Below are 111,713 nucleotides of genomic sequence, written 5' to 3' on the forward strand. Positions count from 1 at the left end.
CGATGTTCCACGCCGCCTTGACGTAATCCGCCTTGACGTTCAGGTAGTCGAGGTAGAACGCGTGCTCCCACATGTCCAGCTGGAACAGGGGGATGGTGCCCTGCGCGGTGTTCGACTGCTGGTCGAACAGCTGCTGGATGATCAGGCGCGCACCGATCGGGTCCCAGCTGAGCACGGCCCAGCCCGAGCCCTGGATGCCCGTGGCGGCGGCGGTGAAGTGCGCCTGAAACTTCTCGAAGGAGCCGAAGAACTCGTCGATCGCGGCCTTGAGCTCGCCCTCGGGCTGCCCGCCGCCCTCCGGCGACAGGTTGGTCCAGAAGATCGAGTGGTTGACGTGGCCGCCGAGGTTGAACGCGAGGTCCTTCTCGAGCTTGTTCACGTTCGCCAGGTTGCCGCTCTCGCGGGCCTCGGCGAGCTGTTCGAGGGCGGTGTTGGCGCCTGCGACGTACGCGGCGTGGTGCTTGTCATGGTGCAGTTCCATGATCTTCGCGCTGATGTGCGGCTCGAGCGCCGCGTAGTCGTACGGAAGGTCCGGGAGCGTGTATGTCGCCATGTCGATATCATCCAATCCGCGCCGCGCCCGCGGCGCTTGCGATCGTCTGCGAGCCGAAGTGCTTCGCAGAGCGGTCTTCTCACATCCTAGTGACGGCAACGCGGGCGGGAAGGGGTTCCTTCCCCGTGTGACGGGATCGGCCGGGCGGATCAGTCGTCGAGGCCGGCGGGCACGGCGGCCTCGGTGCCGGGGATGCCCTCCTGCTGCGCGCGCTTGTCCGCCATGGCGAGCAGGCGGCGGATGCGGCCGGCCACGGCGTCCTTGGTGAGCGGCGGGTCGGCGTGGTGGCCGAGCTCGTCGAGGCTGGCGTCGCGGTGCGCGAGGCGCAGGTTGCCGGCCATCCGCAGGTGCTCGGGGACGTCGTCGCCGAGGATCTCGAGGGCGCGCTCCACGCGGGCGCAGGCCGCGACGGCGGCCTGGGCGGAGCGGCGCAGGTTCGCGTCGTCGAAGTTCACCAGCCGGTTCACGCCGGCGCGCACCTCGCGGCGCTGGCGCATCTCCTCCCAGGCGGCGGCGGCGCGGCGGGCGCCCATGATGCTGAGGATCGCGCGGATGGCCTCGCCCTCGCGCACGACGACGCGCGGCAGACCGCGCACTTCGCGGGCCTTGGCGGTCACGCCGAGGCGGTGCGCGGCGCCGACGAGGGCCATCGCAGCCTCGCCGGACGGGCAGGAGACCTCGAGCACGGCCGAGCGGCCCGGCTCGCTCAGCGAACCGGCGGCGAGGAACGCGCCACGCCAGATGCCCGCGAGCTCCTCGCGCGAGCCGGTGGTGAGCCGGTTCGGCAGACCGCGGACCGGACGACGGCGCGGGTCGAGCAGACCGGTCTGACGCGCCAGGGTCTCCCCTGCACCGATCACCCGCACGGCCCAGCGCGCGCCCTCGTTCGCGGCGCCCGGCGTGGATCCGCCGGACTTCACCTGGGCGATCTCCGGGCGCACGCCGTAGATCTCGGCGAGATCGCGCGCGACCCGCCGCGCCAGCGTCTCGGCATCCACCTCGGCCTCGACCGCCACGCGCCCCGCGATGGAGTGCAGGCCGCCGGCGAACCGGAGGATGGTGGTCACCTCCGCGACGCGCACCGTCGGGGGTGCGTTGCGGATGCTGACCAGTTCTGCCTTGACGTCGGTGGTTAGTGCCACGGAACTCCCTCACGCTTGCGCGTCGGATCGCGACGCAAGGGAATAGCCTACAAGGCCGGACGGCTCCGCTACTCCTTGCCGAGGTCGCGGTGCCGCACGCTCACGGCCACCCCGGGCACGCTCGCCAGACGCCGTGCCAGCTCCTCCGCGGTCGCGACCGAGCGGTGCTTGCCGCCGGTGCATCCGATCGCGACCGTGGAATGGCTCTTGTTCTCGCGCTGGTACCCCTCCAGCACCGGACGCAGCGCGGCCGCGTAGGCGTCGAGGAACTCGCCGGCGCCCTCCTGGCCGAGCACGTAGTCGCGCACCGCGGCGTCCTGACCGGTGAAGTTGCGCAGGTCTTCGTTCCAGAACGGGTTCGGCAGGAACCGCATGTCGGCGACGAGGTCGACGTCCGTGGGCAGGCCGTACTTGAACCCGAAGCTGAGGATGGTCAGCTTGTGCCGTGCCGCGCCCTCCTCGGAGAACAGCTCGGACACCTGCGTGGCCAGCTGGTGGATGTTCAGACCGGAGGTGTCCAGGAGCACGTCGGCCGCCTCGCGGATGGGGGCGAGACGCTGCCGCTCGATCCGGATGCCGTCGAGCAGGGTGCCGTCGCCCTGCAGCGGATGCGGGCGCCGCACCGACTCGAACCGGCGGACCAGCACGTCGTCCGAGGCGTCCAGGAAGAGCACCTTCACCGAGCCGCGGGAGCGGAGCGCGCGGGCAACGCCGGGGAAGTCGTCGAAGAGGTTCCGCCCGCGGACGTCGACCACGGCGGCGACCTTCGGCAGGCTGCCGCCGCCCATGTCGGTGAGGTCGAGCAGCGGCCGCAGCATCTGCGGCGGCAGGTTGTCGACCACGTACCAGCCGAGGTCCTCCAGGGCGTTCGCCGCCGTGGTCCGGCCTGCTCCCGACATCCCGGTGACGATCAGGAACTCGCCCTTCTCCTCGGCGGTCATCGCTTCTCCCTCCCCTGCGGCTCCAGCCTATCGACTGGCGGCCGGGCGCTGCGCCGTCAGATGGGTGTGGATGGCGGTCGCGAGGGCGGGGCCGATGCCGGCCACCTCGGTGATCCGCTCGGGCGTCGCCGCCCGCAGCGCGGTGACCGAGCCGAAGTGCTTCAGCAGCGCCTTGATCCGCGCCTCGCCGAGCCCCGGCACCTCGGCGAGCACGGTGGTGATGTCGCGCTTGCGGCGGCGGCGCTGGTGGGAGATCGCGAACCGGTGGGCCTCGTCGCGCAGCCGCTGCACGAGGTAGAGCGCCTCGCTGGTGCGGGGCAGGATGACCGGGAACTCGTCGCCGGGCACCCAGATCTCCTCGAGCCGCTTGGCGATGCCGCACAGGGCGACCTCCGGATGCCCGCTGTCGCGCAGCGCCCGCGCGGCGGCCTCGACCTGCGGGCGTCCGCCGTCCACGATCAGCAGCTGCGGCCGGTACGCGAAGCGCGGCTTCCGCCGCGTGACGACCCCTGCCGCTTCCACGGACCCTGAGCCTTCGACGGACCCTGAGCCGTCGACGGACCCTGAGCCTGTCGAAGGGTCCGGTGACGCTTCGACGAGCTCAGCGTCCGCGGCCGGCGAAAGCGGGTCGGCATCCAGGTACGCCAGCCGCCGCATCAGCACCTGGTACATCGAGTCGGTGTCGTCGGTGGTCTCGGCGATGTTGAACGAGCGGTATTGGTCCTTGCGCGGCAGACCGTCCTCGAAGACGACCATCGAGGCGACGACGTTCGTGCCGCCGAGGTGTGAGATGTCGAAGCACTCGATCCGCAGCGGCGCCTCGTCCATCCCGAGCGCCTCCTGCAGGTCGGTCAGCGCCTGCGTGCGTGAGACGTAGTCGCTGGTGCGGCGGGTCTTGTGCCGCAGCAGCGCCTGCTGGGCGTTCAGCGTCGCCGTCCGCATCAGCTCGGCACGCTGTCCGCGCTGCGCGACGGCGATCTCGACCTTGCGCCCGCGCCGTTCCCGCAGCCATTCCTCGAGCTCCCGCGCGTCGTCCGGCAGCACCGGGACGAGGATGCGGCGCGGCACGTCGGCGGCCTCGCCGTACGCCTGCTGGAGCACCTGCTCGACGAGCTCGCCGCCGGAGATGTCGAGCTCCTTCTCGATCGTGAGGGCGCGGACGCCGCGCACGCGTCCTCCGCGGATGACGAAGTGCTGCACCGCCGCGGCCAGCTCGTCCTCGGCGATGCCGAACAGGTCCGCGTCCTCGTCCGCGGGCAGCACCAGGGCGCTCTTGCCGAGCACGGCCTCGATCGCGCGGAGCTTGTCGCGGTACTTCGCCGCCGCCTCGTAGTCCATGGCGGCGGACGCCTCGTGCATCCGCTTCGTCAGCTCCCGCGTGAAGCGCTCGTCACCGCCGGCCATGAAGGCGACGAAGTCGTCGACCATGGCCCGGTGCTCCTCGATGGTCACGGTCATCGAGCACGGTCCGCCGCATTTGCCGATCTGCCCGGGGAAGCACGGCCGCCCGGTCTGCATGGCCCGCTTGTAGCTGGCGTCGCTGCAGGTGCGGATCGGGAACGCCTTGATCATCAGGTCGATCGTCTCGTGCACCGCCCACACCTTCGGGTATGGACCGAAGTAGCGGGCGCCGGGGATGCGCCGGTTGCGCGTGACCATCACCCGGGGTGCCTCGTCGGCGAGCGTGATCGCCATGAACGGGTACGACTTGTCGTCCTTGTAGCGGACGTTGAACGGTGGATCGAACTCCTTGATCCACATGTACTCGAGCTGCAGCGAGTCCACGTCGGTGGCCACCACCGTCCACTCCACGGATGCCGCGGTGGTCACCATCCGGCGGGTGCGCTCGTGCAGCGTGTGCAGCGGCGCGAAGTAGTTCGACAGCCGCTGACGGAGGTTCTTCGCCTTGCCGACGTAGAGCACCCGTCCGTCGGCGTCGCGGAACCGATACACGCCCGGATCCGTGGGGATCTCGCCCGTCCGCGGCTTGTACGGCAGGACGTCGGCCATCAACCCGCCTTGCGTGCCGTCCGGTCGCCGAGGATCTCGGCAAGGAACTGCCCGGTGTGGCTCTCGTGCACGCGCGCCACCTGTTCGGGGGTGCCGGTCGCGATGATCTCGCCGCCGCCGGAGCCGCCCTCGGGACCGAGATCGATGACCCAGTCGGCGGACTTGATGACGTCGAGGTTGTGCTCGATGACGATGACGGTGTTCCCCTTGTCGACCAGGCCGTTCAGCACCTCGAGGAGCTTGCGCACGTCCTCGAAGTGCAGACCGGTGGTCGGCTCGTCGAGTACGTAGATGCTCCGCCCGTTGCTGCGGCGCTGGAGCTCGGTGGCGAGCTTGACGCGCTGCGCCTCCCCGCCGGAGAGCGTGGTCGCGGACTGCCCGAGCCGGACGTAGCCGAGCCCGACGTCGACGAGCGTCTTCAGATAGCGATGGATCGCCTGGATCGGCTCGAAGAACTCCGCGGCCTCCTCGATCGGCATCTCGAGCACCTCGGCGATGTTCTTGCCCTTGTAGTGCACGGCGAGGGTGTCCCGGTTGTACCGCTTGCCGTGGCACACCTCGCAGTCGACATACACGTCCGGCAGGAAGTTCATCTCGATCTTGATCGTGCCGTCGCCTGAGCACGCCTCGCAGCGGCCGCCCTTGACGTTGAAGCTGAACCGCCCGGGCTGGTAGCCGCGCACCTTCGCCTCGGGGGTCTCGGCGAACAGCGACCGGATCCGGTCGAAGACGCCCGTGTACGTCGCCGGGTTCGAGCGCGGCGTACGGCCGATCGGCGCCTGGTCGACGTGCACGACCTTGTCGAGGTTGTCGAGTCCCGTGACCCGGGTGTGCTTGCCCGGCACGGTGCGGGCACCGTTCAGCCGCGCGGCGAGCACCTGGTACAGGATGTCGTTCACGAGGGACGACTTGCCGGAGCCGCTCACCCCGGTGACGGCCGTGAGCACGCCGAGCGGGAACTCGGCGCTGACGTTCTTCAGGTTGTTCTCCCGGGCGCCGACGACGGTCAGCATCCGCTTCCGGTCGATCTTGCGGCGTTTGGCGGGGATCGGGATCTCGCGACGACCGGAGAGGTAGTCGCCGGTGAGCGAGTCGCGGTCGGTGAGCAGCGCGGAGTACGGGCCGGAGTGGACGACCTGTCCCCCGTCGACACCGGCCCGCGGCCCGATGTCGACGACCCAGTCGGCGGCCTCGATGGTCTCCTCGTCGTGCTCGACGACGATCAGGGTGTTCCCGAGGTCGCGCAGCTTCTCCAGGGTCTGGATGAGACGGCGGTTGTCGCGCTGATGCAGGCCGATGGAGGGCTCGTCGAGCACGTAGAGCACCCCGGTCAGGCCGGAGCCGATCTGCGTGGCGAGCCGGATGCGCTGCGCCTCGCCGCCCGAGAGGGAGCCGGCCGAGCGGCTGAGGTTGAGGTATGCCAGGCCCACCTGCAGCAGGAAGTCGAGCCGGAGCCGGATCTCGCGCAGCACCTGCGCAGCGATCTTCGCCTCGCGATCGGTGAGCACCAGCTTCTCCATGAACTCGCGCGCCTCGGCGAGGCTGAGGTGCGACACCTCGGCGATGGAGTGGCCGTGCACGAGCACCGAGAGCACCTCCGGCTTGAGCCGATCGCCGTTGCAGACGGGGCACGGCAGCTCGCGGAGGTACTCGCCCCAGCGGTTGCGCTGGGTGTCGCTCTCGGCCTGCAGGTACTGGCGCTCGATGTAGGGGACGACACCCTCGAAGCCGGACGTGTACCGCATCTCCCGGCCGTACCGGTTCTTCCACTTCACGGTGACCTTGTAGTTGTCACCGCGCAGCACGGCCTCGCGCACGTCGGAGTGCAGTTCCCGCCACGGCGTGTCCAGTGAGAAGTCGAGATCGCGAGCGAGCCCTTCCAGAAGCCGCTCGTAGTACTGGAAGAGCCCCTTGCCCTGCGTGGTCCAGGGCAGGATGACACCCTCCCGGATGGACAGATCCTCGTCGCCGAGCATGAGGTCGACGTCCACCGACATCCGGGTGCCCAGGCCCGAGCAGGCGGGGCAGGCGCCGAACGGCGCGTTGAAGGAGAAGGTGCGCGGCTCGATCTCGGTGAGGGTGATCGGATGCCCGTTGGGGCAGGCGAGCTTCTCGGAGAACGACTGCCAGGCGGCATCCCCCTCCTGGTCCACGAAGTTCACCTGCATGACGCCGCCGGCCAGGCTCAGCGCGGTCTCCACCGAGTCGGTGACCCGTGCGAGGATGTCTGGCGACGCGACGAGACGGTCGACGACGACGGCGATGTCGTGCTTGTAGCTCTTCTTGAGCGTCGGCGGCTCGGAGAGCTGGATGAGCTCCCCGTCGACGATGGCCCGCGAGTACCCCTTGGCCCCGAGCTCGCGGAACAGGTCGACGAACTCGCCCTTCTTCTGCGAGACCACGGGAGCGACGATCTGGTAGCGGGTGCGCTCCGGCAGCTCCATCAGCTGGTCGGCGATCTGCTGCACGGTCTGGCGCTGGATCTTCTCACCGCACTCCGGACAGTGCGGCACGCCGATGCGGGCCCAGAGCAGACGCATGTAGTCGTAGATCTCGGTGATCGTGCCCACCGTCGACCGCGGGTTGCGGTTCGTCGACTTCTGGTCGATGGACACCGCAGGGCTGAGACCCTCGATGAAGTCCACGTCCGGTCGGTCCACCTGACCGAGGAACTGACGGGCGTAGGCGCTCAGCGACTCGACGTACCGGCGCTGCCCCTCCGCGAAGATCGTGTCGAAGGCGAGGCTCGATTTCCCGGAGCCGGACAGGCCGGTGAAGACGACCAGCGCGTCTCTGGGGATGTCGAGGTCGACGTTCTTGAGATTGTGCACGCGGGCACCGCGAACACTGAGTTTTCCTTGGCTGGCGACGGGAACGATGGGCACCCGTCAAGTCTAGGAGGGGCCACGGACACCGGCTCCGGAGTCGCTGACAGCGTAATCGCGGAGGGCTGCGGCAGGCTCAGCGGACGGCGGGAACGGAGCGGACCGGCGGCTCCTCCGGGGCGCGCCCGGCGAAGGGTGCGAGGGCGTCGCGGAGCCGCGCGACCTCGTCCACGTCCATGCCGACGCGGGCCATCACCTGCTTCGGCACCTCGACCGCCCTGGCGCGGAGTGCGCGACCGGCATCCGTCAGCTCGATGTCGAGACGGCGCTCGTCCTGGGCGCTGCGGGTGCGCCGCACCAGGCCGTCGCGCTCGAGGCGCTTGACCAGCGGCGAGGCGCTTGCCGGATCCATCGCGAGGTCGGCGGCGAGGTCGTGCAGCGCCCGCGGCGCCCTCTCCCACAGCGCGAGCATGACCAGGTACTGCGGATGCGTGAGCCCGAGCGGCTCGAGGATGGGCCGGTACACCGCGACGACGTTCCGTGCGGCGGTGACCATGGCGAAGCAGAGCTGGTTCTCCAGGCGGAGGAGGTCGTCGTCGCTCGTCATGACGTTCATGATACCGGGTGAGCAAATAGTTAGTACACTAAGGATCATGAACGAGCATCCCGAGCGCACCTCCCTCCGAACCCGCGTGCGCGAGGCGGGCGGGTGGTACGCGTGGTTCAACTCGCGCCTCATCCGCTACGCGGGACCGGCATCCGTCGGTCCGTATGAGAAGACGCCGCCGCCCACCCCGGAGGAACGCGCCGAACGCGGATGCCCGCTGTGCGGCGCACCGATGAACCGGCACGAGATCGACCGCAGCGGCCCCAAGCCGCTCATGCACTGCCCTTGAGCTTCCCCGGGAAGCCGTGAGCGCCGGCCGCCGTGGGCTGATCGTCAGGCGTGGCCGGCCCGCTCCATCGCCCGCAGCTCCTTCTTCAGGTCCTGCACCTCGTCGCGCAGACGGGCGGCGAGTTCGAACTTGAGCTCCGCAGCGGCCGCGAGCATCTGCTCGGACAGATCGGCGATCGTCTCCTCCAGCTGCGTGGCGCCCTCCGCGGCGATGCCCTCGCGGCGCAGATTCGGCGTCGGCGACTTGCCCTTGCCGCTCTTGCCCGCCTTGCCGCGGCCGGCCCTCATATCGGCGGTGTCCGCGGCTTCGCGGGCGAGCACCTCGGTGATGTCGGCGATCCGCTTGCGCAGCGGCTGCGGATCGATGCCGTGCGCGGTGTTGTAGGCGATCTGCTTCTCGCGACGACGCTCGGTCTCCTCGATGGCGCTGCGCATCGACTCCGTGATGTTGTCGGCGTACATGTGCACCTGACCGGACACGTTGCGGGCCGCGCGTCCGATGGTCTGGATGAGCGAGGTGCCCGAGCGGAGGAAGCCCTCCTTGTCCGCGTCCAGGATCGCGACGAGCGACACCTCGGGCAGGTCGAGGCCCTCCCGCAGCAGGTTGATGCCGACGAGCACGTCGTACACCCCCGCCCGTAGCTCGGTGAGCAGTTCCACGCGCCGGAGGGTGTCGACGTCGGAGTGCAGGTAGCGCACCCGCACGCCGTGCTCGCCGAGGAAGTCCGTGAGCTCCTCGGCCATCTTCTTGGTGAGGGTGGTGACCAGCACCCGCTCGTCGCGCTCGACGCGCAGCCGGATCTCCTCGAGCAGGTCGTCGATCTGCCCCTTCGACGGCTTCACCACGATCTCCGGGTCGACCAGACCGGTCGGGCGGATGATCTGCTCGACGACCCCGTCGGCGATGCCCATCTCGTACTTGCCCGGGGTGGCCGAGAGGTACACGGTCTGCCCGATCCGGTTCTTGAACTCGTCCCAACGCAGCGGCCGGTTGTCCATGGCGCTGGGCAGTCGGAACCCGTGCTCGACCAGCGTGCGCTTGCGCGACGCATCCCCTTCGTACATGGCGCCGATCTGCGGGACCGTGACGTGCGACTCGTCGATGACGAGCAGGAAGTCGTCGGGGAAGAAGTCGAGCAGGGTGTGCGGCGGCTCGCCGGGCTGCCGGCCGTCCAGGTGGCGGGAGTAGTTCTCGATGCCGGAGCAGAAGCCGAGCTGCTGCAGCATCTCGAGATCGAAGGTGGTGCGCATGCGCAGGCGCTGCGCCTCGAGCAGCTTGCCCTGGCGCTCCAGCTCGGCGAGCCGCTCCGCCAGCTCCGCCTCGATCGTTCCGATCGCGCGCTGGATGACGTCGGTTCCTGCCACGTAGTGGGATGCCGGGAAGATCGGGACCGAGTCGAGCTTGGCGAGCACCTCGCCGGTGAGCGGATGCAGGGAGTAGAGCGCCTCGATCTCGTCGCCGAACAACTCGATCCGGATCGCGTGCTCCTCGTACACCGGGATGATCTCGATCGTGTCGCCGCGGACGCGGAAGTTGCCGCGCGAGAAGTCGACGTCGTTGCGGTTGTACTGCATCGAGATGAACTGGCGGATGAGGGCGTCCCGGTCGTACCGCTCCCCCACCTGCAGCGCGACCATGGCGCGGAGGTACTCCTCGGGCGCACCGAGGCCGTAGATGCAGGACACCGTGGAGACCACGACGACGTCCCGGCGGGACAGCAGCGAGTTGGTCGTCGAGTGCCGGAGCCGCTCGACCTCGGCGTTGATCGAGGAGTCCTTCTCGATGAAGGTGTCCGTCTGCGGCACGTACGCCTCGGGCTGGTAGTAGTCGTAATAGGAGACGAAGTACTCGACGGCGTTGTGGGGCATCAGCTCGCGGAACTCGTTCGCCAGCTGCGCGGCGAGGGTCTTGTTGTGCGCGAGCACGAGTGTGGGCCGCTGCACCTGCTCGATGAGCCAGGCGGTGGTCGCCGACTTGCCGGTTCCGGTCGCGCCCAGCAGCACGACGTCCGTCTCGCCGGCGTTGATGCGCGCCGCGAGCTCGGCGATCGCCTGGGGCTGGTCGCCGGCGGGCGCGTACTCGCTGACGACCTCGAAGGGGCGGACGCTGCGCGTGGGTTGCATACCTCCAGCGTAGGCCGGGCCCCGGACATCGGGTCCGCCGGCGCCGACGTCCCCCCTCGGGTCCTGTCCGCAGGTTCGCGCACGGTGCGCGGGAGCGGATGTCGACGGCGCCGCCTATCGTGGAGCCGTGATCGAGTTCCTGATCGGCACCAGCCTCGCGGCGTCCGCGGGGCTGAATGCGTGGATGCCGCTGTTCCTGCTCGGGCTCGCCGATCGCCTGCTTCCACCGGTGCAGCTGCCGAGCGCGTGGGCGTGGCTGTCGAGCGATCCGGCGCTGTGGATCATCGGGGCGCTGCTCGTGCTGGAGATCGTGGCCGACAAGATCCCGGCGCTGGACTCCGTCAACGACATCGTGCAGAGCGTGATCCGCCCCGCCGCCGGCGGCATCGCGTTCGGGGCGGGCGCCGGAGCGGAGACGCTGGCCGTCGGCGACCCCGCGGCGTTCTTCGCGGACAACGCCTGGGTGCCGGTCGCGCTCGGCATCGCGGTCGCGCTGGTCGTGCACGTGGTCAAGGCGAGCACGCGCGTGGCGGCGAACACGACGACCGCCGGGATGGCGGGCCCGGTGCTCAGCACGGCCGAGGACGGCACGTCCTTCCTGCTCGCGGCGCTGGCCCTGACGATCCCCGTCCTCGCCGGCGTCGTGCTCATCGCCCTCGTCATGGGTGTCGTGGCGATCACCCGTCGCCTGCGGCGCCGGCGAGAGCGCACCCGGAGCGCGGCGGGCGGCATACCGACGTGACCCCGGCCCTCGGCCCCGAGGTTCGAGGGCCTCAGACCCGACCCGAGGGTTCCGACCGCAGTGCGGCGACGGCGAGGGCTGCGGCGGCCGCGCACATCCCGACGATGAGCAGCACGAACCAGGCCCAGTCAGCCCGGCCGAAGACCAGCCCGAGCGCCCAGCCGAAAAGGCTCGATCCGGAGTAGTAGCCGAAGTAGTACAGGGAGGATGCCTGGGCGCGGTGCCGGGCATCCGACGCGACCGGCGCCCACCCGGACGCGATCGCGTGCGCGGCGAAGAAGCCCGCCGTGAAGAGCACCAGGCCGATCAGCACGGCCGCCGTGAGCGGGACGAGCATGAGCAGGACGCCCAGCGCCGTCACGGCGAGCGATCCGAGCAGCACCCGGTAGCGTCCGTATCGGGTGGCCGCCGACCCCGCCCAGGGTGAGGAGATCGTGCCGGCGAGGTAGGCGAGGAAGAGCAGCGTCACCAGCCATGCGGGCAGCAGGAACGGCGCCGCGGCGAGGTGGAAGCCGAGGTAGTTGTACACCGCGACGAAGGCGCCCATCAGCAGGAAGCCCTGCGCGTAGAGCGCGATCTGCGGGAAGGACCGCAGCGGCACCAGCAGCCGTGCCAGCAGGCCCGGGCCTTCCGCCCGGAGCGGACGGGGCGTGAAGCGGCGGGAGCGCGGGGTGAGCCAGAGGAACAGCGCCGCCGCGATGGCGCAGAGCAGTGCGACCGCCCAGACGCCGGCCCGCCAGCCGGCGAGCTCGCCGACGGCGCCCGACACGATGCGGCCACTGAGGCCGCCGACCGTAGTCCCGGCGATGTAGCTTCCCGCCGCCGCGGCCGCATGGCGTGCGCCCACCTCCTCGCTCAGGTAGGCGAGGGCGACCGCAGGCACGGCGCCCAGCGCGATGCCCTCCGCAAAGCGGACCAGGAGCAGCTGGGTCACCTCTCCGGTCAACGGCGCGGCGAGGCCGAGCAGGGTCGCGGCGATCACGCCGCCGCCCATGGCACGGATGCGGCCGAAGCGGTCGGCGACGAGGGACCACGGGATCACCGCCGCGGCGAGTCCGGGGGTCGCGGCCGAGACGCTCAGCGCGGCGGTCGCCGGGGAGACGGACAGGTCGTCGGCCATCCGCGGCAGCACCGCCTGCGTCGAGTACAACTGGGCGAAGGTGGCGATCCCGGCGAAGAAGAGGCCGGCGAGAAGCCGGCGGTACGATCGGGAGCCCGGGGCGTGCCCAGAACCTGCTGTGCTCACCGGGAGCGGATCCGGCGCCAGAGCGCGTCGACCTGTGCGAAGGTCTCCTCCAGCGTCCCCGAGGTGTCGATCACCACGTCCGCGATCGCGCGGCGTTCGGCATCCGTCACCTGTGCGGCGATCCTCGCCTCCGCGGCCTCGGACGTCATGCCGCGCTGCTCGACGAGCCGGCGCCGCCGCACCTCGGCGGGCGCGTCGGCGACGACGATGAGCTCCCACGGGTCGTCCACGCGCGCCTCCACCAGCAGCGGCACGTCGTACACCACGACGGCCTCCGGGTCCGCGGCCAAGGCGTCGGCGAAGCGACGTGCGGACTCGGCGCGGACGGCGGGATGCACGATCGCGTTCAGACGCGCGAGCGCCTCCGGGTCCCCGAAGACGCGGGCGCCCAGGGCGGCGCGGTCGAGGGAGCCGTCCGGCAGCAGGACGTCGTCGCCGAACGCGGCCGCGATCTCGCCCAGCACAGGCGAGCCGGGGGCCTGCACCTCGCGCACGAGCTGGTCGGCGTCCACGATCACGGCGCCGAGTGCGGCCAGGCGCCGGGCGATCGTCGACTTGCCGGATGCGATGCCGCCGGTGAGCGCGATGAGGGGCATGGTGTCCATCCTGGCACGCCGCCCTCCGGCATCCGGCGCGCGGGGAGACGCGAAAGCGGGCCGCCACCCGGAGGTGACGGCCCGCTTTCGAAGGGGCGTGCTTACGCGTTGCCGCCCGACAGCTTCTCGCGGAGAGCCGCGAGAGCCTCGTCGTCAGCGAGGGTGCCGGCGCCGGCCGACTCGCTCGAGAACGACTGGGCGCCGAAGTCGTCGCCCGCGGCGGCCTCGGCCTCGGCGGCCTTGAGGACCTGAGCCTTGTGCGCCTCCCAGCGGGCCTGAGCAGCGGCGTACTCCTGCTCCCACTTGTCGCGGGCCTCCTCGAAGCCTTCCTTCCACTGGTTGGTCTCCGGGTCGAAGCCCTCGGGGTACTTGTACTCGCCGTTCTCGTCGTACTCGGCGAGCATGCCGTACAGGGCCGGGTCGAACTCGGTGCCGTACGGGTCGACCGACTCGTTCGCCTGCTTCAGCGAGAGCGAGATGCGGCGACGCTCGAGGTCGATGTCGATGACCTTGACGAAGACCTCCTCGCCCACCGACACGACCTGCTCGGCCAGCTCGACGTGCTTGCTGGAGAGCTCGGAGATGTGCACGAGGCCCTCGATGCCGTCGGCGACGCGGACGAACGCACCGAACGGAACGAGCTTGGTGACCTTGCCCGGAGCGATCTGGCCGATCGCGTGGGTGCGGGCGAAGACCTGCCACGGGTCCTCCTGCGTCGCCTTGAGCGACAGCGAGACGCGCTCGCGGTCGAGGTCGACCTCGAGGATCTCGACGGTGACCTCCTGGCCGACCTCGACGACCTCGGAGGCGTGCTCGATGTGCTTCCAGGACAGCTCGGAGACGTGCACGAGGCCGTCCACGCCGCCCAGGTCGACGAACGCACCGAAGTTGACGATCGAGGAGACGACACCCTTGCGGACCTGACCCTTGTGCAGGTTGTTCAGGAAGGTGGTGCGCGACTCGGACTGGGTCTGCTCGAGCAGCGCGCGGCGGCTGAGCACAACGTTGTTGCGGTTCTTGTCCAGCTCGAGGATCTTCGCCTCGAGCTCCTGGCCCAGGTACGGGGTCAGGTCGCGGACGCGGCGCAGCTCGATGAGCGAGGCCGGGAGGAAGCCGCGGAGGCCGATGTCGACGATCAGGCCGCCCTTGACGACCTCGATGACGGTGCCGGTGACGACGCCGTCGTTCTCCTTGATCTTCTCGACGTCGCCCCAGGCGCGCTCGTACTGGGCGCGCTTCTTGGAGAGGATCAGGCGGCCTTCCTTGTCCTCCTTCTGGAGAACGAGGGCCTCGACCTGGTCGCCGACGGCGACGACCTCGTTGGGGTCGACGTCGTGCTTGATGGAAAGCTCGCGGGAGGGGATCACACCCTCGGTCTTGTAGCCGACGTCGAGCAGAACCTCATCGCGGTCGATCTTGACGATCGTGCCCTCGATGATGTCGCCGTCGTTGAAGAACTTCAGGGTCTTCTCGACCGCGGCCAGGAAGTCCTCAGCAGAGCCGATGTCGTTGATCGCGACCTGCTTGGTGGCCGGGGCGGTCGTTGCGCTAGTCATGTAGTGGGTTGTCCTTGTTGAATGGATGATCGGGCCCCGAGCCCGAGCCGGCATCGGCCCAGGTGTGAACCTCGAGGCGGGTGGATGGGATTGCAGTGTCACGAAGGCATGCCTAGGCGCGCCACGAGTGACACTTCAGATTATCAGATGCAACGGATGCCGCGAAGCGCGTATTCCTGTGGATAACTCCTGCGGCGTGTCGGCGCGTTCGGTTAGCGTGTCGGGCGTGAGGAAGACCCGCGCCACCGTCCTGTGCGCGTCGGCGATCGTGCTCGGGATGCTGACCGCATGCACTCCTGCTCCGGAGCCGACGCCGACCGAGACCGCGCTGTTCGCATCCGAGGAGGAGGCCTTCGCGGCCGCCGAGGAGACGTATCGCGAGTACACCGATGCCCTGAACGCCGTCGACCTCAGCGATCCGGAAACGTTCGAGCCGCTCTATCGGTGGATGTCGGGAGACGCCGAAGCGTCCGCCAAAGAGATGCTGACTAGTTTTCATGCCGATGGCTACACAACTTCGGGCGAGACGCTGGTTGTGTCGTTCGAGCCAACCGGCGCCGACCTCAAACGCGATCGTGTCAGCGCAAATGTTTGCGTTGACGTCAGCAACGTTGACGTTGTCGACAGTCATGGCGCCTCTGTCGTTCCTCCGGATCGGAAGGATATCCAGGCGCTGGTCGTCGAATTCGTAGTAGCAGAGACACCAACCGGCCTCTCGATCGATTCGAGCAAAGGTGATGGGAGCGTCGTATGCCAACAATGACCGGCATCGGTGTCGCTCTCATTGTTGCCAACAGCCTGGTATCACCAGCGGCGGCGGGTTCGAGTGCTCCGAACTGCGGAGTGATGTGGGTTGGGTGCCCGATCTCGGACAACGACGGTAGTTCTCTCATCATCTCCGGTTCCGACACCCGACCGGGCTCGGGAGGCTCCGATGGCGATGGCCCCGGGTATCACGGGGTCGGGAATGACACCAGTGATCCGGTCATGGACTTCAGTCCGGCGGACCCGCCGAGCTTCGGCGAGTGCATGGTCAATTGGAACGACTACATCGGCTGCTTCCGCGCCCGGCACGAAGACGAGGCCGCCCCCGCACCCGAGGACGACGCGCCCGCCATCCCCGCCGTCACCATCACCGACCTCGCGCGCTTCTCCCCCACCCCGAGCACCGTCGCCGGCGAGCCGGACAACCTCGGTGTAGCCGGGCTCCCCTCGAACTTCGTCGCGACGGCATCCGAGCACACCGCGAACGGCACGCTGTTCGGCTTCCCCATCAGCGTGCGCTTCACCCCCGAGACCTTCACCTTCCACTACGGCGACGGCGCCACCAGGACCACCTCCACCGGCGGCGCGAGCTGGGACGCCCTCGGCCAGGCCCAGTTCACTCCGACCGACACCAGCCACACCTACGCCGCACGCGGTACCTACGACGCCCGCGTCGACGTCTCCTACTCCGCCGAGATCGACCTCGGCATCGGCTGGTTCCCGGTCGACGGCCTGCTCACCACGACCGGGCCGGCGCAGAGCATCCGCGTCTTCGAAGCCCACACCGCGCTCGTCGCGCACACCTGCACCGAGACCCCAGGCGCCGCCGGCTGCTGACCGCCCGCTGCGGCCCGGCCCTGTCGGCGCCCGCCCGTATGCTGAACGCGTGACCGACCGACTGATGCTGCTCGACACCGCGTCCCTCTACTTCCGCGCGTTCTACGGCGTCCCCGACAAGGTGAAGGCGCCGAACGGCATGTCGGTCAACGCCGTCCGCGGGCTGCTCGACATCGTCGCGAAGCTCGTGTCCACGTACCGGCCGACTCATCTCGTCGCCTGCTGGGACGACGACTGGCGCCCGCAGTGGCGGGTCGACCTCATCCCGAGCTACAAGGCCCACCGAGTCGTCGAGGTCGTTCCCGGCGGACCGGACGTCGAAGAGGTGCCCGACCCGCTGGAGCAGCAGGTGCCGCTCATCCGTGAAGCGCTCGCCGCTCTCGACATCCCGATCATCGGCGTCGCCGAGCACGAGGCGGACGATGTGATCGGCACTCTCGCGACCCGTTCGACCATGCCCGTCGACATCGTCACCGGCGACCGCGACCTGTTCCAGCTCATCGACGACGCCCGCGACGTGCGGGTCATCTACACCGCCCGCGGCATGAGCAACCTGGAGATCGTGACGGACGCCGTCGTGGTCGCCAAGTACGGCGTGCTCCCGTCGCAGTACGCCGACTTCGCCACCCTCCGCGGCGACGCATCCGACGGACTGCCCGGCGTCAAGGGCATCGGCGAGAAGACCGCGGCGACGCTGCTGCAGACGCACGGCGACCTCGACGCGATCCGCACGGCCGCGGCGAACGGCTCCGGTCTGAGCGCCACGGTGTCGGCGCGGTTCCTGGCCGCAGCGGACTACCTCGACGTCGCGCCCACCGTCGTGCGGGTGGCCACCGATCTCGACATCGCGGTGCCGGCCGCGCCCCTGCATCCGCTCGACGAACCGGCCGCCAAGGCCGCGACGGCTTTCGCCGAGCAGTGGAACCTGGGCGGTTCGATGACCCGCGCCGTCGACGCGCTCGCCGCCACCGCCTGATCCGGGTCGGCCCGCCTCAGCTCGCCCACGCGCGGAGACGATCCAGACCCCACGTGGTGACGATGCGCTCGGGCGGCACGCCGGCCTGCTCGGCGCGCTCCGCGCCGTAGTCCAGCAGCGACAGCTGCCCGGGCGCGTGCGCGTCGGAGTCGATCGAGAACAGGCACCCCTCCTCCAGCGCGATCGCGATGAGGTCGTCCGGCGGGTCCTGGCGCTCCGGGCGCGAATTGATCTCGACCGCAACCCCGTTCTCGGCGCACGCCGCGAACACGGCTCGCGCGTCGAACTGCGACTGCGGCCGGGTCCCGCGCGATCCCTGCACCAGCCGTCCGGTGCAGTGGCCGAGCACGTTCACGTGCGGGTTCGACACGGCGGCGATCATGCGCGCGGTCATCGGCCCGGCGTCCATGCGCAGCAGGGAGTGGACGGATGCCACGACGATGTCGAGCTCCTCGAGCAGTTCGGGCTCCTGGTCGAGCGCGCCGTCCTCGAGGATGTCCACCTCGATGCCGGCGAGCACGGTGAGCCCGTCGCCGGACTGCCCGCGCACCAGCGGGATCTGCTCGCGGAGCCGCTCGGGTGACAGTCCGCGGGCGACCCGCAGCCGCGGCGAGTGATCGGTGATCGCGAGGTACTCGTGCTTCAGCGCCCGCGCCGCCGCCACCATCGTCTCGATCGGCGTGGTGCCGTCCGACCAGTCGGTGTGCGCGTGCAGGTCGCCGCGCAGCTTCGCCCGCAGCTGGGACGTGCGCTCCGGCTCTGCCACCCCGCGCAGCTCGACCAGGTAGTCCGGCACCCGCCCCTCCTGCGCCTGCCGGATCACCTCGAACGTCGACGACCCTATGCCCTTCACCGCGCGCAGCCGGGTCGGGTCGTGCAGGACCTCCTCAGGCAGCCCTTCGAGCGCCGCGCCCGCCTGGCGGAACGCCCGCGCCCGGTACCGCGACGCCCGCTCCCGCTCCAGCAGGGTGGCGATCTCGAGAAGGGCTTCGACGGCGTCCATGGCGTCCTCAGGAGGCGAGAGGCTCCCGGGTGGCCTGCACCCATTCGTCGAGCTTGGCGCTGGCGCGGCCGTCATCGACCGCCGCCGCCGCGCGCTCCATCGCGTCCCGGAGGCGGTCGAGGATCGGCACCTGCGTGAGGGTGGCGTCCCGCGACAGCTCGAACGCGACCACGCCGGCCGCGGCGTTCAGCAGCACGATGTCCCGCACCGGGCCCTTCTCGCCGGCGAGCGTGCGACGCAGGAGCTCCGCGTTGTGCTCCGGCGAGCCGCCGATCAGATCGGACAGATCCGCGAGCGGGATGCCGAGGTCGCGAGGGTCGAGGTCGTGCTCGTGCGTGTCGCCGACCGCCACCTCCCAGATCCGGCTGTGTCCGGTGGTGGTCAGCTCGTCCAGCCCATCGTCGCCGCGGAAGACCAACGCGGTGGCGCCGCGGGTACGGAACACGCCGGTGATCAGCGGCACCCGGTCGAGCTGGGCGACGCCGACGGCGTTGGCCTCCGCCCGGGCCGGGTTGCACAGCGGGCCGAGCATGTTGAAGACCGTCGGCACGCCGAGCTCCTTGCGCACCGCGCCAGCATGCTTGAAGCCGGGGTGGAACGCCGCCGCCCACGCGAAGGTGATCCCGGTGCGGTCGAGCACGGAGGCGACACGCGCGGGGTCGAGGGAGATGTCCAGTCCGAGCGCGGCGAGCACGTCCGAAGAGCCCGAGGAGGAGCTGGCGGCCCGGTTTCCATGCTTGACGACCGGGATGCCCATCGAGCCGATGATGATGGCGGCCGTGGTGGAGACGTTCACCGTGCCCACACGATCGCCGCCGGTGCCGACGATGTCGAGCACGTCCGGCGAGACGGGAAGCGGCACCGCCGCCTCGAGGATGGCATCGCGGAAGCCGACGATCTCGTCGACCGTCTCGCCCTTCGCGCGGAGCGCGACCAGGAAGGCGGCCAGCTGGGCATCCGTCACCTTCCCCTGCATCACCTGACGCATCGCCCAGGTGGACTCCCAGACGCTCAGGTCCCGGCGCTCCAGGAGGTTCGTCAGGACATCGGGCCAGGTGAGGTAGTCCGCCATAGCTGCGATCCTATCCGCGCGCCCATCGATGCCGATTCGAGATGACGCACGCGGGACGCGGTCCGGCCCCGCGCGGGATCCGGTTCTCCCCGCGAAGCACCGAGGATTCGCAGATGGTTCTTAGGTTCCCCTAAGCCGCGTCGGACGTGGTGAGGGGGCCGCCGGCGGCCGTGTGGGATGGTGGCCCGGGCCCGGGGCTCAGCCGTGCGGGGTGCCCAGTGCTTTCTCGTCATAGGCCTGACGAGCTTCAAGGACGTCATCGAAGTGCTCGGCCGCCCAATCGACCAGCGCCCCAAGTGGATGCTCCAAGGTCGAGCCGAGTGGCGTGAGGCCGTAGTCGACGTGGCGGGGCACTGTGCCGTGATCGATCCGCTCGACGATCCCGTCGCGCTCCAGGTCGCGGAGAGTGTCCACCAGAACCTTCTTGCTGATGCCGTCGACGGCCGCCTGGAGCTCGCCGAAGCGCAGACGCCGATGCTGGAGCGCGATGACGATCAATGCGGTCCACTTGTTGGCGATCCGCGCGAGAGAGGTGCGCGACGGGCAGGTCGCGAGCAGGGGATTCCATGAACGTTCGGTGACCATCAGGTGAACTCCTTCCGTGGTTACGTTGAAGTGACCACAACAGCATCGGCCACCCTCAGAGGGCGGCGATCCTGCTGCGGATCGAACGAAGGAGAACTGACCATGACTGCCACACCCCCCGTTGAGACCGTCGAAACCTACTTCACCCATCTGGCCCAGGGCAACGTCGAGCAGGCCATGGCCGTGCTCGACCCGGACGTCGCGTGGCACCAGCCTGGCGACAACCGCTTCTCGGGCGTGCACCGCGGCCCGGATGCCATCCGTGCCCTGATCGGCGGCATGATGGAAGCCACCGGCGGGACATTCGCGGTGGCCCCGACCGGCCCCCTCATGGCGAACGAGGACGTGGTGGCCGCCCCGGTGCGCTTCACGGGTCACCGAGATGGGCGAGAGCTGGACCAGCCCGGGGTAGATCTTCTCACTGTCCGGGACGGCCGGATCGTCGAGGTCCGGCTCTTCTCCTCAGACGGCCCCGCCGAGGACCAGTTCTGGGGGAAGGCGTAAGACGACGGCCAGGTTGCTCAGCAACCTGGCCGTCGTCGTTGCGGCATGTGCGCGACATACCGATCAGCGACCATCAGGAAGGTTGACATGAACTCCAAGCAGTACGCCCCAGAGCATCGTGAAGTCCTCATCGTAGGCGCCGGCTTCAGCGGCCTGGCCAATCTCCACCTGCTGCGCCGTGCAGGGATCGACGCCGTGATTGTCGAAGCAAGTGACGACGTCGGTGGCACTTGGCATGCGAACCGGTACCCGGGGGTCCGAACAGACAGCGAATCGCACTATTACTGCTTGTCCTTTGCCCAGGAAGTCACCGACTCCTGGTCTTGGACGGAACGCTATCCGAAAGGGGCAGAGGTCCACGCCTATCTTCGCCACGTGGCGGACAAGCTAGGACGTGTTGCTAAATCCATTGCAAGGCGGCGGAGAGGCAGAGCCCTGCCGCGTATGACCGGGCGGTCTTGTCGTAGCGGGAAGCGAGTCCGCGCCACTGCTTCACGAAGTTGAAGCACCGCTCGACGACGTTGCGGCCCTTGTAGCGCTCCCGTTGCTCATCGCCGAAGTCGATCGGACGGCCCGGCCGCTTGCGACGGTGCGCGATCTGGTCGTCGCGTTCGGGGATCGTGGCCTTGACGCCGCGCTCGCGCAGCCAGGCCCGGTTCTTCTTCGACGGGTAGCCCTTGTCCGCGAGCACCCGGTCCGGTCTCGTGCGCGCGGGCCCTCGGCCGGGGATGTGGATCTCGTCGAGTACGCAGGTGAACATGCTCGTGTCTGCGACCTGCCCGCCGGTGAGGACGAACGCCAGCGCCCGGGCCTTCCCGTCGCAGACGAGATGGATCTTCGTCGTCAAACCACCCCGTGACCGGCCGATCGCGTGGTCAGGAGGCTCTGGCCCGGACTTCTTGTAGTTCGACGGATCCCCCTGTGACCCGGGGCAAGGTCGCGCCATGCTGATGGACACGCGCGATCGAGGAATCCACCGACACGACCCAGTCGATCTCACCCTGAAGCGACGCCCGCTTCTGCACGTGGGTGAGCAGGTCCTCCCAGACGCCGTCGCTCGCCCACCGGCGGAAGTTCTTGTAGATCGTGTTCCAGCTCCCGAACCGGTCGGGCAGGTCTCGCCACGCCGATCCCGTGCGGAACCGCCACGCGGTCGCCTCGACCACCGTGCGCCGATCCACCGGAGGACGGCCCCGTGTCCTCACCGGCGGGAACACGTCCCGGATCAGCTCCCAGACCTCGTCCGTGATGACATCTCGCGACACGACTCAAGAATCACCCGAAGGCCCCGAACCAGCATTTAGCAACACGGCCTACGTGCGACGACAGCGAAACGGGGTCCCCGGGTGCAAGAATTCGCGCGACGGATCGGCCATAATGGACGGGTGACCACCTCAGCGACGTATGCCCCGGCTGCCCGAACGATCAAGCGGCCCAATCCGGTAGCTGTCGGCACCATCGTGTGGCTCGGCAGCGAGGTGATGTTCTTCGCGGGTCTCTTCGCGATCTACTTCACTCTCCGCAGCACCTCCCCCGAACTGTGGGCCGACCGCACCGGTCTGCTGAACGTGACGTTCGCAGCGGTCAACACGGCCATCCTCGTGGCGTCCTCGTTCACCTGTCAGATGGGTGTGTTCGCCGCCGAGGACATGCAGGCCTACCGCCTGCCGCGCGGTCAGGTGAACGCCGCGGGCCGTCGCCGCATCTTCGGCTGGGGCATGGTCGAGTGGTTCTGGGTCACCTTCGCGCTCGGCGCGATCTTCGTGTGCGGCCAGGTCTGGGAGTACGCGCAGCTCGTCGTCGAGGGGATGCCGATCCAGGCGGACTCGTACGCCTCCGCGTTCTACCTCACGACGGGCTTCCACGCCCTGCACGTGACCGGCGGCCTCATCGCGTTCCTGCTCGTCATCGGGCGCGCCTACGCGGTCAAGAACTTCACGCACAAAGAGGCGACCTCGTCGATCGTCGTGTCCTACTACTGGCACTTCGTCGACGTCGTCTGGCTGGTCCTCTTCGGCGTCATCTACTTCCTTAAGTGAGAGCGGAGCGATTCCCCGAAATGGCACGAGAGAAGAAGCGCCGCTCGCGCGGCCGTCGCAGTCCCCTCGCCGCTGCCGCGCTGATCGGTGCAGGCCTCCTGCTCACCGGCGGCGCCTACGCCGGCGCATCCGCGGCCATGGCCTCCACCGACGCGCAGACCGCGGTCTCCACGGAGCTCACCGTGGAGGACGGCGAGAAGCTGTTCACCGCGAACTGCGCCACCTGCCACGGTCTCGACCTGCAGGGCACCGACAACGGCCCCAGCCTGATCGGCGTGGGTGAGCTCGCCACCGAGTTCCAGCTCGCCACCGGACGGATGCCGCTGCAGATGCAGGCACCGCAGGCTCCGCAGAAGCCGCCGCAGTTCACCGACGAGCAGATCAAGGCGATGGCCGCGTACGTGCAGTCCGTCGCCCCGGGCCCGACCTTCCCCGACGAGGAGATCCTCGACGGCGAAGGCGACGTCTCGCACGGCGCCGAGCTGTTCCGGATCAACTGCGCGATGTGCCACAACGTCGCCGCCGCAGGCGGTGCGCTCACCGAGGGCAAGTACGCCCCCGCGCTGACCTCGACGAGCGCCCTGCACATCTACGCGGCCATGGTCACCGGCCCGCAGAACATGCCCGTGTTCGGCGACATGAACCTCAGCCCCGAGGACAAGCGCGACATCATCTCGGCTCTGCTCTATCAGCAGGAGGCCGTGCAGGTCGGCGGACTCTCCCTCGGCTCGCTGGGCCCCGTCTCCGAGGGTCTGTTCATCTGGATCTTCGGTATCGGCGCTCTCGTCGCCCTCACCGTGTGGATCACGGCGAAGTCCAACTGACGAATTTTCATCGAAGAGGAACGTACGAGGAGCACCATGGCACACGACGAGGACACGCTGGCTCTTGACAGGGCCTACCAGCCCTCGCCAGGGCTGGGGGTCGCGGTCAGCGATCCCGTGCAGAACCCGGGGCTGCCCCCGCATCGTGAGCGGATGACCGACAAGGACCCGCGCGCCGAGAAGGCCGCCGTCCGCACGGTCTACACCCTCTTCTACCTCTCGCTCGCCGCGAGCATCTGGGCCGTCGCTGCCTACATGCTGTTCCCGATCGAGAGCGGCGCACTCATCGACGTGCGCAACAACAACCTGTTCATCGGTCTCGGCATCGGCTTCGCCCTGCTCGCGCTGGGTCTCGGCGCGATCCACTGGTCGAAGGCCGTGATGAGCGACAAGGAGTTCATCGAGCACCGGCACCCGACGCGCGGTCGCGACTCCGTCCGTGCCGCCGCGGTCAAGGCCTTCGCGGACGCGAACGAGGAGTCCGGCTTCGGGCGCCGCACGATGATCCGCAACTCGCTGATCGCCGCGCTCGTGGCATCCGTCGTCCCCGGTGTGACGCTGTTCCGCGGCCTCGCCCCGCACGCCTCCGAGGCTCACCCCAACGCGGGCGACCCGGTGGCGCTGTTGAAGCAAACCATGTGGGACAAGGGCACCCGCCTCGTGCGCGACCCCGACGGCACCCCGATCCGCGCCGCGGACGTCACGCTCGGCTCGGCCGTGCACGTGATCCCCGAGGGCCTGAACGAGCTCGGCCACGACGGCGGCCTCCTCGAGGAGAAGGCGAAGGCCATCGTGCTCCTCATGCGCCTGCGCCCCGAGCAGCTCATCGAGACCGAGGAGCGCAAGTCCTGGTCGTACGACGGGATCGTCGCCTACTCGAAGGTCTGCACCCACGTCGGATGCCCGGTGGCGCTGTACGAGCAGCAGACCCACCACCTGCTCTGCCCCTGCCACCAGTCGCAGTTCGACGTGACCGAGCACGCCAAGGTCATCTTCGGCCCGGCGGCCCGTCCGCTGCCGCAGCTGCCCATCACCGTCGACGACGAGGGCTACCTGATCGCGCAGAGCGACTTCCACGAACCCGTCGGCCCGAGCTTCTGGGAGCGTCATTGAGCACCGCAACAACTCCTCGCGAGACCCAGCCCACCGAGGCGCGTGAGGCGCCGCTCGGCGGCAGATTCATCGGCGCGACGGCCAACTACATCGACGAACGGACGAGCCTGTCCGGCTTCGTCAAAGAGCTCGGCCGGAAGATCTTCCCCGACCACTGGTCGTTCATGCTGGGTGAGATCGCGCTGTGGAGCTTCGTCGTCGTGTTCCTCTCGGGCACGTTCCTGACGTTCTTCTTCCAGGCGTCGATGGTCCCCACGCACTACACCGGCGCGTACGAGCCGATGCGCGGCATCGAGATGTCCGCGGCGCTGGAGTCCACGCTGCACATCTCCTTCGATCTGCGCGGCGGCCTGCTGGTGCGTCAGATCCACCACTGGGCGGCACTGGTCTTCGTGGCCGGCATCGGCGTCCACATGCTGCGCATCTTCTTCACGGGTGCATTCCGCAAGCCGCGTGAGCTGAACTGGGTGATCGGCTTCGTGCTCTTCATCCTGGCGATGGCCGAGGGCTTCACGGGCTACTCGCTCCCCGACGACCTGCTCTCCGGCAACGGTCTGCGCATCATCGACGGGATGATCAAGGGCCTCCCGCTCATCGGGACTTGGACCTCGTACCTGCTCTTCGGCGGGGAGTTCCCCGGCACCGACATCGTCGGTCGCCTCTACACGCTCCACATCCTGCTGCTGCCCCTCCTGGTGATCGGCCTGATCGTCGTGCACCTGATGCTCATGGTCATCAACAAGCACACGCAGTTCGCCGGCCCGGGCCGCACCAATGAGAACGTGGTCGGCTACCCCATGATGCCGGTCTACATGTCGAAGATGGGCGGCTTCCTGTTCATCACCTTCGGCACGATCGTCCTCATCGCGTCGATGTTCCAGATCAACCCGATCTGGAACTACGGACCGTACGACCCGTCCCCCGTGTCGGCCGGAACCCAGCCCGACTGGTACATCGGCTTCGCGGACGGCGCGCTGCGTCTGGCGCCGTCGAATCTGGACATCGTGTTCCTGGACCGCACCTGGTCCTTCGGCATCCTGATCCCGGTCGCGGTGCTGGGTCTGTTCCTCGTCACGGTGATGTTCTACCCGTTCATCGAGGCGTGGATCACCGGCGACAAGCGCGAACACCACATCGCAGACCGCCCGCGCAACGCCCCGACCCGTACCGGGATCGGTGTCGCCGGTGTGATCTTCTACGCCGTGATGTGGGCCGCCGCGTCGTCCGACCTCATCGCCACGCACTTCATGCTGACGATGGAGGGCGTCATCCGGGCGCTGCAGATCCTGCTCATCGTGGGCCCGATCATCGGCTACTTCGTCGCGAAGCGCATCGCCATCGCGCTGCAGAAGAAGGACCGCGAGATCGTCCTGCACGGCTACGAATCCGGCCGCATCGTCCGTCTTCCCGGCGGCGAGTTCATCGAGGTCCACCAGCCGGTCGACGTCTACGACCGCTGGAAGCTCATCGATTACGCGACCTACGAGCCGCTGGTCGTGCGCCCGAACGCCAAGGGCCGTATCCCGTGGCACGAGAACCTGCGCTCGGCGCTGTCCCGGTGGTTCTTCGAGGACCGCCTCCAGCCGCTCACCCAGGCGGAGCTGGACGCGGCGGATGCCCACCAGCACCACGCTCTGGCCACCATGGCGGAGATCGAAGCCGAGGAGATCGCCGGTGCCCACGAGCGCGCCGGTGTCACCGACGACCAGATCATCGCCAGTGACCCGCACGTCACCGAGACCGGCAACGTGCCGAGCTCCGTGATCGCAACAGAGCCGGTGCGGAAGCCGCGGCGCCGGAAATCGGAGGACGGCGAGTAATCGCTCGTCCTCAGAAGAGGGCCCCGTCCGAATGGACGGGGCCCTCTTCGTCGTCCCCTCCCCGACCGTGAAAGGATCGATGCGTGTCCTCCGTCGTGCAGCTGCTCCGCTCCCCCGACCTCGCGGTCGCCCCGTACGCGCATGAGTGAACAGTCGACCATGGCAGGGAATCGACGACATCGCGCAGTCATCGACGACGCGGTCACGCACGACGCTCAGTAGGCTGAAGCCATGAACGAGCGCGCCGCATTCTTCGCCGCCAAACTCGCCGCCGAGACCGACCCCAGCGACGTCCATGCCGCCCGCAAGGCCGGAGAGACCCTCTACGTGGTGGACGTGCGTTCCGATGAGGCGTGGGCTCAAGGACGCGTCCCCGACGCGATCCACATGCACTACAGCGAGATCGCAAGGCGGGCCCCCCAGGAGATCCCCGCGGATGCCGCCGTGGTGGTGTACTGCTGGAGCCCAGGATGCAACGCCGGTGCGAAGGGCGCCCTCGAGTTCGCGAATCTGGGCTACGCGGTGCGTGAGATGATCGGCGGCTTCGAGTACTGGGTGCGGGAGGGCTACCCGGTCGAGGACGCGGACGGCGTGCACCGTCGGCCGATCGACCCGCTCACCGGCGTCCCCCGCATCCGCAGCCGCGCCTGAAAACGAGAGAGGCCCTCCGGACGGATCCGGAGGGCCTCTCTGGTAGGAGATGTCAGCGGGCGAAGTGTCCGCGGTAGTACTCGTACACCCAGCCCACGATCGCGACAGCGAAGATCGCCAGACCGATCGGGAGCAGGAAATGCCCGACGGCGAGCCCGATCAGGAAGACCGCGGCGGAGGCCGCGAGCACGATCGGCCACCACGACCACGGGCTGAACTCACCGAGCTCAGGGTCTCCGTCGTCGATGTCCGCCGTGAGGATGTCCTCCGGCAGCTCACCGCCCTGCGCACGGTGCGTGCGGTGCAGGTACCAGGCGATCATCGCGCTCATGAAGGCGACGAACAGCAGGGCGACGGTACCGACCCACTCGATCGCGGTCACGACCGGACGGTCGGGGTGGGCGATGATGTTCCAGGTCGTGTAGATCGCGGCGACGATCAGGAAGAAGACCGTCAGCACCCACCAGAGGATGACGTTGTCGCGCATGGATTACTTGACCTCTCCGTGAGCGGCGCCGGCGGATGCGGACACCGGGTGCTCGGCAGCCTCGGGGTGGTTCAGGTCGAACGCCGGACGCTCGCTGCGGATGCGCGGGATCGACGTGAAGTTGTGCCGCGGCGGCGGGCACGAGGTGGCCCACTCCAGCGAGGCCCCGTAGCCCCACGGGTCGTTCACGGTGACCTTCGGCGCCTTGCGCGCCGTGATCCACACGTTCAGGAAGAACGGCAGCATCGAGGCGCCCAGGATCACGGCGCCGATCGTGGAGACCTGGTTGCCCCAGGTCCAGCCGTCGGCGGCCGAGTAGTCCGCGTAGCGACGCACCATGCCGTCCACGCCGAGCCAGTGCTGCACGAGGAAGGTCATGTGGAAGCCGATGAACAGCATCCAGAAGTGCACGTAGCCGAGGCGCTCGTTCAGCATCCGCCCCGTCCACTTCGGCCACCAGAAGTAGAAGCCGGCGAACATGGCGAACACGACCGTGCCGAACACCACATAGTGGAAGTGGGCGACGACGAAGTACGAGTCGCTGAGGTGGAAGTCCAGCGGCGGCGACGCGAGGATCACGCCGGTGAGACCGCCGAACACGAACGACACCAGGAAGCCGAGCGCGAACACGATCGGCGTCTCGAACGTGACCGAGCCGCGCCACATCGTGCCGATCCAGTTGAAGATCTTCACACCGGTCGGCACCGCGATGAGCATCGTCATCAGGGCGAAGAACGGCAGCAGGACCGAGCCGGTGACGTACATGTGGTGCGCCCACACGGCCACCGACAGTGCGGCGATCGCGATCGTCGCGTACACCAGCGTCTTGTACCCGAAGATCGGCTTGCGGCTGAACACCGGGAAGATCTCGGACACGATGCCGAAGAACGGCAGCGCGATGATGTACACCTCGGGGTGGCCGAAGAACCAGAACAGGTGCTGCCAGAGGAGCACACCGCCATTGGCCACGTCGTAGATGTGAGCGCCGAGCACGCGGTCCGCACCGGCGGCGAAGATCGCCGCCGCCAGCACCGGGAAGGCCATCAGGATCAGCAGGCTGGTGATCAGGGTGTTCCAGGAGAAGATCGGCATCCGCCACATCGTCATGCCCGGAGCGCGCATGGTGATGATCGTGGTGACGAAGTTCACCGCACCGAGGATGGTGCCGAAACCGGAGAGGCCGAGGCCCAGCATCCACAGGTTCCCACCGGCGCCCGGCGAGAACGTGGCGTTCGCGAGGGGCTGGTACGCGAACCAGCCGAACGAGGCGGCGCCCTGCGGGGTGAGGAAGCCGGCCACCGCGATGGTCGAGCCGAACAGGAACAGCCAGAACGCGAAGGCGTTCAGACGCGGGAAGGCGACGTCAGGGGCGCCGATCTGGAGCGGCAGGACCGCGTTGGCGAATCCGGCGAACAGCGGCGTCGCGAACATCAGCAGCATGATCGTGCCGTGCATCGTGAACAGCTGGTTGTACTGCTCCTTGGTCGGCACGATCTGCATGCCCGGCGCGAACAGCTCGGCGCGGATGACCAGCGCCATCACGCCGCCGAGGAGGAAGAAGATCACCGAGGCGATCAGGTACATGTAGCCGATCGTCTTGTGGTCGGTGGAGGTGATCCACTTGACGACGATGTTGCCCTTCTGCTCCACCCGCGAGGAGGTGAGCAGTGCGGCCTGACGCGGCGGGATCGTGGTGGGACGGACGCCGTTCGTCTGAGGTTCGGCTGTGGTCGTCATGTCTTACTCCTCTTCCTCGGAGCTCGAGCTCGGTCCGGTGCCCGGGAAGTTGCCGAGGCGGTCGTAGGCGTCGTTGATGTCGCCCGTGTTGCCCTCCTCGCGCAGCGAGTCGAGGTAGTCCTCGTACTCGTCCTGCTCGACGACCTTCACGTTGAAGAGCATCATCGAGTGGTATTCGCCGCAGAGCTCGGCGCACTTGCCGTCATACTCGCCGACGCGGGTCGGGGTGAAGGACCAGGTGTTGTCCTTCCCGATGTACATGTCCTTCTTGTAGAGGAAGTCGATGATCCAGAAGGAGTGGACGACGTCGCGGGACTGCAGGTGGATGGTGACCTTCTGGTCGACCGGAAGCACCAGCGTCGGCAGCTGCGACTTGTCGATGTTGCCCTCGGCGTCGGGCTGGGCCTGGATGCCCATCGTCCAGACGGCGTCGGAGTTGTCCTCCTCCTCGCCGTTGTACTGGAAGTCCCACGCCCACTGCTTGGCGATCGCGGTGATCTCGACGTCGGGGTCCTCCCACTGCGTCTCGATCTCCGCCTGGTCGCGGGCGGTGAAGAAGAAGAAACCCAGCACGAGGATCAGCGGGATCACCGTGTACAGGATCTCCAGCGGCATGTTGTACCGCAGCTGCACCGGGAGGCCGGTCTGGCCCTTGCGACGGCGGTACGCGACCGCGGCCCAGCCCATCAGGGCCCAGGTGATCAGGCCGACGGCCAGCAGCACGATCCACGAGTTCACCCAGAGGGCGGCGACGCGGTCGGTCTGGTTCGTGGCGGCGGTGCCGTCCTCGACGAAGCCCGGGAGGAAGCCGTGGAGTTCGGTGGGAGTACATCCCGCCAGGGCCACGGCCGCCGAAACTCCCAGCGGGAGGGCGGCCCAACGAAGGCGGCGTTTCGAGGGCACGATGCACCTTTCAGATCGCGGACAGGGACAGCCTCAAGTCTAGGGCAACCTCACACCCGATTCATGCCAACCACGCAGGTTCGGCGGGTCTCAGTGGAAGCTGTCGCCGCACGCGCAGCTGCCTGCCGCGTTGGGGTTGTCGATGGTGAAACCCTGCTCCGAGATGGTGTCCTTGAAGTCGATCGACGCGCCATCCAGATACGGGATGCTCATGTTGTCGACGATCACCTCGACCCCGTCGAAGTCGACCGTCTGGTCGCCCTCGAGGAAGCGCTCGTCGAAGTAGAGCTGGTAGATCAGGCCCGAGCATCCTCCGGGCTGGACGGCGACGCGCAGACGCAGGTCGTCGCGGCCCTCCTGCTCGAGAAGGCTCTTCACCTTCTGCGCCGCGGCAGCCGTCAGCGAGACACCGTGGGCGGGAGCCTCGGTCGAGTTCTGGGCGGTCAGTGTGGTGTCGCTCATGTCACTCCTTGGGACGCGCAGCACGAACTGCTGCTGCGCTCGATTCTACCGCCGGGGTGCGGGGAGGGCTCGGCGCCCGATGGCGCGGCCTCAGGATGCCGTGCGCTCGTTCATCCGCGCCAGCAGCAGGGCCTCGGTGCGCACGGCGTTGCGGAAGGTCTCGAGGTGCAGCGACTCGTTGGGGCTGTGCGCACGGGAGTGCGGGTCCTCGACCCCGGTCACCAGGATCTGCGCCGCAGGGAACTCGCGAACGAGATCGGCGATGAACGGGATGGATCCGCCGACCCCGAGGTCGACCGGGGCGACGCCGTAGCCGTCCGCCATCGCGTCGCGGGTGAGCCCGACCGCCCATCCGGCCGTGTCGACGAGGAACCCGTCGCCGAGGTCGATGTCGCTGAACGTGAGCTCGGCGCCGAAGGGGGCGTGCGCCCGGAGGTGCGCCTCGATCGCCGTGTACGCCTCGCGAGCGCTCTGACCGGGGGCCACGCGCGCGCTGATGACGACGCTCACCTCCGGCAGCAGCGTGTTCGACGCCGCAGCGACGCTGGTGGCGTCGATGCCGGTGATCGTCACGGAGGGCTTGTTCCAGATGCGGCTGAGGATGCTGTCGCGGCCGATCGGCCGGGTGCCGGGCAGCAGCCCCGCCTCTTCGCGGAGCGTGGCCTCCTCGTAGGCGGGGGTGTCGGCGTCTCTCGAGGCGAGTCCTTCGACCGCGACGGCGCCGTCCTCGTCCCAGAGCGTGGCCAGCAGCGTGACGGCCGCCATCATGGCATCCGGCACCGCTCCCCCGAACATGCCGGAGTGCGACGCGTGCTCGAGGGTGCGCACGCGCAGGGTGAAGCGGGCGTTGCCGCGGAGGGAGACGGTGAGGCCGGGCGTGCGCGAATCCCAGTTGCCGGAGTCCGCGACGACGATCGCGTCGGCGCGCAGCGCATCGGCGTTGTCGCGCAGGAAGCGTGCGAAGGAGCGCGAGCCGTACTCCTCCTCCCCCTCGATGAACATCGCGATGCCGAGGTCGAGGTCGTCGCCGAGCACCTCCGCGACCGCGCGGAGGGCGGCGATGTGCGCCATGATGCCGGCCTTGTCGTCCGCCGCTCCCCGCCCGTACAGGCGTCCGTCCCGGACCGTCGGCTCGAAGGGCGGCGTCTCCCAGAGCGCGTCGTCGCCCGGCGGCTGCACGTCGTGGTGCGCGTACAGCAGGATCGTCGGACGCCCGTTGCGCGCGGCCCTCGTCGCCAGGACCGCCGGCTGGCCGAGCTCGTCGGTGTCGTCGATCGCGGCGCGCAGCACCCTGACGTCGTCGAAGACCCCGGTGCCGCGGGCCAGCTCCGCCACCGCGTCGGCGCTGCGCTCGAGCTGGGCCTGATCGAAGGCCGGCCAGGCGATGCCGGGGATGCGCACCAGCGCGCCCAGGTCGGAGAGAGCGGAGGGGATGCCGAGCGCGACGGCTTCGGTGAGCGCGGCTTCGCGCTCGGCGGACGCCGGGGATGCAGAGGGGGTCATGCGAGTAATCTTAAGAGGACCCCGACTCGGAACTGAGGATGCCCGTGCCCACTCCCACCCCCTCGACGAACGACGACGCCCCGCAGACGCCCGCCACGGGTAAGGGACGGCGGACGCCGACACGTGCCGAGCGGGAGGCGGAGCGCCGTCGTCCGCTCGTGGCCAACACGAAGGAGGCGAGGGCCGCGGCGAAGGCCGAGCTGCAGGCGCGCCGGGAGCGTGCCCGTCTCGGCATGGAGCGCGGCGAGGACAAGTACCTTCCCCCGCGCGACAAGGGTCCGCAGCGCCGCTGGGTGCGGGACTACGTGGATGCCGGCTGGCACCTCTCGGAGTGGGTCATGGCCGCGATGCTCGTGGTGATCCTGCTGGCGATGGTGCCGATCCCCGAGGTGTCGCTGTGGTCGATGGCCGCACTGTGGGGCTACATGCTCCTCGCGATCGCGGACATGGTGATCCTCGGCATCCGGGTGAAGAAGAAGGCCGCGGCGAAGTTCGGCATCGAGCGCCGTGAGAAGGGCCTGGGCTGGTACGCCGCGATGCGCGCCCTGCAGATGCGCTTCATGCGCCTCCCGAAGCCGCAGGTCAAGCGCGGCCAGTACCCCGTCTGACCCCCTGCTCCACGCCGCACCTGCCACCCGCGCCACATTGTGTCGCGTTCGGCAGGTCGCTGCGCCTCCAACCAGCACGACGCGCCACAAAGTATCGTCCGCTAAGGCATGGCGCGTCCGACCAGCACGGCCAGCCACAATGTGTCGCATTCGACGGGTCGCGGCGCCTCCAACCAGCACAACGCGCCACAATGTGTCGTCCGCTGGGGTATGAGGCATCCGACCAGCACGGCCAGCCACAATGTGGCGCGTTCGACGGGTCGCAGCGCGTCCAACCAGCACAACGAGCCACAATGTGGCGTGTTCGGCGGGAGGAGGGGGTGATCGGCGGCGTCAGCGGAGGCCGCGGTTGATCTGGCGCGCCCAGAGCGGACCGCGATAGAGGAACGCGGTGTAGCCCTGCACCAGGGTCGCCCCGGCATCCAGCCGCCGCTGCACGTCCTCGGCGGTCTCCACGCCCCCGACCGAGATCACGCAGAAGTCATCCGGCACGGCCGCCTTGACGACGGCGAGCACCTCGAGCGAGCGCTCCTTGAGCGGCGCGCCGGAGAGACCGCCCGCGCCGGCCGCCTCGACCACGGCGGGGTCGGTGCGCAGGCCCTCGCGCGAGATCGTGGTGTTGTGGGCGATGATGCCGGCGAGCCCCTCGGCGACGGCGAGCTTCGCGATGGCGGCGATCTCCTCGTCCGGGAGGTCGGGGGCGATCTTCACGAGCAGCGGGGTCGCGCCGGCCGCCTCCTTCACGGCCCGCAGCAGCGGCGCGAGCGTCTCCACGGCCTGCAGGCCGCGCAGCCCGGGCGTGTTCGGCGACGAGACGTTCACCGCCAGGTAGTCCGCGAGCGGAGCGAGCCGGGTGGCCGAGGCGACGTAGTCCGCGGTGGCGTTCTCGACCTCCACCACGCGGCTCTTGCCGATGTTCACGCCGATGACCGCGCGGGGCGCTCGGCGGCGCAGCCGGCTCAGGTGACGCGCCGCGGCATCCGCACCGGCGTTGTTGAAGCCCATCCTGTTGATCACCGCACGGTCGGGGACGAGCCGGAACAGCCGCGGTTTCGGGTTCCCCTCCTGCGGGATCGCGGTGATCGTGCCCACCTCGATGTGCCCGAACCCGAGCGCCTCCAGACCGCGCACGCCGACCGCGTTCTTGTCGAACCCGGCCGCCACGCCGAAGGGCGACGGGAAGGTCAGCCCGAGGGCGCGCACCTCCAGGCGCCGGTCCGGTGCGGTGAGCGCCCGCGCAGCCCAGGAGAAGGGCGGCACGCCGAGCACTCGGATCACGGCCATCGCGGCGTGGTGGGCGAACTCCGGATCGAGGCGCGACAGGACGTGACGGAAGAGAAGCGGGTACATCCTTGCCAGGCTACCGGTCGGACTGCTCGGTCCGCGCATGATCGGCGCGCAGATCGCCGATCGCTGCTTCGAAGTCCTCCAGCGAGTCGAACTCCTGGTAGACGCTCGCGAAGCGCAGGTAGGCGACCTCGTCGAGCTCGCGCAGCGGACCGAGGATGGCCAGGCCGATCTCGCGCGTGTCCAGCTGCGAGACGCCGGTCTGCCGTACCGCCTCTTCGACGCGCTGGGCGAGGACGGCGAGATCCGCCTCGGTGACCGGGCGCCCCTGGCACGCCTTTCGGACGCCGGTGATCACCTTGTCACGGCTGAACGGCTCCATCACGCCGGAGCGCTTGATCACCATCAGGCTCGCGGTCTCAGTGGTCGAGAAGCGGCCTCCGCACTCGGGGCACTGGCGCCGGCGCTTGATCGAGAGACCGTCGTCGCTGGTGCGCGAGTCGATCACTCGGGAGTCCGGATGCCGGCAGAAGGGGCAGTGCATGATCTCTCAGCGTACTCGCTCGGCGCCGGGGGCCCGCCGGGCGTCCTCGAACCGCGCCTCGATCGCCTCGCCGTGTGCGGGCAGCGCCTCGGCGTCGGCGAGTGCGACCACGCCCGCCCGGACGCCGGCGAGGGCCTCGTGGTCGTACTCGATGACCTGCTGCGGACGCAGGAAGGTGTACGCGCCCAGTCCGGCCGCGTACCGCGCTTGACCCCCGGTGGGCAGGACGTGGTTGCTGCCGGCCATGTAGTCGCCGAGGCTGACCGGGGTCTGCGGACCCACGAACACCGCGCCGGCGCTCGTGAACCGAGGGGCGGCCGCCGCCGCGTCGGCGATGTGCAGCTCCAGGTGCTCGGGGGCGTACGCGTTGCTGAACGCCGCCGCCATGTCGCCGTCGTCGACGAGCACGATCGCGGACTGCGGGCCGGCGAGGGCGGCGGCGACACGCTCGCGGTGCCGCGTGCGCGCGGCGAGCTCGGCCACCTCGTCCGCCACACGGCCGGCCAGTTCCTCGGAGTCGGTGACGAGCACGGCCGAGGCCTGCTCGTCGTGCTCGGCCTGGCTGATCAGGTCGGCGGCGACGAGCCGCGCGTCGGCGTCGGCATCCGCCACGATGAGGATCTCGGTCGCGCCGGCCTCGGCATCCGTCCCCACGATGCCGGCGACCGCGCGCTTGGCGGAAGCGACGTAGTTGTTGCCGGGTCCGGAGACGACGTCGACCGGGTCGAGGCCGAGGCTCGGCACGCCCCAGGCGAGGGCGCCGATGGCGCCGGCGCCGCCCATGGCGTACACCTCGCCCACGCCCAGCAGCGCCGCGGCCGCGAGAATCGTCGGGTGCACGCGTCCGTCGTGATCGGCCTGCGGCGGGGACGCCAGCGCGATCGAGGCGACGCCGGCGACCTGGGCGGGGACGACGTTCATCACGACGCTGGACGGGTACACCGCTTTGCCCCCGGGGATGTATACGCCGGCACGGCCGACCGGCTGCCAGCGCTGCGCGATGGTGGCGCCGGGGCCGATGCGGGTGGTCTGCGGAGCCGGGACCTGGGCGGCGGATGCCTGGCGCACGCGCGCGATGGCCTCCTCGAGCGCGTCCCGCACCGCCGGGGAGAGGGATGCCGCGGCCTCGGCGAGGTGCTCGGCGGGGACACGGATGGCGTGGCCGGTCACCCGGTCGAAGCGTTCGGCCTGCTCCCGGAGCGCCTCCTCGCCGCGAGCGCGGACGTCCTCAACGATGCGGGCGGCGGCCTCGAGCGCCTCGGCGCGCGCCTGCACGGCACGCGGGACGGCGGCGAGCATTCCTGCGGGCGAGAGTCGCTGCCCGCGGAGATCGATGGTGCGCAACTGTCAGCCCTTCGTCACGTCGGAGATGTCGTGCAGGAACCCGATCCGGCCGTCGTCGTGCCGCACGACGTAGGCGCCGCCGCGGTCCTCGATGACGAGCGCCCACGCCGTCGGGCCGATCCGGAAGATCGGGCGGCCTCGCTCGTCGTGGACGTCGCGCTCGGTCGGGGCGAGGATCCAGAACGGCTGGGCGACGGGCGTCTGGAACGCCAGGGTCGGGTCCTCAGGGTCGGGCCGGTCCGCGTCGGGGCGGGGTCCGGCCGAGTCCGCCTCGTCGGGGCGGGTTCCGGTCGAGTCCGGCTCGGCGGGTGCGGACGCCGTGGCGTCGGCGCCGGATGCCTCGGCCACGGCGACCGGTTCGGACGGCCCTGGCTCATCGGGGGACCCATCCGGTGAGGAACCAGCGGCGGCTCCGGCGTCGACGGGCTCCTCGGCCTGCTGGCCCGGCTCTGACGCCGGCGCAGGCGGGCCCGGCACCGACGCCGCCACGGGCTCACCCGCAGACGCGGGCTCACCCTCGGAAGCCCCGGCCCCGGAAATCGCGGCTTCGGAACTCGCGGCTTCGGAACTCGCGGCCTCGAAGGGCTCGCCGACGGCACCGGTCGGGATCACCGTCGTCTCCTGCGCGTCGCGGGCCGCAGCATCCGGGCCCGCGGGCGCGACCGGCGCGAAGCCGGTCGTCGGCCGCGCCACCGCGGGAGCGGCGGCACCCGTCTCCGCGCGCGCCGGGGCGGCAGGGGCGTGCCCGCCGGCATCCGTCGCCGGCCGCGGACGTGCGATGACCGGGCGGACGGGGTTGGCGTTGCGGTGCGCGAGCGTCTCGAGGCGACCGTGGAAGTCCTCGCGCAGCCCGGGGATGAGCGGGGCGGCGACCGTGAACGCGACCAGGGCGAGCATCAACAGGAGCTGCAGGATCGGCACCCAGCCCACCAGGTACAGGCCGGTCTCGATCGACGCAGCCGCACGGGCCCAGACCTCCTGGGCCCACGCCACGGCCCCGACGGAGAACGCGACGGAGGCGAACTGGTCGATGCCGAGCGAGCCGACGCGGCGGATGCCGTCCGGAGAGAACCGGCGAAGCACGATGAGGAACACGGCGGCGGTGGGCACGCCGATGGTGAGGATCCAGCCGAGCCCGCTCCCCCACACCGAGGTGCCGTGGAAGGCGAGCGGGAAGAACGACACCAGGAAGGCGAGGGCCCAGGCGCCGACGATGAGCAGTTCGCGCAGGGTCATCCCGAGGATGCCGTACTCCGGCTTCACCTGCTCCTCGTAGAGGACGCCGTCCTCCTCGGGCTGCGTCGTGTCGACAGCGGGGCGCATGCTGTCGTTCCCCAGGCGCTCGTGCGTGGTCTCGTCGACGCCCGCGCTGTCCTCGGCGCCCGGCATGTCCCGGTCCGTGCTCATGGGAGAGTTCCTTTCGTCGCGGTTCCCGCGCGCGCCACCGATCCTACCCGGCTCGCTCATGCGGCCGGAGGTCGCCGGCGTCGCGCTGCCCCGGGGCAGGGCCGCGCTCAGCCGAGGCAGGACGGCCCGAGCAGGGACTTCAGGTCGCCGAACAGGTCCGCCGACACGCGGACCGGCATCGGCACCTCGAACACCTTGGCGGAGGAGCCGCGGTGCACGCGAAGCAGCACCTCGGTGTCGCCAGCGTGCCGGCGCAGCACCTCGGCGAGATCGGTCATCACCCGCTCCGTGGCGCGCTGCTCCGCGACCAGGAGCGACAGCGGTCCGGCGGCGTCGAAGGAGCCGACATCGGGCGCGAACGCGGACTGCGCGTGCAGGTTCAGGCCGTCGTCGCGACGGGACACCCGGCCGCGCACGGCGAGGATCGCGTCCTGCTGCAGCACGTGCTGGAACTCGGTGTACGTCTTGCCCATGAACATGACGGTGACCTCGCCGTTGAAGTCTTCGATCGTGATCATGCCGTACGGGTTGCCGCTGGCCTTCGCGACCCGGTGCTGCACGCTGGTGACCAGCCCGGCGACGGTGACCTGATCGCCGTCCTGGAGATCCTCCGAGTTGTTCAGGTCGTGGATCGAGATCGAGGCGTGCTTGGCGAGCGCGACCTCGAGCCCGGCGAGCGGATGATCCGAGACGTACAGCCCGAGCATCTCGCGCTCGAAGGCGAGCTTGTCCTTCTTGGTGAACTCCGGTCGCTCCGGCACCTTGGCGGGCATCGCCTCGGGCTCGTCGTAGAGGCTGTCGAAGTCGAAGCCGATGGCCCCCTGGGCCTCGTTGCGCTTGCGGTCGACGGCCGCCTCGACGGCATCCTCGTGGATCTCCAGCAGCGCCCGGCGCGTGTTGCCGAGCGAGTCGAACGCACCGGCTTTGATCAGCGACTCGACGGTCCGCTTGTTCGCGACGTGCAGGGGCACCTTGTCGAGGAAGTCGTGGAAGGAGGTGAACGTGCCGTCCTTGCGCGCCTCGATGATGCCGTCGACCACGTTGCTGCCGACGTTCCGCACGGCCCCGAGACCGAAGCGGATGTCCTCGCCGACGGCCGCGAAGAACGCGATCGACTCGGAGACGTCCGGCGGCAGCACCTTGATGCCCATCCGGCGGCACTCGTTGAGGTAGAGCGCCATCTTGTCCTTCGAGTCGCCGACGCTGGTGAGCAGCGCGGCCATGTACTCGGCCGGATAGTGGGCCTTCAGGTAGGCGGTCCAGTAGGAGACCAGCCCGTACGCGGCGGAGTGCGCTTTGTTGAACGCGTAGTCCGAGAACGGCAGCAGGATGTCCCACAGCGCCTTGATCGCCTCGTCGCTGAAGCCGCGCTCCTTCATACCGCCGGAGAAGCCCTCGTACTGCTTGTCCAGCTCGGACTTCTTCTTCTTGCCCATGGCGCGGCGCAGGATGTCGGCCTGTCCGAGACTGAACCCGGCCACCTTCTGCGCGATCGCCATGACCTGCTCCTGATAGATGATCAGGCCGTAGGTCGTGTCGAGGATGTCGCGCAGCGGCTCCTCGAGCTCGGGATGGATCGGGGTGATCGGCTGCTGCCCGTTCTTACGCAGCGCATAGTTCGTGTGCGAGTTCGCACCCATCGGCCCCGGGCGGTACAGGGCGATGACGGCGGAGATGTCCTCGAAGTTGTCGGGCTTCATCAGCCGCAGCAGCGAGCGCATCGGCCCGCCGTCGAGCTGGAACACGCCCAGGGTGTCGCCGCGGGCGAGCAGGTCGTAGGCGGCGCGGTCGTCGAGGGCGAGATGTTCGAGGTCGAGCTCCTCGCCGCGGTTGGAGCGGATGTTGTCCAGCGCGTCCGAGATGATGGTGAGGTTCCGCAGCCCCAGGAAGTCCATCTTGATCAGGCCGAGCGCCTCGCAGGCGGGATAGTCGAACTGGGTGACGATCTGCCCGTCCTGCTCCCGCTTCATGATCGGGATGATGTCGAGCAGCGGCTCGCTCGACATGATGACGCCGGCGGCGTGCACTCCCCACTGACGCTTCAGCCCCTCGAGCCCCACGGCCCGGTCGAACACGGTCTTCGCGTCCGGGTCGGTCTCGATCAGCGCGCGGAACTCGCTCGCCTCCTTGTAGCGCGGATGCTGCGGGTCGAACATGCCGTCCAGGGGCATGTCCTTGCCCATCACGGGCGGCGGCATCGCCTTCGTCAGGCGCTCCCCCATGCTGAACGGGAAGCCGAGCACGCGCCCGGCATCCTTCAGTGCCTGCTTGGACTTGATCGTGCCATAGGTGACGATCTGAGCGACCCGCTCCGAGCCGTACTTCTCGGTGACGTACTCGATCACCTCGCCACGACGGCGGTCGTCGAAGTCGACATCGAAGTCGGGCATGGAGACGCGGTCGGGGTTCAGGAAGCGCTCGAAGATGAGACCGTGCTCGAGCGGGTCGAGGTCGGTGATGCGCATCGCGTACGCGACCATCGAGCCGGCACCGGAGCCGCGGCCGGGGCCGACGCGGATGCCGTGGTCCTTCGCCCAGTTGATGAAGTCGGCGACGACGAGGAAGTACCCCGGGAAGCCCATCTGCAGGATGATGCCCGTCTCGTACTCCGCTTGCTTGCGGACCTTGTCGGGGATGCCGTTCGGGTACCGGTAGTGCAGGCCCTTCTCGACCTCCTTGATCAGCCAGCTGTCCTCGGTCTCGCCTTCGGGGACCGGGAAGCGCGGCATGTAGTTCGCGGAGGTGTTGAACTCCACCTGGCACCGCTCGGCGATGAGCAGCGTGTTGTCGCAGGCTTCGGGGTGGTCGCGGAACAGCTGACGCATCTCCTGCGCGGTCTTGATGTAGTAGCCGTCGCCGTCGAACTTGAACCGGTTCGGATCGTCGAGCGTGGAGCCGGACTGCACGCACAGCAGCGCGGCATGCGCGTCGGCCTCGTGCTGATGCGTGTAGTGCGAGTCGTTGGTGGCGACCAGCGGGATGCCGAGGTCCTTGGCGAGCCGGAGCAGGTCGGTCATCACCCGGCGCTCGATGGAGAGACCGTGGTCCATGATCTCGGCGAAGTAGTTGTCCTTGCCGAAGATGTCCTGGAACTCGGCGGCGGCGGCGCGCGCCGCGTCGTACTGGCCGAGGCGCAGGCGGGTCTGCACCTCGCCGGACGGGCATCCGGTCGTGGCGATGAGCCCTTTGCCGTAGGTCTGCAGCAGCTCGCGGTCCATGCGCGGCTTGAAGTAGTAGCCCTCGATGCTGGAGAGCGAGCTGAGTCGGAAGAGGTTGTGCATCCCTTCGGTGCTCTCGCTCCACAGCGTCATGTGGGTGTACGCGCCGCCACCGGAGACGTCGTCGTTCTTCTGGTCCGGGGATCCCCAGGAGACCCGGGACTTGTCGCTGCGGTGCGTCCCCGGGGTGACGTACGCCTCGAGGCCGATGATCGGCTTGACCCCGGATGCCCGGGCGGCGTTGTAGAACTCGAAAGCGGCGAAGGTGTTGCCGTGGTCGGTGACGGCGATCGCCGGCATCCCGTAATCGGCGGCAGTCTGCGTCATCGCGTTGATCTTGGCGGCCCCGTCCAGCATCGAGTACTCGCTGTGCACATGGAGGTGGACGAAGGAGTCGGATGCCATGCCTCGAGTCTACGTTTGAGTTCGGACACCGGCGGCTGTCGGCCGGGATAGCCTGAGTGGCATGCCCACACCTGACTTCGTGACCGCCCTCCGCCGGCACGTCGGCACCGCGCCGCTCTCGCTGGTCGGGGTCACCGCGGTCGTCTTCCGGGACGAGAAGGTGCTGCTCGGCAAGCGCGCCGACAACGGCGCCTGGCAGCTGGTCGCGGGGATCGTCGAGCCGGGCGAGGAGCCGGCGGATGCCGCCGCGCGGGAGTGTCTGGAGGAGGCGGGGGTCGTGGTGTCGGTGGACCGGCTCGCCCTCGTGCAGCAGCTGCCGCGCGTGACCTACGCCAACGGCGATCAGGTCGACTACCTGGACATCGTGTTCCGCTGCACATGGGTGTCCGGGGACCCGCATCCCGCGGACGGGGAGCTCACCGAGGTCGGCTTCTACGACCTCGGCGCCATGGGCGAGGTGGACCAGGCCCACGTGCGGAAGATCGCCCTCGCCCTGGCTGAGGACGACCCGGCGCACTTCCGCGGCGGGCGCGTCACGCCCTGAGCCGGGGCATCCGTCACGCGGGGTGGCGCAGATCGAGCCGCATCAGCACGCGCGGGAACCCGCTGAGGACAGAGCCCGTGTCGGCGGCCTTCACGAACCCGGCGCGCTCGAACAGCGCACGCGTGCCGACGTACGCCATGGTCAGATCCACCTTCTCGCCGCGGTTGTCCACCGGGTAGCCCTCGACGGCCGGGGCGCCGCGCTCACGGGCGTAGGCGACGGCGCCGTCGATCAGCGCGTGCGTCACCCCCTGCTTGCGGTACCCGGGCCTCACCCGGAAGCACCACAGCGACCAGACGTCGAGATCGTCGACGTGCGGGATCAGCCGGTTGCGCGCGAAGCTCGTCTCCCGACGTGGATGCAGCGCCGCCCAGCCGACCGGCTCCCCATCGAGGTACGCGATGACGCCGGGCGGAGGATCCTGCGCGCAGAGCTCGCGGACCTTCTCCGCCCTGGCAGCACCGCGCAGAGCGAGATTCTCCTTGCTGCCGAGGCGGTAGCTCAGGCAGAAGCAGACGTTGGAGGTCGGCTTCTTCGGGCCGACCAGTGTGGCGACGTCTTCGAAGACGGTCGCGGGGCGGACCTCGATGCTCATGGGGTCAGTGTGCCACCGGCGTCGGACACCGGGGCCGGAACGCGTTTCGTCTCCCTGCGCTCGCTCAACGACCGGAGAGGCGGAGAACGGCGAGGGCGTGCTGGAAGTCGTCGGGATACGGCGAGGCGAAGTGCACCCACTCGCCCGTGCGCGGATGCGTGAACGCGAGCTCGTGGGCGTGCAGCCACTGGCGGGTGAGGCCCAGGCGCGCCGCCATCGTCGGGTCGGCGCCGTAGAGGGGGTCGCCGACGCACGGATGCCGGTGCGCGGCCATGTGCACGCGGATCTGATGGGTCCGGCCGGTCTCGAGGTGGATCTCCAGCAGCGACGCCCCGGGGAACGCCTCGAGGGTCTCGTAGTGCGTGACCGACGGCTTGCCCTCCGGGGTCACCGCGAACTTCCACTGGTGGTTCGGATGCCGGCCGATCGGCGCGTCGATCGTGCCCGCGAGCGGGTCGGGATGCCCCTGCACCACGGCGTGGTAGATCTTCTCGACCGTGCGCTCCTTGAACGCGCGCTTGAGGGCGGTGTAGGCGGACTCGGTCTTCGCGACGACCATCAGGCCGCTCGTCCCCACGTCCAGCCGGTGCACGACGCCCTGCCGCTCCGGCGCCCCGCTCGTGGCGATGCGGAAGCCGGCGGCCGCCAGCGCCCCGACCACGGTCGGCCCGTCCCACCCCAGGGACGGATGCGCGGCCACACCGGTCGGCTTGTCCACCACGACGATGTCGTCGTCGTCGTGGATGATCCCCAGCTCGGGCACCGCGATCGGCACGATGCGCGGCTCCTCCTTCGGCTGCCAGCTCACCTCGAGCCAGCCGCCGGCGCGGAGCTTGTCGGACTTGCCGAGCACCGCGCCGTCGAGCGTGACGCCGCCGGCCTCGGCGACCTCCGCCGCGAAGGTCCGGGAGAACCCGAGCATCTTCGCCAGCGCAGCGTCCACGCGGGCGCCGTCGAGACCGTCCGGGACGGGGAGGGACCGCGACTGCACGCTCAGCGCTCCTCGGTGCCGGTGACACCCGCCGCCGCGCCGCCCGCCGATCCGCGGTCGGCCGCGGCGCCGTCGGCCCGCGCCGCCGCTGCGACGTGATCCCGCTCCCGGGTGCCGTCGAAGCGCAGGCCGGTGACGATGAGCAGCGCGACCGCGATCATGCCGCAGACGATGAAGATGTCCGCCACGTTGAAGATCGCGGGCATCATCCACGGCATCGAGATCATGTCGACCACGTGCCCCACGGCGAAGCCCGGTTCCCGGAACAGCCGGTCGGTGAGGTTCCCGAGCACGCCGCCGAGCAGGCATCCGAGCACCACGGCCCACAGGCGCGAGCGCAGGGCGAACGCCTTCCACACGATGATGCCGGCGACCAGCGCGAGAGCGATGGTGAAGATCCAGGTCACCCCGGCGCCGATCGAGAACGCCGCACCGGAGTTGCGCGCGTGGTACAGCTGCAGGAACTCCCCGAGCACGGGCACGGGCTCCTGCAGCGGCAGGTTCTCGATGGTCAGGTGCTTCACAAACTGATCGGCGGCCAGCACGAGCGCCGCGAGGATTGCGACGATCGCGCCGGCCGCCGACCGACGAAGCGGACGACGTCCTGGCAAAGGGACGCCTTACAGCCCGGTGGCGGACACCGGGGTGGAGTCCGAGGCCGCAGCCTTCTGGTCGAGCTCGCGGAGCTGGCCCTCGATGAGGTTGCGCAGCTTGCTGCGGTAGTCGCGCTCGAACTCGCGGAGCTCGGTGATGCGGCCCTCGAGGGTGTTGCGCTCGCGCTCGAGGCGGGCGGACTCCTCGCGCTGCTTGGCCTCGGCCTCGCTGCGGATGCGGGCGACCTCGGCCTCGGCCTCCTCGATGAGCTGGCGGCGCTTGGCCTCGCCCTCGGCGACGTGCTCGTCGTGCAGACGCTGCGCGAGCTCGATGATGCCGGCGGTGGCGCTCGTCGCGTTGCCCTCGGCAGCCGGTGCGCCCGCCTCGGCGGGAGCGGCGGCGGCGACCGGGGTGGCCTCGCCCGACTCGTAGGCGGCGAGCTTGGCCTTCAGCTCGTTGTTCTCCTCGATGGTCTTACGCCATTCAACGACGATCTCGTCGAGGTAGTCGTCGACCTCCTCAGGGTCGAACCCGTCCTTGAAGCGGACGTGCTGGAACTCCTTGTGGACGACGTCATCCGGGGTCAGTGCCATGTGTGGCTCCTCTTTCGATGAGTTCGGTGGCCAGTTCGTTGCGAGATGGCGCGTTTGTCAGCTGCGGCGCGAACCCGGGGCGCGCACCTGGGAGCCAAGCATAGTCCCCCCGCCTGAGTGGTGCGAGGTCGCCGGGCGCCGGGCCGCGCGTTCGGCGGTCAGGTCAGCGCGCGCACGATCGACATCACGATCAGCACCACGATCATGGTCAGCGCGAAGCCGAAATCGAGGGAGATCGTGCCGATGCGCAGCGGCGGGACCAGCCGGCGGAAGAAGCGGATCGGAGGGTCGGTGACCGTGTAGACGGCCTCCGCGGCGACCAGCCCGAAGCCCTTCGGCCGCCACTCCCGATTGAGCATCGGGATGTAGTCCAGGATCAGGCGTGCGAACAGCACCAGGATGTACAGCGTCAGCACCGTCTCGACGATGCCGCCGAGGATGCTGAGAAACCCGCCCACCCGCTCAGGAGTGGTCGAACGAGGCGGAGTCCGCCTGCGCGATGCCGCCCTGACCCGAGACCGAGATGTTCTCCGGCGAAAGCAGGAACACCTTGCTGGTCACGCGCTCGATGCGGCCGTACAGACCCAGCGACAGCCCGCTCGCGAAGTCGATGAGCCGGCGCGCGTCGGCGTCGCTCATCTGCGACAGGTTGATGATGACCGGCACGCCCTCGCGGAAGTTCTCGGCGATCACCTGCGCGTCGCGGTACTGCTTCGGGTGCACGGTGAGGATCTCGTTCACCGCACCGGCGGCGGGCTGGCGGATCGCGGTGGGACGACGCAGCGGCGTCACCGGCGCGGGCGCCGGCTCCTCGCGGTGCGCCGGGGTCTCGCGCTGGGCGCGGACGGGCGCCTGCGCCTCCTCCTGGTAGACCTCTTCCTCGTCGGCGAGGCCGAGATACACCATGGTCTTCTTCAGCGGGTTACCCATCGTGTCCTCCGGTTCGAACGTGTCGGGCTGGTCTGTTTGCAAGGCTAAACCCGGTCGGGCCGGGGGCCGGTGATTGCGGAACCGATCCGCAGGTGTGTCGCGCCGGCCTCGATCGCCTCCACGAAATCGCCGGTCATCCCGGCCGAGATCCAGGTCGCGTCGGGGGCGAGCAGGCGGACGCGGTCGGCCACGGTGCGCAGCCGCGCGAAGGCGGATGCGGGGTCCTCGTCGAGCGGTGCGACGGCCATCACGCCGCGCAGCCGGAGCGAGTCCAGGCCGAGAACGTGCTCGGCGACGGCCTCGGCATCCGCGAGGCTCGAACCGCCGCGGCCGGGATCGTCGGTGAGGTTGACCTGCACGAGGACGTCCAGCACGTCCTCGCCGGATGCCGCGCGATGCAGGGCGTCCGCGAGCTTGACGCGGTCGACGGAGTGGACGACGTCCGCGTCGCGGCGGATCGCGGACGCCTTGTTGGTCTGCGCCTGGCCGATGAAATGCCAGCGCAGACCATCCAGGTCGCCGAGCTCGCCGCGCTTGGCGGTGAGCTCCTGCTGGCGGTTCTCGCCGACGTCGCGCACGCCGAGAGCGTGCAGCTCGCGCACCAGCGACGCCGGGTGGAACTTGGTGACCACGATCCGGGTGATCTCCCCCGGGTCGCGGCCGGCCCGGCGCGCAGCGTCGGCGATCCGCTCGTCGATCGCCGACAGCCGCGCCTCCAGACTCACTTCAGGAACTCGGGGATGTCGATGTCGTCGTCGGCGAAGGCCGGCTCGAGGCTGGTCGGGGCCGGAGCGGACACCGGGGACGACGGACGGACCGGCTCGGATGCCGCGGGCTCCTCGGCCTTCTCCTCGAGGCGCACCTCGGGCAGCACGGCGGCCGGGCGCTCGACGACCATGGGCTCCAGGCGCGGAGCCGGCTCCCCGCCGTCGAAGCCTGCGGCGATGACGGTGACGCGCACCTCGTCGCCCAGGGTGTCGTCGATCACGGTGCCGAAGATGATGTTCGCCTCCGGGTGCGCGGCCTCCTTGACCAGGTCCGCGGCGTCGTGGATCTCGAAGATGCCGAGGTTCGAACCGCCCTGGATCGACAGCAGCACGCCGTGGGCGCCCTCGATCGACGCCTCCAGGAGCGGCGATTCGACGGCCAGCTCAGCGGCCTTGATCGCGCGGTCCGCGCCGCGCGCGGAGCCGATGCCCATCAGCGCGGAGCCCGCGCCCTGCATGACCGACTTCACGTCGGCGAAGTCGAGGTTGATCAGGCCGGGGGTGGTGATCAGGTCGGTGATGCCCTGCACACCGGCCAGAAGCACCTGGTCGGCGGTGGCGAACGCCTCGATCATCGAGATGCCGCGGTCGCTGATCTCCAGCAGCCGGTCGTTCGGCACCACGATGAGGGTGTCGACCTCTTCCTTCAGCTTCGCGACGCCGGCCTCGGCCTGGCTCTGCCGGCGACGGCCTTCGAAGGAGAACGGCTTGGTGACGACGCCGATGGTGAGGGCGCCGATGGACTTCGCGATGCGCGCCACCACCGGCGCACCGCCGGTGCCGGTACCGCCGCCCTCGCCCGCCGTGACGAAGACCATGTCCGCGCCGGTGAGCGCCTGCTCGATCTCCTCGGCGTGGTCCTCGGCGGCGCGACGGCCGACCTCGGGGTCCGCACCGGCGCCGAGGCCGCGGGTGAGCTCGCGGCCCACGTCGAGCTTGACATCGGCGTCGCTCATCAGCAGCGCCTGCGCGTCGGTGTTGACGGCGATGAACTCGACGCCACGCAGGCCGAGTTCGATCATGCGGTTCACGGCGTTGACGCCGCCACCGCCGACGCCGACGACCTTGATCACGGCGAGGTAGTTCTGGTTCTGGCTCATGGCCGGCCTCCGTTATTCGAGCCTGGTGCGGGGTGAACCTTAAACCTCAACTAGAGGTGTAAAGTATTTCCCGGTATTGCGTTCTCCTGAGACGAAGGTATGCGCAGGCATCCCGGCTGCCCGCAGCGACACGGCGTGTCGTGACGATCGCCTCCGGAATCAGCGGCGACGGCGCGGGCTCAGCCGCCGACGACGCCGACGCTCGGCGAGGAGACGTCGAAGGTGCGTGCATCCGGCCGCGCCGCGATCAGCCGGTCGAGGGTCGCCGCCTTCTCGGCGGAGCGTTCGGCGCTCCCCCACACCACCGAGCGGTCGTCGGTGAGGGTGAGCGTGACGTCGTCCGCCGAGGAGGCGCTCACGCCGACCAGGGCCGCGCGCACGTCGGCGGGGAGGGAACGCACCACCATCCCTGCGCTGCGGAAGGCAGCCGAATCGGTGCCGCCGTCGATCTCCAGCAGGGGGGCGCCGTCGGGCCTGCTCGGCGTGGTCGAGAGCACCACCCCGGCGGCGTCGACCAGGGTGAAGCCCGCCTCGGACTCGATCACCCCGATCGGCACGCGCTCCACGATCCGCACCAGCAGCTCGTGCGGGGGCCTGGCCTCCAGGGAGTACGACTCGATCAGCGGGAACGTCATCAGCGCCGCGCGCACCGCGCTGCGGTCGACGAGAGCGAGTGGCGTCCCCTGCTGCTCCGCGAGGGCGGCCTCGACCGCAGCCGGATCCAGCGTCTGCGCGCCTGCCACCGTGATCTTCTGCACCGCGAACAGCGGGCTGTAGGCGGCCACGACGCTGCCGAGGACCAGCAGCAGGACCGCTCCCAGCGATCCCAACCAGATCATCCGCCGCCGGCGCGACCGCAGCGTGAACCGGCGGATCTCGGCGCGCAGCGCTCTCCGGCGCGCGCGGGCGGCCCGCCACACGTCCGCGCTGCTGAGCGGCCGGTCGGGCACGGCATCCGCCGCACCGTCACGGGCCTGCACGTCCGCCGCGCCGGCGAGGGCCTGCGCGTCCGCGGCGTCGGCGGTGGGCACCGCGGCATCCGACACCCCGCGACGCGGCTTGCGGAACGGCGCGGGGGCGCGGACCTCCGCGTCCTCCTGGCTCGGCTCGTCCGGCCGGGCGGGCAGCGGTGCGGGCCGGCGCACGTCAGGCCCCGGGGATGCGCCGAAGGGAGTCGAGCACCTGCGGGATGATCTGGTACACGTTCCCGCAGCCCAGGGTGACCACCACGTCGCCCTCCCGCGCGATGCGCGCGGTGTAGTCGGCCGCCTCCTGCCATTCCGGCACGTAGTGCACGTGCGCCGGATCGGCGAAGGCGCCGCTGACCAGCGCGCCGGTCACGCCGGGCACCGGGTCCTCGCGGGCGCCGTACACGTCGAGCAAGACGGTGTGGTCGGCGCACTCCTCGAGCACCTCCGCGAACTCGCGGTACATGTGCTGGGTGCGCGAGTAGGTGTGCGGCTGCTGGATCGCGATCAGGCGCCCCTCCCCGGTGAGCCCGCGCAGCGCCTGCAGCGCGGCGCGCACCTCGGTGGGGTGGTGCGAGTAGTCGTCGTACACACGCACGCCGCGCTCCTCGCCGTGCAGCTCGAGGCGGCGGACCGTGCCGGCGAAGCCCTCCACGGCGCGGACCGCGTCGGGGAGCCCGTGACCGAGGGTGAGCAGCACGGCGACGACACCGGTGGCGTTGACCGCGTTGTGCGCGCCGGGGACGGCGAGCTGCATCCGCACGGACTCGCCGCGGTGCGTGAGCGTGGCGGCGGCGGCGCCCGCGGTGGCGACGTCGGTGAGCCGGACGTCGGCGTCCTCCGCCTGGCCGAACGTCACCACGGCGCGGTGGCTGAGGCCCGCGCGCACGCGCTGCGCGCCCGGGTCGTCGCTGGAGATGACGACCGCTTCGGAGGCCTCGTTCCCGAAACGCACGAACGCGTCGTAGAAGGCGTCCTCGGAGGCGTAGAAGTCGAGGTGGTCGGGGTCGACGTTGGTGATCAGCGCGACCGCGGTGTCGTAGAGCAGGAACGTGCCATCGGACTCGTCCGCCTCGATCACGAACAGCTCGTCGGATCCGGTGGCGCTGGAGGTGCCCAGCTGCTCGATCACCCCGCCGTTCACGAAGCTGGGGTCGGCGCCGAGCGCCTGCAGGGCGATCACCAGCATCCCGGTCGAGGTGGTCTTGCCGTGCGCGCCGGCCACGGCGACCAGGCGACGCCCTCCGATCAGCCAGTGCAGCGCCTGCGAGCGGTGGATGACGTGCAGGCCGCGCTCCTTGGCGGTGACGAACTCAGGGTTCTCCGGCCAGATGGCGCCGGTGTGCACGACGGTGTCGGCATCGCCGAGGTGGGCCGCGTCGTGGCCCACGTGCACGGTCGCGCCGGCTTCGGCGAGGGCGCGCAGATTGTCGCTGTCGGCACGGTCCGAACCCGACACGCGGATGCCCGCATCGAGGAACATCCGCGCGAGACCGCTCATGCCCGAACCGCCGATGCCGATGAAGTGCGCGGCGGTGATGTGCTCGGGGATGGGGAGGGTGAGGTCGGGTCTGATCATGGCTGGTTCAGTCTACGTCGCGATCTCGGGGCGCCGAGCGAGCACGCCGCGGGCGCCCGGGGTCGGTGCGTCTCTCGTCGCGCCGCTCGCTCAACGACCGGAGGCGGCGAGGGCTCGGTCGACGAGGGCGACGACGTTCTCGGTGCCGGTGCGGGTGCCCACCCGGGCGGCCGCGGCGGCCATGGCGTCCAGCCGCTCCCGGTCCTGCAGCAGCGGGATCACCTGCGAGCGCACGGTGTCGCCGTCGAAGCCCGCGTCGTCGATGAGAATGGCGGCACCCGCGGCGACCGCCGAGGCGGCGTTCAGCCGCTGCTCGCCGTTGCCCACCGCGTACGGCACGTACACCGCCGGGATGCCGAGGGCGCTGACCTCGCTGACGGTCGCGGATCCGGCCCGGGAGACGATGGCATCCGCCAGCGCGAACGCGAGGTCCATCCGGTCCACGTAGCGCCGCAGCGCGTAGCCCGGCGCCCCCGGGTCGGCGAGGTCGCTGCGCTCCCCGGTGACGTGAAGCAGCTGCCATCCGGCCGCGAGCACGTCGCGCCACGCGTCGGCGAAGGCCTCGTTCAGACGCTGCGCTCCCAGCGACCCGCCGAAGACGAGGAGGACGGGCCGGTCCGGGTGGAGCCCGAACGCCGCGGCCGCCTCGGGGCGGGCGGCGCGACGGTCGAGGTCGACGACCTCGCGGCGCAGCGGCATCCCGACGACCTCGGCCTTGCGGATCGGCGTCCCCTCGAAGGCCACACCGACGGCGGCCGCCCAGCGCGCGCCGAGCACGTTCGCCAGGCCAGGCCGCGCGTTCGCCTCATGCACCACGAACGGGATGCGCTCACGCGCCGCCGCGATGTAGGCCGGCGCCGAGGCGTAGCCGCCGAAACCGACGACGACGTCCACCCCGCGCTCCCGGATGTACCGGCGCACCTGCGCCACCGCGCGCCGGAACCGGAGCGGGAAACCCAGCGCGGCGCGGTTCGGACGGCGCGGGAACGGCAGCCTCTCGATCGTCAGCAGCTCGTATCCGCGGGCCGGCACGAGACGCGCCTCCAGCCCCTCCCGGGTGCCCAGCACGAGCACGGACGCGCCCTCGCGCTCGCGCAGCACGTCGGCGACGGCGAGCAGCGGATTGACATGGCCGGCGGTGCCCCCGCCGGCGAGGAGGTAGGTGGTCACCCCGCGACCCTACCCCGTCCGCCCGCGGGGATCGTGCGGGCGAAGGCGAGCAGCACGCCGCACGCGATCAGCACCGCCAGCAGCGCCGTGCCGCCCTGCGACATGAACGGCAGCGGCACGCCGAGCACCGGGAACACCCGCAGCACGACGCCGATGTTGATCAGCGCCTGCCCGATCACCCACACCACGATCCCGCCGGTGGCGACGCGGACGAACGGGTCGTCGGTCTTGCGGATGATGTGGAAGGCGCCCACCGCGAAGCATCCGAACAGGGCGAGCACGAGCACGCACCCGATGAGCCCGAGCTCCTCGCCGATGATCGCGAAGATGTAGTCGTTCGCGGCGGCGGGCAGCCAGCCGTACTTCTCCTGGGAGTTGCCAAGCCCGACGCCGAAGACGCCGCCGTTGGCCATGCCCCAGATGCCGTGGATCGGCTGATAGCAGTCGGTCGCGTACAGCGACATGTCGTCGCAGGCGGCGAGGATGCGCCGCATCCGGTCGGGGCTGGCGACCGCGAGGAACGCGACGGCGGCGATGCCGAGCAGCACCGGGATGATGAACAGCCGCAGCTTCACGCCCGCGAAGAACAGGCAGCCGAGGACGACGAGGATGAGCACCATCGCGGTGCCGAGGTCCTTGCCCGCGATCACCGTGCCGATCGCGAGCAGCGAGACCGGCACGACCGGGATGAACACGTGGTGCCAGATGCCGAGCCGGGTCTGCTTGCGCAGCAGCACGAACGCGGCCCAGAGCGCCAGCGCGAGCTTGAGGAACTCGGAGGGCTGCAGCGTGAACCCGAACAGGCCGATCCAGTTCCGGTTGCCGCCGGACTCGATGCCGAGCCCCGGGACGAACACGAGCAGCTGCAGCATCACCGCGCCGATCAGCGCCGGCCACGCGAGCCGCTTCAACACCGCGATCGGGATGCGGCTGACGAGGAACATCAGCGGGATGCCGAGCAGCGCGAACATGCCCTGCTTGAGCGCGCCCTCGAACGGCGCGGTCGCGTTGGCGCTGGTGGCGGAGAGCACCATCACCAGGCCGAAGACGGTGAGCATCAGCGCCGTGGACGCGATCAGCACGAACTCGGTCGACACCGGCGTGAACAGCCGCCCGAGCGACACCCGGGCGGCGAGCCCGGCGCCGTCAGGGCGAGGCGGGCGAGCCGTCTGCGTCATCCGCACTCCCCCGCTCGATCCACTGCCGCACCGCCTCGGCGAAGCGGCGTCCACGGTCCGCGTAGCTGTGGAACTGATCGAAGGATGCCGCGGCGGGGGCCAGGAGGACCGTGCCCTCGTCACCGGCGATCCCCGTCGCGAGCTCCACGACACGGGCCATGACATCTCCAGTGTCGCCAGCGTCGACCTCGTACACCGGCACGTGCGGCGCGTGTCGCCGGAATGCCGTGAGCACCGGCTCCCGGTCCACGCCGATCACGATCGCGGCACGCGCCGTGCCGCCGGGATCCGCGACCACCTCGGACAGGTCCACGCCCTTCAGATCGCCGCCGACCACCCAGACCGCGCCCGGGTAGGCGCGCAGCGAGGACGCCGCCGCGTGCGGGTTGGTCGCCTTCGAGTCGTCGATCCAGCGGATGCCGCGGTGCTCGGCCACCAGCTCGATGCGGTGCGCGTCCAGGCGGAAGCCGGCGAGGGCACGGTGGATGGCCTCCGGCGCGACGTCGAAGGAGCGCGCCAGCGCGGAGGCGGCGAGGATGTTCTGCACGATGTGCGGCGCCGACAGCCCGGCACGGCGGAGCTCCTCGAGGGTGGTGAGCTCGATGGCGCGGTGCCGGCGGTCGTCGAGGAAGGCGCGGTCGACGAGGATGCCGTCCACGATGCCGACCTCGCTGGGGCCGGGGCTGCCGAGATCGAAGCCGATGGCGCGGGCGCCCTCGACGACATCGGCCTCCTCCACCATGCGCATGGTCGCGGCATCCGCCTTGTTGTACACGCACGCGACGCGCGTGTTGCGGTACACCACGGCCTTCGCGTCGCGATACGCCTGCGCGCTGCCGTGCCAGACCAGGTGGTCGTCGGCGAGGTTGAGGCAGACGGATGCGTACGGCACGAGCTCGCCGGCCGGGCTGGACTGCCCGATGTACCAGAGCTGGTGGCTGGACAGCTCGACGACGAGGACGTCGAAGCCGGAGGGGTCGCGGACCGCGTCCAGGACGGGAACGCCGATGTTGCCGCACGGTGCGACCCGCAGCCCGCCCTCGGACATCAGGGTCGCGGTGAGCTGGGTGGTCGTCGTCTTGCCGTTCGTGCCGGTGATGAGCATCCACTCGGCGGGCGTGCCGTCCGGGCGGACGACCTTGTCGCGCACGCGCCAGGCGAGCTCGACGTCGCCCCAGAGCGCGATCCCGGCATCCTGCGTCCAGCGGATGACCGGGTGCGAGGGCGGGAACCCCGGCGAGGCGATGACCACCTCGGGGTCGAACGCGCGCAGCGCCTGCGGCACTTCGTCGAGGGCGCCGAGCTCGAGCCGTGCTCCGATCACCGGGACGAGCCGCTCGTACTCATCGCTCGCGGACTCCGAGAGCACGAGCACCTCGGCGCCGAGCTCGGTGAGCGTGTCGGCGACGGAGAAGCCGGTGACGGACAGGCCGAGCACGGCCACCCGCAGGCCGGACCAGTCGGCGTGCCACGAGGTGAGCCGGTCCAGACGGTCGGCGCTCATGCGTGGATCAGGATCAGCCAGTCGACGTAGAACAGCCCGACCGCGGAGACGGCGAGCAGGCCCGCGATGATCCACAGTCGGACGACGATGGTGACCTCCGGCCAGCCGCGCATCTCGAGGTGGTGGTGGAACGGGCTCATCAGGAACAGCCGCTTGCCGCGGGTGACCTTGAAGTACAGCCGCTGCAGGATCACCGAGCCGGAGGAGATCACGAAGATGCCGGCGATGACGAACAGGAGCAGCTCGGTGCGGGTGAGGATCGCCATCGCGGTGATGACGCCGCCGATGGCCATGGAGCCGACGTCGCCCATGAACACCTTCGCCTTCGGCGCGTTCCACCACAGGAACCCGACCAGGCCACCGGCGAAGGCGGCGGCGACGGTGGCGAGGTTGAGCGGTTCGCGCACCTCGTAGCATCCGGCGATGGAGGCGCCGATGCAGGACTGCTTGAACTGCCAGAACGCGATCAGGCTGTACGCGCCGACGACGAACACGCCGGCGCCGGCGGCGAGGCCGTCCAGGCCGTCGGTCAGGTTCACGCTGTTGGAGGTGGCCACGCCGATCACGGAGATCCAGATCAGGTAGAGCACCCAGCCCAGGATCGGGCCGCCGATGAGCATGAGGTCGAGCCACGGGATGTCGCGGAACAGCGACACGTGGCTGGATGCCGGGTACTGCCCCCACCGGTTGGGGAAGTTCAGCGCGACCACGCCGAACGGGATGATCACCAGCAGCTGGCCGATGATCTTGCGCCATCCGGAGAGGCCGAGGCTGCGCTGGCTGCGCACTTTCATGTAGTCGTCGATGAAGCCGACGACCCCGAAGCCGAGCATGAGCCAGAGCACGAGGATCGCGGACAGCGCCGGCGTGCTGCCGCCGACGAAGACGCCCACGAGGTAGCCGACGATGGTGCCGAGAATGAAGATGAGGCCGCCCATGGTGGGGGTGCCGCGCTTGGCGCCGTGGCTCGGGTTGGCGATGTCCTCAGGGGTGCGGATCACCTGCCCCCAGCCGAGCCTGCGGAACAGCTTCAGGAAGACGGGGGTCAGAAAGAGCGAGAAGGCGAGGGAGATCGCCGTCGCCATAAGCAGAGACCTCACGAGAACAATTCTCCCAGACGATCGCCGAGGTGCCGGAGCCCGACGGAGTTGGAGGACTTCACCAGCACCCGGTCGCCGTCGCGCAGCTCGGCCCGGAGGTACTCGAATGCTGCGTCCTGGTCGGGCAGGTGGACGGCCTCGCCGTCCCAGGAGCCCTCGCCGACGGCGGCGAGGTAGAGGCGGCGGGCCTCGGGGCCCACGACGACGATCCGCTGGATGTTCAGGCGCACCGCGAGCAGCCCGATCCGGTCGTGCTCCTCCCCGGCGGCGTCCCCCAGCTCGCTCATCGCGCCGAGCACGGCGACCGTGCGCTCCCCCGGCCCGGTGATCTGGGCGAGGGTGCGCAGCGCCGCCGCCATGGAGTCCGGGCTGGCGTTGTAGGCGTCGTTGATGATGCGCACCCGGTCGTTGCCCATCGGCTGCATCCGCCAGCGTTCGGCCAGCTCGACCGTCTCCAGGCGCGCGATGGCATCCGCGGCGGGGACGCCGAGCACCCCGGCCGCGGCGATCGCCGCAAGGGCGTTCGCCACATGATGGGCGCCGAGCACCTGCAACCGCAGCGGCAGGCGCTCGCCCGCCGTCTCGACGACGCAGGACGTGCCGGATGCCGTCACCTCGATGTCGCGGGCGCGCACGTCGGCGGCGGGTCCCTGCCCGAATCCGACGACGGTCATGCCCCGCTCCTCGGCGATCGCGCGCATGGCGGCGACGCGGGGGTCGTCCAGGTTGAGCACGGCCGTGCCGCCCGGGCGGGCGGACCGCACGAGCTCGGACTTCGCCTTCGCGGTCAGCTCGATGCCGCCGAACCCGCCGGCGTGCGCCAGGCCGACCATGAGCACCACGGCGACATCGGGCTCGACCAGGCCGGCGAGGCGGGCGATGCTGCCGGGGCCGGCGGCGCCGAACTCGCTGACCAGGAAGCGCGTCGTGGGCGTCACCCGCAGCATCGTCAGCGGGGCGCCGACCTCGTTGTTGTAGGACTTGATCGGTGCGACGGTCTCTCCCTCGTCCTGCAGGATGCGGGCGAGGAAGTTCTTGGTCGTGGTCTTGCCGTTGGATCCGGTGATGCCGACGATCCGCAGGTCGCCCTGCGCGCGGACCCGCGCGACGACGGCCCGGGCGAGGTCGGCGAGGGCGGCGACGGCATCCGGCACGACGATCTGCGACACGTCGGCGTCGACGGGGCGCTCGACGACCGCGAGGACCGCGCCGGCGGCGGCCGCTTCGGGGACGAACCGGTGGCCGTCGGTGGTCTCCCCCGGCTTGGCGACGAAGATCGCGCCGGGGACCATCGTGCGGGAATCGGTGTCGACGGGACCGTCGACCACCGTCTCAGGGGTGTCTCCGGCCGTGGGGCGCAGCTCACCGCCGAGGATGGCGGCGATCTCGGCGAGCGACAGGGCGATCATCGTGTCTCCATGCGCGGCGGAGGGCCGGCTCAATCGAATTTGGGAAGCGGTTCGTCCATCGGCTGCGAGGACGGGGCGATCCGGTAGGTCTTCAGCACCTGGGTCATCGCCTTCTGGAAGGCCGACGCGGTCGCCGCGGAAGACCTCAGCCTAGTCGGCTCGTCCATGCTCACCACGACGATGTACTTCGGATCCTCGATCGGCGCCATGCCGACCATGCTGGTGTAGTACACCCCGGCCTTGTATCCGCCGTTGCCGTCGGTCTTCTGCGCGGTGCCGGTCTTCAGCCCGACCCGGTACCCCGGGATCTGCACCTGCTCGTTCAGACCGCCCTGGACGGCCACGTTCTCCAGCATCCGCCGCAGCTGAGCCGCGGTGTCGGCGGAGACGACCCGCTCGCGACCGGGATCGGCGGCCTCCGTGACGGTTCCGTCGGCACCGGTGCACGACTCGACGAGGGACAGGTCGATCTTCTCGCCGTCATTGGCGAGAGCCTGGTACGCGCCGGCGAGCTGCGCCATCGTGATCGTGTAGGCGCCCTGCCCGAAGGTGCTGGTGTAGAGGGTCTGGTTGTCCCAGCGGAGCGGGTCGGTGAGCATCCCCTCCTCCTCGAAGGGGAAGCCGACCGCGGTGGGCCGGCCGACCCCGAACCGCTCCAGGTACTCGCCGCGCACCTCGGGCGCCACCATGGTGCCGAACTTGGACATCGACACGTTGGACGAGTCGATGAGCGCCCCGGCCAGCGTGTACTGAGAGACGCCGTGGCGGAAGGGGTCGTTGATGACCGCGCCGTTCGGGAAGACCTCGCGGTCGGCGGCCGACACCGTCGACAGCGGCGTGGCGGCGCCCTGGTCGATGAGAGCGGCGGCCGTGATCGCCTTGAACGTCGAACCGGGCTCGTACGCGTCGGAGAAAATCTGCGACCTCCAGTGCGCCGGGTCGACCGCCTCGATGTCGTTCGGGTCGACCGCGGGGTACTCCGCGGCGGCGCGGATCTTGCCGGTCTCCGCCTCGACGACGGTGACGGTCGCGCCCTTCGCGCCCTGCAGCTGCGCCTCCTCGGCGATCATCTGCTGCAGGTACCAGTTCAGGTCGCTGTCGATCGTGAGCTTCACCGTGCCGCCGTCGACCGCGGGCGTGACGCGCTCGCTTCCAGGGATGATCACCCCGTCCTTGCCGCGAAGGAACGACCGCTCGCCGTTGGTGGGCGCCAGGCATTCGGCCTCGAGGCGCTCGACGCCGTACTGCGCCTCGCCCTCCCCGTTCAGGAAGCCGATCATGTTCCCCGCGACCGCGCCGTTCGGGTACACCCGCACCGAGCGGGGCGGCATGTGCAGGTAGGGCAGGCCGAGCTCGCGCAGATCGAGGTACTGCTGCGTGGACAGGCCGCGGGCCAGCTGCACCCAGCGCGACTGCGGGTTGGCGACGAGCGCGTCCGCGACGAGCGCGCGCACCTCGTCGCCGCTCTTGCCGATGACGTCGGCGATCCGGTCGCTGGCCTCGGCCCAGGGCAGGTCCGGCCGATGCTCCTCGTCCTCCTCGAGCTGCGTGATCACCAGCGGGTCGAGCTCGGCGTCGTAGACGAATGCGCTCGAGGCCAGCACGGTCCCCTTCTCGTCGACGATGTCGCCGCGCGCGCCGGCGATCGTCTGGGTCGAGCCGAGCTGGCCGACGCTGAGGGAGTCGGCCACGTGCTCATCGGCACGGACCACCTGGATGTCGACGAGGCGGACGATGAAGGCGGACAGCACGGCGAGGATGACGGCGAGGGCGGCGACGGTGCGGCGGCGGGGGCCGCGCGTTGCTCGTGTCGTCATGCTGCGGTCTCCGTCCGGGTGATGGCTAGCGGGTCGTGGGGGTGGGCAGTCCGTCGCTGAGGGCGGGCGGGGCGATCGGGCCCTGCACGTCCTGGGCCGTCGAGTCGGCGATCTCCCCGGAGCCCACCAGCGCCCCTTCGGGCGCCAGCAGCGCGTTGCCCACCGCACTGGGCCCGTTCGGGTTCACGGTGGACCGGCCGTCGGCGCTCTGGCTCGCCCCCAGTATCACACCGTCGCTGAGGCGCAGGTAGGAGGCGGAGCCGGCGACGACGAGACCCAGGGCATCCGCCTTGCTGGCCAGCGACTGCGGCGAGCTGAGCGCGACGATCTCCTCACTGAGGGCCTGCTTCTCCAGGGTCAGCGCGCGCTGCTGCGCGGTGAGCTCGGCGAGCACGAACGAGTCCTGCGTGGCGGCGAGGGACAGGCCCATCTGCGCCGCCCCGATCGCGAGCGCGCCGCCGACGGCGAGCAGGGCGTAGGCGAGCTTCGGCCGCCGGCGGCGGTCGGGCTCGGGGACGGCCTGCAGTCGGCGGACCGGGGCCGCGATCGGCTCCGTCCGCGGCTGCGCGCGCAGCGCCTGGAGGCTCATGGCTTCTCCCTCAGCTTCTCGGCGGCGCGCAGCCGCACCGGGATGGCGCGCGGGTTGCGGGCGCGCTCTTCGTCGCTCGCCTGCTCGGCGCCCTTGGTCAGGGTGCGGAACCGGGGGGCGTGCTCGGGCAGCTCGACCGGGAGCCCGGCGGGCGCGGTCGAGGCGGATGCCGCGGCGAAGGCCTGCTTGACGAGCCGGTCCTCGAGCGACTGGTAGGACATCACCGCGATGCGACCGCCCACGGCGAGGGCGTCCATCGCGGCCGGGATCGCGTCGGCGAGGACGCTGAGCTCGGCGTTGACCTCGATGCGCAGCGCCTGGAAGACGCGCTTGGCGGGGTGGCCGGCCCGTTGCGCGGCGGCCGGGGTGGCTGCCACGAGCAGGTCGACCAGCTCGCCCGACCGGGTGATGGGCTTCTCGGTGCGGGCCTGGACGATGAACCGGGCGTACCGTGCCGCGAGCTTCTCCTCGCCGTAGCGTTCGAAGATGCGGCGCAGCTGCCCCTCGCTGTACTCGGCGAGCACCTGCGCGGCGGTCATCCCGCGGGTCTGGTCCATCCGCATGTCGAGCGGGGCGTCCTTGGCGTACGCGAAGCCGCGCTCGGCCTCGTCCAGCTGCAGCGAGGAGACGCCGAGGTCGAAGAGGATCGCCGAGGCGCCCTGCGCGTGCAGGCCGATCTCGTCGTACACGGCGTGCACGAGAGCGATGCGGTCGGCGAAGGGCGACAGCCGCTCCCCCGCGATGCGCAGCGCGTCCGTGTCGCGGTCCAGGCCGATGAGGCGGATGCCGGGGAAGCGCTCCAGGAACGCCTCGGCGTGGCCGCCCATGCCGAGTGTGGCGTCGACGAGGACGGCGCCGTCGCGGTTCAGGGCGGGGCCGAGCAGCTCGATGCAGCGCTCGAGGAGGACCGGGGTGTGGATGTCGCGGAGGTTCATCTCTCTTCCGGGGACCTCCGGCTCTGATTCCTCTCCGCTCGACCCGGCACCGGGGAAGTGTGTCGGGGCGGAGCGGCGAGGCATCACAGCCGTGGTCAGAACAAGCCCGGGATCACCTCCTCCTCCAGCTCGGCATAGGTCTCTTCGTTGCTCTCCAGGTACGCGTTCCAGGCCGCGGCATCCCAGATCTCGGCGTGGGCGCCGACTCCGGTGACCACCAGCTCCTTCTCCAGCCCCGCGTACTGCCGGAGGTGGGCGGGGATGGTGATCCGGTTCTGGCTGTCCGGCATCTCGGCGCTCGCGCCGGAGAGGAACAGCCGCAGGAAGTCACGGGCCTGCTTGTTGCTCAGGGGCGCCTGCCGGATCCGTTCGTGCACGGCCTCGAACTCGGCCGTGCTGAACACATACAGGCAGCGCTCCTGACCTCGAGTGACGACGATGCCGCCGGCCAGGTCCTCACGGAACTTCGCGGGGAGGATGACACGCCCTTTGTCGTCGAGTTTCGGCGTGTGCGTCCCCAGCAACATCGGCCATCACCCCCTCTGTGCTCCGGCCTGACTCGAGGTGCACCCCACTTTACTCCACTTCCCTCCACTTTCCTACGGTCGCGCGCCACTTTCTGGAGCCGGATCGCGCCCCGGACGCAGAGAACCCCCGTGATTCCGCGGAATCACGGGGGTGGAGCGCACTGGAGGCGCAGTGGAGGGCGGGTGGAGGGGGCGGGGAGGAGGACCGCAGGCGACGCTTGCGGAGGATCCCGACCCCTCCGGAAACGACGAAACCCGGATGCTCAGCATCCGGGTCTTCGTGACGGGGTGGGCTCAGCGCTCCTCTTGGCGCCGATCCCAGCGGTCGTTCAGCCGGTCCATGAACGAGCCCGAGCCCTTCGGCTTCGGGCCGCGCCCGCGGGACGGATCGGATCCCGAGGCACCGGACGCGGAGCGCCGCACCGGGGTGAAGGCGAGCATGACGCCCGCCAGCATCGCGAGGAAGGCCAGCACGCCGACGACGATGCTGGCGACGGGTCCCAGCCGGCCGCCGAGGGCGACCGCCGCGATGAGTCCGCCGATGCCTGCGAGCAGCAGAAGGGCGCCGTAGACGAGGTTCCGGTAGCTCAGCGCACGGTCCCCGGATGGCGCGCTCACGACATCGGCATCGTTCTGGAGGAGATGGCGTTCCATCTCGTCGAGCAGACGCTGCTCCTGTTCGGAAAGAGGCATGTCCGTCCCCCTCGGGTCAGTCCTTCCAGTCTACGCTCGTTCGGAAGCAGCGGCTAGCCGGAGAGCCCCTGGATACCTGCATCTAGGCTGGGAATCGTGCCCTCCTCTCCGGTCATCGACGCGGTCTCCGCGCACCTCGCCGCCTTCGTCTCCGACGTGCGTGCGGACGGTGCCCAGTACGGTCCGGATGCGGCCCTGTTCATGGAGTCCGCCGCCGCGACGCTCGAGGGCGGCAAGCGGCTCCGCGCCCGCTTCTGCCACAGCGGATGGGCGGCCGTCGCCCGCGCCCGCTCCGCCGAGGCGACCGAACCGGCGGCGCTGTGGGATCTGGCCGCATCCCTGGAGGTCTTCCAGTCCGCGGCGCTGGTGCACGACGACCTGATCGACAACTCCGACACCCGCCGGGGCCGGCCCGCCACGCACCGGGCGCTGGAGTCCGCGCACCGGCGGGAGGGCTGGGACGGCGACGCCGAGTCCTTCGGGCGCGCCTCCGCGGTCCTGCTCGGCGATCTGCTGGTGGCCTGGAGCGACGATCTGATGGAGCAGGCGATCTCGGGGCATCCGCAGGCCGCCGCGGTGCGGGCGGAGTACGCGCGGATGCGCCGGGACGTCACGGTCGGGCAGATGCTGGACATCGCCGAGGAGTCGGCGTGGAGCGCGCACACCGACGAGATGCACCTGGAGCGCGCGCTGCGGGTGGCCTCCCTGAAGTCGGCGCGCTACAGCGTGGAGCAGCCGCTCCTGCTCGGCGCCGCGCTGGCAGAGGCGGATGCCGGGCAGCGCGACGCGCTGCGCGCCTTCGGGCATCCGATCGGGATGGCCTTCCAGCTGCGCGACGACGTGCTCGGAGTGTTCGGCGACGAGGCGCTCACCGGGAAGCCGGCCGGGGACGATCTGCGCGAGGGCAAGCGCACCGTGCTGGTGGCGCTCACCCGGCAGCGGCTCTCCGGCGCGGACCGGGCCGCCCTGGACGCCGCGCTCGGCGATCCCGGGCTCGACCCGGCACAGGTGGAGCGGATGCAGGACGCCATCCGCTCCAGCGGAGCGCTCCAGCGCGTCGAGGCGATGATCGCCGACTACGTCGCCGCTGCGGATGCCGCCCTGGACGATGCCGCACGGGAGGGCGTCGCACTCGAGGCATCCGCTCTCGAGGAGCTGCGGCGGCTCGCCCACGCCGCGACCACGCGGACGTCCTGACCACGCGGATGTCGCTACGAGGGGCTCAGGCGAGGGTCCGGGCGACCCGGCGTACCTCGCTCTTGTGCCCCGCGAGCAGCGCCGCGATCGGCGTGCGGCCGAGGGTGTCCTCCTCGGCGAGGAGCCAATCGATCACCTCGTCGTCGTCGAAGCCGGCGTCGTGCAGCGCGATGATCGTGCCGCGCAGGGACGGCAGCGGGCCGTCGTCGACGAGGAAGATGGCGGGCACGGCGAGCGGGCCGTGACGGCGGGATCCGACGAGGTAGTGCTCGTCGAGCAGGCGGCGGACACGTCCGGGGGTGACACCCAGCGCCTCCGCGACCTCGGGGACGGTGAGCCACTGCACGGCGTCGCTGTCGGACACGGGATCGTTCTCGGAAACAGGGTCGTTCTCAGAAACAAAGTCGTTCTCAGGAACAGGGTCGTTCTCAGGCACGAGCCCACTATCTCACCTCCGCGCGCGCCGCTCATCCCGGGCCGACGGCGTCGTCACCACGCATCCGTCACATCAGTCACACGCGTCACTCCTGTTGACAACTGTTTACAGCCGTGCCAGCGTGTCGTGAGTGAGAAGCAAGGGGGAATCCGTGATACTTCGCCACCGGACCATCCGCGAGCACGGTCTGCGGGTCGGGCTGCCGGCCGCCGTGATCGGCACGCTCGCCGCGACCCTGACCGCCGCGCCGGCGGGGGCCGAGACCGGGCCGCTCGCGGTGCCCGCGGCGTCGCTGCCGCGCCCGGCGCAGCACCCGTCCCCCGCGACCGCCGCCCTCCCGCACCACGCCGCTCGCCTGGCGCCGACCTCGGCGGCGCCCGCCTCGTACACCGTCGCCCCCGGCGACACGGTGTACGGGATCGCTCGCGCCCACGGCACGTCGGTCGCCGCGATCATCGCCGCCAACGGCCTCGGCCCCGACGCGATCATCTACCCGGGCCAGCAGCTCCGCATCGGCGGGGCCGCTCCCGTCCCCGTCGCCGCGTCGACCCCCGCGCCGGCGGCCGCCCCCGCACCGGCCACGCCCGCCGACACGCACACCGTCGTCGCGGGCGACACGCTGTTCGGGATCGCCGCGAAGCACGGCACCACGGTGGCGACCCTCCTGGCCGCCAACGGACTCGGCGAGGGCGCGATCATCTACCCGGGCCAGACGCTGCGACTCACTCCCCCGCCGAACGCGCAGCGCTTCGCGACCCTCGATGCGGAGCAGGCGGCCAACGCCTCGCTGATCATCCGCATCGGCCGGGAGCTCGGCGTGCCCGACCGCGGCATCGCGATCGCCCTCGCCACGGCGATGGTGGAATCGTCGCTGCGGAACCTCGACTACGGCGACCGCGACTCGCTGGGCCTGTTCCAGCAGCGGCCCAGCCAGGGCTGGGGCACGCCCGAGCAGATCCTGGACGCCGACCGCAGCACCCGCGTGTTCTACGGCGGCTCCGGCGACCCGAACGGCCACGCCTCGCGCGGCCTGCGCGATCTCAGCGGCTGGCACGAGATGGGCTTCAGCGAGGCGGCACAGGCCGTGCAGATCTCCGCCTACCCGGACCGCTACGGACAGTGGGAGCAGCAGGCGCACCAGTGGCTGGCCGGTCTCAGCTGAACCCGGGCATCCGTCACCGGATCGAAACCTTGCAGCGGTGAGCCGTTGCCGGGGCTCACAGGCGCTTGTTCATAGACTCTCCCTGTGACGACCAATCAGCAGGCCGACCCCCTCATCGGGCGGCTTGTCGACGGCCGTTACCGGGTGCGAGCGCGCATCGCCCGCGGCGGCATGGCCACCGTGTATGTCGCCACCGACATGCGTCTCGAGCGCCGCATCGCCCTGAAGGTCATGCACGCGCACCTCAGCGATGACTCGGCGTTCCAAAGCCGGTTCATCCAGGAGGCCCGCGCCGCGGCCCGCCTCGCCGACCCGCACGTCGTGAACGTCTTCGACCAGGGTCAGGACGGCGAGCTCGCGTACCTGGTGATGGAGTACCTGCCCGGCATCACGCTGCGCGAACTGCTCAAGGAGCAGAAGCGTCTCACGGTCACGCAGACCATCACGATCATGGACGCCGTGCTGGCCGGGCTCGCCGCCGCGCACCGCGCCGGCATCGTGCACCGCGACGTGAAGCCGGAGAACGTGCTGCTTGCCGAGGACGGCCGCATCAAGATCGGCGACTTCGGGCTCGCCCGCGCGACCACGGCGAACACCGCCACCGGTCAGCAGCTGCTCGGCACGATCGCGTACCTCGCGCCCGAGCTCGTCACCCGCGGCACGGCGGATGCCCGCAGCGACATCTACGCGCTGGGCATCATGCTGTACGAGATGCTCGTCGGGGAGCAGCCGTACAAGGGCGAGCAGCCCATGCAGATCGCGTTCCAGCACGCCACCGAGCAGGTGCCGCGCCCCAGCATCCGCAATCCCGGGGTGCCGGAGGCCCTCGACGAGCTCGTGCTGTGGGCGACCGAGAAGTCCCCCGACGAGCGCCCCTCGGATGCGCAGGAGATGCTCGACCGGCTGCGCGAGATCGAGCGCGAGATCGGCGTGACGCCGGTGGTGACGACCACCACGGCGCACGGCGGCGGCGGTCTCGACTCGGGCGCGGTCACCACCGTGCTCCCCGGGGCCACGGCGGTGATCGGGCGGCAGACCGGCGAGGCACCTCTCGCCGACGCGGACAACGCCACGCTGCTGCGCCGGCGCACCGCACGGCGCCGGGCGCGCGGTGCGTTCCTGCTCTCGCTCGTGCTGCTGCTGGCGGTGCTCGCCGGCGGCGTGGGCTGGTGGTTCGGCTCCGGGCCGGGATCGCTGGTGGCGGTTCCGGCGGTCGCCGGGATGACCTACGAGGAGGCGGCGGCCGCGCTGGAGGAGGACGGGTTCATCCCGGCGCGCGCGGAGGAGAACTCCGTCGAGGTGCCGGCCGGGATCGCGATCCGCTCGCAGCCCGGCGAGGGGGAGCGCCTCGACCAGGGCGCGGAGGTCACGGTGGTGGTCTCGGCCGGACCTGCCGCGCACACCGTCGAGCCGCTGAACGGGAAGACCGAGACGGAGGCGCGGGAGTACCTGGCGAGCCTGAACGTCACCGTGGCCGAGGAGTCGCTGCGGATGTTCTCGCGCGCGGACCGCGACACCGTGATCAACGCGTTCGTCACGCCGCGCGCGGGCGGGGAGGCGTACGGATGCGGCGAGGGGTGCGACCTGTTCGAGGCCGACAGCGTGGAGCTGTACGTCTCGGTGGGCGCGTTCCCCGATGTGTCCGGGATGTCGGTGGAGGAGGCGACGCGCACGCTCACCGAGCACGATCTGCAGGTATCGTCGGAGCCGCAGTACGCCTTCAGCGACGAGCTCGACAAGGGCATCGTGATCGGCGTCGCGGACCGCGCCGAGGAGGGCAACTGGCGTCTCGGCGACACGGTGACCCTCATCGTGTCCAAGGGCCCGGAGCTCTTCCCGGTGCCCGACGTGACCGGTCAGACGCTCGCGCAGGCGAAGGCCGAGCTCGAGGAGCACGGCTTCACGGCGACCTACGCCGCCTGGGGCGACCTGCCTGGATTCGCCGATCTCGCCCAGGTCACCGCGCAGGACCCGGGCTCGGATGCCTCCCTCCCCCGCGGCGGCACCGTGAAGCTGACCATCCAGCTCAGCGGCTGACCCAGCACAGCGCGACCGAGACGAAACGCCCCCCGAACGGATGCCACGCTTCCGGTCGTTGAGCGAGGACGCGCGCAGCGCGACCGAGACGAAACGCCCCGCCCCGGATGCTGAGCGCGTCAAAGCATCCGCACCCCACGACCGGTCACCGACCGACCGGCGCAACAGTGCGTTTCGTCTCGCTCCGCCTCCGGCGGTGCTCGCTCAACGACCGGAAGGGGACTACCTAGCGCTTCTCGAGCTCCTCCGCGACGAGGAAGGCGAGCTCGAGGCTCTGCATGTGGTTCAGGCGCGGGTCGCACAGGCTCTCGTAGCGCGTCGCCAGGCCGGCCTCGTCGATCTGCTCGGAGCCGCCCAGACACTCGGTGACGTCGTCACCGGTGAGCTCGACGTGGATGCCGCCCGGGTACGTGCCCACGGCGCGGTGGGCCTCGAAGAAGCCGCGCACCTCGTCGATGACATCGTCGAACCGCCGGGTCTTGTACCCCGTCGGCGTGGTGATGCCGTTGCCGTGCATCGGGTCGGTGACCCACAGCGGGTTGGCACCCGAGTCCTTCACGGCCTCGAGCAGCGGCGGCAGCGCGTCGCGGATCTTGCCGGCGCCCATGCGGGTGATGAAGGTGAGCCGGCCGGGCTCGCGCTCGGGATCGAGCTTGTCGATGAGGGCGAGCGCGGTCTCCGGCGTGGTGGTCGGGCCCAGCTTGACCCCGATCGGGTTCCGGATGCGGGAGAAGTAGTCCACGTGCGCACCGTCGAGGTCGCGCGTGCGCTCCCCGATCCAGAGGAAGTGCGCGGAGGTGTTGTAGGGCGTGTTGGTGCGCGAGTCGATCCGGGTCATCGGGCGCTCGTAGTCCATCAGCAGACCCTCGTGCCCGGTGTAGAACTCGACGCGCTTGAGCTCGTCGAAGTCGGCGCCCGCGGCCTCCATGAACTGGATGGCGCGGTCGATCTCGGCGGCCATGCGCTCGTAGCGCTGGTTGGCCGGGTTCTGCGCGAAGCCCTTGTTCCACGAGTGCACCTCGCGGAGGTCGGCGAAGCCGCCCTGGGTGAACGCGCGGATGAGGTTCAGGGTGGATGCCGCGGTGTGGTAGCCCTGCAGCAGGCGCGAAGGGTCGGCCTGCCGGGACTGCTCGGTGAAGTCGTAGCCGTTGACGATGTCGCCGCGGTAGGCCGGCAGCGTGACGTCGCCGCGGGTCTCGGTGGCGCTGGAGCGCGGCTTGGCGAACTGCCCGGCCATGCGCCCCATCTTCACCACGGGCATCGAGGCGCCGTAGGTGAGCACGACCGCCATCTGCAGCACCGTCTTGATGCGGTTGCGGATCTGGTCGGCGGTGGCGCCGGCGAAGGTCTCGGCGCAGTCGCCGCCCTGCAGCAGGAACGCCTTCCCTGATGCCGCGCGGGCCAGCCGGTCGCGGAGGTGGTCCACCTCACCGGCGAACACCAGCGGGGGCAGCGCCGCGATCTGCGCGGAGATCTCGGAGACGCGCTCGGCGTCGGGCCACTGGGGCTGCTGCTTGATGGGGAGGGATCGCCACGCGTCGAGGTCAGGGTGCGAGGGAAGCATCCTCTCAGCTTAGTGCGGGTCCGGAGGTGCCGATCGCGCTGTGACGCCCGTTCGGAGGCGGCTCAGCGGCGCCTGCCCGCGCGCACCGGGAGGCGATCCTTCACCGTCGACGCGTACACGTCCTCGTACTCCTGCGCGCCGAGGCGCTGCAGCGCCACCATGATCTCGTCGGTGACCGAGCGGAGGATGTACCGGTCGTTCTCCATGCCGGCGTAGCGCGAGAAGTCGAGCGGCTCCCCGATCACCACGCCGACGCGCATCACCTTCGGGATGCGCTGCCCGATCGGCATCGCCGTGTCGGTGTCGACCATGATCACCGGGATCACCGGCACGTGCGCCTCCAGCGCCATGCGTGCGATGCCGGTGCGTCCGCGGTACAGCTTGCCGTCCGGGCTGCGCGTCCCCTCCGGGTAGATCCCGAGCAGGTGGCCGCGGCCCAGGACCTGCAGGCCGGTGTTGAGAGAGGCCTCGGATGCCTTGCCGCCGGAGCGGTCGATGGGCAGCTGGCCCGTCGCCTTCATGAAGAAGCGGGTCGCCCAGCCCTTCAGTCCGCGGCCGGTGAAGTAGTCGCTCTTCGCGAGGAACGACATCGGGCGATCGATCATGAGCGGAAGGAAGATCGAGTCCGAGAAGGACAGATGATTGCTGGCAAGGATGGCGGCCCCGGTCGCGGGCACGTTCTCACGACCCACGATCCAGGGGCGGAAGACCGCCTTGATCAGGGGCCCGAGCACGATGTACTTCATCAGCCAGTAGAACATCGCCTTGCAGTCTAGCGCCGCGGATGCCTGCGCGACCCAGTTCCACATTCTGTGCGACTGAATCCCATGGCCTAGACTCAGTGCATAGCCGCCCGTCCGGTACCGAAGGAGCTGCCGTGGTCCAGTTCGAAGTCCCCGCGATCGTCCCTGCCGACCCCGAGGCCAACATCACCGATCTGCTCGAGAAGCGCGTCGAGTCCACGCCGGACCGTGCCCTGTTCGCCGTGCCGGAGGGCGACGGCTGGCGCGACATCAGCGCCGCGGACTTCCGCACCGCCGTGGTCGCCCTGGCGAAGGGATTCGTCGCGGCCGGCGTGCAGCCCGGCGACAAGATCGGCTTCCTCGCCCGCACCACCTACGAGTGGACGCTGGTCGACTTCGCGCTGTTCTACGCCGGCGCGGTCATGGTCCCGATCTACGAGACCAGCTCCCCGGCGCAGATCCAGTGGATCCTCGAGGACTCCGGTGCGGTCGGCCTCATCGTCGAGTCCGCCGACCACTACGCGCGGGTGGACGAGGTGCGCGGCGACCTCCCCCTGATCCGCGAGGTGTGGCAGCTGCACCTCGGCATGATCGACACCCTCACCGCACGCGGAGCGGAGGTGGAGGATGCCGAGATCGAGCGGCGCCGCAGCCTCGCCGTCGGTTCGGACATCGCGACGCTCATCTACACGTCCGGCTCGACCGGGCGCCCCAAGGGGTGTGTGCTCACGCACAGCAACTTCGTGGAGCTGACCCGCAACGCCGCCAAGGCTCTGGACGCCGTCGTGGCGACGCCGGGCGCCTCGACGCTGCTGTTCATCACCACCGCGCACGTGTTCGCCCGCTTCATCTCGATCCTCAACGTGCACGCCGGCGTGCGCACCGGGCACCAGCCCGACACCAAGCAGCTGCTCCCGGCGCTCGGCAGCTTCAAACCGACGTTCCTGCTCGCCGTCCCGCGCGTGTTCGAGAAGGTGTACAACTCCGCGGAGCAGAAGGCCGAGGCGGCCGGCAAGGGCAAGATCTTCCGCGCCGCGGCCGCCGTCGCGGTGGAGCACTCCCAGCTGCGCGAGGAGGGGAAGAAGATCCCCCTCGGCCTGAAGCTGAAGTTCGCCCTGTTCGACAAGCTCGTGTACGCCAAGCTGCGCCACGCGATGGGCGGCAACGTCGTGTACGCGGTGTCGGGCTCGGCTCCCCTCGGACCGCGGCTCGGTCACTTCTTCCACAGCCTCGGCGTGGTGATCCTCGAGGGCTACGGCCTCACCGAGACCACGGCGCCGGCCACCGTCAACCTCGCCGACAAGTCGAAGATCGGCACGGTCGGCCCGGCGCTGCCGGGCGTCGGCATCCGTCTCGCCGAGGACGGCGAGATCGAGGTGCGCGGCATCAACGTCTTCAAGGAGTACTGGAAGAACCCGGAGGCCACCGAGGCCGCCTTCCACGACGGCTGGTTCCGCACCGGCGACATCGGCAGCATCGACACCGAAGGGTTCCTCACCATCACCGGGCGGAAGAAGGAGATCATCGTCACCGCCGGCGGCAAGAACGTCGCCCCGGCCGCGCTGGAGGACCCGATCCGCTCCAACCCCATCGTCGGCCAGGTCGTGGTCGTCGGCGACCAGCGCCCGTTCATCTCCGCGCTGATCACCCTCGACCCGGAGATGCTGCCGACCTGGCTGGCTAACAACGGGCTGCCGGCAGACATGCCGCTCGCCGAGGCCGCGAAGAACGAGACCGTGCGGGCCGAGGTGCAGCGAGCCGTGGACCACGCGAACAAGGCCGTCTCGCGCGCGGAGTCGATCCGGAAGTTCACCATCCTGCCGATCGAATGGACCGAGGCCAGCGGACACCTCACCCCGAAGATGTCGATCAAGCGGAACGTGATCCTCAGCGACTTCGCCGACGAGATCGACCGCATCTACGACGAGCCGGTGCAGACCACCAACGTCTCCCTCGGCTGACGCTCGCTCAACGACCAGGTGGGGCTGCGCCCGCGAGACGGATGAGCGCTACACCCGTTCGACGACCGGGTGCCCGTGTCAGAACCAGTCGCTCTCGCGCACCTGGCGCATCGCCAGCCGGCGCGTCTCCCCCTGGAGGCGGGACAGGTACACCGTGCCATCGAGATGGTCGGTCTCGTGCTGCAGGGCCTGGGCCAGCAGCCCCTCCCCCTCGAGCACGACCGGATTCCCGTCCAGATCGATGCCCTCGACCCGCGCCCACGGATGCCGCGGCGTGTCGTGCCAGAGCCCGGGGACCGAGAGGCATCCCTCCCCGGTCGGCACCGGCTCGCCGCGCACCTCGGTGAGGACCGGGTTGATCACGTACCCGATGTCGCCGTCGATGTTGTAGCTGAACGCCCGCTGCGCCACCCCGATCTGGTTGGCAGCGACGCCCGCGCGCCCGGGCACCGCGACGGTGTCGAGCAGATCGGCGATGAGAGCGCGCACGCCCTCGTCGATCTCCTCGATCGGCGCGCACACGGTGCGCAGGACGGGGTCGCCATACAGGCGGATCTCGCGGACCGTCATCGCGCCGCCTCCCGCAGGCCCTCGACCAGGCGGGCCGCGAGCTCACGAGCCGCACGCCGGGTCTCCGGCTGCAGGCTCTGGAAGTCGATCGCTCCCCCGCCGGCGATCTGCGGGTCGTAGGGGATCCTGACGACGTGCTTCGCGCGGGTGGCGAAGTGCGTCTCCAGCTCGTTCAGCCGCACCAGCGGGGATCCGGGCGTGGACTGATTGAGCACGACGATCGCCTGCCGGGCGAGCTCGGTGCGCCCGTTGGTCTCGAGCCAGGTGAGCGTCTCGGACGCCAGCCGCGCCTCGTCCACGCTGAGCCCGGACACGATCACGAGCTGGTCGGCGAGGTCGAGCATCGCGCCCATCACGGAGTGCACGATGCCGGTGCCGGAATCGGTGATCACGAGCGAGTAGTACTGCGCGGCGACGGCGGCGACGTCACGGTAGTCGGCATCGCCGAACGCCTCGGAGACGTGCGGGTCGGTGTCCGAGGCGATCACGTCGAGGCGCGTCTCGTCGCGCGCGACGATCGCGGAGATGTCGTGGAAGCCGCGGATGTCGTCCTGGATGCGGACCACGTCGCGCACCGAACTGCCGTGGTGCGTTCCGACGACGCGCTCGGCGAGCGTGCCGCGGTCGGGGTTCGCGTCGATGGCGACCACCCGGTCGTCGCGGGCGTCGGCGAGCGCCATGCCGAGCAGGGCGGTGACCGTGGTCTTGCCGACGCCGCCCTTGCGCGAGAGCACGGGCACGAAGCGGGCGGTTCCGGTCAGCGGCGCCGCGATGCGGGCGGTGAGCTCCTTGCGGGCCTTGACGCGCTTGCCGTCGCCGATGTTGATGCGCCGGCCGGAGAGGGTGTAGAGCAGGCGGCTCCAGGGTCCCTCGGGTTCGGGCTTCGCCACGCGGTGCGGATCGAGCAGGCGGTCGGCGGTGAGCAGGTCGGCGCTCTCCCGCGAGGTATCGCCGAGGTCCTCGAGACGCTTGGCCGTGAGCGTCACCTCGCGCGCGGGGACTTCGGATGCCGCGCGCGGCGCATTCGGACGATCGTCGGTGTCCACGGGTCGCTCCTCCTGGGTCGGGGTGCCGGGCCTGCGGGCCGCGGCCGCCGCGACGGCGGCTCTCGCCGCGGCGAGCCCGTCGGCGATGGTCTGCCGCTCGGCGGTGTGCCGCTCGTCAGGCGTCGCGGACAGAGATGCGGCGGCCGGCGATGGGACGGAGCGGATGCCGGCTGCCGGCGCGCCGGCGGTGTCGATGTCGGCGTCCTCGGCGTCTTCGAGATCCGCGTCGTCGAACTCGGCCACGTCGTCGACGTCCTCGTCCGCGCGTTCCCGCAGCTCCACCTCGTCGCCCGCGAACCCGGCGTCCTCGACCTCGACGTCCTCCTCCTCGAGCTCGGCGCCTTCCTCCTCCGGCTCCGCGTCCTCGGCACCCTGAGCCTCGAGCTCGGCGCCGTCGCCCTCGAGGTCCGCGTCTTCGGCAGCGTCGTCCTCGAGGTCCGCGTCCTCGGCAGCCTCGGCCTCGAGCCCGGCGCCCTCGTCCTCGACCTCGACGTCCTCGACCTCGGCGTCCTCGACCTCGGCGTCCTCGACCTCGGCGTCCTCGTCTTCGAGCCCGGCGCCCTCGTCCTCGTCCTCGACCTCGGCGCCCTCGGCGTCCGCGGCGTCGTGCGCGACCTCGAGACGACCGTCTTCGGCATCCGTGGGCGCGTCGTCCGCGGACCGGGCCGCAGGACCGGCGCCCTCCGCCGCAGCGTCCTCGGGATCGACGGCTTCAGCCTTGACGGCTTGGACTTCGGCCTCGGTTTCGACCTCGGCCTCGGTTTCGACCTCGGCTTCGTCCTCGTCGACCGGCGCGGACCCGGCATCCGTTGCTGCCTCGTCCGCACCTGCCGGGAGTTCGATCACGATCTCGGGCGTCTCCTGCTGGATGCGCGCAATCGTGTCCGGGTCCGCGACCGCGGAGGTGTCGATGATGAGGTCGGTGGGGATCTCGCCGTCGACGACGCCGTCGTCCACGAGGTCGTCGTCCTCCTCCGCGGGCAGGCTGACGCTCACCTGCGCCGTGCCGCCGAGGATGCCGAGGCTGGTGGTGTCGATGGATGGGGTCTCGTCGAGGACACCCAGTTCGTCGTCGGCCTCCGGCTCGTCGGTCTTCTTCGGCGTCACTGTTTCACTCCAAGCTTGTGCGAGCTTCTCGCCCGCACAAGGTTAGTGCGACGGGCGGATGACGACCAAAAGATCCCCCGCCTCCACCTGCTGGGTCGACGCGATCGCGAGCCGCTCGACGACGCCGTCGACGGGGGCCGTGATCGCGGCCTCCATCTTCATCGCCTCGATGGAGGCGACCGGCTCCCCGGCCCGCACCTCGGTGCCCTCCTCGACCTTGAGCGTCACCGCACCGGAGAACGGCGCGGCGACCTGACCCGGCTTCGACGTGTCGGCCTTCTCCGCCTCGTGCGCCTCGACCGCGATCGAGCGGTCGCGCACCGCCACCGGGCGCAGCTGCCCGTTCAGGGTGGTCATCACCGTGCGCATGCCCTTCGGGTCGGCCTCGCCGATCGCCTCCAGGCCGACGTACAGGCGGACGCCGCGCTCGATCTCCACCACGTGCTCGGCACCCGGCACCAGCCCGTACAGGTAGTCGGCCGTGTCCAGCACGGACAGGTCGCCGTACTCGTCCCGGTTCTGGCGGAAGATCCGGGTGGGACCGGGGAACAGCAGCTCGTTGAGCATCCCCCGGCGCTCCTCGGACGAGCCGGACAGCGCGGCCGCCTGCTCGTCGGTGATCGGCGTGATCGCGGGCTTCACCGAGCGCCCGGCGAGCACCTTGCTGCGGAACGGCTCCGGCCATCCGCCCGGCAGGTCGCCGAGCTCCCCCGCCATGAACCCGACCACCGAATCCGGGATGTCGTAGCGCTCGGGGTTGCGCTCGAAGTCGTCCGGGTCGGCCTTCACCGCCGCGAGATGCAGGGCGAGGTCGCCGACCACCTTCGAGGACGGCGTCACCTTCGGCACCCTGCCGAGGATGCGGTTCGCCGCGGCGTACATGTCCTCGATGAGCTCGAAGTCGTCGGCCAGACCGAGCGCGATCGCCTGCTGCCGCAGGTTGGACAGCTGACCGCCCGGGATCTCGTGGTGGTAGACCCGGCCGGTGGGGCCGGGCAACCCCGACTCGAACGGACGGTAGAGGTGGCGGGTCGCCTCCCAGTACGGCTCGAGGTCTGCGGCGGCCTGCAGGTCGATCCCGGTGTCGCGCTCGGTGTGCGCGAGGGCCGCGACCAGGGCAGACAGCGGCGGCTGACTCGTCGTTCCCGCCATCGGCGCGGACGCCGCGTCTACGGCATCCGCCCCCGCGTCGCTCGCGGCGAGCAGCGTCGCGAGCTGTCCGCCGGCGGTGTCGTGCGTGTGCACGTGCACCGGCTGGTCGAACCGCTCCCGCAGCGCGCGCACGAGCTTCGCCGCGGCGGCGGGTCGCAGCAGGCCTGCCATGTCCTTGATGGCGATGACGTGCGCACCGGCGTCCACGATCTGCTCGGCCAGGCGCAGGTAGTAGTCGAGGGTGTACAGATCCTCCGCGGGATTGAGCAGGTCCCCGGTGTAGCAGAGGGCGGCTTCGGCGACGGCGGTGCCGGTGGCGAGGACGGCGTCGATCGCGGGGCGCATCTGCGAGACGTCATTCAGCGCGTCGAAGATGCGGAAGATGTCCACGCCGGTGGCCGCGGCCTCCGCGACGAACGCGTCGGTCACCTCGGTCGGGTACGGCGTGTACCCGACCGTGTTCCGACCGCGCAGCAGCATCTGGATGTTGATGTTCGGCAGCGCCTCGCGCAGCGCGGCCAGCCGGTCCCACGGGTCCTCGGCGAGGAAGCGAAGGGCCACGTCGTAGGTGGCACCGCCCCACGCCTCCACCGACAGCAGCTGCGGGGTCATCCGGGCCACGTAGGGCGCGACGGCGACGAGGTCCTTAGTGCGCACGCGCGTCGCCAGCAGGGACTGGTGCGCGTCGCGGAACGTCGTCTCGGTGACCGCCAGCGCGGTCTGCGCGCGCAGGTCGGCGGCGAACCCGGCCGGTCCGAGCTGCTGCAGCCGCTGCCGCGAGCCCGCCGGCGCCGGCTCCCGCACGTCGATCGGGGGCAGCTTCGACGCCGGCGGGGCGGCCAGCGGGTTCTCGCCATGCGGCTTGTTCACCGTGGTGTCCACCAGCCAGCGCAGGATCTTCGTGCCGCGGTCCTTCGAGGGGCGGCTGCGCAGCAGCTGGGGGCGCTCGTCGATGAACGAGGTGGAGAGGTCCCCGGCGAGGAAGGCCGGGTCCTCGAGCACGCCCTGGAGGAACGGGATGTTGGTGGAGACGCCGCGGATGCGGAACTCGGCGAGGGCGCGGCGGGCGCGCGAGACGGCGCTCTCGAAGGTGCGGCCACGGCAGGTGAGCTTCGACAGCATCGAATCGAAGTACGGGCTGACCTGGGCGCCGGCGGCGGTGGTGCCGCCGTCGAGACGGATGCCCGCGCCACCGGGCGACCGGTAGGTGGTGATCTTGCCGGTGTCCGGGCGGAACCCCCGCGTCGGGTCCTCGGTGGTGATCCGGCATTGCAGCGCCGCGCCGCGCAGGTGGATGTCCTCCTGCTCCAGTCCCAGCTCGGCCAGGGTCGCGCCCGCCGCGATCTGCATCTGGGCCCGCACGAGGTCGACGTCGGTGACCTCCTCGGTGACGGTGTGCTCCACCTGGATGCGCGGGTTCATCTCGATGAAGACCACCTCGCCGGCACGGGGACCGGCTGTCTCGAGCAGGAACTCCACGGTGCCGGCGTTCTGGTAGCCGATCGACTCGGCGAACGCCACGGCGTGGCGGTGCATCGCCTGACGGATGCCGTCGTCGAGGTTCGGCGCCGGCGCGATCTCGATCACCTTCTGGTGCCGCCGCTGCACCGAGCAGTCGCGCTCGAAGAGGTGCACGATGTGCCCGTGCCCGTCGGCGAGGATCTGCACCTCGACGTGACGCGGGCGCAGCACCGCCTGCTCGAGGAACATCCGCGGGTCGCCGAACGCGGCATCCGCCTCGCGCATCGCCTCGGCGAGGGCAGGAGCGAGCCCCCCCTTCGTCTCCACGCGCCGCATGCCGCGGCCGCCGCCGCCGGCGACCGCCTTCGCGAACAGCGGGAAGCCGATCTCGTCGGCCTGCGCGACCAGCTCCTCGACGTCGCTCGAGGCCTCGGTGGACCCCAGCACCGGGACACCAGCCCGGATGGCGTGCGCCTTGGCTGCCACCTTGTTGCCCGCCATCTCCAGCACGCGCGCCGGCGGGCCGATGAACGCGATGCCGTTCGCGGCCGCCTTCTCGGCGAGTTCGGGGTTCTCGGACAGGAACCCGTAGCCCGGGTAGATCGCGTCGGCGCCCGCCTCGAGGGCGACGCGGACGATCTCGTCCACGTCCAGGTAGGCCTGGACCGGATGCCCGCGCTCCCCGATCTCGTAAGCCTCGTCGGCCTTGAGCCGGTGCAGGGAGCCTCGGTCCTCGTAGGGGAACACCGCGACTGTGCGCGCCCCCACCTCGAATGCCGCTCGGAATGCCCGGATCGCGATCTCGCCGCGGTTGGCCACCAGGATCTTCTGGAACATGCACACCTCTGTCTGCTCGATGTGCGCGGTGCGCGCACAGGGGCCGGGGCTGAGTGTGTGTCCAGACTAGGGCACGGTAACGTGGTGTCCGTGCACGTACTCAGCGTCAGCTCCCTGAAGGGAGGCGTCGGGAAGACCACCGTGACCCTCGGTCTGGCCTCCGCCGCCTTCGCCCGCGGCATCCGAACCCTCGTCGTGGACCTCGACCCGCAGTCGGACGTCTCCACGGGCATGGACATCCAGATCGCCGGGCGCCTCAACGTCGCCGACGTCCTGGCCAACCCGAAGGAGAAGGTCGTCCGTCAGGCGATCACCACCAGCGGCTGGGCGAAGGTGCATCCGGGGACCATCGACGTGCTCATCGGCAGCCCATCCGCGATCAACTTCGACGGCCCGCACCCGAGCGTCCGCGACGTGTGGAAGCTGGAGGAGGCGCTGGCCACCGTCGAGTCCGAGTACGACCTCGTCCTCATCGACTGCGCGCCCTCGCTGAACGCGCTCACCCGCACCGCCTGGGCGGCCAGCGACCGCGTCATGGTCGTCACCGAGCCGGGGCTGTTCTCCGTCGCCGCGGCCGACCGCGCGCTGCGCGCGATCGAGGAGATCCGCCGCGGCCTCTCCCCCCGCCTGCAGCCCCTGGGCATCGTGGTGAACCGGGTGCGCCCGCAGTCGATCGAGCACCAGTTCCGGATCAAGGAGCTGCGCGACATGTTCGGTCCGCTGGTGCTCGCCCCGCAGCTGCCCGAGCGCACCTCGCTGCAGCAGGCGCAGGGCGCCGCGAAGCCGCTGCACATCTGGCCGGGCGATTCCGCGCAGGAGCTGGCGGCGGACTTCGATCAGCTGCTGAACCGCATCATCCGCACCGGCCGGGTGCCGGTTCCGGAGGCCGGGCCGCAGGCCTGACCGGGTTGTCGACTGTCGGCCGGTCCGTCAGGCGGTGCGCTTCGCGCGACGAGCGGCGAGCTCGTCGACGGGATCCGGCGCGGTCGGGTCGAACTCGACGAGCGTGGACTCGACTTCGCGGAGCACCTTGCCCACCGCGATGCCGAACACGCCCTGACCGCGGCTGACGAGGTCGATGACCTCGTCGTTCGAGGTGCACAGGTACACCGAGGCGCCGTCACTCATCAGCGTGGTGCCGGCGAGATCACGGATGCCGGCGGCGCGCAGCTGCTCCACGGCGGTGCGGATCTGCTGCAGCGAGATGCCGGTGTCGAGGAGGCGCTTGACGAGCTTCAGCACGAGGATGTCGCGGAACCCGTAGAGGCGCTGCGAACCCGAGCCGCTGGCGCCGCGCACCGTGGGCTCGACGAGCTCCGTGCGCGCCCAATAGTCCAGCTGACGGTAGGTGATGCCGGCGGCGCGAGCGGCCACCGCACCGCGGTAGCCGACCTCGTCATCCATGGCCGGAAGCCCGTCCGTGAAGAGGAGCTCGGTCACGAACCGCGGGTCGCCGGAGAGCTCATCCGCATTCATCTCTGTCCTCCTTGAACGGTTACCTCAACGCTAAAGCAGCACCCCCGCAGCGGCAACGACATCCGTGATCGGGCGAAGGTGTGTCGCAACCAGTTCGTTACGAAACCGCGCCGGTCACGACACCACGCGGGCGAGCGCCTGCTTCACCAGCAGCGCCCGCACCTCGCCGATCCGGGCCGCCAGCTCCGGGGCGAGCTCGCCGGCCCTGCCGCGGGATGCGGCGTCGGTGCGGCGCAGCAGCGAGGAGAGGGCCGACTCGATCAGGGCGACCTCACGCTCGGCGGACTGGCGCAGCGCGCGCAGGTGCCGGGGCTCGATGCCGTGCCGGCCGAGCGCCACCAGCTCTCGCAGCAGCGTCGCGGCCTGCTCGGGGTAGGTCTCCGCGGCCGGGATGAGCCCGGCCGTGACCGCCTCGTTCAGCAGCTGCGGGGCCGCGCCGGTCGCGGACAGCAGCTCGTCCCGGCGGTAGCGTCGCGCCGCGGGCGCGATCGAGCGCGGCACGACGTCGCTCCAGGCGGTCCCGCGCGCCTCGGCCTCGTCGAGCTGCTCGCGGATCACGCTCAGCGGCAGGTAGTGGTCGCGCTGCAGGATGAGCGCGGTGCGCAGCCGTTCGACATCCGACGGCGAGAACTTGCGGTACCCGGACTCGGTGCGCGACGGCGTGACGATCCCCTGGACCTCCAGGAACCGCAGCTTGCTCGAGGTGAGCTGCGGGAACTCCGGCGTCAGCCGCGCCAGGACCTGGCCGATGCTCAGGAGGCCCGTGGGCGCGGAGCGCTCCCGGGCCGCACGCACTGCCGCCATCAGGCGTTCGCCGCCGCGAGGTCGACCGGCGAGGCGAAGAAGTTCAGTCGGAACTTCCCGATCCGCAGCTCGTAGCCGTTGGCCAGGCTGCTGCGGTCGACGCGCTCCCCGTTGACGTAGGTGCCGTTCAGCGACCGCTGGTCGATGATCTCGAACGCGGTGCCGGAGCGGGTGATCTCGGCGTGACGACGCGACACCGTCACGTCGTCGAAGAAGATGTCCGCCTCCGGGTGGCGGCCGACCGTCGTGACGTCGGTGTCGAGGAGGTACCGCGCGCCGGCGAGGGCGCCGGAGCGGACCAGCAGCAGTGCGGAGCCCGAGGGCAGAGCGGCGATCGCGGCCTGCTCGGCATCCGTCAACTCCACGCCGAAGGGCACGAAGGACAGATCGGAGTCGTGGCCGAATGTCTGCGTCACGTCGTGCCGCTGCTCGCCGCTGCGGTGGATCGCGCCATCGGCGCCGATCGGGCTGTCGCTCTCTGTCACGGGTTCCCTCCTCGATCCCCAGCCTATCCGATCCCCTCCGCCCGGCGGGAGGAGTCTCCCGGCATCCGCAGGCACCTTGTCGCACTGCGTCGTCGCGCACCTCGGGACGATAGGCTGAGGGCATGCCACACTACGATGTCGTCATCCTCGGCGCGGGCCCTGGCGGCTACGTCGCCGCCGTCCGCAGCGCCCAGCTCGGCCTGTCCACCGCCATCATCGAGGAGAAGTACTGGGGTGGTGTGTGTCTGAACGTGGGCTGCATCCCCTCCAAGGCCCTCCTGAAGAACGCCGAACTCGCGCACACCCTGAAGCACAAGGCCGACTTCTTCGGCATCTCGGGTGAGTTCACGATCGACTACGGCAAGGCGTGGGACCGCAGCCGCGTCGTCGCGGACGGCCGGGTCAAGGGCATCCACTTCCTGATGAAGAAGAACAAGGTCACCGAGTACGAGGGCCGCGGCACCTTCACCGGCCCGAAGGCCATCTCGGTGGCCAAGAAGGACGGCTCCACCGAGGAGGTCACCTTCGACAACGTCATCATCGCCACCGGCTCCACGGTCCGCCTGCTTCCGGGTGTGCAGCTCAGCGACAACGTCGTCACCTACGAGGAGCAGATCCTCTCCCGGGAGCTCCCCGAGTCGATCGTCATCGTCGGCGCCGGCGCCATCGGCATGGAGTTCGCCTACGTCATGTCGAACTACGGCGTGAAGGTGACGATCATCGAGTTCCTCGACCGCGCGCTCCCCAACGAGGACGCGGACGTGTCGAAGGAGATCACCAAGCAGTACAAGAACTACGGCATCGAGATCCTCACGTCCACCAAGGTGGAGTCCGTGGTCGACAACGGCTCGTCGGTCACCGTCACCTACACCGGCAAGGACGGCCAGCAGGGCTCGATCGAGGCCGGCAAGGTGCTCATGTCGGTCGGCTTCGCTCCGAACGTGAACGGCTACGGCCTGGAGAACACCGGCGTCAAGCTCACCGAGCGCGGCGCCATCGAGATCGACGACCACATGCGCACCAACGTCGAGGGCATCTACGCCATCGGCGACGTCACCGCGAAGCTGCAGCTCGCCCACGTGGCCGAGGCGCAGGCGGTCGTCGCGGCGGAGACCATCGGCAACGCCGAGACGATGACGCTGGGCGACTACCGGATGATGCCGCGGGCGACGTTCTGCTCGCCGCAGGTCGCCTCGTTCGGTCTCACCGAGCAGCAGGCGAAGGACGAGGGCCGCGAGATCAAGGTCGCGACCTTCCCGTTCATGGCCAACGGCAAGGCGCACGGCCTGGGCGAGCCGGTCGGCTTCGTGAAGCTCATCGCGGACGCCGAGCACCTCGAGCTGATCGGTGCGCACATGGTCGGCCCGGACGTGTCGGAGCTCCTGCCCGAGCTGACCCTGGCCCAGAAGTGGGACCTCACCGCTCTGGAGCTGGCCCGCAACGTGCACACCCACCCGACGCTGTCGGAGGCGCTGCAGGAGGGCTTCCACGGCCTCGCCGGTCACATGATCAACTTCTGACACGCGGCGCGCTGCGCCCGCGAAGGCCCCGGCCCCTCCCCAAGGGACCGGGGCCTTCCCGTGCAAGGGGGCGGAGGGGTCGCGGGGGTCAGAGGCCTCCCATGGTCACGAGGGCGGCGGCGCGCGCCCGCAGCGGGGGCGCGCCGAGGGCGCGGATCAGCGTCTCGCGGGCGGTGAGGAGAGGGCCGGATGCCGGTGCGCCCATCGCCATGTAGAACGCCGACCGCCGGTGCGCGCTCGCGGCGGCCCGCACGGATGCCCGGGCGTACCGTTCAAGGTCGGGGCGGCCGGAGCGCAGCGCCTCCTCGATCGCCGCGGCGAGACGACGGGCATCCGCCCAGCCGAGGTTCATCCCCTGGCCGCCGATCGGGCTGATCTCGTGCGCCGCGTCACCGAGGAGGGCGATCCGGCCGGTCGCGATCCGGCCGGCGCGATGCTGCGCGGCCAGGAACTCGACCGGCCGCGCGTCCTCCGGAATGCCGGGGTCGGTCCCGAGCCGCGCGGCGATCTCGGCCCGGAAGGCCGCCGCATCTGCCAGCGAGCCGGGCCCGGTCCGCCGCACCACCCAGCGCCGGATCCCGCCGGGCAGCGGGAGCGACTCCACCAGCCCGCCGGGTTCGCAGTGCAGCCGGGCGACGGCATCCGAGCCGGCATCCGGCCCCGATCGCACGCCTGCCCCGGCATCCGGCACGTCCGCCATCGCGTACCCGGCGCTGCCCGGTCGCCGTCGCCAGCCGAGGCCGAGTGCGGTGCGGATGCCGCTGCGCACCCCATCGGCCGCGACGAGGAGGGCCGCCGTCAGCTCCCGCTCCCGGCCGCGCTCGCGCACGGCGACCCGCACCCGCGATCCCTCGTCGCGCACCGACAGCACCTCCGTCCCCGGCCGCAGTCCGCCGGACAGTTCGGCAAGACGCGCCCGCAGCAGGGCATCCGTGCGGTGCTGCGGGAGCGTGAGCACCGGGCGCCCGGAGCCCGGCCCGGAGCCCACCCCGGACCTCAGCCCGGCACCTGACCCGGCCCCGAATGCCACCGCCGCCAGCACGCGTCCACGCGACAGCACCTCGCCGCCGCGCAGCGCGAGCGCCTCCGCCCGGATCGCGTCGGCCAGACCCGCCTCGGCGAGCGCGGCAAGCCCCGGCGGGTGGATGCCGATCGCGCGCGTCCGCGGGTCCGGGCCGTCCCGGCGCTCGCATACGATCGCGTCGATCCCGCGCGCGGCGAGCAGGCAGCCCAGCAGCAGCCCGACCGGGCCGCCGCCGGCGACGATCACGTCATGATCCGGCATCCGGCGCCTCCCAGCGCAGCTCGAGGCGCATCGGCGCCCGGCGGCGCACCGTCCAGGCCGGCGGGACCGCCGCGGCGAGCTCGTCAGCGGTGTAGGAGCGGCGGATGCTGGTCAGCCCGTCCGGCCGGATGAACGAACCCGCCAGCACGGTCGGAGCCAGCGGCAGCGTCACGGCGGCGAACAGGAGGTACGCGGCGCGGCTGCGGGCGATGTCGTGGTGCACGGCGACGCCCCCGGGACGCACCAGCCGCTGCGCGTCGGCCAGCAGCGCGCGCAGCTCGCCGGCGGTCAGGTGATGCAGCAGGTGGTTGGAGAGGACGACGTCGTACTCATCGCCCGCGCGCACCAGGTCGGCGGTCACGCCGTGCACGTAGCGGATCCCGAGCCCGCCGTCGCGCGCCGACGCCCACGCGTTCGCCCGCGCGTCCGCGTCCAGGGCGGTGATCTCCGCGGCCAGCCCGTCCCTGCGCATCCGCCGGGCGAGGGCGCGGGTGAGGTCGGCGCCGCCGGATCCGACGTCGAGGATCCGCACTGCTCCGCGACGGGCGCGCGGCCGGATGTCGCGCCGGTACCCGCCCCGCCACGGCGAGACGATCCCATTGACCAGGGCGAAGCGCGCGTAGGTGCGCTGCAGCATCCGCCGGTCGGCATCCGGCTCGTCCATCAGCTCCCGGATGCCGGTGGCGCGTGCGCTGAGGTCAGGCCCCATGTCCTGGTGCGAGAACGGTGAGCAGCGCGCTCTCGGCGGTGAGCCCGGGCCCGAACGCCATCGCGGCGACGCGCTCGCCCGGCCGCGCCCGCTCCTGCTCGAGGATCCGCTGCAGCACGAACAGCACGGTGGCGCTGGACATGTTCCCGTACTCGCGGAGCGTCTCCCGCGCCGGGCGCAGCTGGTCGTCGCTGAGCCGCAGCCGCTCCTGCACCTTGTCCAGGATGCTGCGCCCGCCCGGATGGATGGCCCAGTGCGTCACGGCGTCGCCGATGTCGCCGGCGTCGAATGCGGCGCCCAGCTCCTCCTCCGCGGCGTACAGCGGCCGCAGCGCCGCCTCGATGTTCTCGCCGATGATCTGCGGAACCGCGGTGGAGAGCACCATCTCGAACCCGCTGTCGCCGATCGTCCACGCCATGTCCTTCTCGCCCTCCGTGGCGATCGCGGTGTGGAAGCCGTCCAGCGAGAACGACGGCGCCTCGTCGCCGAGCTCGCGGGCGGTGACCAGGCAGGCCGCCGCGCCGTCGGAGAACAGCGAGGTGGCGACGATCGTGTCCGGGTTCTCCGAGGAGCGCAGATGCAGGGTGCACAGCTCGGCGCTCACCACGAGCACGACGGCGTCCGGGTCGGCGAGGCAGAACTGCCGCGCGGCGCGCAGCGCCGGCACCGAGGCGTAGCAGCCCATGAAACCCAGGTGGTAGCGCTGCACCGCATCCGACAGTCCCAGCCGCTGCACGATCGCATAGTCGGGGCCGGGGGCGTAGAACCCGGTGCACGAGACCGTGACGACGTGCGTGACGTCATCCGGGCCGATCACCGGGTCGGCCTCGAGCGCGCCGCGGGCGGCCTCGACGAACAGCGCGCCCGCCTCGCGGGCGTAGACCTCGTTGCGCGCCTTCGTCCCCGGGGCGAGGAGGGTGCCGCTGGCGCGGTCGAAGAACATCGGGTCGTCGGGTTCCTCGGACAGGTCCAGCTCGCGCAGCACGGTGTGCCGGGTCTCGATCCCGGAGCCGTCGAAGGATGCCGTGACGAGGCGCTTCGCGAGCCGCCCCAGCTCGGGCTGCGCGGCGAACACGTCGCGTACGGTCTGCTGTTCGAGGGGTGTCTCCGGGACGACGGTGGACAGGGACCTCAGCTGCACCGGACGGCTCATGCCGACACTCAATCAGCACGCGCCGCCCGGGGGAAGGGGCTTGCGTCGTCCCGGGCTCTCTGGGAAGGTCCGTGCTCCGCGCCGGCCGCTCAGAACCCCAGCGCGCGGGCCAGCTTCGACGCCGAGGACGCCGGACGCCCGCCGGCGGCGACGACCGCCCGCTCCACCGCGGCGAAGAAGTCCGCCCGCTCCGCGGCATCCGTCGGGGCCGCAGGACCCAGCTCCATCTCCCATTCGCGCCACTCGCGACGGATGCCGGTGCGCTCGTCGGTCGCGCGCACGTGATCGTCGACGAACTCGGCGACGACGCCGCCGTCGCCGAGCAGGTGGTACGCGGTGCGCGCGTTCTCGATGCGCGCGAGCGGCGCGAGCGGCGCGCGGGTCCACTGCGCGACGGTCTCGGCGACGGGGGCCGGGATGGTCCCGTCCTCGTCCAACGGCCAGCCCAGCTCCAGGCGTCCGTCGCCCTGACGCGGCCCCTTGATGTGCCATCCCGCGTCCGGGCCGCCGGTGCGCCGGCGCAGGGCGACGCCCGCGCGCGCCAGGGCGGCGTCGGCCGTGTCGAGGTAGCGCGCGTCGAGGGCGCGGTGCTCCCCCTCCGTGACCGCGGTCACGCCCGGCACTGCGGACCAGTCCGGCAGGGGCGTCGCGGCATCCGCGTCGTACTTGTGCTCGACCTCGAACGCGCGCGACGGCTCGTCCGCCCCGGCCCCCGTCGGCACGGGGTCCGTCGACACGGGGCCCGTCGGCACGGCCCCCGTCGGCACGGGGTCCGTCGACACGGGGTCAGTCGACACGGGGTCAGTCGACACGGGGGACGAAGTCGTCCTCGGATTCGGCGAACCAGAATCCGATCTCGGTGGGGCCGTCGTGCGGTCCGGTGTTGCTCGGCTCGCCGCCGCGGCGGTAGGTGAGCTGCGTCTCGCTGTACGGGACGATGAGCGTCTGCTGCTCGGCGTCGTCGAGCCGGATGATCTGCCCGTCGAGCGGGCCGCCGTGGAGTCGTGCGAGTGTCATGTGCTCACCATAGACCCGGTCACGGTCATTGGGCCAAAGGGCGCCCGGCATGCCCGCCGAGGGCTTCCGACACCCCCGTGGGCCGCTCAGCCGGCGACCATCCCGAGAACCGCCCCGAGGATCATCCACGGCCCGAACGCGATCCGGGTGGACCGGTCCGCGCGCCGGAGCGCCATCAGCGCGAGCGCGTAGACCGCGCCGAGGACGAACGCCCCCGCGGCTCCGATCAGCAGCGTCTGCCAGCCGTGCCACGCCAGCACCAGGCCGATCACGGCGGCCAGCTTCACGTCGCCGCCGCCCACGCCCTGGCGCGACACCAGGTGCAGGATGGCGTAGAAGGCCCCGAGCGCCAGACCGCCGAGCAGCGCGCGCAGCATCCGCCCGCTCTCCCCCGTCGCGAGCGCGTCGACGACGACCAGCGCGACGAGCGCGGCGAGGGTCGGCAGCACGATCCGGTTCGGCAGCCGGTGCTCGCGGGCGTCGATGACGATCAGCCGGAGCCCGACGGCCGCGAGCGCGAGGTGCACGAGGACGACGGCGACGGCGTGGAGGGACATGCCCGAAGGCTAGGGCATCCGCGCGCAGGGCGACGACGCCCTGTGGATAAGCCGCTACAGGTCGAGGATCTCGAGGTCCACGAGCACGACGTCGCCGTCGCCGATGCCCTCGGCGTCGCGCACGGCCTTCTTCACCGGCAGCAGGTACCCCGACCGGCCCGGGAAGATCGAGGTGCGCCAGGTCGTCGTGCCGATCCGGACGTTCACGCGCAGCGACCCGAAGCCGCGCGGCGGGGCGGGCAGTTCGCGAATGTCGGCGGAGAGCTCCTCCGGCAGGGTCGCGAAGAACCAGGAGTCGACGCGGGCGTCCCACCGGGTCACCGGACTCTCGAACTCGATCCGCATGCGCTCAGCGTACCTTCGAGCGCCGACATCGGCGCCGTTCCGCGGATGTCGGATGTCCGAACTAGCGTCCATATCGGACTTGAACTATTCGAAGATGTTTTCGAAGATGGATGCATGGGAAAGGCCACGCTGTCGGCGCTCTCCCCCGCCGACGAAAGGGCGGGGGAGATCCTCCGCCTGCGCCGCGAGATCGGGCGGATGCAGCGGCGACGCAGCGACGACCCCACCCTGCCGCTGGACCCCGCGCTCGCGGGGCTGCTGCCGGGCGGCGGGCTGCAGACCGGGACGGTCTACTCCGTCTCCCCCTCCCCGAGCCTGATCTTCGCGCTGATGAGCGCCGCCTCCCGCCGGGGCGGCTGGTGCGCCGCGGTCGGGATGCCCACGCTGGGCCTCGAGGCGGCGGCCGCCTCCGGGATCGACCTCTCCCGCCTCATCCTGGTGCCCTCGCCCGGGGAGCGCTGGCTGGCGGTGGTCTCCGCGCTCTCCGAGGTGGTGCCGCTGATCGCGATGAACCCCGGCACGCCGGTGCGGGAGGCGGAGGCCGCGCGGCTCGCGGCCCGTCTGCGCGACCGCGGCAGCACCCTGCTCACCACCTCCCCGTGGCCGCAGGGCGAGGGGCTGATCACCCTGCACGATCCGCACTGGGAGGGGCTCGGCGAGGGGTGGGGGCTGCTGTCCGACCGGACGGTCACGGTGACGGCGCAGACGAGGACGACCCCGCGCCCGCAGAGCGTGCGGGTGCGGCTCCCCGGCAGCCTGGGCGGCGTGGAGCGCGCGGCTGCGAACGGCACGACTGCGGACCGCGTGACTGCGGACCGCGTGGAGCGCGGAGTCGAGCGCGCTCCCGCGCGGATCGCCGCCGTGCCGGATTGGAGGGCCGCGGGATGACCGCGCAGGAGCCCCTCCGGGTGCACGCGCTGTGGTTCCCCGACTGGCCGCTGCGCGCGGCGCTGGGCGAGCCGCCCCCGCATCCGCCCGTCGCCCTCGTCCGCGGGAACGTCGTCACCGCCTGCACCGCCTCCGCCCGTGCGCACGGGGTGCGGGCCGGGCAGCGCCGGCGCCTCGCGCAGGGACGGATGCCGCAGCTGCGGCTGCTGCCGCACGACGAGGCACAGGAGGATCGGGCTTTCCTCCCCGTGCTGCGCCTGATCGACGAGCACTCCCCGGGCGTGCTGCTGATCCGCCCCGGCCTGGCCGCCCTCCGCTCCCGCGGCGTCTCCCGCTACCACGGCGGCGAGGAGGAGGCGGCCCTGGCGCTGCTGCGGATGCTGGCGGAGGCGGGGTACCCGGAGGTGCGGGTGGGCATCGCCGACGGCGTGTTCACCGCGGAACTGGCGGCCAGGGCGAGCGCGGCGGCGGACGGGCCGCCCTGGGCGACGGTGCCGCCCGGCGGCGCGCGGGAGTTCCTCGCCCCGCTGCCGGTGCAGGTGCTCGACGACGAGGAGCTGACCGGCCTGCTGCTCCGGCTCGGGGTGACCACTCTGGGCGGGTTCGCCGCGCTCGGCGCCGACCAGGTGCGCACCCGGTTCGGGGAGCACGGCGCGCGCCTGCACGCCCTGGCGCGCGGTGCCGACTCCCGTCCGCTCTCCCCCCGTCCGCCGGATCCGGAGCTGGCGCGCGAGATCGCGTTCGACACCCCGCTCGGCCAGGCGGATCAGATCGCCTTCGCGGTGCGGCAGACCGCGGATGCCGTGCTGCTCGCCCTCGCCGACGCCTCCGCGGTGTGCACGGAGGTGCGCATCGACCTCACCGACGACGACGGCAGGGTGCACTCGCGCACCTGGCTGCATCCGACCTGCTTCGACGCCGCCGATCTCGTCGACCGGGTGCGCTGGCAGCTGGAGGCGCTCGTCTCCGACGTCCCCGACGACGACGCCGCGCACGCGTTCCACGGCATCGTCGGGGTGCGGATCGTCCCGGTCGCCGTCGACGACGCCGCGCACCACCAGCCGGGTCTCTTCGGCGCGGGGACGGACGAGCGTCTGCACCACGCCGTCTCCCGGGTGCAGACGCTGCTCGGCCACCGCGGCGTGGTCACGGCGAGCGTGGCCGGCGGACGGCTGCTCGCCGACCGGCAGGTGCTGACCCCGTGGGGCGAGCGGCCGGTGACCGAGCGCGACCCGTCGCAGCCGTGGCCGGGGAGGCTGCCCGGTCCGCTCCCGGCCGAGGTGTTCGTCCCGCCGCGGCCGATCCGGGTGACCGCGGCGGGCGGGGAGAAGATCCGGGTCGATGCGCGCGGCGCGCTGTCGGCCCCGCCCGCGTTCATCGACGACTGCCAGGTCGCCGGCTGGGCCGGGCCCTGGCCGATCCGCGAACACCGCTGGGATCCGGACCGGGCGCTGGACGCCCACCGGTTCCAGCTGCTGGACGCACACCAGCGGGCCTGGCTGGTGATGCTCGCCGACGGCCGGTGGTGGGCCGAGGGGAGGTACCGCTGATGGGCTGGCACAATCCCGGCTACACCTGGGCCGAACTGGAGCGCACCCTGAGCGCCCCCACCGAGCCGGCATCCGCCGAACCGACCGGAATCCGGGCCGACCCCGGTCCGCTGAGCAGGCGCCGCACTCCGGCCGCCCCGCCGCCGGTGGTCCGGCCGGAGGATGCGGTCCCGTACGCCGAGCTGCACGCGCACAGCTCGTACTCCTTCCTCGACGGCGCCTCCTCCCCTGACGAGTTGCTGGCCGAGGCGGAGGCGCTGGGGCTGACCGCACTGGCGATCACCGACCACGACGGCTTCTACGGGGCGGCCCGCTTCGCCGAGGCCGCGGAGTTCACCTCGGTGCAGACCGTGTTCGGCGCCGAGCTCTCCCTGGGCGACCTCGAGGGGACGGGTCGCACGCGGACGGGTCCGTCCCCCGCGCGCAGCGGTGCGCCCGATCCGGTCGGCGAGCATCTGCTCGTCCTCGCCCGCGGCATCGAGGGGTACCACAGGCTCTCCGGCGCGATCACCCGCGCCCAGCTGCGGGGCGGCGAGAAGGGCCGCCCGCTGTACGACCTGGACGATCTGGCTGCCAGCGCCGGCGGGCACTGGACGATCCTCACCGGATGCCGCAAGGGGGGCGTGCGGCGGGGGCTCGCCCGCGGAGATGCGGTCACGCCGCTGCGGCGCCTGGTGGACCTCTTCGGTCACGACAGCGTCGCGGTCGAGCTGATCGACCACGGCGACCCGCTCGACACCCGCCGCAACGACGCGCTCGCCGATCTCGCCGCCGAGTTCCGGCTGCCCGTGGTGGCGACCAACAACGTGCACTACGCGGCCCCCGAGCGTGCGGGGCTGGCCGAGGCCGTGGCCGCCGTGCGGGCCACCCGCAGCATGGACGAGCTGGACGGCTGGCTGCCCGTGCACGGCAGCGCCCACCTGCGCAGCGGCGCGGAGATGACCGAGCGGTTCCGCCGCTATCCGGGGGCGATCGCGACCGGGCTGCGGATCGCGGAGGAGTGCGCGTTCCCGCTGCGGCGCGCCAAGCCCGACCTGCCCCGACTGGACGAGCCGGACGGCCGCACGCCGATGGAGCACCTGCGCGCCCTGGTCTGGGAGGCGGTGCCGCGGCTGTACCCGAACCTGGACGCCGAGGGCAGGGCGCGGATCGAGCGGGAGCTCGCCGTGATCGAGGAGAAGGACTTCCCCGGCTACTTCCTCATCGTGCACGGCATCGTGACGGAGGCGAAGCGCCGCGGCATCCTGTGCCAGGGGCGGGGATCAGCCGCGGCGAGCGCGGTCTGCTACCTGCTGGGCATCACCGCCGTCGACCCGATCCGCTACCGGCTGCCGTTCGAGCGCTTCCTCGCCACCACCCGCGAGGAAGAGCCCGACATCGACGTGGACTTCGACTCCGACCGGCGCGAGGAGATCATCCAGTGGGTGTACGAGCAGTACGGCCGGGAGCGCGCCGCCCAGGTGGCCAACGTCATCCAGTACCGGCCGAAGAACGCGGTGCGCGACATGGCCAGGGCCCTCGGGCACTCCCCCGGGCAGCAGGACGCCTGGTCGCGGCAGGTGGACGGCTGGAGCGCGGGGGTCGAGGTCGGCGAGGGGCACGACATCCCCGAGGACGTGCTCGCCTACGCCGGGCAGCTGCTGAAGGCGCCGCGGCACCTCGGCATCCACTCCGGCGGCATGGTGATCACCGCCCGCCCGGTCGGCGAGGTGGTGCCGGTGGAGCACGCCCGGATGCCCGGCCGCACGGTCATCCAGTGGGACAAGGACGACGCCACCTGGATGGGGCTGGTGAAGTTCGACCTGCTGGGGCTGGGGATGCTGGCCGCGCTGCAGCACTGCTTCGACCTCATCGCCGCGCACACCGGGGAGACCTGGACGCTGCAGTCCCTGCCCAAGGAAGAGCCGGCAGTGTACGACATGCTCTGCCGGGCCGACTCGATCGGGGTGTTCCAGGTGGAGTCGCGCGCCCAGATGGGCCTGCTCCCGCGGCTGCAGCCGCGGGAGTTCTACGAGCTGGCGATCCAGATCGCCCTGATCCGCCCCGGCCCGATCCAGGGCGGCGCGGTGCATCCGTTCGTGCGCCGCAAGACCGGGAAGGACCCGGTGACCTATGCGCATCCGGCGCTGGAGCCGGTGTTGGAGCGCACCCTGGGCATCCCGGTGTTCCAGGAGCAGCTGATCCAGATGGCGACCGTGCTCGGCGACTGCACCGCCGACGAGGCCGACCTGCTGCGCCGCGCGATGGGATCCAAGCGCGGCCTGGAGAGGATCGAGCGCATCCGCGAATCGCTGTACGCCGGGATGCGCCGGCACGGGCTGGACGACGAGACCGCCGACCGCATCTACGCGCAGATCCAGGCGTTCTCCAACTTCGGGTTCGCGGAGTCGCACTCGCTGTCGTTCGCGCTGCTGGTGTACGCCAGTTCCTGGATCAAGCTGCACTACCCGGCGGCGTTCCTGGCCGGGCTGCTGCGGGCGCAGCCGATGGGCTTCTACTCGGCGTCCACCCTCACCGCCGACGCCCGCCGGCACGGGGTGCGGGTGCTGCGGCCCGATCTGCACGCCTCGGGGGTGCTGGACGGGCTGGAGCCGCTCGATCCGGCGGACCCGACCGGCCCGACCGGGATGGACGCATGCCTCGCGCAGGAGCATCCGAAACCCGGCCCCTTCGACCCGGACGCGCCGGACACCTCCGCCGCGCACCGCCGTGACGGGCGGTTCGCGGTGCGGCTGGGACTCTCCGGTATCCGCGGGATCGGCACCGCGCTGGCCGAGCGCATCGTCGCCGCGCGCGCGCAGGACGGGCCGTTCCGCGACCTGCACGACCTGGTGCGCCGCACGGACGCCACCGCCGCCCAGCTGGAGGCCCTCGCCACCGCGGGCGCCTTCGAGTGCCTGGGCCTCACCCGCCGGGAGGCGATCTGGATGGCCGGGGCCGCGGCCGAGGACCGCGCCCGCTACCTGCCCGGCACCGCCGTCGCCGTGCAGCCGCCGCTGTTCGCCGACCAGACCAGCTACGAGCGGCTCACCGCCGATCTGTGGTCGACCGGCGTCTCCACCGACGACCATCCGATGACGCACTTCCGCCCCGCGCTGACCGAGCGCGGGGTGCTCGCCTCCGACCGGCTGCGCGACCACGAGCCCGGCCGGCGGATCGAGGTCGCCGGGCTGGTGACGCATCGGCAGCGGCCGGCGACCGCGGCCGGCGTGACCTTCCTCAACCTGGAGGACGAGCACGGCCTGGTGAACGTGGTGTGCTCGACCGGGGTGTGGAACCGCTACCGCCGGGTCGCGCGGGACTCCCCCGCTCTCATCGTCCGCGGCATCCTGGAACGCTCCCCCGAGGGGGTGGTCAACGTGATGGCGGATGCCTTCGAGGATCTGCGCACCGGCGTCCCGCACCGTTCGAGGGACTTCCGGTGAGCCCGCGACCTCCGCCCGCAGCCGCGCCGCGCGACGGCGCCGCGCGCCGGCTCACCCGCCGAGGACCGCCACGATCTCCTCGTGCCCGAGACGACGCGCGTTCTCGAGCGCCGTGCGCCCCTGCGCGTCCCGGATGCCGGGGTCGGCGCCCATCGCGACCAGCACCCGGGCCACCGCGACGTGGTCGCCCAGCACCGCGTGCATCAGCGGGGTGCGCTGCTCGGAATCCCGCGCCTCGACCGCGGCCCCCGCCCGCAGCGCGACGGCTGCGGCATCCGCATCGCCCTCGCGGGCGGCGGCGAGCAGGGCGGCGTCCGGATCCGACGGCGCCGGCGATCAGCGCCCGGACGGTGGTGGCGTAGCTCTCGGTGTCCTCGCCGAAGATGACCGCCTCGTGGATGGCCTGGTAGCCGATCCGGTTCACGTGGTCGCGGTCGATGCCGGCGCGCAGCAGCTCGCCGACGACGTATCCGTGCCCGCGCTCGGCGGCGCGGATCAGACCGGTGCCGTTCCAGCTGTCCTTGTCGTCGACGACAGCGCCGTGCGCGAGCGTCAGCCGCAGCAGTTCCAGGTGGCCCTCGCTGGTGGCGATGAGGTACGCGGACTGCTGCGTGTCGTCCTTGGCGTTCACGTCCGCGCCGCGGGCGATGAGGTCGGCGGCGGTCTCGACGTCGTCCGCCCAGGCCGCCTCCCGCAGCTGCGCGTCCAACCGCTGCTGCTGATCGCTCGCGGCGGATGCCGACGACGATGGACCGGATGGACCGGATGGACCCGATCGGTCGGGTGCCGCGGGTGCGCAGGCGACGAGCACGGCCGCCGCCACACCGGCGAGCAGGGCGATCGCGCGCGGGAACCTCGGATACGGGGTGATCGGGCGCGGGGTCATGCCCCCAGTCTGCGGCCTCCCGCCTCGGCCGGCATCGGACGACCGGCGAGCATCGGATCAGCCGATCGGATGGTCCGGCGGCACCGCGCGCGGCGCGGCCTGATCACCAGAACCGGTCCGGCGCCTCCGCCGGCGGACGGTCCGCGCCGCCCCACCGATCCGCCTCGGCCTTCGCCGCTGCGGCAGCGGCATCCGCCTCGCGAAGGGCCGCGTCGGCCGACTCGGCCGGATCCACGGCCGCCACCACGAGCGTCGTCTGCGGTCCCGCCGCGGTGTCGGCGACGGTGCAGTCGCGCACGTGCCCGCGCCACACCTCGACCCGCTCGCCCGGGATGTCCCGCAGCCGGTACCGGATGCCGCGGTCGAGGTCGAACACGAAGGCCACCGCCCCGGCATCCGCCTCGCCCTCGCGCACCTGCGCGATCTCCACCCGGTTCCCGCGCGGCACCGGAGCGGATGCCGCGACGACGAGCGTTCTCTCCATGCCCCCACTTTAGGCTCCGGCACCTGCCACCGGACCGGCCGACCGCGCCGTGCTGTTAGCCTTGCCGGGCCGGTCGGAAGGAGGCGCAGCGCATGAGGCTCTGGTCGCTGCATCCGCGCCATCTCGACCGCGCCGGCCTCACCGCCTGCTGGCGGGAGTCCCTGCTCGCCCAGGCCGTGCTGTCCGGCCGCACGCGTGGGTACCGCCACCACCCGCAGCTGGAGCGGTTCCGCACCCGGCCGGATCCGCTGGCGGCCGTCGGCGCCTATCTGACCGGGCTCCGCGCCGAGGCCGGCCGCCGCGGCTACCGGTTCGATGCCACCCGCATCCTGTCACCGGCCGAGCCGGATGGGACCATCCCGGTGACCACCGGGCAGCTGGCGCTCGAGTGGGCGCATCTCGGGCGCAAGCTCGCGCTGCGCGATGCCGCAGCGGCCGCGCTGGGAGCGGGAGGCGCCGTCGCCGCATCCGCTCTTCGTCGCGATCGAGGGCGAGGTCGAGCCGTGGGAGCGGGCCGTCCTCTAGGTGCGCGCCCTGCGGCTGTCAAGGCGGTGCGGGATGCGCGGGAGCGCGCCTAGCCTCGTCCCCAGGGCCCGGCGCGGACGAGCGCGGGCCGCAGCCGAGAGGAGGACCGGATGACCCCTCAGCCGGAACTGAAGGACGAGGAGCTGTACGAGAAGCTCCGCGATGAGGGCGCCTCCAAAGAGAAGGCCGCGCGCATCTCGAACGCGGCGGCCAGGGACGGGCGCTCCACGGTGGGCCGTCGCGGGGGCAAGGCCGGCGACTACGAGGACTGGACGGTCGACGAGCTGCGCAAGCGCGCCAAGGAACTCGGGCTCGAGGGGTACTCCGGCAAGCGCAAGGCGGAGCTCATCCGGATGCTGCGCGAGCACTGACTTCGACGCGCCGAGCCCCGTCGAAGCGTCCGAACCGCCGGCCGCCGAACCCGTCCACGCGCCGGCTCAGCGCCTGTCCGCGTCACGCCCCGGCACATCCCCACGCCCCGGCACCTCGTCGTGCCCGGGCACCTCTCCACGCCCCGGCACCTCGCCGCGCTCCGCGGCGAGCTCCTCGCGCAGACCGGCGTTCTCGTCCTCCAGTTCGAGGATGCGGCCGATGCCGGCGATGTTCATGCCCTCGCTGCGCAGCTGCGCGGCGCGCCGGAGTCGCTCGATGTCGTCGTCGCTGTAGCGGCGCGTGCCGCCCTCGCTGCGGGAGGGCGTGAGCAGGCCCTTGCGCTCGAAGAGACGCAGGGTCGCCTCCGGCATGTCCACGAGCTGTGCCGCCACGGCGATGCCGTACAGCGGAGTGCGCCCGTCGCGTTCCGTCATGCTGAGAGTTTCCTTCAGATCTGTTGCAAATCTTCTCGATTTGTCCTATAACAAATCTGCAGTCACAGATGCAGATTACCTGCATCATCATACAACCGATCCCGCCCTTCCCGGGCCGCACGAAAGGAGAACACATGGGAATGACATTCGATCCGATCAGTCAGCTCGATCGTTTTGCTGCCAGCGTGCTGGACTCCGTTCGGGCACCCCGACTGATGCCGGTGGACCTGTTCCGCGACGGTGACAAGTATGTCCTGCACGCCGATCTGCCCGGCGTGGACCCCGGGTCGATCGACGTGGACGTCGACGGCTCGCAGCTCTCGATCCGCGCCCAGCGCACGGCCGACAGCGGCGAAGGCGTCCGCTGGCTCGCGCGCGAGCGCAGCTCCGGCACCTTCCTGCGCCAGTTCACGCTCGGCGACGGCGTGGACGTGGACAAGATCAGTGCGTCGTACGAGAGCGGTGTGCTGTCGGTGATCATCCCGGTCAGCGAACGCGCCAAGCCACGCAAGATCACGGTCGAGGCCGCGGAGCACCGCCAGGAGATCGCGGCCTGATCCGCCCCGCCATCGAGGGGGCGCCCCCGCGGAGGGACGCCCCCTTCCGCATCCGCCGACTCCCGCACGAAAGGACGACACGATGAGCCTCTCCCCCACCCTCGATCGCTTCCTGCGCAGTATGGAGTACCCGGCTGTGAAGGACGATCTGCTCCGCGAGGCGGCGCGCGACGGGCTGTCTGCGGAGGACACCGCCCTGCTCGAGCTGCTGCCGGAGCAGAGCTTCGCCGCCCGCTGGCACGTCCGCCACGTGCTGGCCCGCATCGCGCGCGCCGAGAGCGCGCTGGTCCCGGCGTAGCAGTGCCCGCTCTCACCGCGGTCCAGGGCGACATCACCGCCCAGCAGGTGGATGCCGTCGTCAACGCCGCCAATCGTTCGATGCGCGGCGGGGGCGGCGTCGACGGCGCCATCCACCGCGCGGGCGGACCCGCGATCCTCGAGGACTGCATCCGTCGGTTCCCGCACGGCCTGGCGACCGGCGACGCCGGCTGGACCACCGCCGGGGACCTGCCCGCCCACTGGGTAATCCACACCGTCGGCCCGGACTGGGGATCCGGCGAGCGCGAGCGCTCACTCCTGGAGTCCTGCTATCGCCGCTCCCTCCAGGTCGCCGACGAGCTCGGCGCGCTGAGCGTCGCCTTCCCGCTGATCAGCGCGGGCGTGTACCGCTGGCCGCGCGAGGACGCCATCGACACGGCGGTGCGGATGCTCGCCGGGACGCCGACGTCCGTGCAGGACATCCGCATCGTCGCGCTGGACGCGGCCATCGCGGAGGCCGTCCACGAGCGGATCGCGCGCGAGTCCTGAGCGGGGCGCATGCTGCCGTTCAGCCGGCCAGGTCCGCCGCCGTGCGCAGATCCGCGACGAAGGCGCGGAAGCCCGCCCGGCGCTCCTCCTCCTCGCGGATGCGCAGAATGCTCGACGGGTGCACGGTCACGACCACGGTCGTCCGCGCGGCATCCGCGGCCTCGAGCGGGACGCCGCCAGCCACGGCCGGCACGCGACGATGTGCCCGACGGCGGGCTTTCTCGTGAATGCGGCGCTTGCCGCGGCGCTCGAAGCGGAAGTGCTTCACCGCGTTGGTGACGTAGGCGGAGGCCCCATCGATCCCGGCATCCGCGAGGGCGTCGTCCAGCACCCGCCCGGCCGGGCCGACGAACGGCTCGCCCGCGAGATCCTCCTTGTCGCCGGGCTGCTCGCCCACGAGCATCAGCGCGGCCCCTGGCGCTCCCTGCGAGAACACCGCCTGGGTGGCGTCACGCCACAGCTCGCATCCGCGGCAGTCGTGCACGGCGCTGCGGAGCTCGTCGATGCCCGCCGCATCCGGTACCCAGCGGGCGGCGCCGGACGGTCCTCGTCGGGCATCGTGCCGCCTCCTCCTCCGCATCCGTCGCGGCTCGCACCGCTCAGTGCATCGTGTCGGGATCGGAGTCCCCCATGTGCCCCGGCAGCGTGACCGACAGCACCCGCGCGACGAAGGCGGCGTACTCCTCCATGTAGTGGCGCAGGAACTTCTCGGTGCCGGGGTCCTTCACCTCGCCGTCCTCGCCGTACACCTCCGGTTTGAACGAGATGTACGCCTCCGGGCATTCAGCTGCGGCGCGTCGAGGAAGCTCAGCACGCTGCGCATCGACGACTGCATCACCGCGGTGCCGATCGCGCCGACCGAGGCGCCGATGATGCCGGTGGGCTTGCGCGCGAAGGAGTTCTTCCCCCACGGCCGGGAGCCCCAGTCGATGGCGTTCTTGAGCGGGGCGGGGATGGAGCGGTTGTACTCCGGCGAGATGAAGAGCAGGCCGTCCGAGGCCTCCACCCGCTCCTTGAACCGGGGAACTGCCGGGTCGGGGTTCATCTCGTCATCGCGGTTGAACAGCGGCAGGTCGCCGATCGGGATCTCGGTGAGCTCGAGCTCGTCAGGCGCGAGGCGGACCAGCGCCTTCGCGAGCACCCGGTTGATCGAGTCCTTGGACAAGCTGCCGACGAGGTAGCCGATGCGGTGTGTCGTGGTGCTTTTCTCCTTCCACTGCTCCCGGTCCGCCCGGGACAGCCGGTGTCAGGCGGAGCGGACGCGGACGCGTCCGCCCTCGACCCGCAGCTTCCACCGTGGTTGCGGGACGCTGGCAGGGCCGCGCTGAACGCTCCCATCCTCCAGGAAGAACCGGCTGCCGTGCCAGGGGCAGGTGACGCAGCCGTCGGCATCCAGGCTGCCCTCTTCGAGCGGGCCGCCGGCGTGCGAGCAGACGGCGGAGATCGCGTTCAGGCTTCCGTCCTGCCGGGCCAGCAGCACCGGGACGCCGTCCGCCTCGACCCGGATCATCTCCCCCTCGGCGATGTCGGCGTCCGCCGCGACGTCGGTCCAGTCGGTGACCCGCGGCTGGAACGCGGTGTGGTTCACGCCGATGCCGCGGGCGAGGGAGAGATGACCGCCGAGATACGCGGACCCGAGGGTGACGCCGAGCGCCAGCAGACTCAGCGCGGCTCCCGCGCCGCGGTGGCCGCGCCGCCGGAGCAGCCACGACACCGCCTGCAGTCCGGAGACGGTCGCGTTGCTCGCCGCGTGCACGAAGCCGACCCGCTTGTCGCGCCCGTAGGTGTCGCTCCAGTCCGCGGCGCCCGAGAGAGCCGTGGGGGCGGATGCCAGCAGCCCGAGACCGACCAGGCGGCGCGCGACCGGGGCGCCCGCCTCGCCGCAGGTGAGATCGATCGCGACGGCGGAGCTCCACGCCCCGATCGCCAGGTCGGTGAGCACCGGATGCAGCGGATGGCCGAGCCAGGAGCCGGACAGGGCGTTCTTGACCGGTGTCGATCGGGTGAGCGCGGTCACCCAGCCGCTGACCTTCTCCACGACGGGGTCGAGGGACTTCGCCGCTCCGATGCGGCCGATCAGGGAACGCATCGTCTCCGGCCACCGCTTCTGTCGCCACGCGCATGGTCGCTCCTCCCGGTGGGGGTCGTCGGAGCATCCGGTCTACCCCGCGCCCGCGAGCCGGTCAACGGGGGTGGCGCGCGCTGCCGCGAGCCGCTATGCGCGCCCCGAGTGGTCCTGCGCCTCGACCTCGTCGCCGCCGGGCGGGTACGCGGTCACCTCGGGGCGCCGGGACAGCAGGACGGTGCTGACGACGAGACCGCCCCAGATGATCACGACGGCGATCACCAGGAACACGAGTGCGATGCCGGTCATCGTGCACCTCCTTCCGTGGTTGCGGATGCCGGACGCGGGCGCTCCCCCGGCACCGCGGGCCAGACCGTGAACAGCGCGGGGTCGCGCCGCCACGGGCTCAGGGTGAGCAGCAGCGACCCGGCGATCATGAGCACCACCGAACCCCAGCCGACGATGAGCAGGTAGGTCTCGTCGTAGCCGCCGTAGGGCTCGGAGAGGAGTCCGAACACGGTGGCGATGAGCATGTACCCGAGCACCACCGGTCCGAGGACGGACACCAGGAACAGCCAGATCCGGCCGAGCTTGAAGGTGGACAGCATGCTGAGGTGGCCGCTGAGCTCGGTGCCGGCACGGCGGATCCACAACACGGTGATGGTCATCATCACGGCCGACCCGACGATGCCGATGTTGTTCGCCCAGTTGTCGATGGTGTCCAGGGCGGTCAGGCCCGAGGTGGTGCCGAAGAGGACGATCGAGATCACGGCGAGCGCACCGCCGAGACCGTACACGGCCTGCGCGCGGCTGAGGCCGAACTTGTCCATCACGGCCGCGAGGATCACCTCCATCACCGAGATCAGCGAGGTGAGGCCGGCGAGCACCAGGGCTCCGAAGAACAGGGCGCCGAAGAACTGTCCCCCGGGCATCTCGGCCACGATGGCCGGGAAGGTCATGAAGGCGAGTCCGACGCCGGTGAGGCCCTCGAGCTCGGCGATGGCGATCGACTGCTGGTGGGCGAAGAACCCGAGCGTCGCGAACACCCCGATGCCGGCGAGCACCTCGAAGGACGAGTTCCCGAAGGCGACGACGAGGCCGGGCCCGGTGAGGTTGGACTTGCGCCGGCGGTACGACGAGTACGTGAGCATGATGCCGAAGGCGACGGACAGCGAGAAGAACACCTGGCTGTACGCGGCGACCCACACCGACGGGCTGCCCAGCGCGGCGAAGTCGGGGGTGAAGAAGGCGTTCAGGCCGTCGATCGCGCCGGGCAGGAACAGCGCCCGCACGACCAGGATGAGGAATCCCGCCACCAGCAGCGGGACGGCGATGACGTTCAGGCGCTGCACGCCCTTGACCACCCCGGCCTCGAGGATCCCGAGGGTGACCACCCACATCAGCACCAGCGGCAGGAGCACGCCCGGCACGAAGTCGAGAGTGAACGGCTCGCCGGCGACACGCAGGTAGTCGCCGGTGAAGAACGCCGCGGCATCCGACCCCCAGCGCAGGTCGAAGGAGAACACGAAGAAGCTCAGCGCCCAGGCGAGCACGGCGGTGTAGTAGAGCGAGATGAACACGCAGATCATCACCTGGAACCAGCCCAGGCCTTCGCCGAACCGGCCGGCCAGGCGGCGCAGCGCGAGCGGCGCCGAACCACGGAAGCGGTGGCCGATGGCGTAGTCGAGGAACAGGATCGGGATGCCGGCGGTGAGCAGGGCGACGATGTACGGGATGAGGAACGCCCCGCCGCCGTTCTCGTAGGCGACGCCGGGGAAGCGCCAGATGTTGCCGAGTCCGACGGCCGAGCCGACGGCGGACAGGATGAAGCCGACCTGACCGGTCCACTCCGCGCGCTGCGGGACGGCGCCGGCTGCCGGGGAGGCGCTCTGGGTCACGGGAGGGTGCTCCTTCGTTCGGATGCGGGAACGTCGTCTGCGAGCGTACCGGTCGCGAGCGGATGCCGCGACCCGGCGCCCGACGGGGGCCGGCGTGCCGAAACCGCTAACGATCGCTTAACGGACGCCGGCGTCTACTGGGTTCCGGCGGCCGACGACGCCCACCTCGCCGGAACTCACGCGAAAGGAAGCGGAGATGTCCTGGTATCTGTACCGCCTGCGGGCGCATCGCCCCGACTTCGCCCAGACGATGTCGGATGCCGAGATGGCGACCATGCAGCGCCACATCGAGTACTGGCGGGAGCCGTTCGAGCAGGGGCGGGTGCTGATCTACTCGCCGGTGGCCGACCCCGACGGCAGCTGGGGGATGTGCGTCGTGCAGGCCGACTCGGAGGACGAGCTGGAGCGCCTGCGGGACCACGACCCGGCGTATCTCGACGACGTCGGCACGGTCGACTGGCTGCTGCTGCCGTTCCCGGTCGCGGTCGATCCGCGCCCGGTCCACTGACCCCGGCGTCCCCCTCGCATCATCCGCATATCGAAAGGAAGAGCAATGTCGAACCATCCCGTGAACTTCTTCGAGATCGTCAGCGACGACCCGGCGCGGCTCCGGTCGTTCTACTCGGACCTGTTCGGCTGGCGCATCCAGGTCGATGAGGACGGCTACGGCCTCGTCGACACCGGCTCCGGAGAGAACGGCGTCGGAGAGAACGGCGTCGGAGAGAACGGCGTCGGAGAGAACGGCGTCGGCGGCGGCATCGGGCCCAAGACGAGTCCGGAAGACGCGGCCGTGAAGATCTACATGCGCACCGACTCGCTGGAGGACACGGTCGCCCGGGCGCAGGAGCTCGGGTCGACGGTGTACCTCCCACCGATGGACCTGCCCGGCGACTACGGGCGCATCGCGATCGTCAGCGACCCGGACGGGAACCCGGTCGGGCTCTGGAGCTGATCCCGACCCGCCCTCCTTCCGGGTGCCGCCCGGCGGCACCCGGAAGGAGGGCTCCGAAGGTGAAGGTCGAATGTCGTGAACGCCACTCCTCTGCCCGCCGCCGGCCGCGTAGCCGGCGCCGGCGAGCGTCCTCGCCTGCTGTCCTGGCCGGCCGCCGTGCTGCTGCACCTCGCGCCGGGCGCGGCGCTGCTGCTCTTCTTCCTCCTCACCGCTCCTGCGCTGCAGACCGCGGGCCTGCCACCTGTGTGGGCGCTGCTCTTCGGCACCGTGCTGGTGATCCTGCCCCTCGAGGTCTGGCTGGGTCGACGGCTGCAGCGCCGCGCGGCCGCGACCGGCGTGACCGTCCTCCCTCTGGGGCGGATCGGCCGGGAGGACCTGCCGGTGCTTCTCGCGGCTCTGGTGGCGGCGCTGCTGGCGCCCGGGGCCGTGGTCTGGCTGGAGCCGATCATCCACGACGCCGTGCTGTCCTGGTTGCCGGGATGGTTCACCGCCGGTCCGAGCGCACTCGCGGAGCATCCACCCCTCGTGGTCGGCACCACCGTGGTTCTCTGGCTGATCACGCAGGTCATCGTTGGACCCGTGATCGAGGAGGTGTACTTCCGCGGCCGCCTCCTTCCGCTGATGCCGGGCGGGTGGATGATCGGCGGCATCGCCGAGGCCGGGCTGTTCAGCCTGTATCACCTGTGGCAGCCGCAGGCCGTCCTCACCATCCTCGTGTTCACCGTGCCTCTCGTGGCGCTCGCCGGCGTGCAGCGCAAGACGGCGACCGCCGTCGTCGTGCACGTCACGGTCAACCTGCTGGCCTTCGTCGCGCTGTTCCTCGGCGCGGCGGAGCGTTGAACGCACTCCGCTGCGAGGAGCCGTCGATGCCATCGCACGGCAGCCTGTCGCTCGACCGCTCGCTGATGTCCGCCGGCCTCGTCGAGAGGCGGAACAGCTCCTGGCCGGTGAGGCCGTGCCGGCGCCATAGTGGATCCGCAGCGGATTCCGGCGCCGGTGTCCCCATCCGGGCATCCCGTCCGTCAACACTGTGACGAGCGTCGACGGTGACGTCCATCGACGGCGGGATCGTCCGAGAGAACGGAGAGAAGATGAAGTACGCACTGCTGATCTACGACACCCCGGACGCCTGGAGCACCCGGAGCGAGGCCGAGGTGGCCGAGGTCATGAGCCGGTATGCGGCGGTGGGGATGGACGCCGCGACCGTCGGCGGCGAGCAGCTGCAGCTGCCGCAGAGCGCGACCACGGTCCGCATCCAGGACGGGCGCGAGCTCGTGACCGACGGGCCGTTCGTGGAGAGCAAGGAGTATCTCGGCGGGTTCTATCTGGTCGACGTGCCCGACCTCGACGCGGCCATGGAGATCGCGCGCCGCATCCCGGCCGCGTCGGAGGGTGGCGCCATCGAGATCCGCCCGGTCGTGGAGCGGACCGGTTGATCGAGACGATCTTCCGCGACGAGTGGAGCCAGCTCGTCGCCTACCTGTGCGGCCTCTTCCGTGACATCCACGTCGCCGAAGAGGCCGCGCAGGAGGCCTTCGAGGCGGCGGCACGGGCGTGGCCGAGGGACGGTGTGCCGGAGAGCCCGCGTGCCTGGCTGCGCACCACCGGGCGCCGCAAGGCGATCGACGCGCTGCGGCGGGACAAGCGCGTGGACGTCGGGCTCGACGAGTCCCTGCCATCGGCGGTCGGCAACCCGGGGACGGATGCCGGGGCGGCCACGGCCATCCCGGACGGCCGGCTGGAGTTGATCTTCGCCTGCTGTCACCCGGCGCTGTCGCGCGAGGCGCAGGTGGCGCTCGTGCTGCGGTCGCTGATCGGCATGAGCACGGTCGAGATCGCGCGGGCGTTCCTGGTGCCGGAGGAGACGATGAAGCGCCGGCTGACCCGCGCGAAGGCCAAGATCCGTGACGCCGGCATCCCGTTCGCGATGCCGCGCCCGGCGGACCTCGACACGCGGGTGGATGCCGTCCTCACCGTGATCTACCTCATCTTCAACGCCGGGTATGCGGGGCGCGCCGAGCTGGCGGACCAGGCGATCTGGCTGGCACGGGTGATGAGCGCGCTGCTGCCCGACTCGTGCCGCATCCACGGCCTGCTCGCCCTGATGCTCTTCCACGGGGTCGACCGGCATCCGGACGCCGTACATCATCCAGGCGCAGATCGCGGCCGAGCACGCGCGCGACCGGGTCGACTGGTCGCGTGTGGTGTCGCTGTACACCGATCTGCAGCAGGTGCTGGACTCCGACATCGTGACGCTGAACAAGGCGATCGCCGTGGCAGAGGCGGAGTCGGCGGATGCCGGGCTGTCGATGCTCGACACGCTCGACCTCGACGGCTACCACCACCTGCACGCGGCCCGCGGCGAGCTGCTGCACCGCCTCGGCCGGAACGCGGATGCCCGGGCCGAGTTCGCCCGGGCATGGGAGTTCGCGGACAACGAGCTCGATCGGGGGTTCCTGGCGCGGAGACTACAGGAGCTGACCGAGCAGGTCTGAGCCCTTTTCCGGGCCGAGCTTCGGCGAGCCGATTCGCGGCTACATGTCACCAGCGACTCAGCGTTACGCACCCGACACCAGACCGGGCGCTCGGGTCTGCGAGCCCCGGGAAGCGGCATGGCGGCGGACGCTAGAAGGACCGGAAACTCGTGCGAGATCCGGCCCTCAATGGTCGGGCTGCTGCGAAACTACTGCCAACAAGCGCGGAAAACCGCGGAACTGGCCGAACTCCTGGCCACTGCGCGAGGCTCGACGCGGGAAGCGGATGACCGACCACTCCCCCAGCAAAACGCACTGCATCGATCGGTCGTGAGGCTCATCATCGATGACTATGAGGCCGGAGCATCCACGTATGAGCTTGCCAAGCGGTACAACGTGCGCCGCAACACCGTCCGCGACACGCTCCGGCGCGCAGGGTTCGACCTCACCGCCAAGTCGAAGCGCGCAGCCCTGAGCGAGGAGCAGAAGGCCGAGGCTCGGCGTCTGTTCGCCAGCGGGGCGACCCGACGCGAGCTGATGGAGATGTACGGAGTGAGCGAATCCACGATCAGACGGGTACTGCGTCCTCGTCGATGAACGACACCTACTCCTCTTCGGAGGGCCCCGCCGTCACGAAGCCCTCCTTCGCCATGATGCGCCGTCGTCGCGAGTACATGCGCTCCAGAAGCGGTACGTACATGTCGCGGTAGTCATGAACGGTGGCGGGGAGGTGACTGGCATCATGCCCGCGGGTGATGCGTCCGATCTGCTGGATCACTCGCCCCTTGGAGGAGACCGGAACTCCCAGGAACAGCGTGTTGAGCGCCGGGAGATCGAGCCCTTCGCCGGCGACCTTGTCGATGGCGAGGAGCACGTATGGCTGCTGCCGTGCTTCCATCTCGTTGAGAGACGCTCTAATGCTTCGGCGTTCCGCGGTGGGGAGGCGCCCATGGAGCCCGACCACTGGCGCCGCGCATCCCTTCAATGCATCTGCGAGCGCGTCGATATGCTCGAGCCTGTTCGTCAGGACGAGGCACGTCCGCCCCTGGGCGACCGCTTCATTGACGTGCCGGGCGATCATCGCGTTGCGCTCGGGATCGGCGGCGAGCTCCGAGTAGATCGCTTGGATAGACGGCCCGTCTGTCCCGGGCTCGTCCGTGCGGAAGGTCGTCTCGTGGACGATCAGCTTGCGCTCCGCTCGCTCCTGAGAGTCGAGCACGTGCCGCACCGGCCCGCACTGCATCGTGATCAGGCCGTTCATCTGATCGGCACGGTAGGGGGTCGCTGTCAGCCCGACCCAGTAGCGTGCGCTGACATTGCGCAGGGCGGCCTCGGTCGCGGGAGCGGCGACGGCATGGCACTCGTCGACGATGATCTGCCCGTACTCTTCCAGCACCGCAGGGTCGGCGTTCCGGTGCGAGACGGACTGCATCATGATCAGGTCCACGACACCTCGCCGCTTCCGACGCCCGGCTCCCAGCTGTCCGATCTGCTTGTCGGTGAGGCCGAGGAACTGCTGTAGACGCTCACGCCACTGTGTGAGCAGTTCGGCCCGGTTCACGAGGATCGCCGTCGGCCTGGCGCGCTCGGCGATGAGCGCGCAGGCCATGACCGTCTTGCCCGCCCCGGGCGGTGCAACGAGCACTCCGGTGTCATGTGCGAGGAGCGCGTCGACGGCTTCCTGTTGCTTCTCTCGCAGCTGCCCCGTGAATGTCAGCTCCAGACGTGTCTGTGCCGTCGCTGTTGCCTCGATCGCTGCCTGGAATCCCGCATCCGCGAGGAGCGCCACGGTTTCGTCGGTAAGCCCCCGTGGTAGCCGCAGCTCGTGCTCGTCGTGCTCGAAGCTGGTGACCAGGCGTGGCGTCCCGAAGGTGCTGAACCGCTGTGCTTGCCTCCGATAGAACTCGGGGTTGGGCACCGATGCCATGTGCTTGAGCTCGGTGATCACGATGCCCGCAAGGTGTGCCGTCGGGACGTGCAGCAGAGCATCGCGGCGAAGCTTCAGCGACCTATGCGCGGTTCCGCGCGCGGCCGCTCGGATGCTCGCTCGCCGTGGCCTGGTGGCCAACGACTCGGCGGGCCCCACGCGCGCCTCTGCGTGGCTCGTCGCTCCAAGTTCCCTGATTCGTTCTGCGGAGACGGGCGTCGTCGACGCGAGTGCCGCGAATTGGTCCTCGTGCGGACGCCATGTGTCGGGGTCGACGAACACGGTCGTCCCGCGTCGGCGGCAGTCGCCTTGCAAGGGCAACGCGATGAGGTTGCCCAGGCGCGCCCGCCCTGAGGATCGTTCGGGCAGCGTGTCCTGCGAGGGAAAGAAGCGGTCGTAGCTGCGGAAGTCCATCGCCGGCCTGCGTGTCATCGCAGCGCGCAGGAGCCGCATCCCCGCTGCGCGAGCCGTCATGGCGGGGAGCACGTCCTCGAAGAAGATCCAGACATGCGCGCCTTCGCCGGAACGGGAGACCTCGGTGAGCGCGTGGATCCCAACCTGCTCGCACTCTGCGACGAAGGCCGCGGCATCGTGCCGCCACTCTGCGTCGTCGAAATCGCAGACGAGAAGCCTGCACTGGTCGCCTTCGAGCATCGGGTAGAGACCGATATGGAACTCGCGCTCCCCATGAGCAGCCGCGCCCCGCAGATGCCGTTCGATCGTGCGCTCATCGAGTGGCAGGTAGTCAGCAGCGGTCTCGGAGCCGGTGTAGAAGCCGCCGCGCACGGCAGGGCTCCAGCCGAACGTCCCCGTGCGCGCGCTGGTCCAGCGCGTTGCGTAGACGTCGTTCCTGCCGGTGAAGCGCGCTCGGAACAAGGCGAGCTTCTCGGCGCTCGACGAGGCCGCCGTGACGGTAGGAAGCAGATCGGAGCGAGGGCGCGCGCCGACCGGCTCCTCTCGCTGAAGCTCCCTCAGCTGTTCGCGGGCTTCTGCAAGTTCCCGCTCCAGTCTCGCGATCCGTGTCCGCAGGGTATCGATCTCAGCGGTGGTCTCCGGACGGCGCACGGCTCCCAGGGTACCGAGCGCCCCGGACCGTCGGTGATGCGCAAAGAAAAGACCCGGCGCCAGAGGCGCCGGGTGGTATGACCCCATGTTAGCGCTCGTCACCATGGTGCGGGCTTCGTGATCCGGGACGAGATCACGTTCGGGAGCTGATGCGCGTAGAGGTCATCGGGCTCAAGACGGTACCACCAGTGGTTGCCTGCGCCTTCGGTCGGCGTCCCCCTGTGCGTCAGGATGGGGTGAGACACCAGCACTGCTGACCTTCGCACTGCACGGGGCGAGAACGGACCAATACTGAGATGACGATGACGGTTGCTGACGTCGGCACCGATGATGGGGCTATGGCTCCTCGTGCTGACCGGCCCAAGAGGCGGACGTTCACCGCCGAGTTCAAAGCGGCGATCCTGGCCGAGTACGACGCCGCGGACCGCTCTGGGCGTGGGGAGATCCTGCGCCGGGAGGGCCTGTACACCTCCCACATCATCGAGTGGCGCAAGGCCGCGGCCGCCGGCTCGCTGTCCGGGCTGGGCAGCAAGCCGCGGGACCGGCGCGAGCGGGAGCTGCAGGCGCTACGGGCCCGGGCGGAGAAGGCCGAGGCCGAGCTGGCCAAGACCAGGGCGGCGCTGGACCTGATGGGAAAAGCACACGCGCTCTTGGAGACGCTCTCCGAGAGCGCGGACAAGCCGCCGCGGTCGCCGCGGTGATCAACCCGGCCGTCGACGGGCTGGCCGAGCACGTCGGCACCGCGGCTGCGTGCGCGCTGCTGGGTCGCTCCCGCGCCAGTCACTACCGGGCCAAGAACCCGCCACCGCCACGTCCACGGACACCGCGGCCGGCACCGGCGAACAAGCTGTCCGCCGCCGAGCGGGCCCACGTGCTGGCCGTGTTGACCAGCCAGCGGTTCGCGGACAAGTCGGTCGCCCAGGTCTGGGCCACGCTGCTGGACGAGGGCACCTACCTGTGCTCGATGTCCACGATGCACCGGATCCTGCGCGAGCACGACATGGCCGGGGAACGGCGCCGGCAGGCGAGCCACCCGCCCCGGACCCGGCCCGAGCTCGTCGCGACGGCGCCGGGGCAGGTGTGGAGTTGGGACATCACAAAGCTCAAGGGGCCGGAGCGGGGCGTGTACTACGACCTGTACGTCGTGCTCGACATCTTCTCCAGGTTCGTCGTGGGCTGGACCATCGCGGCCCGCGAGGACGCCGAGATCGCCAAGAACCTGCTCGAGCACGCCATGGGCATCCATGGCGTGCCGGAGGCGATCCACGCCGACCGCGGGACCTGATGACCTCCAAACCGGTCGCTCAGCTGCTCGTCGACCTCGGGGTGGCCAGGTCGCACTCCCGCCCGCACGTGTCGAACGACAACCCTTACAGCGAGGCGGCGTTCAAGACGCTGAAGTACGCCCCGGTCTTCCCCGAGCGCTTCGGGTCCCTGGCCGACGCCGGCGCGTTCGCCGAGCAGTTCTTCGCCTACTACAACCACGAGCACCGCCACTGCGGGATCGGGCTGCACACCCCCGCCAGCGTCCACTTCGGCACCGCCGGGCAGGTCCGCGCCCAGCGCCAGGCCACCCTGGACGCGGCCTACGCCGCCCGTCCCGAGCGCTTCGGCCACCGCCGACCCCAGGCGCCCAAGCTGCCCGAGGCCGCCTGGATCAACCAGCCCTCACAGGAGGCCCTCATACAGACCGCCTGACGGAATCTGTCTCACCCGCCTTGACACTTTCCGGTCACATCGACGCCGAGAGAACACCTGATGCTGACGTTCGAGCAAGCGCTGCGGGTCGCCGCCGAGCACTTCGGCGAGCCCTTCGCTCGTGACGGCTGGGAAGACGACGGCGCGCTCCTCGTGACGCCGCAACGGGTCGTCGACGACGAGCGGCGCGGGCTTGTCGAGATCGGCGCCCCGTGGATCGTGGTCGACCGCGCGTCGGGCGAGATCGAGACGTGGCCGACGCTGCCGCATCTTGACCGGGTGCGTGCCATGCGGCGGGTCGTCAGCTAACTGCCGAGGACGTTATTGCGTGCTTTCCCCATCGACTTCCGCAGGTTCTTCCGCATCCGCCGCCTCGCCTTCTTCGCGTCCGGACTCGTCCACAGGTGCTCGATCTGGTGACGCAGGTCCTCGTAGTTCTTCCCCCGCGACTTCGCCGATTCCACACCGACCAGATAGGCGGCGGTGACGATCACCGCGAGAATCACAATGTTCTTGCCTATCGCGTTACTCCTTTCTCTCCCGAGGGAGTGTCAGTTGACTCGCGGCTGGTCGGCTGCGAGACGGGCTCGGACGCCCGAGTGGATCGAGATGAGCGTCGGGGTCTCACGGCCGGTAAGCCTCGCCAGGTTGTCGACCAGCCGGGCCACCGCTTCGGCGACATCGACCGGTGAGGTGTTCTGCCTCGGCGTGACACGGACATGCAGCACGTCTTCGCCACGCACCCTGCTCGCGCTCACGCGCGACGTGAGGATCTCCCCCCGGGAGGCGAGCGAATGGGTGATGGCATCGGAGGCGAAGCCCTGCCGGATCACCACCGCTCCCTGCGCACCCTCGCCGCTCTCCTCACGGATCACCACGCTGCTTTGACCGCCACCCAACCGGGCGATCACCGCCACCGCTCCCACCGCGATGACCAGCAGCACGGCCAGCACGCCCATCGTGAGCCAGCTCACGGTCGTCGCGTCGGAGAGGCGGGAGGATTCATCCGCATCCTGCATCCAGGACACCGCATCACCTGCCCACGCCTCCCAGGCCTGGGCTGCGACCGGCCACGCCGATGCGAGGACCGTACACGCACCGGCGGCGAGAAGTATCAGCCCGGTGAGGAGAAGGATGGCCCGGTTCGTTCCTCGATTTGTCGCGTTCATGACGTCTCGTCCCTCCCCGCGGGCGGCAGCACCCGTGCCCGCACCTTCAACCGCGGCTCGGGCGCGTACCCGTTCAGTTCCTCCCCCGCGATCGAACGAACACGGGCCCAATCGATCACCTGCCCGGGCTCCGGGCGAACCGTCACATCCGCGGTGCGATGACCGATCCCCACGACCACCGCCCCTTTCGGAACATCGAGTTCACGCCGCACCCGCTCGGCGACCGCCGAGGCGATCACCCCGTTGTCCACGATCACCGCGTGCCCCGTGACACCCAGGGCATGCTTGGGGCGGCGCCCCGGGGTGACCGCGAACCACAACAGGACGAGCCCGACGATCGCGACCGCCACGGCCCCGGCGATGACCGCCGCGCGCGGTTCCGCTGCGGGCAGCTCCGCTACCCACGCGAGCGCCGCACCCGGCGCCGCCAGCAACGGGGCCGCCCCCACCAGGTGCAGGACGATCTCGACACCGGCATAAACAGCGGCGACCACGACGAGGCCGAGCACGACCACCGTCACCACTGTGCGCGGAGAATGCATCTCGCGGCGCACCACGCGCGTCATCACGGTGTTCGTCATCTACCTCACCCTCCTTCGCTCCGGAACCGTCGCACCCGTCACGGTGAACGACACCCGTCGAATATCGCGCCCGGTCAACCGACCGAGCTCGACACCGAGCACCGTCTGCATCTGCCGGAGCCGCTCGATCACCGTCGGCGCAGCACGGATGGCCTCCGTGTCGTCGAGGTCCGGGATCGGCAGCTTCGCCGCTACACGCACGGCGAGACCACCGCCCCACTCGGACACCTCAACATCCACGTCTGCCCGTGGCACGCCGATCGTGACCGCCGATGCCTCGCGAACGACCTTCTCGATCACCCGCTCCCGCACGTGCACCGATCCCCGAACCGCGGGGGCGGCTCCGGCCGGTGCCTCAACGGTCAGCGTGCTCATGACGAGACGCGCCTCCCCGTGAACACCCCGGCCAGGGCGCGGAGATCCAGCTGACCGGACACCACTCGCCCGGCCAGGGCACCGATACCCATCAGCAGCGCGACCAGCAGGAATCCCCAGAATCCGAAGGTCAACGCCGCGAAGGCGAGCACTGCGCCGACGAGGGCGCCGGTCAGCGTGGTGCTCATGAGACGCGGGACTCGCTGTCGTCGTCAGCGTCGTCGCTGGGCAGGTGCACGTCGTTCACGTCGATGTTCACCTCGACGACCTGCAGACCGACCAGTCGAGTGATCGCATCGGTCACAGCCTGACGGACGTTCTCCGCGACGTCCTGGATCGGCGCCGGGTAGTCCACCACGATCGTGATGTCCGCAGCAGCCTGCGTCTCGCCGACCTCGACCTTCACACCCTGCGTGAAGTCCGTTGCGTTCACCGCATCGCGGATCGCGCCCAGCGCGCGAGCTCCCCCGCCGCCCAGCGCGTGCACACCCGACACCTCACGGGCAGCGATACCGGCGACCTTCGCCACGACCCCGTCCGCGATCGTCGTACGCCCCGCCGACTCGGCCCCGGCCCCGTCAGGGACCCGCGCAGCCGAAGGTGCGCGGTCAACTCGCGACGCAGAGCCCGGCGCCTTGGCCGCAGGAGTATCCGGAACGGCCCCCTCAGCAGAAGCTGCCGTGTTCGTCTCATTCGTAGCCATCTGAACTACCTCCACAATCACGTAGCGCGGCACAGGACCGCACCATCCGACGAGCGAAGGACAACGCTCTAGGCGGATCATACCGGTCAACGCAATGGGTGCTGTGAGATGAAGTAGACATTGATCTCAGGAGGCATCGGTTGCAGGGCAAGCATGGTCATCGCAGTCGTGAGCAGAAGCAGCTCGCGCTCCGTCTCCACTCGAAGGGATGGGGACTCATCGACATCGCTCGCGAGATCGGGTGCACGGCGCCGATGGTCGGCCGCATGGCGCGGGAAGGGCGTCACCTCGACGGGAAACCGTTCGGCTGGGAGCCGCGCGAGGGTCATCACCCGGTCTTCGATCGCGAGGAGATACTCGTGGTCTCGCCCGCGGTGACACGCTCACTGCGATCGCGCGCAGCCTCGGGCGGGCGGTGTCGACGGTCAGCCGCGAGGTCAAGCGGGGCGGCGGACGCGAGGAGTACTCGGCGTGGCGGGCGCATGAGGACGCCCGGGAGCAGGCCCGCAGGCCGAAGCCGTTCAAGCTTGACGGTGGCCGGTTGCTCGAGACCGTGACAGCGCAGTTGAAGCAGCTGTGGTCGCCGCAGGAGATCGCTGCCCGCCTACGGTTGGAGCATCCCGACGACCCGGAGATGCACGTGAGCCACGAGACGATCTATCAGTCCCTGTTCGTACAGGGACGCGGGCAACTGCGCCGAGAACTCGCCCGCTGCCTGAGATCGGGACGCACGGCCAGGAAGGCGCGAACGGCAACGGATCGGCGCGGCCGTCTGCCAGGGATGGTCATGATCAGCGAGCGCCCCGCTGAGGACGAGGACCGTGCCGTTCCCGGGCATTGGGAAGGCGATCTCATCCTTGGTGAGAACAGCCGTAGCGCCGTCGGAATCCTCGTCGAACGCAGCACCCGCCTCACGCTCCTGCTGCATTTGCCTGATGGGAAGAGTGCAGACAAGGTGGAGGCCGCGGATGCGCGAAGCGATCACCGCGCTCCCGTCGTCGCTGGCGCGGACGATCACCTGGGATCAGGGCGCGGAGATGGCCAAGCACCTCAAGTTCACAGCCACAACCGGGATCCCGATCTACTTCTGCGACCCGCACTCCCCGTGGCAGCGGGGCAGCAATGTGAACACCAACGGGTTGCTACGTCAATACCTTCCGACGATCACCGATCTGAGCATCGTCACCCGCGCGGACCTGACCGCGATCCAGGACTCGCTCAACGGACGACCACGCAAGACGCTCGGCTATCTGACACCATCGGAGAAGTTCACAGCTCCCATTGCGTTGACCGGTTGAATCCGCCATCTCATTCGCCCGCCGCAACTCCGCGACCTCGCGCTTGAGACGCTTGATCTCCTCCTGCGCCTCGCTCGTCACGCCCAGCCGAGCGCCGGTGTCGACCTGCATCCGCCGGATCCACTGCCGCACCGTCTCCGGCGAGCCAACGCCGAGGAGCTTGGCGACGTGACTGATCGCCTGGTACTCGCTGTCGTGGTCCGGTCGCACCTCCGCGACCATCCGGACGGCGCGCTCGCGCAACTCGACCGGGTATTTACTGGGACGTCCCATGAGACTGATCCTTCCAAGGAATCCAGTCTCCGGACATGCCGGGGCGACTCACCCCCTACGAGCTGTACATGAACGCCAGCGACGAAGTCCGCCGACGCCTCAACCAGGCCATCTTCAAGCACATCTTCATCGACCACGACGAGATCATCGACCACGACCTCGAAGACCCGCTCGGAGACCTGTTCACCGTCCAGACGATCTACCACGCCAGCACCATCGGAGCACCGCCTGGCCGCCTGCACGACCTCGCCCAGGCCTCCTGGGCCAAGCACTACCAGACGAAGAAGAAGGGAGCCGCCCACATGGGCGACTCCCTTACTTCGTTGACCCTGGAAGCTCCTCCAAACCCGGCCCATAGGGTCGGTATTTGCAGTAA

112 protein-coding genes and 7 pseudogenes (2 of these 119 only partly in view) are annotated in these 111,713 nt (G+C 70.5%); 40 read left to right on the top strand and 79 right to left on the bottom strand.

Annotation, left to right across the window (positions count from 1 at the left end; genetic code table 11):
• From JRG78_RS07650 to JRG78_RS07675, 6 genes are all read right to left on the bottom strand, one after another.
• Positions 1–553 carry the 5' portion of a superoxide dismutase gene (locus JRG78_RS07650; protein WP_259606134.1) on the bottom strand. 74 nt of this gene lie to the left of the window's left edge, so only the first 553 of its 627 coding nucleotides appear in the window; the start codon lies at positions 551–553; its stop codon lies beyond the left edge, outside the window.
• Between the two features lie 149 nt (positions 554–702).
• On the bottom strand, positions 703–1,695 hold the full coding sequence (whiA, locus tag JRG78_RS07655) for a DNA-binding protein WhiA (RefSeq protein WP_272653261.1): 993 nt from the start codon (positions 1,693–1,695) through the stop codon (positions 703–705).
• Between the two features lie 68 nt (positions 1,696–1,763).
• Complete coding sequence (gene rapZ / locus JRG78_RS07660) at positions 1,764–2,636, bottom strand: RNase adapter RapZ (protein ID WP_259606136.1); 873 nt, start codon at positions 2,634–2,636, stop codon at positions 1,764–1,766.
• A gap of 27 nt (positions 2,637–2,663) precedes the next feature.
• On the bottom strand, positions 2,664–4,646 hold the full coding sequence (gene uvrC / locus JRG78_RS07665) for an excinuclease ABC subunit UvrC (RefSeq protein ID WP_272653262.1): 1,983 nt from the start codon (positions 4,644–4,646) through the stop codon (positions 2,664–2,666).
• Positions 4,646–7,531, bottom strand: coding sequence for an excinuclease ABC subunit UvrA (gene uvrA, locus JRG78_RS07670; protein ID WP_272653263.1), 2,886 nt, complete (start codon positions 7,529–7,531; stop codon positions 4,646–4,648). Before uvrA ends, uvrC begins: the two co-directional genes overlap by 1 nt.
• Positions 7,532–7,607: 76 nt before the next feature.
• On the bottom strand, positions 7,608–8,078 hold the full coding sequence (locus tag JRG78_RS07675; RefSeq protein WP_259606139.1) for a MarR family winged helix-turn-helix transcriptional regulator: 471 nt from the start codon (positions 8,076–8,078) through the stop codon (positions 7,608–7,610).
• Between the two features lie 46 nt (positions 8,079–8,124).
• On the opposite strand from JRG78_RS07675, the gene JRG78_RS07680 reads away from it, so the two are divergent.
• A complete protein-coding gene (locus tag JRG78_RS07680) occupies positions 8,125–8,367 on the top strand; it encodes a hypothetical protein (RefSeq protein ID WP_259606140.1) in 243 nt (80 codons plus the stop codon).
• 44 nt (positions 8,368–8,411) lie between these two features.
• Here the strand turns inward: JRG78_RS07680 and uvrB are convergent, their stop codons facing one another.
• Positions 8,412–10,490, bottom strand: a complete 2,079-nt coding sequence (uvrB, locus tag JRG78_RS07685; protein ID WP_259606141.1) for an excinuclease ABC subunit UvrB — start codon at positions 10,488–10,490, stop codon at positions 8,412–8,414.
• A gap of 127 nt (positions 10,491–10,617) precedes the next feature.
• Between uvrB and JRG78_RS07690 the strand changes: the two genes are divergently transcribed.
• Positions 10,618–11,232 carry a DUF4126 domain-containing protein gene (locus JRG78_RS07690; protein WP_259606142.1) on the top strand — a complete coding sequence of 205 codons (615 nt, stop codon included), beginning with the start codon at positions 10,618–10,620 and terminating at the stop codon, positions 11,230–11,232.
• A 31-nt stretch (positions 11,233–11,263) separates the two neighbouring features.
• Here JRG78_RS07690 and JRG78_RS07695 read toward each other — a convergent pair whose 3' ends face one another.
• From JRG78_RS07695 to rpsA, 3 genes are all read right to left on the bottom strand, one after another.
• Positions 11,264–12,478 (bottom strand): MFS transporter, encoded by a 1,215-nt coding sequence (locus JRG78_RS07695; protein WP_259606143.1) that lies wholly within the window; start codon positions 12,476–12,478, stop codon positions 11,264–11,266.
• Positions 12,475–13,074 carry a dephospho-CoA kinase gene (gene coaE / locus JRG78_RS07700; RefSeq protein ID WP_259606144.1) on the bottom strand — a complete coding sequence of 200 codons (600 nt, stop codon included), beginning with the start codon at positions 13,072–13,074 and terminating at the stop codon, positions 12,475–12,477. The genes JRG78_RS07695 and coaE overlap by 4 nt, the downstream gene beginning before the upstream one ends.
• Before the next feature lie 101 nt (positions 13,075–13,175).
• Positions 13,176–14,630: a 30S ribosomal protein S1 gene (gene rpsA, locus JRG78_RS07705; RefSeq protein ID WP_259606145.1), complete on the bottom strand. Its 1,455-nt coding sequence runs from the start codon at positions 14,628–14,630 to the stop codon at positions 13,176–13,178.
• Positions 14,631–14,856: 226 nt separating this feature from the next.
• On the opposite strand from rpsA, the gene JRG78_RS07710 reads away from it, so the two are divergent.
• The 3 genes from JRG78_RS07710 to JRG78_RS07720 all read left to right on the top strand — a co-directional run bounded on the left by JRG78_RS07710 (position 14,857) and on the right by JRG78_RS07720 (position 17,208).
• Positions 14,857–15,393, top strand: a complete 537-nt coding sequence (locus JRG78_RS07710; RefSeq protein WP_259606146.1) for a hypothetical protein — start codon at positions 14,857–14,859, stop codon at positions 15,391–15,393.
• Between the two features lie 224 nt (positions 15,394–15,617).
• Positions 15,618–16,232 (top strand): hypothetical protein, encoded by a 615-nt coding sequence (locus tag JRG78_RS07715; RefSeq protein WP_259606147.1) that lies wholly within the window; start codon positions 15,618–15,620, stop codon positions 16,230–16,232.
• 49 nt (positions 16,233–16,281) lie between these two features.
• A complete protein-coding gene (locus JRG78_RS07720; protein WP_259606148.1) occupies positions 16,282–17,208 on the top strand; it encodes a 5'-3' exonuclease in 927 nt (308 codons plus the stop codon).
• A 16-nt stretch (positions 17,209–17,224) separates the two neighbouring features.
• On the opposite strand, the gene JRG78_RS07725 is transcribed toward JRG78_RS07720, so the two are convergent.
• From JRG78_RS07725 to JRG78_RS07735, 3 genes are all read right to left on the bottom strand, one after another.
• A complete protein-coding gene (locus JRG78_RS07725) occupies positions 17,225–18,211 on the bottom strand; it encodes a PHP domain-containing protein (RefSeq protein WP_259606149.1) in 987 nt (328 codons plus the stop codon).
• A gap of 7 nt (positions 18,212–18,218) precedes the next feature.
• Entirely contained in the window at positions 18,219–19,283 is a 1,065-nt protein-coding gene (gene trpD / locus JRG78_RS07730; RefSeq protein WP_259606150.1) for an anthranilate phosphoribosyltransferase, read from the bottom strand.
• 198 nt (positions 19,284–19,481) lie between these two features.
• Positions 19,482–19,868 carry a winged helix-turn-helix transcriptional regulator gene (locus tag JRG78_RS07735; protein ID WP_221845053.1) on the bottom strand — a complete coding sequence of 129 codons (387 nt, stop codon included), beginning with the start codon at positions 19,866–19,868 and terminating at the stop codon, positions 19,482–19,484.
• Between the two features lie 102 nt (positions 19,869–19,970).
• Here JRG78_RS07735 and JRG78_RS07740 point away from each other — a divergent pair, with 102 nt between their 5' ends.
• Positions 19,971–20,372 carry a nuclear transport factor 2 family protein gene (locus tag JRG78_RS07740; protein WP_221845054.1) on the top strand — a complete coding sequence of 134 codons (402 nt, stop codon included), beginning with the start codon at positions 19,971–19,973 and terminating at the stop codon, positions 20,370–20,372.
• Between the two features lie 63 nt (positions 20,373–20,435).
• Here JRG78_RS07740 and JRG78_RS07745 read toward each other — a convergent pair whose 3' ends face one another.
• On the bottom strand, positions 20,436–20,609 hold the full coding sequence (locus tag JRG78_RS07745; protein ID WP_259606151.1) for a hypothetical protein: 174 nt from the start codon (positions 20,607–20,609) through the stop codon (positions 20,436–20,438).
• Here JRG78_RS07745 and JRG78_RS12725 point away from each other — a divergent pair.
• Complete coding sequence (locus tag JRG78_RS12725) at positions 20,526–20,876, top strand: NAD(P)-binding protein (RefSeq protein ID WP_432806452.1); 351 nt, start codon at positions 20,526–20,528, stop codon at positions 20,874–20,876. The two genes, JRG78_RS07745 and JRG78_RS12725, sit on opposite strands and share 84 nt — an antisense overlap.
• Here JRG78_RS12725 and JRG78_RS07750 read toward each other — a convergent pair.
• Positions 20,773–21,637, bottom strand: a pseudogene (locus tag JRG78_RS07750) (IS5 family transposase). The gene JRG78_RS12725 and the pseudogene JRG78_RS07750 sit on opposite strands and share 104 nt — an antisense overlap.
• 120 nt (positions 21,638–21,757) lie before the next feature.
• Here JRG78_RS07750 and ctaE point away from each other — a divergent pair.
• From ctaE to JRG78_RS07775, 5 genes are all read left to right on the top strand, one after another.
• Positions 21,758–22,411: an aa3-type cytochrome oxidase subunit III gene (gene ctaE / locus JRG78_RS07755; RefSeq protein WP_432806394.1), complete on the top strand. Its 654-nt coding sequence runs from the start codon at positions 21,758–21,760 to the stop codon at positions 22,409–22,411.
• 20 nt (positions 22,412–22,431) lie between these two features.
• Positions 22,432–23,235: a cytochrome bc1 complex diheme cytochrome c subunit gene (gene qcrC, locus JRG78_RS07760; protein ID WP_259606152.1), complete on the top strand. Its 804-nt coding sequence runs from the start codon at positions 22,432–22,434 to the stop codon at positions 23,233–23,235.
• A 36-nt stretch (positions 23,236–23,271) separates the two neighbouring features.
• Positions 23,272–24,348, top strand: a complete 1,077-nt coding sequence (gene qcrA / locus JRG78_RS07765; RefSeq protein WP_259606153.1) for a cytochrome bc1 complex Rieske iron-sulfur subunit — start codon at positions 23,272–23,274, stop codon at positions 24,346–24,348.
• Positions 24,345–26,168 carry a cytochrome bc1 complex cytochrome b subunit gene (qcrB, locus tag JRG78_RS07770; protein ID WP_259606154.1) on the top strand — a complete coding sequence of 608 codons (1,824 nt, stop codon included), beginning with the start codon at positions 24,345–24,347 and terminating at the stop codon, positions 26,166–26,168. The genes qcrA and qcrB overlap by 4 nt, the downstream gene beginning before the upstream one ends.
• 231 nt (positions 26,169–26,399) lie before the next feature.
• Entirely contained in the window at positions 26,400–26,819 is a 420-nt protein-coding gene (locus JRG78_RS07775) for a rhodanese-like domain-containing protein (protein WP_259606155.1), read from the top strand.
• Between the two features lie 52 nt (positions 26,820–26,871).
• Here the strand turns inward: JRG78_RS07775 and JRG78_RS07780 are convergent, their stop codons facing one another.
• The 5 genes from JRG78_RS07780 to JRG78_RS07800 all read right to left on the bottom strand — a co-directional run bounded on the left by JRG78_RS07780 (position 26,872) and on the right by JRG78_RS07800 (position 31,911).
• Entirely contained in the window at positions 26,872–27,306 is a 435-nt protein-coding gene (locus tag JRG78_RS07780; protein ID WP_259606156.1) for a cytochrome c oxidase subunit 4, read from the bottom strand.
• Between the two features lie 3 nt (positions 27,307–27,309).
• Positions 27,310–29,043: an aa3-type cytochrome oxidase subunit I gene (gene ctaD, locus JRG78_RS07785; RefSeq protein ID WP_259606157.1), complete on the bottom strand. Its 1,734-nt coding sequence runs from the start codon at positions 29,041–29,043 to the stop codon at positions 27,310–27,312.
• Positions 29,044–29,046: 3 nt separating this feature from the next.
• Positions 29,047–29,946 carry an aa3-type cytochrome oxidase subunit II gene (ctaC, locus tag JRG78_RS07790; RefSeq protein WP_259606158.1) on the bottom strand — a complete coding sequence of 300 codons (900 nt, stop codon included), beginning with the start codon at positions 29,944–29,946 and terminating at the stop codon, positions 29,047–29,049.
• A gap of 90 nt (positions 29,947–30,036) precedes the next feature.
• Positions 30,037–30,408, bottom strand: a complete 372-nt coding sequence (gene erpA, locus JRG78_RS07795) for an iron-sulfur cluster insertion protein ErpA (protein ID WP_259606159.1) — start codon at positions 30,406–30,408, stop codon at positions 30,037–30,039.
• 90 nt (positions 30,409–30,498) lie between these two features.
• Positions 30,499–31,911 carry a dipeptidase gene (locus tag JRG78_RS07800; RefSeq protein ID WP_259606160.1) on the bottom strand — a complete coding sequence of 471 codons (1,413 nt, stop codon included), beginning with the start codon at positions 31,909–31,911 and terminating at the stop codon, positions 30,499–30,501.
• A gap of 38 nt (positions 31,912–31,949) precedes the next feature.
• On the opposite strand from JRG78_RS07800, the gene JRG78_RS07805 reads away from it, so the two are divergent.
• The gene (locus JRG78_RS07805; protein WP_432806395.1) at positions 31,950–32,519 is read left to right on the top strand and encodes a DUF3043 domain-containing protein; all 570 of its coding nucleotides are present in this window, start codon (positions 31,950–31,952) and stop codon (positions 32,517–32,519) included.
• Positions 32,520–32,852: 333 nt separating this feature from the next.
• Here the strand turns inward: JRG78_RS07805 and JRG78_RS07810 are convergent, their stop codons facing one another.
• The 5 genes from JRG78_RS07810 to dnaE form a co-directional block, all read right to left on the bottom strand.
• The gene (locus JRG78_RS07810; protein ID WP_259606162.1) at positions 32,853–33,869 is read right to left on the bottom strand and encodes a quinone-dependent dihydroorotate dehydrogenase; all 1,017 of its coding nucleotides are present in this window, start codon (positions 33,867–33,869) and stop codon (positions 32,853–32,855) included.
• A 10-nt stretch (positions 33,870–33,879) separates the two neighbouring features.
• The gene (gene nrdR, locus JRG78_RS07815; protein ID WP_259606163.1) at positions 33,880–34,350 is read right to left on the bottom strand and encodes a transcriptional regulator NrdR; all 471 of its coding nucleotides are present in this window, start codon (positions 34,348–34,350) and stop codon (positions 33,880–33,882) included.
• Between the two features lie 6 nt (positions 34,351–34,356).
• Positions 34,357–35,649: a histidinol dehydrogenase gene (gene hisD, locus JRG78_RS07820; RefSeq protein ID WP_259606164.1), complete on the bottom strand. Its 1,293-nt coding sequence runs from the start codon at positions 35,647–35,649 to the stop codon at positions 34,357–34,359.
• Positions 35,650–35,697: 48 nt separating this feature from the next.
• Complete coding sequence (locus JRG78_RS07825) at positions 35,698–37,101, bottom strand: hypothetical protein (RefSeq protein ID WP_272653264.1); 1,404 nt, start codon at positions 37,099–37,101, stop codon at positions 35,698–35,700.
• Positions 37,102–37,208: 107 nt separating this feature from the next.
• The gene (gene dnaE, locus JRG78_RS07830) at positions 37,209–40,724 is read right to left on the bottom strand and encodes a DNA polymerase III subunit alpha (protein ID WP_259606166.1); all 3,516 of its coding nucleotides are present in this window, start codon (positions 40,722–40,724) and stop codon (positions 37,209–37,211) included.
• A 61-nt stretch (positions 40,725–40,785) separates the two neighbouring features.
• On the opposite strand from dnaE, the gene JRG78_RS07835 reads away from it, so the two are divergent.
• Complete coding sequence (locus JRG78_RS07835; protein ID WP_259606167.1) at positions 40,786–41,268, top strand: NUDIX hydrolase; 483 nt, start codon at positions 40,786–40,788, stop codon at positions 41,266–41,268.
• 13 nt (positions 41,269–41,281) lie between these two features.
• On the opposite strand, the gene JRG78_RS07840 is transcribed toward JRG78_RS07835, so the two are convergent.
• The 20 genes from JRG78_RS07840 to JRG78_RS07935 form a co-directional block, all read right to left on the bottom strand.
• A complete protein-coding gene (locus tag JRG78_RS07840) occupies positions 41,282–41,863 on the bottom strand; it encodes a GNAT family N-acetyltransferase (RefSeq protein WP_259606168.1) in 582 nt (193 codons plus the stop codon).
• 64 nt (positions 41,864–41,927) lie between these two features.
• Complete coding sequence (locus JRG78_RS07845) at positions 41,928–42,854, bottom strand: RluA family pseudouridine synthase (protein ID WP_259606169.1); 927 nt, start codon at positions 42,852–42,854, stop codon at positions 41,928–41,930.
• 2 nt (positions 42,855–42,856) lie between these two features.
• On the bottom strand, positions 42,857–43,399 hold the full coding sequence (gene lspA, locus JRG78_RS07850) for a signal peptidase II (RefSeq protein WP_442927373.1): 543 nt from the start codon (positions 43,397–43,399) through the stop codon (positions 42,857–42,859).
• 75 nt (positions 43,400–43,474) lie between these two features.
• Complete coding sequence (locus JRG78_RS07855; protein WP_259606171.1) at positions 43,475–44,041, bottom strand: DivIVA domain-containing protein; 567 nt, start codon at positions 44,039–44,041, stop codon at positions 43,475–43,477.
• A gap of 158 nt (positions 44,042–44,199) precedes the next feature.
• A complete protein-coding gene (locus tag JRG78_RS07860; protein ID WP_259606172.1) occupies positions 44,200–44,499 on the bottom strand; it encodes a YggT family protein in 300 nt (99 codons plus the stop codon).
• Between the two features lie 4 nt (positions 44,500–44,503).
• Entirely contained in the window at positions 44,504–44,971 is a 468-nt protein-coding gene (locus JRG78_RS07865) for a cell division protein SepF (RefSeq protein ID WP_259606173.1), read from the bottom strand.
• Positions 44,972–45,015: 44 nt separating this feature from the next.
• Positions 45,016–45,696 carry a YggS family pyridoxal phosphate-dependent enzyme gene (locus JRG78_RS07870; RefSeq protein ID WP_272653265.1) on the bottom strand — a complete coding sequence of 227 codons (681 nt, stop codon included), beginning with the start codon at positions 45,694–45,696 and terminating at the stop codon, positions 45,016–45,018.
• Entirely contained in the window at positions 45,693–46,838 is a 1,146-nt protein-coding gene (gene ftsZ / locus JRG78_RS07875; protein WP_272653266.1) for a cell division protein FtsZ, read from the bottom strand. The genes JRG78_RS07870 and ftsZ overlap by 4 nt, the downstream gene beginning before the upstream one ends.
• 179 nt (positions 46,839–47,017) lie before the next feature.
• The gene (locus tag JRG78_RS07880) at positions 47,018–47,983 is read right to left on the bottom strand and encodes an FtsQ-type POTRA domain-containing protein (RefSeq protein WP_259606176.1); all 966 of its coding nucleotides are present in this window, start codon (positions 47,981–47,983) and stop codon (positions 47,018–47,020) included.
• A 1-nt stretch (position 47,984) separates the two neighbouring features.
• Positions 47,985–49,385, bottom strand: coding sequence for a UDP-N-acetylmuramate--L-alanine ligase (gene murC / locus JRG78_RS07885; protein ID WP_272653267.1), 1,401 nt, complete (start codon positions 49,383–49,385; stop codon positions 47,985–47,987).
• Positions 49,386–49,475: 90 nt separating this feature from the next.
• A complete protein-coding gene (locus tag JRG78_RS07890; RefSeq protein ID WP_259606178.1) occupies positions 49,476–50,555 on the bottom strand; it encodes a UDP-N-acetylglucosamine--N-acetylmuramyl-(pentapeptide) pyrophosphoryl-undecaprenol N-acetylglucosamine transferase in 1,080 nt (359 codons plus the stop codon).
• Positions 50,552–51,733 (bottom strand): putative lipid II flippase FtsW, encoded by a 1,182-nt coding sequence (gene ftsW / locus JRG78_RS07895; protein ID WP_272653268.1) that lies wholly within the window; start codon positions 51,731–51,733, stop codon positions 50,552–50,554. Before ftsW ends, JRG78_RS07890 begins: the two co-directional genes overlap by 4 nt.
• Positions 51,702–53,237: a UDP-N-acetylmuramoyl-L-alanine--D-glutamate ligase gene (murD, locus tag JRG78_RS07900; protein ID WP_259606180.1), complete on the bottom strand. Its 1,536-nt coding sequence runs from the start codon at positions 53,235–53,237 to the stop codon at positions 51,702–51,704. The genes ftsW and murD overlap by 32 nt, the downstream gene beginning before the upstream one ends.
• Entirely contained in the window at positions 53,234–54,337 is a 1,104-nt protein-coding gene (gene mraY, locus JRG78_RS07905) for a phospho-N-acetylmuramoyl-pentapeptide-transferase (protein WP_259606181.1), read from the bottom strand. Before mraY ends, murD begins: the two co-directional genes overlap by 4 nt.
• Positions 54,334–55,746 carry a UDP-N-acetylmuramoyl-tripeptide--D-alanyl-D-alanine ligase gene (locus JRG78_RS07910; protein WP_259606182.1) on the bottom strand — a complete coding sequence of 471 codons (1,413 nt, stop codon included), beginning with the start codon at positions 55,744–55,746 and terminating at the stop codon, positions 54,334–54,336. The genes mraY and JRG78_RS07910 overlap by 4 nt, the downstream gene beginning before the upstream one ends.
• A gap of 29 nt (positions 55,747–55,775) precedes the next feature.
• Complete coding sequence (locus JRG78_RS07915; RefSeq protein ID WP_259606183.1) at positions 55,776–57,563, bottom strand: peptidoglycan D,D-transpeptidase FtsI family protein; 1,788 nt, start codon at positions 57,561–57,563, stop codon at positions 55,776–55,778.
• A gap of 25 nt (positions 57,564–57,588) precedes the next feature.
• Positions 57,589–58,152 carry a hypothetical protein gene (locus JRG78_RS07920; RefSeq protein WP_259606184.1) on the bottom strand — a complete coding sequence of 188 codons (564 nt, stop codon included), beginning with the start codon at positions 58,150–58,152 and terminating at the stop codon, positions 57,589–57,591.
• Entirely contained in the window at positions 58,149–59,087 is a 939-nt protein-coding gene (rsmH, locus tag JRG78_RS07925; protein WP_259606185.1) for a 16S rRNA (cytosine(1402)-N(4))-methyltransferase RsmH, read from the bottom strand. Before rsmH ends, JRG78_RS07920 begins: the two co-directional genes overlap by 4 nt.
• A 95-nt stretch (positions 59,088–59,182) precedes the next feature.
• The gene (gene mraZ / locus JRG78_RS07930) at positions 59,183–59,614 is read right to left on the bottom strand and encodes a division/cell wall cluster transcriptional repressor MraZ (protein WP_259606186.1); all 432 of its coding nucleotides are present in this window, start codon (positions 59,612–59,614) and stop codon (positions 59,183–59,185) included.
• A gap of 294 nt (positions 59,615–59,908) precedes the next feature.
• The gene (locus JRG78_RS07935; RefSeq protein WP_259606187.1) at positions 59,909–60,307 is read right to left on the bottom strand and encodes a DUF3040 domain-containing protein; all 399 of its coding nucleotides are present in this window, start codon (positions 60,305–60,307) and stop codon (positions 59,909–59,911) included.
• 93 nt (positions 60,308–60,400) lie between these two features.
• On the opposite strand from JRG78_RS07935, the gene JRG78_RS07940 reads away from it, so the two are divergent.
• Complete coding sequence (locus tag JRG78_RS07940) at positions 60,401–61,504, top strand: polyprenyl synthetase family protein (RefSeq protein WP_272653803.1); 1,104 nt, start codon at positions 60,401–60,403, stop codon at positions 61,502–61,504.
• Positions 61,505–61,529: 25 nt separating this feature from the next.
• On the opposite strand, the gene JRG78_RS07945 is transcribed toward JRG78_RS07940, so the two are convergent.
• Positions 61,530–61,868, bottom strand: a complete 339-nt coding sequence (locus tag JRG78_RS07945; RefSeq protein WP_259606188.1) for an Rv2175c family DNA-binding protein — start codon at positions 61,866–61,868, stop codon at positions 61,530–61,532.
• Positions 61,869–62,091: 223 nt separating this feature from the next.
• Here JRG78_RS07945 and JRG78_RS07950 point away from each other — a divergent pair, with 223 nt between their 5' ends.
• Positions 62,092–63,102, top strand: coding sequence for a LysM peptidoglycan-binding domain-containing protein (locus JRG78_RS07950; RefSeq protein ID WP_259606189.1), 1,011 nt, complete (start codon positions 62,092–62,094; stop codon positions 63,100–63,102).
• An 84-nt stretch (positions 63,103–63,186) separates the two neighbouring features.
• The gene (gene pknB / locus JRG78_RS07955) at positions 63,187–65,139 is read left to right on the top strand and encodes a Stk1 family PASTA domain-containing Ser/Thr kinase (RefSeq protein ID WP_259606190.1); all 1,953 of its coding nucleotides are present in this window, start codon (positions 63,187–63,189) and stop codon (positions 65,137–65,139) included.
• A 226-nt stretch (positions 65,140–65,365) separates the two neighbouring features.
• Here pknB and JRG78_RS07960 read toward each other — a convergent pair whose 3' ends face one another.
• Both JRG78_RS07960 and JRG78_RS07965 read right to left on the bottom strand, forming a co-directional pair.
• Positions 65,366–66,703: a class II 3-deoxy-7-phosphoheptulonate synthase gene (locus tag JRG78_RS07960; RefSeq protein ID WP_259606191.1), complete on the bottom strand. Its 1,338-nt coding sequence runs from the start codon at positions 66,701–66,703 to the stop codon at positions 65,366–65,368.
• A gap of 62 nt (positions 66,704–66,765) precedes the next feature.
• Positions 66,766–67,464 (bottom strand): lysophospholipid acyltransferase family protein, encoded by a 699-nt coding sequence (locus JRG78_RS07965; protein WP_259608163.1) that lies wholly within the window; start codon positions 67,462–67,464, stop codon positions 66,766–66,768.
• Positions 67,465–67,580: 116 nt separating this feature from the next.
• Here JRG78_RS07965 and JRG78_RS07970 point away from each other — a divergent pair, with 116 nt between their 5' ends.
• The gene (locus tag JRG78_RS07970) at positions 67,581–69,407 is read left to right on the top strand and encodes an AMP-dependent synthetase/ligase (RefSeq protein ID WP_259606192.1); all 1,827 of its coding nucleotides are present in this window, start codon (positions 67,581–67,583) and stop codon (positions 69,405–69,407) included.
• A gap of 78 nt (positions 69,408–69,485) precedes the next feature.
• On the opposite strand, the gene def is transcribed toward JRG78_RS07970, so the two are convergent.
• Genes def through JRG78_RS07985 form a run of 3 tightly spaced genes read right to left on the bottom strand, consistent with a single transcriptional unit; the run spans position 69,486 to position 75,580 of the window.
• On the bottom strand, positions 69,486–69,977 hold the full coding sequence (gene def / locus JRG78_RS07975) for a peptide deformylase (RefSeq protein ID WP_259606193.1): 492 nt from the start codon (positions 69,975–69,977) through the stop codon (positions 69,486–69,488).
• Positions 69,974–72,130 carry a MinD/ParA family ATP-binding protein gene (locus tag JRG78_RS12580; RefSeq protein WP_336297676.1) on the bottom strand — a complete coding sequence of 719 codons (2,157 nt, stop codon included), beginning with the start codon at positions 72,128–72,130 and terminating at the stop codon, positions 69,974–69,976. Before JRG78_RS12580 ends, def begins: the two co-directional genes overlap by 4 nt.
• A gap of 42 nt (positions 72,131–72,172) precedes the next feature.
• Positions 72,173–75,580, bottom strand: a complete 3,408-nt coding sequence (locus tag JRG78_RS07985) for a pyruvate carboxylase (RefSeq protein WP_272653269.1) — start codon at positions 75,578–75,580, stop codon at positions 72,173–72,175.
• Positions 75,581–75,670: 90 nt separating this feature from the next.
• Between JRG78_RS07985 and JRG78_RS07990 the strand changes: the two genes are divergently transcribed.
• Positions 75,671–76,483: a ParA family protein gene (locus tag JRG78_RS07990; RefSeq protein ID WP_272653270.1), complete on the top strand. Its 813-nt coding sequence runs from the start codon at positions 75,671–75,673 to the stop codon at positions 76,481–76,483.
• A 27-nt stretch (positions 76,484–76,510) separates the two neighbouring features.
• Here JRG78_RS07990 and JRG78_RS07995 read toward each other — a convergent pair whose 3' ends face one another.
• The 3 genes from JRG78_RS07995 to JRG78_RS08005 form a co-directional block, all read right to left on the bottom strand.
• The gene (locus JRG78_RS07995; RefSeq protein WP_259606195.1) at positions 76,511–77,056 is read right to left on the bottom strand and encodes a MerR family transcriptional regulator; all 546 of its coding nucleotides are present in this window, start codon (positions 77,054–77,056) and stop codon (positions 76,511–76,513) included.
• A 114-nt stretch (positions 77,057–77,170) separates the two neighbouring features.
• The gene (ftsR, locus tag JRG78_RS08000; protein ID WP_259606196.1) at positions 77,171–77,860 is read right to left on the bottom strand and encodes a transcriptional regulator FtsR; all 690 of its coding nucleotides are present in this window, start codon (positions 77,858–77,860) and stop codon (positions 77,171–77,173) included.
• Positions 77,860–78,345 carry an FHA domain-containing protein gene (locus JRG78_RS08005; protein WP_259606197.1) on the bottom strand — a complete coding sequence of 162 codons (486 nt, stop codon included), beginning with the start codon at positions 78,343–78,345 and terminating at the stop codon, positions 77,860–77,862. Before JRG78_RS08005 ends, ftsR begins: the two co-directional genes overlap by 1 nt.
• A gap of 122 nt (positions 78,346–78,467) precedes the next feature.
• On the opposite strand from JRG78_RS08005, the gene lpdA reads away from it, so the two are divergent.
• A complete protein-coding gene (gene lpdA / locus JRG78_RS08010; RefSeq protein WP_259606198.1) occupies positions 78,468–79,865 on the top strand; it encodes a dihydrolipoyl dehydrogenase in 1,398 nt (465 codons plus the stop codon).
• Between the two features lie 88 nt (positions 79,866–79,953).
• On the opposite strand, the gene JRG78_RS08015 is transcribed toward lpdA, so the two are convergent.
• From JRG78_RS08015 to JRG78_RS08045, 7 genes are all read right to left on the bottom strand, one after another.
• Positions 79,954–81,150: an FAD-dependent oxidoreductase gene (locus JRG78_RS08015; RefSeq protein WP_272653271.1), complete on the bottom strand. Its 1,197-nt coding sequence runs from the start codon at positions 81,148–81,150 to the stop codon at positions 79,954–79,956.
• Positions 81,137–81,859: a methyltransferase domain-containing protein gene (locus JRG78_RS08020; RefSeq protein ID WP_272653272.1), complete on the bottom strand. Its 723-nt coding sequence runs from the start codon at positions 81,857–81,859 to the stop codon at positions 81,137–81,139. Before JRG78_RS08020 ends, JRG78_RS08015 begins: the two co-directional genes overlap by 14 nt.
• Positions 81,849–83,012 (bottom strand): type III polyketide synthase, encoded by a 1,164-nt coding sequence (locus tag JRG78_RS08025; protein ID WP_272653273.1) that lies wholly within the window; start codon positions 83,010–83,012, stop codon positions 81,849–81,851. The genes JRG78_RS08020 and JRG78_RS08025 overlap by 11 nt, the downstream gene beginning before the upstream one ends.
• Positions 83,013–83,101: 89 nt before the next feature.
• A complete protein-coding gene (locus tag JRG78_RS08030; RefSeq protein ID WP_442927375.1) occupies positions 83,102–83,749 on the bottom strand; it encodes a CYTH domain-containing protein in 648 nt (215 codons plus the stop codon).
• 64 nt (positions 83,750–83,813) lie between these two features.
• The gene (locus JRG78_RS08035) at positions 83,814–84,029 is read right to left on the bottom strand and encodes a response regulator (RefSeq protein WP_272653274.1); all 216 of its coding nucleotides are present in this window, start codon (positions 84,027–84,029) and stop codon (positions 83,814–83,816) included.
• Between the two features lie 86 nt (positions 84,030–84,115).
• The gene (locus tag JRG78_RS08040; protein ID WP_259606204.1) at positions 84,116–84,586 is read right to left on the bottom strand and encodes a prepilin peptidase; all 471 of its coding nucleotides are present in this window, start codon (positions 84,584–84,586) and stop codon (positions 84,116–84,118) included.
• Positions 84,587–84,640: 54 nt separating this feature from the next.
• A complete protein-coding gene (locus JRG78_RS08045; RefSeq protein ID WP_259606205.1) occupies positions 84,641–84,931 on the bottom strand; it encodes a DUF1905 domain-containing protein in 291 nt (96 codons plus the stop codon).
• 114 nt (positions 84,932–85,045) lie between these two features.
• On the opposite strand from JRG78_RS08045, the gene JRG78_RS08050 reads away from it, so the two are divergent.
• The 3 genes from JRG78_RS08050 to JRG78_RS08060 are packed head-to-tail and all read left to right on the top strand — an operon-like array spanning position 85,046 to position 90,794.
• A complete protein-coding gene (locus JRG78_RS08050) occupies positions 85,046–85,819 on the top strand; it encodes a hypothetical protein (protein ID WP_272653275.1) in 774 nt (257 codons plus the stop codon).
• The gene (locus tag JRG78_RS08055; protein WP_259606207.1) at positions 85,816–87,369 is read left to right on the top strand and encodes a DNA polymerase Y family protein; all 1,554 of its coding nucleotides are present in this window, start codon (positions 85,816–85,818) and stop codon (positions 87,367–87,369) included. Before JRG78_RS08050 ends, JRG78_RS08055 begins: the two co-directional genes overlap by 4 nt.
• Positions 87,369–90,794 (top strand): error-prone DNA polymerase, encoded by a 3,426-nt coding sequence (locus JRG78_RS08060; RefSeq protein ID WP_272653276.1) that lies wholly within the window; start codon positions 87,369–87,371, stop codon positions 90,792–90,794. Before JRG78_RS08055 ends, JRG78_RS08060 begins: the two co-directional genes overlap by 1 nt.
• A 51-nt stretch (positions 90,795–90,845) precedes the next feature.
• On the opposite strand, the gene JRG78_RS08065 is transcribed toward JRG78_RS08060, so the two are convergent.
• The 3 genes and pseudogenes from JRG78_RS08065 to JRG78_RS08070 all read right to left on the bottom strand — a co-directional run bounded on the left by JRG78_RS08065 (position 90,846) and on the right by JRG78_RS08070 (position 92,164).
• Positions 90,846–91,100, bottom strand: coding sequence for an ankyrin repeat domain-containing protein (locus JRG78_RS08065; protein ID WP_272653805.1), 255 nt, complete (start codon positions 91,098–91,100; stop codon positions 90,846–90,848).
• 187 nt (positions 91,101–91,287) lie between these two features.
• A pseudogene (locus JRG78_RS12585) lies at positions 91,288–91,680 on the bottom strand (hypothetical protein); the annotation flags it as partial.
• 103 nt (positions 91,681–91,783) lie between these two features.
• A complete protein-coding gene (locus JRG78_RS08070; RefSeq protein ID WP_259606209.1) occupies positions 91,784–92,164 on the bottom strand; it encodes a hypothetical protein in 381 nt (126 codons plus the stop codon).
• A gap of 92 nt (positions 92,165–92,256) precedes the next feature.
• On the opposite strand from JRG78_RS08070, the gene JRG78_RS08075 reads away from it, so the two are divergent.
• Positions 92,257–92,742, top strand: a complete 486-nt coding sequence (locus tag JRG78_RS08075) for a pyrimidine dimer DNA glycosylase/endonuclease V (RefSeq protein ID WP_272653277.1) — start codon at positions 92,257–92,259, stop codon at positions 92,740–92,742.
• Between the two features lie 57 nt (positions 92,743–92,799).
• Positions 92,800–93,060 (top strand): Rho termination factor N-terminal domain-containing protein, encoded by a 261-nt coding sequence (locus JRG78_RS08080; RefSeq protein ID WP_259606211.1) that lies wholly within the window; start codon positions 92,800–92,802, stop codon positions 93,058–93,060.
• A 66-nt stretch (positions 93,061–93,126) separates the two neighbouring features.
• Here the strand turns inward: JRG78_RS08080 and JRG78_RS08085 are convergent, their stop codons facing one another.
• Positions 93,127–93,495, bottom strand: coding sequence for a MerR family transcriptional regulator (locus JRG78_RS08085; protein ID WP_259606212.1), 369 nt, complete (start codon positions 93,493–93,495; stop codon positions 93,127–93,129).
• 134 nt (positions 93,496–93,629) lie between these two features.
• Here JRG78_RS08085 and JRG78_RS08090 point away from each other — a divergent pair, with 134 nt between their 5' ends.
• The 3 genes from JRG78_RS08090 (at position 93,630) to JRG78_RS08100 (ending at position 94,859) form a co-directional block, all read left to right on the top strand.
• Positions 93,630–94,052 (top strand): Hsp20/alpha crystallin family protein, encoded by a 423-nt coding sequence (locus JRG78_RS08090; protein ID WP_259608166.1) that lies wholly within the window; start codon positions 93,630–93,632, stop codon positions 94,050–94,052.
• 82 nt (positions 94,053–94,134) lie between these two features.
• Entirely contained in the window at positions 94,135–94,350 is a 216-nt protein-coding gene (locus tag JRG78_RS08095) for a DUF2795 domain-containing protein (RefSeq protein ID WP_259606213.1), read from the top strand.
• A gap of 2 nt (positions 94,351–94,352) precedes the next feature.
• Positions 94,353–94,859, top strand: coding sequence for an O-acetyl-ADP-ribose deacetylase (locus JRG78_RS08100; protein ID WP_259606214.1), 507 nt, complete (start codon positions 94,353–94,355; stop codon positions 94,857–94,859).
• A 19-nt stretch (positions 94,860–94,878) separates the two neighbouring features.
• On the opposite strand, the gene JRG78_RS08105 is transcribed toward JRG78_RS08100, so the two are convergent.
• From JRG78_RS08105 to JRG78_RS08125, 5 genes and pseudogenes are all read right to left on the bottom strand, one after another.
• Positions 94,879–95,439: a uracil-DNA glycosylase family protein gene (locus JRG78_RS08105; RefSeq protein WP_272653278.1), complete on the bottom strand. Its 561-nt coding sequence runs from the start codon at positions 95,437–95,439 to the stop codon at positions 94,879–94,881.
• Between the two features lie 19 nt (positions 95,440–95,458).
• Positions 95,459–96,099 (bottom strand): annotated as a pseudogene (locus JRG78_RS08110) (NADPH-dependent FMN reductase).
• A gap of 6 nt (positions 96,100–96,105) precedes the next feature.
• A complete protein-coding gene (locus tag JRG78_RS08115) occupies positions 96,106–96,948 on the bottom strand; it encodes a Rieske 2Fe-2S domain-containing protein (protein ID WP_272653279.1) in 843 nt (280 codons plus the stop codon).
• 126 nt (positions 96,949–97,074) lie between these two features.
• A complete protein-coding gene (locus tag JRG78_RS08120; RefSeq protein WP_259606217.1) occupies positions 97,075–97,233 on the bottom strand; it encodes a methionine/alanine import family NSS transporter small subunit in 159 nt (52 codons plus the stop codon).
• Positions 97,230–98,822, bottom strand: a complete 1,593-nt coding sequence (locus JRG78_RS08125) for a sodium-dependent transporter (RefSeq protein ID WP_272653280.1) — start codon at positions 98,820–98,822, stop codon at positions 97,230–97,232. The genes JRG78_RS08120 and JRG78_RS08125 overlap by 4 nt, the downstream gene beginning before the upstream one ends.
• Before the next feature lie 196 nt (positions 98,823–99,018).
• On the opposite strand from JRG78_RS08125, the gene JRG78_RS08130 reads away from it, so the two are divergent.
• The 7 genes and pseudogenes from JRG78_RS08130 (at position 99,019) to JRG78_RS08160 (ending at position 102,845) form a co-directional block, all read left to right on the top strand.
• A complete protein-coding gene (locus JRG78_RS08130; RefSeq protein WP_259606219.1) occupies positions 99,019–99,330 on the top strand; it encodes a YciI family protein in 312 nt (103 codons plus the stop codon).
• Positions 99,331–99,375: 45 nt separating this feature from the next.
• Complete coding sequence (locus tag JRG78_RS08135) at positions 99,376–99,774, top strand: VOC family protein (protein ID WP_272653281.1); 399 nt, start codon at positions 99,376–99,378, stop codon at positions 99,772–99,774.
• A 75-nt stretch (positions 99,775–99,849) separates the two neighbouring features.
• Complete coding sequence (locus tag JRG78_RS08140; protein WP_259606221.1) at positions 99,850–100,614, top strand: CPBP family glutamic-type intramembrane protease; 765 nt, start codon at positions 99,850–99,852, stop codon at positions 100,612–100,614.
• Between the two features lie 206 nt (positions 100,615–100,820).
• Positions 100,821–101,210: a YciI family protein gene (locus JRG78_RS08145; RefSeq protein ID WP_272653282.1), complete on the top strand. Its 390-nt coding sequence runs from the start codon at positions 100,821–100,823 to the stop codon at positions 101,208–101,210.
• Positions 101,207–101,878 (top strand): annotated as a pseudogene (locus tag JRG78_RS12730) (RNA polymerase sigma factor); the annotation flags it as partial. The gene JRG78_RS08145 and the pseudogene JRG78_RS12730, both read left to right, overlap by 4 nt.
• A gap of 97 nt (positions 101,879–101,975) precedes the next feature.
• Positions 101,976–102,269 (top strand): hypothetical protein, encoded by a 294-nt coding sequence (locus JRG78_RS08155; protein ID WP_272653283.1) that lies wholly within the window; start codon positions 101,976–101,978, stop codon positions 102,267–102,269.
• A gap of 168 nt (positions 102,270–102,437) precedes the next feature.
• Positions 102,438–102,845, top strand: a complete 408-nt coding sequence (locus tag JRG78_RS08160) for a helix-turn-helix domain-containing protein (RefSeq protein WP_259606225.1) — start codon at positions 102,438–102,440, stop codon at positions 102,843–102,845.
• Positions 102,846–102,852: 7 nt separating this feature from the next.
• Here JRG78_RS08160 and JRG78_RS08165 read toward each other — a convergent pair whose 3' ends face one another.
• Positions 102,853–105,240: a DEAD/DEAH box helicase gene (locus JRG78_RS08165; protein ID WP_259606226.1), complete on the bottom strand. Its 2,388-nt coding sequence runs from the start codon at positions 105,238–105,240 to the stop codon at positions 102,853–102,855.
• 302 nt (positions 105,241–105,542) lie between these two features.
• Between JRG78_RS08165 and JRG78_RS08170 the strand changes: the two are divergent.
• Together JRG78_RS08170 and JRG78_RS08175 are read left to right on the top strand one after the other, a co-directional pair.
• A pseudogene (locus JRG78_RS08170) lies at positions 105,543–106,938 on the top strand (IS3 family transposase).
• 60 nt (positions 106,939–106,998) lie between these two features.
• Positions 106,999–107,247 carry a hypothetical protein gene (locus JRG78_RS08175; RefSeq protein ID WP_259606227.1) on the top strand — a complete coding sequence of 83 codons (249 nt, stop codon included), beginning with the start codon at positions 106,999–107,001 and terminating at the stop codon, positions 107,245–107,247.
• Here JRG78_RS08175 and JRG78_RS08180 read toward each other — a convergent pair.
• From JRG78_RS08180 to JRG78_RS12735, 7 genes are all read right to left on the bottom strand, one after another.
• Positions 107,244–107,444 carry a hypothetical protein gene (locus JRG78_RS08180; RefSeq protein ID WP_259606228.1) on the bottom strand — a complete coding sequence of 67 codons (201 nt, stop codon included), beginning with the start codon at positions 107,442–107,444 and terminating at the stop codon, positions 107,244–107,246. The two genes, JRG78_RS08175 and JRG78_RS08180, sit on opposite strands and share 4 nt — an antisense overlap.
• 45 nt (positions 107,445–107,489) lie before the next feature.
• Complete coding sequence (locus tag JRG78_RS08185) at positions 107,490–108,107, bottom strand: hypothetical protein (RefSeq protein ID WP_272653284.1); 618 nt, start codon at positions 108,105–108,107, stop codon at positions 107,490–107,492.
• On the bottom strand, positions 108,104–108,688 hold the full coding sequence (locus JRG78_RS08190) for a DNA/RNA endonuclease G (protein WP_259608258.1): 585 nt from the start codon (positions 108,686–108,688) through the stop codon (positions 108,104–108,106). The genes JRG78_RS08185 and JRG78_RS08190 overlap by 4 nt, the downstream gene beginning before the upstream one ends.
• Positions 108,689–109,063, bottom strand: coding sequence for an NTP pyrophosphohydrolase (locus JRG78_RS08195; protein ID WP_259606230.1), 375 nt, complete (start codon positions 109,061–109,063; stop codon positions 108,689–108,691). It lies immediately after the preceding gene.
• Positions 109,060–109,251, bottom strand: coding sequence for a DUF2273 domain-containing protein (locus JRG78_RS08200; protein WP_259606231.1), 192 nt, complete (start codon positions 109,249–109,251; stop codon positions 109,060–109,062). The genes JRG78_RS08195 and JRG78_RS08200 overlap by 4 nt, the downstream gene beginning before the upstream one ends.
• Positions 109,248–109,766 carry an Asp23/Gls24 family envelope stress response protein gene (locus JRG78_RS08205; protein ID WP_259608167.1) on the bottom strand — a complete coding sequence of 173 codons (519 nt, stop codon included), beginning with the start codon at positions 109,764–109,766 and terminating at the stop codon, positions 109,248–109,250. Before JRG78_RS08205 ends, JRG78_RS08200 begins: the two co-directional genes overlap by 4 nt.
• An 86-nt stretch (positions 109,767–109,852) precedes the next feature.
• The gene (locus tag JRG78_RS12735; RefSeq protein ID WP_432806397.1) at positions 109,853–110,095 is read right to left on the bottom strand and encodes a hypothetical protein; all 243 of its coding nucleotides are present in this window, start codon (positions 110,093–110,095) and stop codon (positions 109,853–109,855) included.
• Here JRG78_RS12735 and JRG78_RS12740 point away from each other — a divergent pair.
• Positions 110,008–110,643 (top strand): annotated as a pseudogene (locus tag JRG78_RS12740) (IS30 family transposase); the annotation flags it as partial. The gene JRG78_RS12735 and the pseudogene JRG78_RS12740 overlap by 88 nt on opposite strands.
• Positions 110,644–110,701: 58 nt before the next feature.
• On the top strand, positions 110,702–111,064 hold the full coding sequence (locus tag JRG78_RS12745; protein WP_432806398.1) for an IS30 family transposase: 363 nt from the start codon (positions 110,702–110,704) through the stop codon (positions 111,062–111,064).
• A gap of 6 nt (positions 111,065–111,070) precedes the next feature.
• On the opposite strand, the pseudogene JRG78_RS08215 reads toward JRG78_RS12745, so the two are convergent.
• A pseudogene (locus JRG78_RS08215) lies at positions 111,071–111,337 on the bottom strand (transposase); the annotation flags it as partial.
• A 68-nt stretch (positions 111,338–111,405) separates the two neighbouring features.
• Between JRG78_RS08215 and JRG78_RS08220 the strand changes: the two are divergent.
• Positions 111,406–111,713: the 5' portion of a hypothetical protein gene (locus JRG78_RS08220; protein ID WP_259606232.1), read on the top strand. 46 nt of this gene lie beyond the right edge of the window; only the first 308 of its 354 coding nucleotides appear in the window; it begins with the start codon at positions 111,406–111,408; its stop codon lies off the right edge, out of view.

Origin of the sequence: Microbacterium sp. EF45047 (assembly GCF_028472845.1) — a bacterium.
Lineage (GTDB): Bacteria > Actinomycetota > Actinomycetes > Actinomycetales > Microbacteriaceae > Microbacterium > Microbacterium neungamense.

Coding starts and splice junctions, on each gene's coding strand:
- rapZ (WP_259606136.1), bottom strand. CDS start 2,636: ATGACCGCCGAGGAGAAGGGCGAGTTCCTGATCGTCACCGGGATGTCG.
- uvrC (WP_272653262.1), bottom strand. CDS start 4,646: ATGGCCGACGTCCTGCCGTACAAGCCGCGGACGGGCGAGATCCCCACG.
- JRG78_RS07675 (WP_259606139.1), bottom strand. CDS start 8,078: ATGACGAGCGACGACGACCTCCTCCGCCTGGAGAACCAGCTCTGCTTC.
- JRG78_RS07680 (WP_259606140.1), top strand. CDS start 8,125: ATGAACGAGCATCCCGAGCGCACCTCCCTCCGAACCCGCGTGCGCGAG.
- uvrB (WP_259606141.1), bottom strand. CDS start 10,490: ATGCAACCCACGCGCAGCGTCCGCCCCTTCGAGGTCGTCAGCGAGTAC.
- coaE (WP_259606144.1), bottom strand. CDS start 13,074: ATGCCCCTCATCGCGCTCACCGGCGGCATCGCATCCGGCAAGTCGACG.
- rpsA (WP_259606145.1), bottom strand. CDS start 14,630: ATGACTAGCGCAACGACCGCCCCGGCCACCAAGCAGGTCGCGATCAAC.
- JRG78_RS07715 (WP_259606147.1), top strand. CDS start 15,618: ATGGACTTCAGTCCGGCGGACCCGCCGAGCTTCGGCGAGTGCATGGTC.
- JRG78_RS07725 (WP_259606149.1), bottom strand. CDS start 18,211: ATGGACGCCGTCGAAGCCCTTCTCGAGATCGCCACCCTGCTGGAGCGG.
- trpD (WP_259606150.1), bottom strand. CDS start 19,283: ATGGCGGACTACCTCACCTGGCCCGATGTCCTGACGAACCTCCTGGAG.
- JRG78_RS07735 (WP_221845053.1), bottom strand. CDS start 19,868: ATGGTCACCGAACGTTCATGGAATCCCCTGCTCGCGACCTGCCCGTCG.
- JRG78_RS07740 (WP_221845054.1), top strand. CDS start 19,971: ATGACTGCCACACCCCCCGTTGAGACCGTCGAAACCTACTTCACCCAT.
- JRG78_RS07745 (WP_259606151.1), bottom strand. CDS start 20,609: ATGCCAAGTGCCACCGACGTCGTCACTTGCTTCGACAATCACGGCGTC.
- qcrC (WP_259606152.1), top strand. CDS start 22,432: ATGGCACGAGAGAAGAAGCGCCGCTCGCGCGGCCGTCGCAGTCCCCTC.
- qcrA (WP_259606153.1), top strand. CDS start 23,272: ATGGCACACGACGAGGACACGCTGGCTCTTGACAGGGCCTACCAGCCC.
- JRG78_RS07775 (WP_259606155.1), top strand. CDS start 26,400: ATGAACGAGCGCGCCGCATTCTTCGCCGCCAAACTCGCCGCCGAGACC.
- JRG78_RS07780 (WP_259606156.1), bottom strand. CDS start 27,306: ATGCGCGACAACGTCATCCTCTGGTGGGTGCTGACGGTCTTCTTCCTG.
- ctaD (WP_259606157.1), bottom strand. CDS start 29,043: ATGACGACCACAGCCGAACCTCAGACGAACGGCGTCCGTCCCACCACG.
- erpA (WP_259606159.1), bottom strand. CDS start 30,408: ATGAGCGACACCACACTGACCGCCCAGAACTCGACCGAGGCTCCCGCC.
- JRG78_RS07800 (WP_259606160.1), bottom strand. CDS start 31,911: ATGACCCCCTCTGCATCCCCGGCGTCCGCCGAGCGCGAAGCCGCGCTC.
- JRG78_RS07805 (WP_432806395.1), top strand. CDS start 31,950: ATGCCCGTGCCCACTCCCACCCCCTCGACGAACGACGACGCCCCGCAG.
- JRG78_RS07810 (WP_259606162.1), bottom strand. CDS start 33,869: ATGTACCCGCTTCTCTTCCGTCACGTCCTGTCGCGCCTCGATCCGGAG.
- nrdR (WP_259606163.1), bottom strand. CDS start 34,350: ATGCACTGCCCCTTCTGCCGGCATCCGGACTCCCGAGTGATCGACTCG.
- hisD (WP_259606164.1), bottom strand. CDS start 35,649: ATGCTCGCCGCCGTCCCGCGTGCCGTGCAGGCGCGCGCCGAGGCGCTC.
- JRG78_RS07825 (WP_272653264.1), bottom strand. CDS start 37,101: ATGAGCACGGACCGGGACATGCCGGGCGCCGAGGACAGCGCGGGCGTC.
- dnaE (WP_259606166.1), bottom strand. CDS start 40,724: ATGGCATCCGACTCCTTCGTCCACCTCCATGTGCACAGCGAGTACTCG.
- JRG78_RS07835 (WP_259606167.1), top strand. CDS start 40,786: ATGCCCACACCTGACTTCGTGACCGCCCTCCGCCGGCACGTCGGCACC.
- JRG78_RS07840 (WP_259606168.1), bottom strand. CDS start 41,863: ATGAGCATCGAGGTCCGCCCCGCGACCGTCTTCGAAGACGTCGCCACA.
- JRG78_RS07855 (WP_259606171.1), bottom strand. CDS start 44,041: ATGGCACTGACCCCGGATGACGTCGTCCACAAGGAGTTCCAGCACGTC.
- JRG78_RS07865 (WP_259606173.1), bottom strand. CDS start 44,971: ATGGGTAACCCGCTGAAGAAGACCATGGTGTATCTCGGCCTCGCCGAC.
- ftsZ (WP_272653266.1), bottom strand. CDS start 46,838: ATGAGCCAGAACCAGAACTACCTCGCCGTGATCAAGGTCGTCGGCGTC.
- murC (WP_272653267.1), bottom strand. CDS start 49,385: ATGATCAGACCCGACCTCACCCTCCCCATCCCCGAGCACATCACCGCC.
- ftsW (WP_272653268.1), bottom strand. CDS start 51,733: ATGACGCAGACGGCTCGCCCGCCTCGCCCTGACGGCGCCGGGCTCGCC.
- murD (WP_259606180.1), bottom strand. CDS start 53,237: ATGAGCGCCGACCGTCTGGACCGGCTCACCTCGTGGCACGCCGACTGG.
- JRG78_RS07910 (WP_259606182.1), bottom strand. CDS start 55,746: ATGATCGCCCTGTCGCTCGCCGAGATCGCCGCCATCCTCGGCGGTGAG.
- JRG78_RS07915 (WP_259606183.1), bottom strand. CDS start 57,563: ATGACGACACGAGCAACGCGCGGCCCCCGCCGCCGCACCGTCGCCGCC.
- JRG78_RS07920 (WP_259606184.1), bottom strand. CDS start 58,152: ATGAGCCTCCAGGCGCTGCGCGCGCAGCCGCGGACGGAGCCGATCGCG.
- rsmH (WP_259606185.1), bottom strand. CDS start 59,087: ATGAACCTCCGCGACATCCACACCCCGGTCCTCCTCGAGCGCTGCATC.
- mraZ (WP_259606186.1), bottom strand. CDS start 59,614: ATGTTGCTGGGGACGCACACGCCGAAACTCGACGACAAAGGGCGTGTC.
- JRG78_RS07935 (WP_259606187.1), bottom strand. CDS start 60,307: ATGCCTCTTTCCGAACAGGAGCAGCGTCTGCTCGACGAGATGGAACGC.
- JRG78_RS07960 (WP_259606191.1), bottom strand. CDS start 66,703: ATGCTTCCCTCGCACCCTGACCTCGACGCGTGGCGATCCCTCCCCATC.
- JRG78_RS07965 (WP_259608163.1), bottom strand. CDS start 67,464: ATGTTCTACTGGCTGATGAAGTACATCGTGCTCGGGCCCCTGATCAAG.
- def (WP_259606193.1), bottom strand. CDS start 69,977: ATGACGGTCCGCGAGATCCGCCTGTATGGCGACCCCGTCCTGCGCACC.
- JRG78_RS07985 (WP_272653269.1), bottom strand. CDS start 75,580: ATGTTCCAGAAGATCCTGGTGGCCAACCGCGGCGAGATCGCGATCCGG.
- JRG78_RS07995 (WP_259606195.1), bottom strand. CDS start 77,056: ATGAATGCGGATGAGCTCTCCGGCGACCCGCGGTTCGTGACCGAGCTC.
- ftsR (WP_259606196.1), bottom strand. CDS start 77,860: ATGGCGGCAGTGCGTGCGGCCCGGGAGCGCTCCGCGCCCACGGGCCTC.
- lpdA (WP_259606198.1), top strand. CDS start 78,468: ATGCCACACTACGATGTCGTCATCCTCGGCGCGGGCCCTGGCGGCTAC.
- JRG78_RS08015 (WP_272653271.1), bottom strand. CDS start 81,150: ATGCCGGATCATGACGTGATCGTCGCCGGCGGCGGCCCGGTCGGGCTG.
- JRG78_RS08020 (WP_272653272.1), bottom strand. CDS start 81,859: ATGGGGCCTGACCTCAGCGCACGCGCCACCGGCATCCGGGAGCTGATG.
- JRG78_RS08025 (WP_272653273.1), bottom strand. CDS start 83,012: ATGAGCCGTCCGGTGCAGCTGAGGTCCCTGTCCACCGTCGTCCCGGAG.
- JRG78_RS08035 (WP_272653274.1), bottom strand. CDS start 84,029: ATGACACTCGCACGACTCCACGGCGGCCCGCTCGACGGGCAGATCATC.
- JRG78_RS08040 (WP_259606204.1), bottom strand. CDS start 84,586: ATGTCCCTCCACGCCGTCGCCGTCGTCCTCGTGCACCTCGCGCTCGCG.
- JRG78_RS08045 (WP_259606205.1), bottom strand. CDS start 84,931: ATGCGGATCGAGTTCGAGAGTCCGGTGACCCGGTGGGACGCCCGCGTC.
- JRG78_RS08050 (WP_272653275.1), top strand. CDS start 85,046: ATGGGAAAGGCCACGCTGTCGGCGCTCTCCCCCGCCGACGAAAGGGCG.
- JRG78_RS08055 (WP_259606207.1), top strand. CDS start 85,816: ATGACCGCGCAGGAGCCCCTCCGGGTGCACGCGCTGTGGTTCCCCGAC.
- JRG78_RS08060 (WP_272653276.1), top strand. CDS start 87,369: ATGGGCTGGCACAATCCCGGCTACACCTGGGCCGAACTGGAGCGCACC.
- JRG78_RS08070 (WP_259606209.1), bottom strand. CDS start 92,164: ATGGAGAGAACGCTCGTCGTCGCGGCATCCGCTCCGGTGCCGCGCGGG.
- JRG78_RS08075 (WP_272653277.1), top strand. CDS start 92,257: ATGAGGCTCTGGTCGCTGCATCCGCGCCATCTCGACCGCGCCGGCCTC.
- JRG78_RS08080 (WP_259606211.1), top strand. CDS start 92,800: ATGACCCCTCAGCCGGAACTGAAGGACGAGGAGCTGTACGAGAAGCTC.
- JRG78_RS08085 (WP_259606212.1), bottom strand. CDS start 93,495: ATGACGGAACGCGACGGGCGCACTCCGCTGTACGGCATCGCCGTGGCG.
- JRG78_RS08090 (WP_259608166.1), top strand. CDS start 93,630: ATGGGAATGACATTCGATCCGATCAGTCAGCTCGATCGTTTTGCTGCC.
- JRG78_RS08095 (WP_259606213.1), top strand. CDS start 94,135: ATGAGCCTCTCCCCCACCCTCGATCGCTTCCTGCGCAGTATGGAGTAC.
- JRG78_RS08105 (WP_272653278.1), bottom strand. CDS start 95,439: ATGCGGAGGAGGAGGCGGCACGATGCCCGACGAGGACCGTCCGGCGCC.
- JRG78_RS08115 (WP_272653279.1), bottom strand. CDS start 96,948: ATGCGTTCCCTGATCGGCCGCATCGGAGCGGCGAAGTCCCTCGACCCC.
- JRG78_RS08120 (WP_259606217.1), bottom strand. CDS start 97,233: ATGACCGGCATCGCACTCGTGTTCCTGGTGATCGCCGTCGTGATCATC.
- JRG78_RS08130 (WP_259606219.1), top strand. CDS start 99,019: ATGTCCTGGTATCTGTACCGCCTGCGGGCGCATCGCCCCGACTTCGCC.
- JRG78_RS08135 (WP_272653281.1), top strand. CDS start 99,376: ATGTCGAACCATCCCGTGAACTTCTTCGAGATCGTCAGCGACGACCCG.
- JRG78_RS08160 (WP_259606225.1), top strand. CDS start 102,438: ATGGTCGGGCTGCTGCGAAACTACTGCCAACAAGCGCGGAAAACCGCG.
- JRG78_RS08175 (WP_259606227.1), top strand. CDS start 106,999: ATGCTGACGTTCGAGCAAGCGCTGCGGGTCGCCGCCGAGCACTTCGGC.
- JRG78_RS08185 (WP_272653284.1), bottom strand. CDS start 108,107: ATGAACGCGACAAATCGAGGAACGAACCGGGCCATCCTTCTCCTCACC.
- JRG78_RS08190 (WP_259608258.1), bottom strand. CDS start 108,688: ATGACGAACACCGTGATGACGCGCGTGGTGCGCCGCGAGATGCATTCT.
- JRG78_RS08195 (WP_259606230.1), bottom strand. CDS start 109,063: ATGAGCACGCTGACCGTTGAGGCACCGGCCGGAGCCGCCCCCGCGGTT.
- JRG78_RS08200 (WP_259606231.1), bottom strand. CDS start 109,251: ATGAGCACCACGCTGACCGGCGCCCTCGTCGGCGCAGTGCTCGCCTTC.
- JRG78_RS08205 (WP_259608167.1), bottom strand. CDS start 109,766: ATGGCTACGAATGAGACGAACACGGCAGCTTCTGCTGAGGGGGCCGTT.
- JRG78_RS12735 (WP_432806397.1), bottom strand. CDS start 110,095: ATGACCCTCGCGCGGCTCCCAGCCGAACGGTTTCCCGTCGAGGTGACG.
- JRG78_RS12745 (WP_432806398.1), top strand. CDS start 110,702: ATGGGAAGAGTGCAGACAAGGTGGAGGCCGCGGATGCGCGAAGCGATC.